Source organism: Kineococcus lubricus, from assembly GCF_050871965.1.
Taxonomy (GTDB): Bacteria; Actinomycetota; Actinomycetes; order Actinomycetales; family Kineococcaceae; genus Kineococcus.
Map to the genome: position 1 here is coordinate 170030 of NZ_JBJLSK010000002.1, position 104516 is coordinate 274545.

Genomic DNA, 104516 nt, shown 5'->3' on the forward strand with positions numbered 1-104516 from the left:
GCAGCCTGCTGACCCGGCCCGCCCAGCCCGACCAGCTGCAGATCGCGGTGCGGTACCTGCCCGCCGCGGCCCGCGCCCGCATCGGCGGGGACTGGTACGACTCCTTCCTCGCCCCCACCGGGGACCTCACCCTGGTCATCGGCGACGTCGCCGGCCACGACCGCGACGCGGCCGCGGCGATGGCCCAGGTCCGCAACCTGCTGCGCGGGGTGGCCCAGACCCTGCGCCGCCCCCCGGCGGCGCTCCTCACCGGGCTCGACCGGGCCATGCGGACCCTGGAGGTCCAGGCCCTCACCACGACCGTCCTGGCCCAGGTCCACCAGACCCCCGAGCAGGCCACCCGCGGGGTGCGCACGCTGCACTGGTCCAACGCCGGGCACCCCCCGCCGCTGCTGCTGGACCCCGACGGCGACGTCCGGCTGCTGGAGACCGAACCGGACCTCTTCCTCGGCCTGGACCCCGCCACGCCCCGCCACGACCACGCCGTGGACCTGCTCCCGCACGCCACCGTCGTCCTCTACACCGACGGCCTGGTGGAGCGTCGGGGGGCGGGGCTGCAGGAGGGCCTGACGTGGCTGTGCGAGCGGGTGCGGGGGCAGCAGCACCGGTCGGCGGAGGACCTGTGCGAGCACGTCCTCGCCGACCTGGGCCGGCCGGAGGACGACATCGCCCTGCTCGTCCTGAAGGCCCACCTCGACGACGGCTCCACGTCCGCCGTCGGCGGGTGAGGCGCTGCGCGGGCGCGGGGTCGGCGTCCTCGGCGTCCACGTCGTCCTCGGCGTCCTCGGCGTCCACGTCGTGGCGCACCCCGGGTCGGGCGGGGTGCTGCGGGGTCAGCCGACGGGGGCCGGCTGCTGCGGCCGGGGCTGCTGGCGCGGGTTGGGCCGGCGCACGGCTTCCTGCAGGGTGATCCCGCTGATGGCGTCGCACAGCTCCGGGAGGGACTCCAGGACCTCCTCGGCGATCTCCAGGGGCACGGCCGCCGGGGAGAGGATCGTCACGGTGACCTTGCCGCGGCTGCTCGGGCCCTGGGACACGAAGCAGCCGGGGACGCGCTCGGAGATCCCGGAGATGAACCCGTTGAGGTCCCGGACGCCGATGGGCCTCGTCGTCTCGATGGCCAGGACTGTCTTCATCTCGCTCCTCCGCACGTCGGTGGCCGGTCGACGGCCACGGAGACCCCTTGCGCGTGTCTCGTCCCCCGGACTGTCGGCAGCGATCACGCGCTGGAACACCCCGGGTGGGGGAGATGACCCTGAACGGCCTACCGGTCGCCCCCGGGCCGTGGTCGGGGCGGGTCCGCGGGGCGCGGCAGGATCACCGGGTGGACACCATCACCGCCGCCGACATCACCGCCGCCGCCGACCGCACCGCCGGGCGGGTGCGGCGCACCCCCGTGCTCCGGGTCGGCCCGGACCTGTGGCTGAAGCTGGAGTTCCTCCAGCACACCGGGACGTTCAAGGCGCGCGGGGCCTTCAACCGGCAGCTGGTGGCCCGCGAGCGCGGGGAGCTGGACGCGTCCCGGGGCGTGGTCGCGGCCTCGGGCGGCAACGCGGGGCTGGCGCACGCGTTCGCGGCGGCGGAGCTGGGGGTGCCGGCGACGGTGTTCGTCCCGGAGTCCGCGCCCGCGGTGAAGGTCCGCAGGCTGCGCGACCTGGGGGCCGACGTGCGGCAGGTGGGGTCGGAGTACGTCCGCGCCTACGAGGCGGCGGTGGCGTTCGCGCAGGAGCGGGGTGCGGTGTTCTGCCACGCCTACGACCAGCCGGAGGTGGCGGCGGGAGCGGGCACGCTGGCCGTGGAGCTGCTGGAGGACGTGCCGGACGTCGACACGGTGGTGGTCGCCGTCGGCGGGGGCGGGTTGTTCGCGGGGGTGGCGGCGGCGCTGGAGGGGTCGGCGCGGGTGGTGGCCGTGGAGCCGGTGGGGGCCCCGACGCTGCACGACGCCCTCGCGGCCGGGGAGCCGGTGGACGTCGCGGTGTCCGGGGTGGCGGCCGACTCCCTGGGGGCGCGGCGCATCGGGTCGATCGGGTTCGACGTGGCCCGCCGCACCCACCCGGTGAGCCTGCTGGTGGGCGACGAGCAGATCACGGCCGCGCGTCAGGACCTGTGGTCGCGGTTCCGCGTCGCCGCCGAGCACGGGGCGGCGGCGGCGTGGGCGGGCCTGGACGCCTACCGGCCCGCGGCGGGCGAACGGGTCGCGGTCGTGGTGTGCGGGGCGAACACGGACCCGGCGGGCCTGCGGTGAGCCGCGGGTCCGCCGGGTCCGCCGGGCGGGTGGGTCAGCGGGGGTCCTCCTCGCAGCCCACGCCGTCGCGGTCGCGGTCCAGGGCGTCTCGGAATCCCGGTTCGCCACGGTGGATCGGGCGGCCGAGGGCGTTCCACACGGCGGTGCAGTTCTGGTAGTGCACCCCGCTCGGCGGGGTCGCGGGAGGCGTCGCGATCGGCTGGTTCACCCGGGTCCCGGTCGCCGCGGACCACTCGACGTACCCGCGCTGGAAGTCGACGCGGCGGCCCCCGGGGATCGCGTACTCGTCGCTCGTGGGGTAGCCGAGGCTGCCGTTCTCCCAGCCGGTGGACCCGTAGGCGTCGAGGAACACCCCGCACAGCGCGTGCGCCCCGGTGGACGGGGACCAGTACGCGGTACCGCCCTGGAACCGCTGGTACGCACCGGACCCGGTGCTGGGCAGTTCCTGGGTGGCGGGGTAGCCGAGGCAGCCGTCCTCCCAGCCGAGGCGGCCGTAGAGGCCGAGGAAGGCACCGGAGACGGTGTGGGCGCCGGTGGAGGGGGACCAGTACGCGGTGCCGCCCTGGAACCGCTGGAGCACCCCGCCGCGGATCGGGACCTCCTGGGAGGCGGGGTAGCCGAGGAACCCGCGTTCGTAGCCCAGGGACCCGTACAGGCCGTGGAAGGCGCCGGAGACGGAGTGGGCGCCGGTCGGCGGCGACCAGTACAGGGTCCCGCCCTGGTAGTTCTGGTAGACCCCGCCGGCGGCGCTGGGGTCCTCCCCCGAGACCGGGTACCCGAGGAACCCGTTCTCCCAGCCGGTGCCCGCCCACAGGCCGTGGAAGGACCCGGAGACGTCCCAGGCGCCGGTGGTGGGGCTGGAGTACACGGCGCCGCGCTCGAAGGCGGCGAAGCTGCCGGTGCGGGTGGGCTGCTCGCAGGCGGTGACCGCGCCGAGCTTGCCGGTGGCGCCGCCGAGCTGGTCGTACCGGGCCTGCACCGGGCGTTGCAGGCAGTCGGCGGCCGACGCGGCTCCCGCCGTCGCCACCGCTCCCCCCGCCAGCAGGGCCAGGACCGTCACGACCGCACGTCCGCGCACGAACATCTCCCTCACCGAGAACGCTGCGCCGATGCACAGCTGACGGTCGGGAGCGTAGGGGGCCGCGGGTCGCCGGGGGCGGGAACGACCGATCCCGCGGGGGGCGGGGCGTTCAGCTCTGCCGGACGAGCCGGTCGACGGTGTCCAGGCCGCCGGCGGTCTCGATCTGCGCGCGCAACCGCCCGGCCGCGCGGGCGAAGCCGGGTTCGGTGAGGACCCGCCCCACCGCGTCGGACAGCCGCTGCGGCGGGGGCCGGTCGGTGCGCAGGTCGATCCCGGCGCCGGACCAGGCGACCCGGGCCCCGACCTCGGCCTTGTCCTCGGTGCGACCGGAGACCACCAGCGGGACCCCGTGCGCGAGGGCCAGGTTCACCGTCCCGTAGCCGCCGTTCGTGACGAGCGCGTCGATGCGCGGCAGGAACCGCGCGTAGTCGAGGAAGGTGCTGACCCGGGCGTTGGCGGGGACGGGCCCGACGTCCTCGACGGGGCGGCCGCCGGTGCTGACGACGACGAGGACGGGCCGGTCGGCCAGGGCCCGCAGGGCCGGCAGGACCAGCCGCCGCAGGTCGGTGTTCGCGACGGTGCCCTGGGTGACGTGGACGACGGGCCGGCCGGCGTCGAGGTCGGCCCACCACGGTGGCTCCGGCAGCCCCCGCGGCAGGACCGGCAGGGGCCCGGCGAAGTGGATCGGCACCCCCAGCCCGGGGCGGGGGTACTCCAGCCCCGGCGGGCACAGCTGCACCACGGCGTCGGTGCGCAGGGGCAGGTCGAACAGGGACACGTCCAGGCTGGTCCCGGTGAGCCGCTGGAACTCCTGCGCCAGGACCCGTTCGGGACGGGCGAACAGCACCCGGTCGACGACGGCCGACAGGAGCGCGTTGCGGGCGCGGGTCAGCGGCCCGCGCGCGGGGGTCAGGCCCAGCCCGTAGGGGGCGGTCCCGCCGCCGCGGACGGGCAGCGGGCTGATGCCGAGCAGGACGACGCGCGGGCGCTGGGTCGAGGCCAGCAGCGGGTAGGCGCCCATGAACAGCAGCTCGGTGACGACGACGTCGGTGGGTTCGGCCGCCAGCGCCCGCTGGACGGCCGCGAACTGCGGGCCGGTGCGGCGGACGAAGACGTGCTCCAGCGCGACCCCCACCCCGCGGGGCCCGCCGGGGATCGGGCGGTCGAGGTCCTCGGGGTGGACGAACGCCTCCGGGGGCAGCTCCACGAACCGGACCCCGGCCGCTTCGACCTGCCCGCGGAACCCGGCCCCGGTCAGCACCCGGACGCGGTGGCCCCGCTCGGCCAGGCCGGCGGCGACGGCGAGGACGGGCCCGAGGTGTCCCTGCGCGGGCAGGCTCGTGAGCAGCACGGAGGCCATGCCCCGACCCTCCCGGCGGCGCCGGGGCCGGTCAAGCCCCCTCCCCTCCCCCTCCTCCCTCGGCGATCAAGGACACCCGCCTCGCGATCAAGGACAGCCGGGGCCCGCGGGGGGCGGGTGTCCTTGATCGCCGGGCGGGTGTCCTTGATCGCCGGGCGGGTGTCCTTGATCGCGGGGGTCAGGGGGTGCGGTCGGTGAGGGCGCGCAGGGCCACGCCGACGGCGTCGAGGTGGGCGCGCATGGCGTCGGCCGCCGCGTCGTAGTCGCGGGTGGCGATGGCCTCGACGATCGCGGCGTGCTCCTCGTGGGAGCGGTCGCGCCGGTCCGGCAGCAGGTTGAGGGCCTGCGACTGCGCCGTGGAAGCCTCGCGGACCGCCGCGAGCACGGACTCCAGGACGCGGTTGCGGGAGGCCTGCGCGATGAGCCCGTGCAGCCGCCCGTCGAGCACGGCCCACTCCTGCGGGTCCGGCTCCCCCGCCATGGCCTCGATCAGCCCGCGCAGCTCGGCCAGCTCGGAGCCGGTGTGGCGGACGGCGGCCCAGCCGGCGGCGGGCACCTCCACGAGCGGTCGGGCCTCCAGCAGCTCGGACGCGGCGAAGCTGCCGAACACGGGGTCCGGCTCGACGCGGTCGCGGACCACGAAGGACCCCAGGCCGGTGCGGGGCTCGGTGAGGCCGAGGGCGTGGCAGGAGCGCAGGGCCTCGCGCACGACGGAGCGGGAGACGCCGTGGCGCTCGGCGAGCGCGGCCTCGGAGGGCAGCCGGGTGCCGACGGGCAGGTCGCCGGACAGGATCGCCTCGCGCAGGTCGGTGAACACGGCCTCGGCCGCGCCGACCCGCGCGACGGCGGGGGGACGGTCGGCCCAGGCGCTCACGGGACCGATCGTCTCACTTGACGGGGCCGCGGCGGCTCCCCCATCCTGCCCAGACCTGTCAGACAGCCGGACAGGTTCAGCGAAAGGGACCCGACGCCGTGACCCGCTCCGCCCCTCCCCCGACCAACCCCCCGACGACCCGCCCCGAGCACGACCTGCTCGGGACGCGGGACGTCCCCGCCGACGCGTACTGGGGCATCCACACCCTGCGCGCGGTCGAGAACTTCCCCATCACCGGCCGCGTCGTCGGCCAGGACCCGCACCTCGTGCGCGCCCTCGCCGACGTGAAGCGGGCCGCCACCGTGGCCAACGCCGAGCTCGGCGTCCTGGACGCCGAACGCGCCGCGGCGATCGTGCAGGCCTGCCGCGAGGTCGCCGACGGCGCCCTGCACGAGCAGTTCGTCGTCGACGTCGTGCAGGGCGGCGCCGGGACCTCGACGAACATGAACGCCAACGAGGTCCTCGCCAACCGCGCCCTGGAGATCCTGGGCCGGGACCGCGGGGACTACGCGTTCCTGCACCCGAACACCCACGTGAACGCCTCGCAGTCCACGAACGACGTCTACCCGACGGCCGTGAACATCGCCACGCGCCGCTGGATCGACGCGCTCGTCGTCGAGCTGGAACGGCTGCGCGACGCGTTCGCCGCGAAGGCCGCCGAGTTCCGCGACGTCGTGAAGATGGGCCGCACCCAGCTCCAGGACGCCGTCCCCATGACGCTGGGGCAGGAGTTCGCGACCTACGCCGTCATGCTCACCGAGGACATCGCCCGCCTGCGCGAGTCCGCGGACCTGCTGCTGGAGGTGAACCTCGGCGCGACCGCCGTGGGGACCGGGCTGAACGCCCCCCTGGGGTACGCGGCGCGCGCGGTGGCCGAACTGGCCGCGATCACCGGGTACGACCTGGTGAGCTCCCCCGACCTGGTGGAGGCCACCCAGGACGTCGGCCAGTTCGTGCACCTGTCCGGGGTGCTGAAGCGGGTCGCGGTGAAGCTGTCGAAGGTCTGCAACGACCTGCGGCTGCTGTCCTCCGGCCCCCGGGCCGGGCTCGGGGAGATCACGCTGCCCGCGGTGCAGGCCGGGTCGTCGATCATGCCGGGGAAGGTGAACCCCGTCATCCCCGAGGTCGTCAACCAGGTGGCGTTCCAGATCGTCGGCAACGACGTCACGATCTCGATGGCCGCCGAGGCCGGGCAGTTGCAGCTCAACGCCTTCGAGCCGGTCATCGCCCAGCGCCTGTCCGAGGGCGCGCGCAACCTCACCCACGCCGTCGCGGTCCTCACCGACCGGTGCGTCGTGGGGATCACCACCGACGCCGCGCTGCTGCGCGCGCGCGTCGAGGACTCCATCGGCCTGGCGACCGCGCTGAACCCGCGCCTGGGGTACGAGGCCGCCACCCGCATCGCCACCGAGGCCGCGCTCACCGGGGCGTCCGTGAAGGACCTCGTCCTGGCGTCCGGCCTGCTCGCCGCCGACGAGCTCGACGAACTGCTCCGTCCCGAGAACCTCACCTCGCGAACCTCCCAGGAGTCCTCCCGATGACGACCCAGGTCCCCCCGGGCACCACCACCAGTGCGCCGCCGGAATCGCTGTACCGCAAGGAGTTGCGGCCCCGCCAGGTCCAGATGATGGCCATCGGCGGCGCCATCGGCACGGGCCTGTTCATGGGCGCCGGCGGGCGGCTGGCCGGGGCCGGGCCCGCCCTCGTCGGCGTGTACGCCGTCTGCGGCTTCTTCGGTTTCCTCATCCTGCGCGCGCTCGGTGAACTCGTCGTGCACCGGCCGACGTCGGGGTCGTTCGTGTCCTACGCCCGGGAGTTCTTCGGGGAACGCACCGCGTTCGTCGCCGGCTGGCTGTACTGGCTGAACTGGGCCACCACGGCCGTCGTCGACGTCACCGCCGTCGCCCTCTACATGAACTTCTTCGGCCGGTACTGGGCGCCGATCGCCGCGGTCGACCAGTGGGTCTGGGCGCTGGCCGCGATCGTCGTCGTCCTCGCGCTGAACCTGCTGTCGGTGAAGGTGTTCGGCGAGCTGGAGTTCTGGTTCGCGCTGCTCAAGGTGCTGACCCTCGCCGCGTTCCTCGTCGTCGGCACCTGCTTCGTCGTCCTCGGGGAACCGGTCGACGGGCAGCGGCCCGGGTTCGGGCTCATCGAGGCCAACGGGGGCTGGCTGCCCAACGGCCTGCTGCCGGCCGTCGTCGTCGTCCAGGGCGTCGTGTTCGCCTACGCCTCCATCGAGCTCGTCGGCACCACCGCGGGCGAGGTCGACGAACCCCAGAAGGTCATCCCGCGCGCCATCAACACCGTCATCGTCCGGATCGTCGTGTTCTACGTCGGGTCGGTCCTGCTGCTGGCGCTGCTGCTGCCGTTCGACACCTACGAGAAGGGCGTCAGCCCGTTCGTGACGTTCTTCTCCCACGTCGGGGTCGACGGCGTCGACGCGTTCGTGAACCTCGTCGTGCTGACCGCCGCGCTGTCCTCGCTGAACGCGGGCCTGTACTCCACCGGCCGCATCCTGCACTCGATGGCCCACACCGGCTCGGCCCCGGCGTTCGCCGGCCGCGTCAACCGCAACGGCGTCCCCTACGGCGGGATCGCGCTGACCGTGGCGGTCGCGCTGCTCGGGGTCGTGCTGAACGCCGTCGTCCCGGCGAACGCGTTCGAGATCGTCCTGAACATCGCCGCTATCGGCATCGTCAGCGCGTGGGGCGTCATCGTCCTGTGCCAGCTCCGGTTGTGGTCGTGGGCGAAGGCCGGGCGCGTCCCGCGGCCGGCGTTCCGGATGCCGTTCGCGCCGTGGAGCGGGTACGCGACCCTGGTGTTCCTCGCCGCGGTGCTGGTGCTCATGGCGTTCGACGCGCCCGTGGGGACGTGGACGATCGCCTCCCTCGTCGTCATCGTGCCGCTGCTCGCCCTCGGGTGGCGCGCCGCGAAGCCGCGTGTGGAAGCGTTGGCCGCCCGGAACCACCCGCAGGACTGAGGAGAACCGTGACGACCCCGTTGATCGTGGTGGTGACCACCGGCGGCACGATCGCCAGCACTGTGGACGCCGACGGGGTCAGCAGCCCGACCCTCGGCGGCGGCGCCCTCGTGGGGGCCGCCGCCGAGGAGGCCGGGGTGCGGGTGCGGGTCGTGGAGGCGCTGCGGGTGGACTCCTCGACCCTCACGCTGGACGACGCGTGGACGGTCGTGACCCGCGTCCACGAGGCGCTGGCCGACCCTGGCGTCGCCGGGGTCGTCGTCCTGCACGGCACCGACTCGCTGGCCGAGACGGCGTACCTGCTGGACCTGCACCACGCCGACGCCCGCGCCGTCGTGCTCACCGGCTCGCAGCGGACCTCCGACCACGACGAGCCCGACGCCCCCGCGAACGTGCGGTCCGCGCTGCGGACGGCGGTGACCGGCTCGGGGGTCCTCGTCGCCTTCGGCGGGCGGGTGCTGCCCGCGGCGGGCGTCGTGAAGCGGCACACCACCGACCTCGACGCGTTCGCCGCCCCCGACGGCCCGCTGCCCCGCGCGGTGCTGCCCGCCGCCGACGGCCCGTGGCCGCGGGTCGACGTCGTGACCGCGCACCCCGGGATGGACGGCGTCCTCCTGGACGCCTGCGTCGCGGCCGGGGCGGGCGGGGTCGTCCTGGAGGGCCTAGGGTCGGGCAACGCGACCCCCGCCGTCGTCGCCGCCGTCGCGCGGGCGCGGGCCGCGGGCGTCGCCGTCGTCCTCACGACGCGGGTGCCCGCCGGGCCGGTCGCCACCACCTACGGCGACGGCGGCGGCGGCGCGGACCTCGCCGCCGCCGGGGCCGTGCCCGCGGGCCGGCTGAAGGCCGGGCAGGCCCGGGTGCTGCTGGCCGCGCTGCTGCGCGCCGGGGCCGACGTGGGTCCCGGGTTCGCCACCCGCGGCTGAACCCGACCGCTGTGGCGCTCCCCGCGGGCGTCGGACCTGCGGAGGGGCGGTGTGCGACGTTCCGGGACTCCCCGGACCGCGTGAGGTCCGAACAGCCGTGGCACCACGACTGCTCGATCCAGGCTCAGGGACTACTCACCACGGCACAGGACCACTCACGTCGAAGAAGGTGCCGGTGGGGCCGTCCGCCGGCAGCAGGGCGGCCCGGACGGCCACTTCGGCGCCCTCGGAGGGGTGCTGGCCGGACGGGTCGGAGTTCATGTCCGTCGCGTTGATCCCCGGGCAGACCGAGTTCACCTTGATCGGGGTGCCCTGGAGCTCGGCGGCCAGCCACACGGTGAGGGAGTTCAGGGCCGTCTTGCTGGCGGGGTAGGCGAGGAAGGGGGCCCGGACCAACGGGTTGCCGGGCACGGCGAGCGTGGTGAGCGAGCCCATGGTGCTGCTGACGTTCACCACGCGACCAGCCGGCGCTCTGCGCACCAGCGGCAGGAACGCCTGGACGACGCGCAGGGGCCCGTGGAAGTTGACGTCGAAGACGTTCCGGACGGCGTCCACCGGCACGGTGCTGGGCGGGCCGTCCGACCCGGACACCGTGCCGGCGTTGTTGACGAGCACGTCCAGGACGCCGCTCTCCTCCTCCACGCGCGCTGCGGCGGCCGTGAGGCTGTCCTCGTCCGTCACGTCCAGGCTGAGTGCGCGGACGTCGCCGAGGGCGGACAGCTCCCGCGCCGCGGCGTCACCGCGCTCCCGGTCGCGGCTGCCCAGCCACACGGTCAACCCGGCTCGGGCCAGCTGCCGTGCGATCTCCAGGCCGATCCCCTTGTTGGCGCCGGTCACCAGTGCGGTCTGCGTGCGTGTGTTCACGTACGAAGCGTCGATCGCCGGCGCGCTACTGTCCATGATGTGGAGTCGATAAAACGTTACGCATCGTCCACGGTGGAGCGGTCGGCGGTGACGGGGGACCCCCTCGCCGACGCGATCGGCCTGTTGCGGCCCTCCAGCAGGGTGGAGATGGGGCTGCGCGCACGGGGCTCGTGGGCCGTGCGGTTCGACCCCGTGCCCCACGTCAAGCTCGGCGTCGTCCCGGCCGGTCAGTGCTGGTTGCGCCTGGAGGGACGTGAACCCGTGCTGTTGCGGGAGGGCGACTTCTACCTGCTGGCCAACCCGCCGACCTACTCGCTGGCCAGCGACCTCCACACCGCCCCGACCCCGGCGGCGTCGCTGTGGCAGGACGCGCACGACGGCGTCATCCACCAGGGGCCGGCGGAAGGCGCGGAGACCCACGTCTGCGGCGTGCGCTTCGCGTTCGACCGGGACACCGCCTTCGTGGTCGACGCGCTGCCCCGCCTGGTGCACGTCCGGGCCGGCGAGCCGCGGGGGGAGCTGCTCGCCCACCTGGCCGAGCTGCTGATCAGCGAGAGGGCCAACCTGGGCGTCGGCAGCTCGCTGGTGATGGACCACCTCGCGCAACTGCTGTTCGTGCACATGCTGCGAGCCCACGCCGAGCAGGCCGAGCACCCGACCGGCTGGCTGGCCGCCCTGGGCGACGACGGCGTGGGAGCCGCGCTGCGGGCCATGCACGGCGACATCGCCCGCCGCTGGACGGTGCAGGAGCTCGCCGCCGTGAGCGCCATGTCGCGTTCGGCCTTCGCCGCGGCGTTCAAGCGCAGAGTCGGCCTCCCCCCGCTGTCGTACCTGATCGAGTGGCGGATGAGCCTGGCCCGCGACGCCCTGACGAGGAGCAGCCGGTCGATCTCGGAACTCGCCGTCGTGACCGGCTACGAATCGGAGAGCGCCTTCAGCACCGCCTTCCGCCGGGTCGTCGGCCTCTCCCCCCGCCACTTCCGCGACCAGGTGCGCGCCCCGCGGACGAGCCACGCCTGAGCAGTGCGCGGCGTACCGGCCACGTCGGGTCCGGGACGCCGGCGGACGTCGCGGTCACGGGGAACGCCGACGTCCCCTCCTTCGAACCTGCGGTCGCCCCCGGGTCGGGGGACCACCACGTCCACGGCGCTGCGGCATGCTGGGCGCGTGACCGACGCCGCCCGCTCCGCCGTCGTCCGGCAGGGGCTGTCCGTGGCGGTCGCCACCGGCCTGTACGGCGTCAGCTTCGGTGCCCTGAGCGTCACCAGCGGGCTCAGCCTGTGGCAGACGTGCGTGCTGTCGCTGCTGCTGTTCAGCGGCGGGTCGCAGTTCGCGCTCATCGGGGTGCTCGGCGGCGGCGGCACCGCCGGGGCCGCGATCGCCGCGTCGTCGCTGCTGGGGGTGCGCAACGCCCTCTACGGGTTGCAGCTGGGGCCGGTCGTGCGCCCGCGCGGGTGGCGGCGGGTCGTCGTGCCGCAGCTGACCATCGACGAGTCCACGGCCGTCGCGGTCGCGCAGCCGACGCCTGAGCTGCGCCGGCTCGGGTTCTGGGTGACGGGCCTGGGCGTGTACGTGTTCTGGAACCTCGCGACGCTCGTGGGCGCGTTCGCCGGGAACGCCCTGGGCGACCCGCAGCGGTACGGCCTGGACGCCGCCGCGGCCGCGTCCTTCATCGCGCTGCTGTGGCCGCGGCTGCGGGGCCGAGAACCCGTCGCGATCGCCGTGGTCGGGGCGCTGGTCACGACGGTCCTCGTGCCGGTCCTCCCGCAGGGCCTGCCCGTGGTCGCCGCCGCCGTCGCCGGCTCGGTCGTCGCGTGGTGCTGGAGGTGACGTTCTGGGTCGCGGTGCTCGCCGCCGGGGTGGTCTCGTTCGCGCTGAAGTTCGCCGGGTACGTCGTGCCGCCCGAGCGGCTGGAGGAACCGCGGGTCCGGCGGGTGACGGCGATGCTGCCCGCCGCGCTGCTCGCCTCCCTCGTGGTGCTCCAGACCTTCTCCACGGGACGGGGACTGGTGCTCGACGCGCGTGCGGCGGGGCTCGTCGTCGCCGTGGTCGCGCTGGTCTGCCGGGCGCCGTTCATCGTCGTCGTCGTGCTCGCGGCGGCCACGGCGGCGGGGTTGCGGGCCGCGGGCTGGGGCTGAGGCCGGTCACCCCTGGGCGGTCGGGCGCAGCACGACCTCGTTGACGTCGACCTCGGGCGGGCAGCCGATCGCGAAGGCGATGGTCTCGGCGACGGCGCGGGGCGACAGGGCGATGTCGTCGCGCACCCGGGCCAGCCGGTCGCGCAGTTCCCGGCCGGGGATCCCGTCGGCGAAGTTCGTCGCCACGATCCCCGGGGAGACGGTGGTGACCCGCACGGTGGCTCCGGCTTCCTGGCGCAGGCCCTCGCAGAGGGCGCGGACGGCGAACTTGGTCCCGGAGTAGACGGCCTGGTCGGGCACGGTCTTGTGCGCGGCGGTGGAGGCGACCGTCACGAAGTGCCCGGTGCCCTGCCGTCGGAAGACGGGCAGGGCGGCGGCGATGCCGTGCAGGACGCCCTTGAGGTTGACGTCGACCATGCGGTCCCAGTCCCGGGTCCGCAGGTCGTCCAGGGGGGAGATGGGCATGACGCCGGCGTTGGCGATCAGCACGTCGAGGCGGCCGAAGCGTTCCCCGGCCAGGTCCACGAGGGCGTGGACGTCGTCGGGACGGGTGACGTCGGTGGCGCGCCAGGCGCTGCGCCGGCCGGAGGGGTCGATGCGCCCGGCCAGGTCGGCCAGGGGGCCTTCCCGACGGGCGCCCAGCACGACGCGGGCCCCGCGGGCGGCCAGCAGTTCGGCGCTGGCCGCGCCGATGCCGCTGCTGGCGCCGGTGACGGCGATGACCTTGCCCTCGACGTGGTCGGTCACGGGTCCTCCTGGGGTAAGCTAGGAAACGGAGAGATCTCCGCATGCCGGGGACCGTAGCGGAGAAGTCTCCGTTTCGTCCAGCCCACGAGGAGGGGAACCGTGACGCCGACGTTGCGCACCGACGCGCAGGAGAACCGGCAGCGGATCCTGGCCGTCGCCGCCGAAGCCCTCACCCAGGACGGCACCGTCTCGCTCAACGCCATCGCCAAGCGCGCCGGAGTGGGACCGGGCACCCTCTACCGCCACTTCCCCGACCGCGAGTCGCTGGTCATGGCGGTCTACCGCCACGACGTCGCCGCCCTCGTCGCCTCGGCCGCCGACCTGCTGCAGCAGCAACCACCGGCCGCCGCGCTGCGCGACTGGTGCCTGCGCCTGGGACGCTTCGGCCTGCTCAAGCACGGCCTCAGCGACGTGCTGCGCACCAGCACCGGCCGACGGCTGCACGGGGAGAGCTACGAACCGGTCGTGCAGGCGCTGGGCCTGCTGATGAGCGCCGCCGAACGCGCCGGCGCCGTCCGGTCCGGCGTCGCCCCCGCGGACCTGCTGCTCCTCCTGGGTTTCCTGTGGCGGCTGGACCCCGACGACGACTGGGAACAGCGCGCCGGGGAACTGCTCACCGTCGTCCTCGACGGCCTGTCACCCGGCTGAACCGCACCGGCCCGACGCCGTCGTCGTCACGTCGCCACCCAGCGCCGGACCAGCTCCACGACCTGCGCCTCGTGCGCGGCGACGGCCCCCAGGTCCGGGAAGTCGACGACGGCGCGGTCCGGCGCCAGCCACGTCATCAGCCCCGTGGGGTCGTCGAAGACGAAGCCGTCGGTGTCGGCGCGCACCTTCGCCCCCCGGTGGAAGACCAGCTGCAACCGGTCGCGCGGGTGCAGCCGGAACGTGACCAGGTCCCGGCCGTCGCGGCAGAAGCTCGGAGCGTTCCACTTCACGTGCTCGCCGAGGCCGGCGTCGCACCCCAGGACGGCGGCCCGCAGACGCAGGACACCGTCCTTCAAGGGGTGCCGCAAGTCGTCGAGGTACTGCTCGACGTCGGCGGAGGGAGTGCCCACGTGGTCCTCCCGGGGTTCGGGTGCGCGGTGCCCGCGGGTGCGCGGGGCGTCACCGCTGCGGACCCGCCGGGACACCGGGAGTCATCGCTGCGCGGGGGCGGGCGTCCGGACGCGGTGGGGTCCTCGCCGTGGGCCACCGGACCCGGGCCCGGGCCCGGGAGCACCGCCTACGGTCACCGGGTGCCCCGGAAGCAGTGCGCGGTCTTCGACCTCGACGACACCCTCGTCACCTCCGACTCCTTCGCCCGCCTGCTCGGGCACCTGTTCCGCCGCTCCCCCGCCCGCCTGGCCCTGCTGGCGGCGACCGCCCCGGCGTGGGTCCTGCTCGGCGCCCGGCGCGGCAGCCGGGTGCACGCCGAGCGGGTCGTCGTGTGGGCGGCCACCGCGGGCTCGTCCCCGCACCGCTTCGAGGCGCTGGTGCGCGCGTTCGCCGCCGAGCACGCCGGGGCCGACGGCGGCCGCCGCACCACCGTCGCCCTGGACCGCCTGCGCCGGCACGCGGCCGCCGGGGACCGCGTCGTCGTCGCCACCGCCTGCGCCGAACCCCTGGCCCGCGAGGTGTGCCGGGCCCTGGACCTGCCGGACGTCGAGGTCGTCGCGAGCCGTCTCACCACCCACCGCTGGCGGCTGCCGCGCGCCGTGCCCGCCCGGGGCGCCGGGAAGGTGCGGGCGCTGGCCGAGGCCGGGATCGACCTGCCCGTGGACCACGCCTGCTCCGACAGCGCCGGGGACCTGCCGCTGCTGCGGGCCGCCCGCACCGCCCACCTCGTGCGGCCCTCCCCGCGGGACCTGCCGGTGCTGCTGCGGGAACTGGGGCCGGACGTGGAGGTCCTGCGCTGAGCGGGCCGCGGGGACGACGGCCGTCCCCGGGGGACGACGTCACCCCACCGCTCCCGGGGCGCAGGCACCGGCGGCGTTGCGGGCGGCGAGCGCGAAGGCGTCCCGCAGCCCGGCCGGGTGCACCTCGCTCACGGGGCTGCCGAAGGTGGTGAACAGACCGGCGAGCCCGATCCAGGACCACGCGCCCATGGTCAGCTCGCAGCGCCCCTCGCCCACGGGCCGGACCACGGCGCCGCCGGGGGCGAACCGCGCCACGAGCGGGGCCGGCAGGTCCAGGACCGCCGAGCCGGTGCACGGCCAGGGCGCGACGCGGTCGCCGCGGTCGGGGGTGCGCTGGACGAACGCGCCGGGGTCGCCGTCCGGCACGGGCCGGTCGCGGAAGGGCACGCCCGTGGCGGTGGGGGCGCCGACGCGGTCCAGGCGCAGGACGTCCCAGTCCTGCCGGGTGCGGTCGTAGGCGACGAGGTACCAGCGGGCCGCCCACACGACGAGGTGGTGCGGCTCGACCGTCCGGGTCGTCGGCCCGGCGGGGTCGTCCTCGTCGTGCTCGAGGCGCAGCACGACGCGCTGGCGGACGGCGGCCCCGACGGCGCGCACGACGGCGGCGTCGAGGGCGGGGGCGGGGAACTCCCACTGGTTCGGCACGACGGTGGCGGTGAAGGCGTCGGCGTCGCGGCGCAGGCGGGCGGGCACGACCTGCCGGATCGTGCGCAGCGCCCGGCGGCTGCTGTCCTCGATGCCGCCGAGCACGGCGGAGGCGGTCTGCAACGCCACGGCGACCGCGATGACCTGGTCCTCGTCGAGCACCAGCGGCGGCAGCGCACCGCCGGGGCCCAGCCGGTACCCGCCGCCGGTCCCGTGGACCGGTTCCACGGCGTAGCCGAGCTCGCGCAGGGTGTCCACGTCGCGGCGCGCGGTGCGCCGGGACACCCCGAGCCGGCGGGCGAGCTCCTCCCCGGTGAGGGTCGTCCCGCCGCTGAGGATCGACAGCAGCCGCAGCGCCCGCGCCGACGAGCACCACCTCGAACACCCCGTCGAGCACCACCTCCGACCTGCGGGTCGTCGTCGTCGGCGGCGGCATCGGCGGCCTCGCCCTGACCGCCGGGCTGCGCCGGGCCGGGTTCGACGTCGTCGTCCACGACCGCGACGCCGACCCCGCCGCCACCGGCGGCTACCACATCACCCTCGACCGGGCGGCGCAGGACGCCCTGCGGGACCTGTTGGGACCGGAGCTGCACACCAGGCTGCTGGCCTCGGCCTCCGCGGTGCGGCGGCGACCGCCGGACGTGTGGTTCGACTGGCGCGGGCGCCTGCTGGGCGACCTCGACGTCGCGGGCCTGGACCCCGACAGCGTCGACGTCGACCGCATCACCCTCCGCCTGGTCCTGGCCGAGGCGGCCGGTGACAGCCTCGTCCTGGCCAGCACCTGCACCGCCGTCGAGCGCGACCCCGGCCCGGACGGGGAGGTGCGGGCGCGGTTCGCCGACGGGAGCGTGGCCCGCGCCGACCTGCTGGTCGGCGCCGACGGCCCGCAGTCCCTGGTCGTCGCCCACCTGGCCGGGCGCCCGACCAGCCGCCCCGCCGGCGTCGTCGGCGTCTCCGGCCGCACCCGCGCGGACGACCTCGACCCCGGCCGGGCCGCGGTCCTGGGCCCGCGGTCGAGCCTGGCCGTCGGGCCCGGCGGCACGGCCCTCTACTGCGGCTACCTCGACCCCGCCGGTTTCGCCGTCCTGGACGCCGCCCACCTGCGGGCGTCGGTGACCACCGGACCGACCTACGTCTGGGGGGCGATGTTCCCCACCGCGACCGCGCCCCGGGACCTGCGCGGCCGGGACGGGGACCGGCTGCGCGCCACGACCCTGGACGCGCTGCGCGCCGCCGGGTGGGCCGAGGGGCCGTTGCAGGTGATCGCCCGCACCGACCCGGCGACGGTGGCGTCCTACCCCTTCACCGTCGGGCCGGAGCGGGCGCGCGACACCGCGCCGTGGCCGGCGGGGCGCGTCACCGCGCTCGGCGACGCCGTGCACTGCACCCCGCCCACCGCCGGGAAGGGGGCCGGGACGGCCGTCGTCGACGCCCACGCCCTCGTGCGGGAGCTCGTCGCCGTCCGCGCCGGCACCCAGACCCTGCACACCGCCGTCAGCGTCTTCGAGCGGGACATGCGCCACCGCGGCAGCGCGGTCGTCGAGCTGTCGATGCGGACCGTCCGGCGGGTCCTGGCCACGGCCACCCCGGCGGGGTCGGCCCTCACCCGCGCGTCCCTGCCGCTGCTGGCCCGGTCCACGGCGCTGCGGGGCGCGCGCGGGCGCCGGTCACGGACGTGACCGGCACACCCCCGGGGTGGGCGGGGCGAGGGGCTCGCCGCTCAGGGGCGGCAGGTCCCCGTCGGGCGGGCAGACGGCGTCGAGCAGCAGTTCGGCGTAGCGCCGCCAGGCGCCGGGGGACTCCTCGCGGGTGCGGTCCGCGATGGACCCGATCATGGACGTCACGGCGGGCACGTCGTCGGGCGAGAAACCTCGCCGCACAGCGCCTTCGGCCTGGGCGCGGGCGACCAGCGCGGTCATCGCCGCGGCGAGCCGGGCGCGCAGCTCGGTGGCCTCCTCGGTCTGCGGGGCGGCGCGCAGGACGGCGGTGGACAGGGACCGGTCGCCGGCCCGCAGCTCCATGGTGCTCATCAGGTACCGCCGCAGGCCGTCCCGGCCGGTGGCCTCGGTCGAGGCCTTCTCGGCCAGCTCGACGAGCGCCTCGTACTTGGCGGCGACGAGCCCGCCGAGGAGCGCGTCCTTGTCGGGGAAGCGGCGGTAGACGGTCCCGACGCCCACGCCGGCGGCGTCGGCCACGTCGTGCAGGGTCACGTCGAGACCGCGTTCGGCGAACAGCCGCCGGGCGGCGTCGACGATGAGCGCCCGGTTGCGCAGGGCGTCGGCGCGCAGCGGCCGGGCGGACGGGGTCACGCCCCGATCGTACCGTCGACCGGAAACAAGTGGACAGGATTCGTCCGCTTGGGTGTACCGTGGTCGAAGCGGACGCGGTGCGTCCGCTTCTCGCCGGCCCGAGACCACCCGCCGGCACCCCGAACACCTGGAGACGCACGTGAACTCCGACCCCACCCTGACCGGGACCCCACCGACGACCCCACCGACGACCCCGCCGAGCGCCACCCGGCACCCCGCCCACGCGGCGCCGAAGGACCGCCGCTGGCTGGTGCTCGCCGTCATCGGCATCGCCCAGCTCGCCGTCGTCCTGGACGCCACCATCGTCAACATCGCCCTGCCCGCCGCCCAGGCCGACCTCGGGTTCGCCGACGACCAGCGCCAGTGGGTCGTCACCGCCTACTCCCTGGCGTTCGGCTCCCTGCTGCTGCTCGGCGGCCGCCTCGGCGACCTGTTCGGCCGCAAGAACCTGTTCCTCGTCGGCCTCACCGGTTTCGCCGGCGCCTCGGTGGCCGGCGGCCTCGCCGGGACCTTCGGCCAGCTCGTCGCCGCCCGCGCCGGGCAGGGCGTCTTCGGCGCCCTGCTCGCGCCGTCGGCGCTGGCCCTGCTGACCACCACGTTCACCGAGCCGAAGGACCGGGCCCGCGCGTTCGGCGTCTTCGGCGCCATCGCCGGTTCCGGCGCCGCGACCGGCGTGCTGCTCGGCGGGGTCCTCACCGAGTACACGACGTGGCGCTGGTGCCTGTACGTCAACGTCGTGTTCGCCGTCGTCGGCGTCGTCGGCGCCCTGCTGGTCGTGCCGAACCCGGCGCGCGGTCGCCGCCCGCGCCTGGACCTGGTCGGCACCCTCACCATCACCCTCGGCCTGGTCGGGATCGTCTACGGGTTCTCCTCCGCCGAGACCGCGGGCTGGTCCGACACCGTCACGATCGCCTCCCTCGCCCTCGGCGTCGTCCTCGTCGCCCTGTTCGTCCTCGTCGAGTCCCGCGTCGCGAACCCGTTGCTGCCGTTGCGGATCGTGCGCGACCGCGACCGCGGCGGCGCCCTGGTGGCGATCGGGCTGGTGGGCGTCGCGATGTTCGGCATCTTCCTGTTCCTGACCTACTACCTGGCCCAGACGCTCGGGTTCTCCTCGTTGCGGACCGGGTTGTCGTTCCTGCCGATGCCGATCTCGATCATGGCCGCGGCCACCCAGATCACCCCGCGCCTGCTGCCCCGCGTCGGGCCGAAGCTCCTCATCAGCACCGGCGGGCTCGTCGCCGCGGCCGGCGTCCTGCTGTTCCTGCGCACGGACGTCGACAGCACCTGGGCCGGGACCGTCCTGCCCGCCCTCGTGGTCACCGGCCTCGGGATGGGCCTGATCGTGTCCTCGGCCATGAACACCGCCACGGCGGGGGTGGCGCGCGCCGACGCCGGGGCCGCCAGCGCCAGCGTCAACACGTTCCAGCAGGTCGGCGGCTCCATCGGGACGGCCCTGCTGTCGACGATCTACGCGAGCTCGGTCACCGGCCGGCTGGAGTCCGGGGCCGCCCCCGCGGACGCCGTGCTGCACGGCTACCACGTCGCGTTCGCCTGCGGCGCGCTCGCGCTGGTCCTGGTGACGGTCGTCGCCGGGGGCCTGGTGAACCGGAACTCCGTGCGCCGCGAACGCGCGGCGGCGGTGAACTCCCTGCCCGCTCCGAGCGCCGCGCACTGAGACCCGCACGCGGCGGTGGTCCCGGCCGGACCACCGCCGCGCACCCCGACGACGTCGTCCCCCTCCCCGCTGACGGAGCGGTCCCGCTCCCACGGCGGTGACCGGGTGCGCGGCTGCGCGGTGCGGCCGGACTCCTCGGCAGCCCTCGCGCGAGCCGGTGATCAGTCACACTGGGGAGTCACCCGGGCAGCTGGCAGGGCGCCAGGAGATCACTGGCGTCAGGAGAGACCGCATGTCGGACGAGCCCCACGAGCACGACGGGCAGCCGGTCCCGGCGGTGGGCGCGGCCGTCCACGCGCTGGGCGCGGACGCCGCCCGGGTCGCCGCCGCCCGCCGCCTGCGCCCCGACGCCCCGGTCCTGCCCGGGCTGGACCAGCTGGCCCACCTCGCCACCCGGCTGCTCGGGGCGCCGTCGGCGCAGATCTCCCTGCTCACCGACGTCGACGCCGTCCTCGGCGGGGTCGGGCCGCAGGCCGGCCGCGCCGGCGGCGAGGGGCCGCTGGACCAGGCGCTGTGCGCGCTGACCGCCGCGGCCGGGGCACCGGTGGCCATCGCCGACACCCGCGCCGACCCCCGCGTCGCCGGCCTGGGCCCCGTCGCCTCCGGGGTGCTGGGCTCCTACCTGGGGGTGCCGCTGACCGCCGGGACCGGTGAGGTGGTGGGGGCGGTGTGCGTGGGCGGGCCCGACCCCCGCGCGTGGAGCGAGCAGGACGTCTCCCTCCTGCAGCAGATCGGTGCCGCCGCCGCCGCGGAGCTGGAACTGGCCGCCCTCTCCGGCGAGCACGTCGCCGACCGGGCGCTGCTGCAGCTGACGATCGACGCCGCGCAGCTCGGCACGTTCGACCTGGACCTGACCACCGGGCGGCTGAGCCTGAACGAGCGCCTGCTGCAGCTGTCGGGGCTGACCCCGGCCACCTTCAGCGGGGTGCCTGAGGACGTCTACGCCAACATCCACCCCGAGGACCGCGACGCCACCGTCGCCGCCGTCGAGGCGGCCACCGGCGGCGGCGGGCTCTACGCGGCCGAGTACCGCATCCTCGACGTCGACGGCGGCACCCGCTGGCTGGCCGCGCGGGGCCGGACCCTGCCCGGACCGGACGGGACCCCCGCGCGGCTGCTGGGCGCGGTCTACGACGTCACCGCTACCCGCCAGGGCGCGCAGCGCGTGGCGGACATCCTCGACGCCATGGCGGTGGCCTACCTGGCGCTGGACCGGGACTGGACGATCGCCTACGTCAACGCCGAGGGCGAGCGCATCGCCGCCACCGCGCGCGAGGACCTGGTGGGGCGCTCCTTCTGGGACGCCTTCCCCGCCACCGTCGGCACCGCCTTCGAGGACAACTACCGCCGCGCCGTGGCGACGGGGCGGACGGTGACGTTCGACGCCTACTACCCCGCTCCCCTGGACGTGTGGGTGGAGGTCCGCGCGGTTCCCGAGGACGGCGGGCTGGGCCTGTACTTCCTCGACATCACCGCCCGCGTCACCGCCCAGCGGGCGGCCGAGAGCGAACGGGAGGCCGCGCAGGCCGCCAACGCCCGCCTGCAGCTGCTGGCGGAGGTCTCCCGGGAGCTGTCCGGCACGGTGGAGACCGAGTCGACCGTGGCGCGCCTGGCGCAGCTGATCGTCCCCGCCCTGGGCGACTGGTGCGTCATCACCCTCCTCGACGACGACGCCGCGGCCCCCACCGCCGTCGGTGCCCGGGCCACCAGCACCTCCCTGCTGCGCCGGGGCCTGCGCGACGTCGCCTCCTGGCACCACGACGAGGCCCAGCGCGCCCTGGTCGCCGAGTACGCCGGGTGCCGCCTGGCGGAGCTGACCGACGCGTCCTTCCTGTGGAGGTCGCTGCGCCAGGTCCAGCCGCTCGTCGTGCCCGACGCCACGACCGCGGTCAGCGCCGTGCTGGAACCGGGTGGCCGCGCCCGGGACCTGCTGCGGCGGCTGGCCCCGGCCAACGCGGCGGTCTTCCCCCTGCGCGCCCGCGGGCGCAGCGTCGGGGTCCTCACCCTCTTCGCCGGTGCCCAGCGCGCTCCGCTGACCGAGCAGGAGATCGCCACCGCCGTCGAGGTCGCCGACCGCGCCGGCCTCGCGCTGGACGCCGCCCGCCTCTACCGCCAGCAGCGCGACCTCGCCGCCGGTCTGCAGCGCTCGCTGCTGTCCGACCCCCCCGAGCCCGACCACGGGCAGCTCGTCGTGCGGTACAGCCCCGCCGCCGAGGCCGCCCAGGTCGGCGGTGACTGGTACGACGCGTTCATGCAGCCCGACGGGGCCACCGTGCTGGTCATCGGCGACGTCATCGGCCACGACACCCAGGCCGCCGCCGCGATGAGCCAGGTCCGCACGGTCCTGCGCTCCCTGGGCGCCCTGGGCGACGAGTCCCCGGCCAGCGTCCTGGCCCGGACCGACCAGGCCCTGGCGAACCTGATGATCTCCACCACGGCCACCGCCATCGCCGCCCGCCTGGAGCAGACCCCCGACGAGCGCGAGCGGGGCGTGACGCGGCTGCGCTGGTCGAACGCCGGGCACCCGCCGGCGATGGTCGTCAACCCCGACGGCACGGTGCTGCCGCTGGTGGGGCTGCACCCGGACCTGCTGCTGGGGGTCGTGCCCGGCATCGAGCGCCGCGACTCCGAGGTCGTCCTCGACCAGGGTTCGACCGTCCTGCTCTACACCGACGGCCTCGTGGAGCGCCGCGACCAGCCGCTGCAGGAGGGGCTGGAGGCGTTGCAGGCGGTGCTGGAGGAACTGGCCGCCGAGGGCCTCGACCTCGACACCCTGGTGGACCGGACGCTGGCCCGGATGCTGCCGCCCACCCCGGAGGACGACGTCGCCGTGATCGCGGTGCGCCTGCACCGCCAGGACCGGCCCCGTCCGGCCGAGGCCGGTCCGCGGCGGGTGCCGCCGCACGTGCCGCCCGAGCCGGCCCGGCTCCCCGACCCCTCCGACCGCCGGTGACGGACCCCGTGGACCTCTCGGAGAGCGCGGCGATCCGCGCCTACTACGACGACTTCGCCGACCACTACGTCCCGGGCTGGCGGTCGTTGCAGTTCTACGGCCCGCTCGTCGCGGACTTCCTGCTGCGCGCGGTCACGCCGGGGTGCCGGGTGCTGGACGTGGGGTGCGGGCCGGGGCAGCTGACCCGCGACCTCGCCCCCGGCGTGGAGGTCACCGGCACGGACCTGTCCCCGCGGATGCTGGCCGAGGCGCGGCGGGAACGGCCCGGGGGCCGGTACGAGCAGCACGACTTCCACGACCCGTTCCCGGCCGGCTGGGGACGGTTCGACGTCGTGGTCGCCGTCGGCTGCCTGGAGTTCTGCCGGGACCTGCCGGGGACGCTGGCGAACCTGGCCGCCGCGTGCGCGCCGGGGGCGCGGCTGCTCGTGGGGGTCGTCGAGGACCGCGAGACGGCCCGGCGCCCGTTCTCCGAGGACGGGCTGCCGGGGGTCGGCATGAACGCGTACTCGGCGACGGCGCAGCTGGCGGCGGTCACGGCGGCGGGGTTGTCACCGTGGTCGTACCGGTTCGTCCCGGCGTGGCGGCACGAGGAGTACTCCTACGTCGTGCGCTACGGGTTGTGGGAGCTGCGCCGGGACTGACTCAGGCGGGCCGGGGCCGCGGCGCCCGCGCGGTGCGGTGCGCGGCGGCGTACTCCAGGACGTCCTCGAGCCGCACGCGCCGGTGCGTGCCGGGTTTCGTGTAGGGCAGGGCGCCGGACTCCAGGAGCCGCACGAGGGTGGGGCGGCTGACCCCGAGGACGTCGGCGGCCTCCTGCGTCGTCAGCAGCGCGTCGTGCGGGGTGAGGGTCACGGCCTCGCCGTGCGCGAGGGCCGCGACGGTCTCGCGCAGGGCCGCGGCCAGTTCCGCCGGGACCGGCACGCAGCGGCGGCCGACCTTCAGGGACAGCTCACCCGGGTGCGCGAGGAGCTCGGCGAGTTCGGGGAGACCTGGCAGGCCGGGTCGCACGGTGACCTCGGCGCCGTGACGGGCGACGGTCGATGACACCCCCCGACGGTAACAGGAAGGTCTCGAATCGAACAGAACGAAACCTCGGGTTATCCTGTGAGGACCGACCTGCCCCCGATCGTGAGGACCGGCCGTGCTGACACTGCTGCTCGTCCACGCTGTCGCCGCCGTCCTCGCCGTGCCGTTGGTGCGGTGGCTGGACCGGCGAGCGTTCACCCTCCTGGCCCTCGCCCCCGCCGCCACGACCGTCTGGGCCGCCGCTCAGGGCCCCGCCGTCCTGCGCGGCGGGACCCCGCAGGTGGTGGTGCCCTGGGTGCCTTCCCTCGGCGCCGAACTCGCCTTCCGGCTCGACCCCCTCAGCTGGGTCCTCACCCTGCTCGTCGGCGGCGTCGGGGCCCTGGTGCTCTTCTACTGCGGCAGCTACTTCCACGCCCGCGACCCCGGCTCGGCGCGGTTCGCCGCGATCCTCACGGCCTTCACCGGGGCGATGACCGGGCTCGTCCTGGCCGACGACCTCGTCCAGCTCTACGTGTTCTGGGAACTGACGACGGTGTTCTCGTACCTGCTCATCGGGTACGACGCGCACAAGCGCTCGGCCCGGCGCGCGGCCACGCAGGCCCTGGTCGTCACCACGTTCGGCGGGCTCGCGATGCTCGTCGGGCTCATCCTCCTCGGGCAGAGCGCCGGCACCTACCGGCTCTCGGAGGTCCTGCAGGAGTTCCCCACCGGGACCACCGCGACCGTCGCCGTCGTGCTCGTCCTGGTCGGCGCGATCTCCAAGTCCGCGCTCGTCCCGTTCCACTTCTGGCTGCCCGCCGCGATGGCCGCCCCCACCCCCGTCAGCGCCTACCTGCACGCCGCGGCCATGGTGAAGGCGGGGATCTACCTCGTCGCCCGGTTCGCCCCGGCCGCCGCGGACCTGCCCGCCTGGCGCACCACCGTCCTCGTCCTGGGCCTGGCGACGATGGTGGTCGGCGGGTACCGCTCGCTGCGCCAGCACGACGTGAAACTGCTGCTGGCGTTCGGGACGGTCAGCCAGCTCGGGTTCCTCACCGTCCTCGTCGGGGCCGGGACCGCCGCCGCCACGACCGCCGGGATCGCGCTGCTCGTCGCGCACGCCACGTTCAAGGCGTCGCTGTTCCTCGTCGTCGGGATCGTCGACCACCAGACCGGCACCCGCGACCTGCGGGAACTGTCCGGGCTGGGCCGGCGGATGCCGCTGCTCGCGGTCGCCGCGACCGTCGCGGCCGCCTCGATGGCCGGGGTCCCGATCGCGTCGGGTTTCGTCGCCAAGGAAGCCGCCTACGCCGCGTTCGAGCACGACCCCGTGGTGCTCACCGTCCTGGTGCTCGGGTCGGTGCTCACGGCGGCGTACTCGGCGCGGTTCGTGTGGGGCACGTTCTGCCGCAAACCCGGCGTCCCGGACTCCACCGCCCCGAGACCGTCCGCGGCCCTGCTCGCCTCCCCCGTCGTCCTGGCCGCCGTCACCCTCGCCGCCGGGCCGCTCGCCCCCCTCCTGGACCGGCCCGCCGCGCTCATCGCCCACGACCTGCCCGGCGAGGCCGAGCACCTCGCGCTGTGGCACGGGATCGGGATGCCGCTGGTCCTCACCGTCGTCACGTTCGCGCTCGCGACGCTGCTGTTCCTCACCCGCGACCAGGTCGAGGCCGGGCAGGCGCGGATGCCCACCGTCCCCGGCGCCGACCGCGGGTACCGCCGGGCCGTGCGCGCCGTCGACCGCGTCGCCGTCGAGGTCACCGGCGCCACCCAGCGCGGTTCGCTGCCGATCTACCTCGCCTCGATCCTGCTCGTCGTCGTGCTCGTCCCCGGCGGGGCGCTGCTGTGGACGCGGCCGTGGCCCGACGACGTCGTCCTCCACGACAGCCCCGGTCAGGTCGTCGTCGGGCTCGTCGTCGTCGTCGCGGCCGTCCTCACCGTCCGCGCCCGGCGGCGGCTGCGGGCCGTCATGCTCGCCGGCGTCACCGGGTACGGCGTGACGCTGCTGTTCGTCCTGCACGCCGGGCCGGACCTCGCGCTCACCCAGGCCCTCGCCGAGACCCTCACCCTCGTCGTGTTCGTCCTCGCGCTGCGCCGGCTGCCGCCGTTCTTCTCCTCCCGGCCCCTCGCCGCGACGCGGTGGGTGCGGATCGCGATCGGCGTCGCCGTCGGGACCTGCACGTCGCTGTTCGCGCTCGTCGCCTCCGGCGCCCGCGTCGCCGTCCCCACCTCCATCGACCTGCCCCGCTGGGCGTACGAGTACGGCGGCGGGAAGAACGTCGTCAACGTCACCCTCGTCGACGCCCGCGCCTGGGACACGATGGGCGAGATCTCCGTGCTGCTCGTCGCCGCCACCGGCGTCGCGTCCCTGGTGTTCCGCCGGCGGATGGGGTCGATCGACCAGGCCTTCGCCGCGCACCCGGACGAACCCGCCCCCAAGGGGCCCACCCGCACGAACTGGCTGCCCGCGGGCAGCACCGTCGACCCCGAACGCCGGTCCGTGGTGTTCGAGGTCGTCACCCGGCTCACGTTCCACGCCGTCGTCGTGCTGTCCGTCTACCTCGTGTTCTCCGGGCACAACCAGCCCGGCGGGGGTTTCGCCGGCGGGCTCGTCGCCGGGCTCGCCCTCGTCGTGCGCTACCTCGCGGGGGGCCGGTACGAGTTCAACACCGCCGTCCCGATCAGCGCGGGCTGGCTGCTGGGCCTGGGGCTGTTCCTGTCCGCGGGCACCGGCCTGGTCGGCATCCTCATCGGCCAGGACGTCCTGCAGACCGCGATCCTCCAGTTCGACCTGCCCGTGCTCGGTCACGTGAAGCTCGTGACGTCCCTGTTCTTCGACGTCGGGGTCTACCTGCTGGTCGTCGGCCTCGTCGTCGACGTCATCCGCAGCCTCGGCGCCGAGATCGACCGCCAGATCGAGGAGGAGGTGTCCCGGTGAGCCCGAACCTCGCGCTCGTCGTCGTCTCGGGGGTGCTCGTCGCCTGCGGGGTGACGCTGCTGCTCGAACGCACCCTGACCCGCGTCATCATCGGGGTCGTCCTGCTCGGCAACGGGATCAACGTCCTGTTCCTCGTCGCCGGCGGCCGGCCCGGCCGCGCGCCCATCCTCGGCGGCGGCACCACCGCGCAGAACATGAGCGACCCGCTGCCGCAGGCCATGGTGCTCACGGCCATCGTCATCACCCTCGGGATGGTCGCGTTCGTCCTCGCGCTGGCCTACCGCAGCTGGCAGGTCAACGGCCACGACGAGGTCCAGGACGACGTCGAGGACCGCCGCATCGTGCGGCGCGCCGAACTCGACGAGACCTCCGCCAGCTACGACGACGACACCCGCGAGACCAGTGACGAAGAAGGGGAGGGAGTGTCCCGGTGACGTTCTGGACCGAGGACTGGCCGCGCGTCCTGCTGCCCCTGCCCGTCGTCCTGCCGCTGTTCGCGGCCGGCCTCACCCTGGCCCTGGCCCGGCGGCCCCGGGCGCAGCGCACCATCAGCGTCACCGCGCTGAGCATCGTCGTCGCCGCCACCACCACCACGCTCGTCCTCACCGACCGCGGGACCGGCACCTACTCCGTCGACGTCGGCGGGTGGCCGGCGAGGCTCGGGATCCCCCTGGTGGCCGACCGGCTCTCCACGCTCATGCTCGTCGTGAGTTCCGTCGTGACCCTCGCCGTCCTGCTGTACTCCCTCGCGCAGGGCGTCGCCGACGGCGAGGAGGGGGCACCGGTCTCGATCTACCACCCGACGTACCTGGTGCTGTCCGCCGGCGTCTCCAACGCGTTCCTGTCCGGGGACCTGTTCAACCTCTACGTGGGTTTCGAGATCCTGCTGGCCGCCAGCTACATCCTGCTGACCCTCGGCGGCACGGGGCCCCGCGTGCGGGCCGGGACGACGTACGTCGTGGTGAGCCTGCTGTCCTCGATGGTGTTCCTCACCGCGATCGCCCTGATCTACGCGGCGACCGGCACCGTGAACATGGCCGAGCTGTCCGTCCGGCTGCGCGACGTCGACCCCGACGTGCAACTGGTCCTGCACCTGCTGCTGCTCGTGGGTTTCGGCATCAAGGCCGCGGTGTTCCCGCTGTCGGCGTGGCTGCCGGACTCCTACCCGACCGCACCGGCCCCCGTCACCGCCGTGTTCGCCGGGTTGCTGACCAAGGTCGGGGTCTACGCCGTCATCCGCACCGAGACGCTGCTGTTCCCCGGCGGGCAGGCGTCGCAGCTGCTGCTGTGGGTGGCGCTGGCGACGATGGTCGTCGGGATCCTCGGCGCCGTCGCGCAGAACGACGTGAAGCGGCTGCTGTCGTTCACCCTCGTCAGCCACATCGGGTACATGGTGTTCGGCATCGCGCTCGGCACCGCCGCAGGGCTGTCCGGCGCGGTGTTCTACGTCGCGCACCACATCACCGTGCAGACGACGCTGTTCCTCGTGACCGGTCTCGTCGAGCGGTACGCCGGCAGCACGTCGCTGGACGCGCTGGGGTCGCTGGCGAAGCGCACGCCGCTGCTCGCGGTCCTGTTCTTCGTCCCCGCGATGAACCTCGCCGGCATCCCGCCGTTCTCCGGGTTCCTCGGCAAGCTCGGCCTGCTCCAGGCCGGCGTCGACGTCGGGACGTGGCCCGCGCACGTCCTCGTCGCCGGCGGCGTCGTCACGAGCCTGCTGACGCTGTACGCCATCGCGAAGGTGTGGAACCGGGCGTTCTGGCAGGAACCGCAGGCGCACCCCGACCGCGACGACACCACCCGGTTCGCCGGGCTCGCGACCGCCACGCGGGTCGGGACCCGCACCCCCGTGGGGATGGTGCTGCCGACGGCCGCGCTCGTCGCCGTCGGCGTGGGGCTGACCTTCGTCGCCGGCCCGCTGTTCGCGATCGGCGACCGGTCGGCGCAGGACCTGCTGGACCGCACGCCCTACACCTCGACCGTCCTGCACGACCGGGTCCCGGAGGTGGGCCGGTGACCGCGAAGGTGCTCTCCCTGCGCGAACGCGTGAGCCTGCCCGTGCTGGTCTGGCTCGTCGTCCTGTGGCTGCTGCTGTGGGGCGACCTGTCCTGGGCGAACGTCCTGTCCGGCACCGTCCTCGCGCTGCTCGTGACGGTCGTGCTGCCGCTGCCGAAGGTGTCGTTCGGCGTCCGCGTCCGGCCGCTGCGGGTCGTGGCGCTGCTCGCCCGGTTCCTCGTCGACCTCGTCGCCGCCAGCGCGCAGGTCGCCTGGCTCGCCGTGCGCCCGGGCCCGCAGCCGCGGAACTCCGTGGTCCGCGTCCCGCTGCACAGCGGGTCGGACCTGTTCGTGGCGATGACGGCCGAGATGGTGTCCCTGGTGCCGGGGTCGGTCATCGTCGAGATCGGGGCGCCGTCGGCGCGCGGCGGCCCGGGGTCGGTCTACATCCACGCCCTCGGCGTCCACACCGAGGAGGGCCGGGAACGGACCCGCCGGAACGTGCTGCTCACCGAGCGGCGCATCATGCGGACGTTCGCGACCCCGCGGGCCTACGCCGAGTACCTGGAACGCTGCCGGGCCGACGGCTCGGACGGACTGTGCGGGGAGGAACCGTGAACCCGGTCGTGATCGCGCTGTGCGTGGGGATGCTGACCGTCGCGGCGCTGTGCGCGCTGCTGCGCGTCGCGAAGGGCCCCACGATGCTGGACCGCGTCGTCGCGCTCGACGTCGTCGTCGCCACCGTCGTCATCGGCCTGTGCGTGGAGGCCGCCGCGAACCGGCACGCCACGACGCTGCCCGTCATCGTCGTCCTCGCCCTCCTCGGGTTCGTGGGGTCGGTGAGCGTCGCGCGGTACGCCGCGAAGGAGTCCGACGAGGAGAGGGGGCGACGGTGAACGGGTGGGTGGACTGGTCGCTGGTCGGTGAGGTCGTCGCCTCGGCCGCGCTGCTGCTGGGGTGCCTGCTGACGCTGCTGGCCGCGGTCGGGCTGCTGCGGCTGTCCGACGTCCTGGCCCGCATGCACACCACCGCCAAACCCCAGGTCCTCGGCGTCCTGCTGTCCCTGGTGGCGGTGGGGTTGCAGCTGAACCGCAGCACCGACGTCGCGATGCTCGTCGCGATCGGGGCGTTCCAGCTGCTCACGGTGCCCGTCGCCGCGCACCTGGTGGGCCGCGCGGCGTACCGCACGGGGCAGGTGGACCACGACGCCCTCGCCCACGACGACCTCGCCGACCGGCTCGCCGAGGAGGAGCGCTCGGCGGGCTGAGGCCGTCCGGGGCCCGGTCCGGGGCCTACTGCACGGTCTGGGGCAGGAGCTGGTCCTCGGCGCCGCTGCGCCACTGCACCAGCAGGGCGCTGGCGTCGTCCTGCAGCACGCCGTCCTGGTGCGCCAGCACGGCGCGGCGCATCCGGCGCAGGGTCTCCGGCGCGAGCTGGTCGGCGGCGGCCTCCTGCTCCAGGAAACCGGCCAGGCCCTCGACGCCCAGGAAGCTGCGGTCGGCGCGGCGGGCCTCGATGAGCCCGTCGGTGTAGAGCAGGACCGCGTCACCCGGCTGCAGGCTCTCCTGCGCCACCGCGATCTCGCCGCCGAAGTCCCAGCCCAGGGGGAAGCAGGCCGGGGCCGTCAGGTGCTTGACGACCCGCGCCCCGCGCAGCAGCAGCGGCGGGGGGTGCCCGGCGCTGACCCAGGACAGCCGGCCCGTCGCCAGCTCCAGCTCGGCCAGCACCGCGGTGACGTGCCGGTCCCCGCCGAACTGGCTGAAGACCGCCCCGCTCATCGCGGTGCACGTCCGCACGAGGTCCAGGCCCGCGATGCGGGCCTGGCGGTAGGCGGCCAGCGCGTAGGTGGTCACCCCGGCGGCGGCCAGGCCGTGGCCCATGCCGTCGAGGATCGCCAGGTGCACCACGTCGCCCTCACCACCGGCGCTGTCGGCGACGCGGTTGACGGCGTAGTCGAAGGCGTCACCGCCGTTGTCGTAGGCCGGTTCCAGCATCCCCGCCACCACCAGGCCGTCGGTGGCGTACAGCAGCGGCGGCAGCATCGAGTGCAGCAGCTGACTGGCCACCGTCATCGGGCGGGTGCGCCGCACCCGCTCGAAGACGTCGCCGTAGAGGCCCTTGCTGACCACCGACTGCGCGACGAGGTGGGTGTAGCGCTCGCACACCGCCAGCAGTTCCCCGCCGATGCGCCCGCCGGGGGCGGGCAGCGTCATCTCCAGCACCCCCAGGCGGTCGCTGCCGTCCAGCAGCGGCACCCACATGCGCTGCCGCGGCTCCCGGGCGTCCCCGCCGGCCCCGCCGCCGGCCCCGCCGCCCGCCGTCCCGTCCGCCGGGGCGTCCGCCGGGGCGTCGGCGAAGACGGTGGTGGAGCTGGTGAACGCCCGCCCGGCCATCGACCCCTCCAGCGGCTGCGGCGGGCGGTGCGGGGAGAGCCTGCTCGGCACCGGCACCAGCGCGGTGAACTCGTGGTTGACCAGCGACACGACCACCTCGGAGGCGCCGAGGCTGGTGCGGGCCTCCTCCACGACCACGTCGGGCAGGTCGGCGGGCGTGGACAGGTGCGCGCGGCGCAGCAGCCCACCGAGGAGGCGGGCCGCAGCGACGTCGACGTCTTCGGGGCCCGACACCCCCGCATCCTCGCAGCACCGGGCGGCGGGCGGGGACGCTCCGTGTCGAGGCGTCCTGGGCCTACCCGGCGGGGAGGCCCGGCGCGGTGGGGCTACTCCCCCTCGCGCGAGCGCCGGACCCGCCACGCGGCGAGGAAGTAGACGGCTCCCGCGGTGAAGGCCCCCGCCGCCAGCCAGGCCAGCGGGCTGGCGTCGGCGACGACCACGCCCCACGACAGCACGGCCACGGCCGCGTAGAGGAGCCCGGACCGCTTGGACTGCTCCAGGGTCTGCGTCGCCCGCCACCAGGGTTGTCTCGCCACGGCACCAGTGTGCCGGGACGGGGAGGGCCGCGGCGCCTACGCTCACCGGTGTGGCCGCAGGGCTGTCCCCCCGGTTGGCGGCGGTCGTGGAGGCCCTGCCGCTGACGCCGGCCTCGCGCGTGCTGGAGGTGGGCTGCGGGCCGGGCGCCGCCGCGCGGGCGGTGGCCCGCAGGCTCACGACCGGGTCGGTCCTGGCGATCGACCGTTCCGCGGCGGCGATCGCGCTGGCGCGGTCGGGCTCGGCGGCCGAGATCGCCTCGGGGCGCCTGCGCCTGCGGTGCGTCGCGGTGGAGGCGTTCGCGCTGGAACCGGGGGAACCGCCGTTCGACGTCGTGTTCGCCGTGCGGGTGGGGGCGCTGGACGGCCGGCACCCCGCTGCGGGGCGCCTGGCACTCGCACGGCTCCGCGCCGCCCTGGCCCCCGGTGGGCGGGTGTTCGTCGACGGCGGGGACCCGCTGCGGGAGCTGCGCCTGGACCCGTGAGCCGCCGGCGCGCCTCACACCAGCGGCGTCAGCAGGTTCCGCACCGGTTCGACGTACCGCACCAGCCCCAGCACGGTCAGCGTCGGGAACACGAAGTACTGCAGCAGCGGTTCGGGCCCGCGGCCGGCCCGGAACAGCCGCAGCCCCACGGTCGCGGGCTTCTTCCGCAGCCACGTCGTGAACGGCACGGGCACCCCGTCGGTGGTGAGGGCGTCGCCGAGGACGTGGACGACGACACCACCGGCGACGGCGACGGGCAGCCAGGGCAGCGCGACGCCCTGCCGGGTCAGCCACCAGGCGGCGGCGAAGGACACGACGAGGTTGCCCAGGGCGGTCTTCTCGGTGTCGCCGGGGATGAACTGCGCGACGGAGTGCAGGGCCAGGCCGATGGCCAGGGCCAGCACCACCAGCGCCGACCACGGGTTGGTGGCGGCGAGCGCGGCGAGGGCGCCGAAGGCGAGGGGCGCGACGATCACGTCGTGGGTGCCGCCGCGGTGGCGGCGGGCCAGGACGCCGATGAGGCGGGAGAGCCCGCGCGTCGGCGGACCCCACATCGACCCGGCCGTCGAGCCCTTCTGGTCCAGGTCGGGCAGGTAGGCGAACCCGCCCCACGCCACGACCCACGCCAGCTGCTCGAGGGGTCGGTCGATGCCGAGGTGCGTGGCGGCCAGGCCGAGGGTCAGGGCCCCGGCCGCCAACCCGCTGGCGGCGTGCGCCGGGCCCATCACGGTGAGTCGTCCTCCCAGGTCAGAGACCTGCGAGCTTAACCCCCACTCCCCACCCCACGGCGATCAAGGACACAGGAGTCCTTGATCGCCGGGGGCGGTGGGGGTGGGGAGGGGTGGGTCAGGTGGTGTAGCGCAGCACGGCGCCGAGGCCGTCGGCCATCGACACCAGCGGTTCCTCGTCGTCCTCCTGCGGCTGCGGGAGGACCTCGATCTCGGCGTCGGAGGCGGCCAGCGCCCGCAGCAGGGCCGCGTCGGCCCGGACCTCCACGACGTCGCGCACCCCCATGGCGTGCAGCTCCTGCGTGGTGGTGGCGAGCTCCAGGGGGCCGGGACCGGCCCACAGGTGGCTGGTGGAGGTGGGGTCGTCCTCCAGCAGCAGGGTCGCGACCTGCCCGGCCCGCAGGGCGGCGACGACGGGGCCGAAGCCCTCGACGGCCCGGCCCTGGCGGCCGCGCTCCTGGACGAACTCGTCGACGACGGCGCGCCGCCGGCGGGCGCGGACGTCGTCGAGGGCCGCGGCGACGTTGGCGGCGAAGGCCTTCTCGCGGGTCCCGGCGGCGCGGCCACCGCCCTGTACCTCGACGAGGAGGTCCAGCACGACGGGCGCGGCCTTGTCCTTGAGGGCGGCGGCGGCCTTGGTGTCGCCCGTGAGGAGCACGACCTCGGGTCGTTCGGCGCGCACGATGGCGGCGAGCTCGTCGGCCACGGCGGCGGCGTTGTGGTCCCAGGAGTCCTGGACGGCGTGCTGGTAGCGCAGGGCCGCCCACCCGCCGCCGGGGACCTTGTGCAGCAGGTCGTGGCCGCCCTCGACGGTCTGCTTGCGGGGCGTCTCGACGGTGTCGGAGCGGGCGGTGGTGATGTCGGCGCCGGCGCGGTCGAGCTCGACGAGGACGTAGCGGACGTCGTCGGCGCTGGACCGCACGAGCGGCATGAGGTGGGCGACGGGGCCGGTGGTGGCCTCCTCGCGCGTCGGGGGGGCCGGCAGGAGGAGGTCGAGCTCGAGGCCGGTGGCGGTGGCCACCATGGCCCGGCCGACGTGCCCGCCGACCCCGGTGGGTTCGGTGGCGACGGCGTCGAGCGCGGCGAGCGCCGGTTCGGGGGCACCCTGCCCGGCGAGGGCGGCGCGGGCGTCGCGCCAGCGGAGGTCGATGTCGTGCGCGCCGGTCTCCCGGTCCCGGGTCGCGTCGACGTAGACGGAGACGTGCGGCCCCGGGTCCAGGGCCACCTCCTTGAGCCAGTCCAGCTTCACAGCACTCCTTCCCTGGGGAACGTGCAGCAGTGCGCTCAGTTACTCAGAGTGGCGGTCCCGGGTCGATCACGCGACCCGGTTTCCCACTGGTCCTTCGTACACCCACCGGCCCCCCACGCGGACGAACGCGGACAGCTCGTGCTGGACGCCGCGCCGTCCCCCGTGCCGGTAGTGCGCCTCGAACTCGACCGTCCCGGCGTCGTCGAAGGGGCTGCCCCGGTCGGTGCCGAGCACGACGAGCCGCTTCCACCGCACGTCCGGGTCCAGGTCGAGGTCGTCGGGCCGGGTGCCGGGGTGCCAGCTGCGCAGCAGGTGGGCGACGTCGCCGAGCACGAAGGCGGTGTAGCGCGAGCGCATGAGGGCCTCGGCGGTGGGGGCGTCCGCACCGCCCGGGCCGCCGGACAGGTAGCGCCCGCAGCAGCTGCCGAGGGGTTCGCCCCACCCGCACGGGCAGGGCGCGTCGGGGAGGGTCACCGGTCCATCCTGGCGGGCGGCGCGGTCGTGGCGCGCACGACGAGGCGCGGGGCGACGAGCTGGAGGTCGGTGGGGGCGGTGGGGTCCTCCAGCCGGGCCAGCAGCCGCAGCGCGGCGAGCCGCCCGACCTCGGCGGCGGCGTTGTCGACGCTGGTCAGCGACACCGCGCGCAGCTGCGCGGTGGAGGTGTCGTCGTAGCCGACGACGGACAGCCGTCCGGGCACGTCGACGCCGAGGTCGGCGGCGGCGGCCATCACCCCGACGGCGACGGCGTCGTTGGCGGCGACGACGGCGGTGGGCGGGTCGTCGCGGCGCAGCAGCGCCAGCCCGGCGCGGTGGCCGGTGTCCTCGGTCATGGGGCCGGTCTCGACGGGCCCGGCCGCTCCCGCCTCGGCGACGGCCCGCGCAAAGGCGTCGCGGCGCAGCGCCCCGACGGGCCCGGTCCCGGCGACGTGCGCGAGGCGGCGGTGGCCGAGGTCGAGCAGGTGCCGCACGGCCAGCCGGACGCCGGCGTCGTCGTCCCCGGCGACGACGTCGACGGCGAAGGGGTCGTCGGGGTCGAGGCGGGTGCCGGCCAGGACGGTGGGGACGGTGTGGGCGACGTCGGCGACGCCGGACAGGTCGGGCAGGGTGCCGATGACGACGAGGCCGTCGACGCGCAGGTCGGCGAAGGTGCGGGGGGCCTCGGGTTCGCTGCGGGCCTCGGCCAGGACGGGGCGCAGGTCGGCGTCGTGCAGGACGGGCCGCAGGCCGTCGAGGACGTCGACGAACCAGGGGTTGCGCAGGTCGTCGAGGACGAGGCCGACGGCCCGGGTGCGGCGCAGGGCCAGGGACCGGGCGTGCGGGTCGGGCCGGTAGCCGAGCTCGTCCATGGCGGCCAGGACGGCGGCGCGCCGTTCGGGGGAGACCTTCGGGGAGTCCTGCAGGACGAGGGAGACGAGCGACTTGGAGACCCCGGCGTGGGCGGCGACGCTGCGGATGGTGGGTCGGGTCACTCGTCCTCCTTGACAGTCGGGCCGTGCGAGACTGATCGTAGTCCGCGTTGGACCGGTCCAATACTCATCGAGGAGCTCTCCCCCATGTCCGACCTCCACCTCGGCCTCGCCGGCGTCGGTCGCATCGGCGTCATGCACGCCCGCAACATCGTCACCACCCCCGGCGTCGGCCGCCTCACCGTCGCCGACGTCGACGCCGAGCGCGCCCGGCAGGTCGGCGCGGAGGTCGGCGCCGACGCCGTCGCCGACGTCGGGGCGCTCCTGGCCTCCGGCATCGACGGCCTTGTCGTGGCCACCGGGACCGCCCAGCACCCCGAGCTGATCCGCGCCGGCGTCGAAGCCGGCATCCCCGTCTTCTCCGAGAAGCCCGTCGCCCCCGACGTCGCCCTCTCCCTGCCCGTCCTCGAGTTCATCGCCGAGCGCGACGGCGTCGTCCGCATCGGCCACCAGCGCCGCTACGACCGGGGGTACCTGGAGGCCAAGCGCGCCTTCGCCGCCGGCGAGCTCGGCTGGCTGCACGCGATCCGCGCCGTGACCTGCGACGTGGCGCCGCCGCCGGTGTCGTTCATCGCCACCTCCGGCGGGCTGTTCCGCGACTGCAGCGTCCACGACTTCGACGTCATCCGCTGGATCACCGGCCGGGAGATCACCGAGGTGTACGCCCGCGGCAGCAACAACGGCGACCCCGCGATCGGCGAGGTCGGCGACGTCGACTCCGCCCTGGCCGTGTGCACCCTCGACGACGGCACCCTCGCCGTCGTCACCGCCTCCCGCTACAACGGCGGCGGCCACGACGTCCGCCTCGAGCTGCAGGGCTCGAAGGCCTCCCTGGAGGTCGGCCTGGACGCCCGCACCGCGCTGCGCTCGGCCGAACCGGGCGTGACGTTCCCCGACGGCTCCCCGCACACCACCTTCGCCGAGCGGTTCGCCGACGCCTACCGCGCCGAGGTGGCGGCCTTCGCCGACCTCGTCCGCGGCGTCGAGGGGGAGCTGTGCCGCCCCGAGGACGCCGTCGCGGCCTCCAAGGTCGCCGACGCCGCGCAGGAGTCCCTGCTCACCGGGGTCCCCGTCCGCGTCGGCTGACGCCCGCCGCGACCGCGTGGCCTCGGGTGCGGATCAGGCGCAGATGTCGTCCGAGGCCACGCGGGACGTGATGCTCGTGCTCGGCGCCGCCGTCGCCGGCGGCGTGCCCGTCACCCGGGACCGCACGTCCGTCACCGTCGTCCCGGCCGACCGCACCTCCACCACGACGCTCCTCCCCAGGCTCGCGTCGAGCTGCGTCCGGGCCCCGCCCAGCGCGGCCGCGACCGTGTTCGCCGAGTCCTGCCGGTCGGTGCCGTACCGGACGAGGACGTCCGCGGACGGGTCGGTGGCCTCCCCGTCCCCCGTCCCCGCCGGGACGAACCCGACGTCGGCGAGGTCCTGCGCGAGCTGCCCCGCCACCCCCGCGGTGCCGCCCACGTTGACGACCTCGACGGAGATCTTCGAGGGCGCCACGAGCAGCGCCGAGCTCGTCCCCGGGTCGGTCGTCGCCGTCGCCGACGGGGTGGCCGGCGCCGGGCCGGCGGTGTCGGTGCGGATCCGCTCCCACAGCGCGTCGGCGGCCGCCGTCCACTGCACGCGAGCCTCGTTCGCCGGGTACGGCTCGGTGGGCACGGTGACGAACTGGACGCCGTCCGCGGGCATCTTCTGCAGCGACTGCGCGAGCGAGGCGATCTGGCTGAGGCTGGCGAGCTCGGTGTCGGTGGTCACCGACTTCGTCGCCGCGTCCAGGAACGAGTACAGCCGGTCCGGGCGGGTCAGGATCGCCGAGCTCGTGACCTTCTGCACCATCGAGCTCATCAGCGCCTGCTGACGGTCGATCCGCGACAGGTCCGACCCGTCCCCCAGCCCGTAGCGGACGCGGGCGTAGGCCAGCGCCGTCTCCCCGTCGACGTCCTCGTGGGTCCCGGCCGCCAGGTGCAGGTTGGCCTTCTCGCTGTCGATGTCCTCCGGCGTGCAGATCGTCACCCCGCCCAGGGCGTCGACCATCGACCGGAAGCCGGAGAAGTCGACCACGACGTAGTGGTCGATCGGGACCTTCGTCAGCGACTGGACGGTCCTGATCGTGCAGGCCGCCCCGCCCTCGGAGAACGCCGCGTTGAACTGGCCCGTGTGCGCCTTCGTCGTCGTCCCGTCCTCCAGCGGGCAGGACGGGATCTGGACCATCGAGTCGCGCGGGATGCTCACCAGCGTCGCGCTCTGGCGGTTCGCGGCCAGGTGCACCAGCACCGTGGTGTCCGAGCGGGCACCGGGGTCGGCGTCGGCGCCGCCGTACTCGCCGCCCGTCCCGTCGGACAGCTCCCGGGTGTCGCTGCCCATCACCAGGATGTTGACGGCGTCCTGACCGGTCGTGGGGTCCACCGCCGACTCGTCGCTGGGCTTGTCGCCGATCAGGCCGTCGAGGCTCTGGGCGTTGATGTTGCCCTGGAGCCGGTAGTACGCGTAGACCCCGCCCCCCGCCGCCAGGACCGCCAGCACGACGGCCGTGACGAGGAACCCGCGCAGCAGCTTGAAGGCCGTGCCGTGCGCGTGGTCGGAGTGACGACCGCGCGCGCGGCGGCCGGCACCGGGCACCTGGCGCTGCGGTCCCGGATCGAGGGGAGTGGGCACGGGGTCACGGTACGGCCGCACCCGGCCCGGACCTGAGCGGAGTCGTCACAGTTGCGCAGCGCGTGCGCGAGCCCTTCACAGGGCGGGAGGGTCAGTTCGACAGGTCCCGCTGGAACTCCTGGGCGCACTGCTGGACCTGCGCCTGGTCGCCGCCGGCCGCGCTGACGCAGTCCGCGTAGTCCTGCCCGCCGTTGTCCAGGAACCAGGAACCAGCCACGAACCAGACGATCGAGATGGCGACGCCGACCACCAGCGCCACGGCGCTGACGATGACGGCGGCCAGGGCGACCCCCCGGTTGGTGGCCTGGCCGCGCGTGACCCGGCGCCGGGCGACGACGCCCATCACCAGCCCCGCGATCGCCAGCGGCACCCCGATGAAGATCCACGACAGCAGCAGGCCGAAGATCCCCAGCACGAGCGCCGCGACGCCCAGCCCGTTCTTCGGCGCCGGCCCGTAGTGGTCGCCGTACCCGCTCGGCGGGGCGTACTCGCTGGACATCGTGGCCCTCCCTCGTCGGTGAGTGGTGATCGTCCCAGAGGTGGGCCGCTACGGCCCGCCCACCGTTCCGTCGTTGATCGCGAGGCGGTCGGCCAGCGCCGGGAACACGACCGTGAAGCACAGCAGCACCACGCCCGCGGCCACCAGCAGGCTGATGAGCAGCCGCACCCACCAGGGCCCGGGCAGGACCCGCCACCACGCCGCGTACATCAGCCCTCCACCGGGGTCAGCGACGACGGTTCGCCGTCGGAGCGGTCCTGCACGGAGTCCAGCTGGGCGAACACGACGTACCGCTCCCGCGCGGAGTACATCGGGTGGCAGGCCGTCAGCGTCAGCCACGCCTCCGTCGGCGTCGCGCCCGGCTGGTCGGGCACCGGGGCGATGACCGAGACCTGCTTCGGGCTGACGACCTCCCACGAGCGGACGCGGTACGTCAGCCACTGCGTGGGGGTCGCCACGACGACGGCGTCGCCCTCGACGAGCTCGGCGATCCGGTTGAGCGGCTTGCCGTAGGTCACGCGGTGCCCGGCGACGGCGAAGTTGCCGACCTGGCCGGGCATGACGGTCGCCGGGTAGTGGCCCATGCCCTCCTTCAGCTCCTCGGTGCCGGTGCCCTCGACGACGGGCACCGCGTAGTCGCCGCCGAAGCGGGGCACGTAGACGATGGCGAAGGGGTCCCCCACCGGGGGGACCGCCACGGGGTCCACGGGCGGGTCGGCGGCCGGGGCCGTCGCGGGGGCCGTCGCGGGGGCCGTCGGCGCCGGGGTGGCCGGGGCCGCCCACCGGTCCTCCAGCGCGCTGACCCGGGCGGCCTGCGCCTGCCCGGAGGTGAGGTCGGTCCAGTACACCTGCCAGACGACGAACAGCAGGGTCAGCACCCCGGCGGTGATGAGCAGCTCACCGAGCACCGACACGGCCCGGCGGATCACGCGGCCCCCGCCCGGGCGTGGTCGAGGCGGGTGGTGCCGTCGAAGGCGGGCAGCGCGAGGTCGTCGGCGGCGGCGACCTCGTAGCCGAGGCCGTAGGCCGCGACGTACTGGCGGTAGACGGCGACCTCGGCCGAGGCCCCCAGCGCCGCCCGCAGGGCGTCGACGTCGCCGACGGCCGCGATCCGGTACGGCGGCGAGTAGGTGCGGCCCTGCAGCACCAGGACGTTGCCGACGCAGCGCACCGCCGACGTCGACACCACCCGCTGATCCATGATCATCATCGCCTCGGCCCCCCCGGCCCACAACGCGTTCACGACGGCCTCGACGTCCTGCTGGTGGACCACGAGGTCGTCGGGCGAGGCGCCCGCCGGCCGCCGCGCGTCGTCGGCACCCGTGGGGGCGTCGTCCAGGGTGACCGCCAGGCCCGGCCCGCGGACGGCCAGCGCGCCCGACGCCGTGCCCAGCGCGGCGTCCTGCAACGGGTCCGCGGTCCCGGCCGGGACGTCCCGGCTGAGGGCGTCGACCTCGGCGCGCAGCGCGGCGACCTGCGCGGCGCGCGCGGCGTTCTCCTGCGAGCGCTGGGCCACGACGGAGCCCAGGTCGGCGGACTCCGAGCGCAGGTCGGTGCCTCCGGCGGTCAGCGCGCTGGTCGCGAAGAGCAGACCGGCGGCGGCGAGCACGAGGACGACCCCGGCGCGCCGGGCGACCCGACGACCCTCCACCGCACCTCCCCCGTCGACCGACCGCACACAGATCGTCGCACTACGCTGATGAGCAGGTGACGGCCCCCGTCCCCGCCCACCCCCGACTGGAGGTCGACGTGCCCCGCCGCAAGAAGTCCGACGAGACGGGCGAGACGAGCGACGCGACCGCGGCCGCGGCCGGTGCCACCGGCCGCAGGCGCCGCAAGGACCAGGACGTGGTCGCCGACACCGACCGCGCGATGAAGCGGAAGAACCAGCTCACCCCGCGCTGGTGGATCTGGACGATGGTCGGCCTGATGGTCCTGGGCCTGGCCTGGATCGTCGTCTTCTACCTGTCGAGCTCGCTGCTGCCGGTGCCGGGCTGGGACAACTGGAACCTCGTGGCCGGCTTCGCGCTGGTGCTGGTGGGGTTCGCGATGACGACCCGCTGGCGCTGACCGTCGGGACGCGCGCACCGGGTGACCCCCGGCGCGACGGCGAAACCTGCCCCCGCGTCAGGGTTAGGGTTCTGTTCGACTCCGACACCGTCCAGGGGGCCGAGTGCTGCACGTCGTCTACCGATCCCACGGCGGGGAGAACGCCAAGGGTCGGCCGTCCTGGTACTCCAAGGACCTCGCGCTCGACTCGTTCCTGCGCGCCGTCGCCACGGCCCGGGACGCCGGTGAGGGCGTGGAGGTGCTGTTCCTCAACGACGGCCCGCTCCCGCAGCACCGGCTGGACCTCGTGCGCGCCCACGGGTCCGTGCGCGCCATCACCGGGGGCAGCAACCGGGCCAGCTACCTGGCGGCGCTGAAGCTGGCCGCCCGCTCGGACTGGTCCGCGCAGGACCTCGTCCTGTTCGCCGAGGACGACTACCTGTGGCGGCCGGACGCGCTGGTCTCGCTGCTGCGCTCGGCGGCCGGGCACCGCGCGGAGTACTTCGCCCCGTACGGCGTCGGCACGCACGACGACATCGAGGGCCGGGTGCCGCAGTGGCGCCGCCCGCGGTCGGCGCGCGGCGAGGACGCCATCCCCACCGACGCGGTGCGCTGGGTGCCGCACGAGAGCACGACGAGCACGTTCGCGGTGCGCGTGGGGGCGCTGCGCGAGGACCACGGGCTGCTGGTGCTGTGCTGCCTGTCCGGCGGCGACTTCGACCACACGAGCCTGCTGGCCGTGCAGGGCATCCCGCGCTTCACGGCCCGGGACCTGGTGCGCCACCACCCCGGGGCGTCGTCGAACCCGGTTCTGCGGCTGGCCCGCGCCGCCTACCTGACGGCGTTCCGCGGTGCGGTCGACGTGGCCTCGCTGCGCCGCCCGGCGCGCCGGCGCCGGCTGGCGGCGGCCGACCCGGCGGTGTGCACGCACATGGAGGACGGCTGGCTGGCTCCCACCCCCACCGGGCAGCCGGGCTACTGGGAGGACCTGGCGGCGCAGACGCGGTGCTGGGCCGAGCGCGGGCGCGGTGTGGACACCGGTCCCCGTCCGGCCGCGGGTGTGACGCAGCGCTGATCGTTCCGGCCCGCTGTGACGCTGCGTGAGCAGTAGGGGCGTCACGGTGGGCCCCGCGGGCCGCTCCGCCGGTCCGGTGTTGTCCACCGCCTGGGGACGGCGTGTGGACAGTCGCCACCGTCGTCCACAGCCTTTGTCCACCGACTTCTCCACAGCTTGTGGACGACTGTGGGAAACCGCGAGGCGACGTCCACAGCGATGTCCACGGTCTGGGGATCGCGCGCGGCGGTTCGCACAGGTGTGCGAAAGCCTGTGGACAGCGGCGGAGGGCGTTCCGGCGGTGCCCGGCCCCGGAGGACGACTCCGGTGCGTCACCACCCCGCCGTGGCCGGGCGTCCCACCCCGCGCCACGCGCCGTCCACCGCTCGTCCACCCGCCCGGCGCCCGGGGGACCTCAGAACGGTGAGCGGGTCGCCGCGTAGGTCAGCAGCGCCAGCACGACGACCGCGACGGCCCCCGTCCCGACCCACTGCACGGCCCGGCGGCCGCGGCGGCCCCGGGCCAGGACGGTCGCCACGAGCGCCCCGGTGACCAGCCCCCCGAGGTGGGCCTGCCAGGAGATGCCCGCGACGAAGACGCCGACGAGGAAGTTCACGACGATGAGGGCCGCGATCTGCCCGGTCTGCCGCCCCAGCTGGCGGTTCACGACGAGCAGGGCCGCGAACAGCCCGAAGATCGCGCCCGAGGCGCCCACCAGGGAGCTGCCCGCCGTCCCCGGCAGCAGCAGCCCGCCCACGGCCCCGCCGAGCGCGGAGAGCACGTACAGGGCGACGAAGCGGACCCGCCCCAGCAGCGGTTCGAGGTACTGCCCCGTGATCAACAGGGCGTACAGGTTGAGCAGCAGGTGCAGCGGGCTGCCGTGCAGGAACGCCGACGTCAGGGGCTGCCACCAGGTGCTGGGCCCGAAGGCGTTGAGGTAGTACCCGTTGACCAGCGGCAACCAGGCGTACACCGACGACGGCAGCACGTACCGCCCGGCGAACGCCACCAGGCACAACCCGATGAGGACCTTCGTGACGACCGTGTCACGGTTCCTCAGGACCCCGCCGAACGTGCTGCGCGGCTGCCGGACGCCCTTGGCGGCCTCGGCGACGCAGTCGACGCACTGGACCCCCACCGCGGCCGGCCGCTGGCACTGCGGGCACGCCGGGCGCTCGCACCGCTGGCAGCGCACCCACGACTCCCGGTCGGGGTGGCGGGGGCAGACGGGGACGTCACTCATCGTCGATCACCGGGTCGATCACGACCGGACCAACGCGCGGGACGCCCCCGTCGTTCACGCTCGCCGCAGGGGTCAGTCGCGCTCGACGTCGACCGAGCTGATGACGACCGGGTCGCGCGGGGCGTCGCCCGGTCCGACCGGCACGGTCGCGATGGCGTCCACGACGGCGCGGCTGGCGTCGTCGGCGACCTCACCGAAGATGGTGTGCTTGCCGTTGAGGTGCGGGGTGTTCGTGACGGTCACGAAGAACTGCGAGCCGTTGGTGCCGTGACCGGCGATCTTGCCGGCGTTGGCCATGGCCAGCAGGTACTTCTTGTCGAAGCGCAGGTCCGGGTGGATCTCGTCGTCGAACTGGTACCCGGGGCCGCCGCGGCCGTCACCGCGCGGGCAGCCGCCCTGGATCATGAAGCCGTCGATGACGCGGTGGAAGGTCAGCCCGTCGTAGAAGGGCTCGGACTTCTTCTCGCCGGTGGCCGGGTCCTGCCACTCCTTCGTGCCCTCGGCGAGGCCCACGAAGTTCGCCACCGTCTTGGGGGCGTGGTTCTCGAACAGTTCCAGGCGGATGTCGCCGTGGTTGGTGTGCAGGGTGGCGTACATGCCCCTCATCCTTCCACGGGTCCTGCACGCCCTCAGCTCCGCGTCTGGTGGCGCACCGGCCCCACCTGCGGTGGGATGACGCTTGGTGATCGTCGCCGGCACGTCGGGGCGGGGCACGTGTCGCGGGCCCCGGACGTTCGCGACGTCAGAGCAGGACGACGCAGAGGAGGACCCATGTCGCACACGAAGAGCCGTACCGAGGCGCTGCAGAGCCAGGGCACGGCGATCGCGGAGAAGGTCGGTACCGCTGTCGAGTGGGCGCAGCCGCGCCTGGAGAAGGGCTGGGCCACGTCGAAGGAGGTGGCCGCCCCGCACGTGGAGGCCGCCGTCCAGCGGGTCACCCCCGCCGTCGACGGCGCCCACCGCGCCGTCGAGGACCTCCTGCCGAAGATCGTCGAGGCCGTGCAGGAGGCCGCCACGACGGCCAAGGAGTCCGCGGGCCCGGCCCTGACCAGCGCGACGGCCGCCGTCACCACGGCCGCCGGCACCGTCAAGGCGGCGCAGAAGTCCGCGAGGACGGCGGGCAAGGGCACGCGGAAGACCGGGAAGAAGGCCGCCGGGACGGCGAAGAAGCACCCGGCCGCGACGCTGGCCGCCGTGACCGGCGCCGCCGCGAAGAAGAAGCAGAAGGACCGGCCGAAGGGCGGCGCGGGCAGGAAGCTGCTCGTGCTGACCATCCTCGCGGCCGGCGGCGCGGCGGTCTGGGCCGCCACCCGCGGCAAGAAGGAGGACCCCTGGGCCGCCCCCGGCGCCGCGTGGACCCCCGCCCCCGCGGCGACGACGCCCACCACCCCGGCGACGGCCGCGGCGACGGAGAACCTCGAGAAGGCCACCGGGACGTCGGGCGGGACGTCGAGCGAGTCGTCGTACGCGCCGGTCGACGACGACGCGCCGCACGCGGCGCCGGTCCCCCTGTCCGACCCGGCCGCGGCCGCCGCGGCCGACGCGGACCCGATCGTCCAGAACAGCACCCTCGGCGGCGCGACCGCGGACGACACGGTGGACGACACGACCGCGAAGCCGACCGACGACACCGAGGGCGGCCGGAAGGCCTGACCCGCACGACCGTCCCGGCGACGCCGGGACGGTCCCCGCGGGCCGGGGACGCGCCCCGACGCACGAGAGGCCGGTCACGTCGACGACGTGACCGGCCTCCGGCGTCCGGTGGAGGCAAGGGGACTCGAACCCCTAACCCCCTGCTTGCAAAGCAGGTGCGCTACCAATTGCGCCATGCCCCCGGGTGGTGCCGGGCGTCAGCGCACCGTGTCGGTGGCTTCGGCCCACAGGTCGCGCTCGGCCTTCTGCGACGCCTTGCGGCGCCAGGCGAAGACGCCTCCGGCGAGCAGCCCCACCAGCAGCAGCTTCTTCACGGTGGACCTCCTCGACGAGCCGGGTACGACGCAGAAACGCTAGCACGCGGCACCGTGCGTGATCGTCCTCAGGTCCACGGCCCGCGCGCCGACCGGGTAGGTGCCATGCCGACGCCCCCGCCCGCTCCCCGGACCGCCCTCGTGCACGAGTGGATCGCCGCCCGCGCCGGGGCCGAGCAGGTCTTCGAGGTCCTCGCCGGGATGTGGCCCGACGCCGACCTGCACGCCCTGACCGCCGACCCCGCCGTCGCGCTGGACCTCGGGGGGCGCCCCGTCCGCACCACCGCCCTCGACGCCCTGCGCGCCCCCCGGGCGCTGTCGCTGCCGCTCATGCCGGCCGCGTGGGCCGCGCACGCGCGCGACGTGCAGCGCAGCTACGACCTCGTCGTCACCTCCCACCACGCCTTCGCCACGTCCAACCGCCTCGTCGCCCCCGGCGGCCTCCACCTCGCCTACGTCCACACCCCCGCGCGGTACGTGTGGAGCCCGCAGCTCGACGGCCGCGGCGCCTCCCCGCTGCTCGCGCCCGCGCGGCGCGTCCTGGCCGCCGCCGACCACCGCGCCGCCCGGCGGGTCACCGCCTTCGCCGCCAACAGCGCCGAGGTCGCCCGCCGCGTCGAGCACTGCTGGGGACGTGAGGCCACCGTCGTCCACCCGCCCGTCGACGTCGCCGCCTTCGCCGCGGCGCCCGAGCCGACCCTGGACCTGCCCGACGGCTTCCTGCTGGCCCTGGGCCGGTTCGTGCCCTACAAGAACCACCTGCTCGCCGTCGACGTCGCCGAGCGCGCCGGCCGGCCCGTCGTCGTGGCCGGCACCGGGCCGCTGCTGGCGGCGCTGCGCGAACGCGCCGCCACGGCCACCGTGCCCGTCGTCGTCCTCGACCGCCCCTCGCGGCGGACCGTGCGCGAACTGCTGCACCGCGCCGCCGTGCTGCTCTTCCCCACCGTCGAGGACTTCGGCATCGTCCCCGTGGAGGCGATGGCCTCCGGCACCCCCGTCCTCGCGCCCGCCCGCGGCGGCTCCGGGGAGACCGTCCTCGACGGCGTCAGCGGCGCGCTCGTCGACGACCTGCACCCGGGCGAGCTGGCCGCGGCCCTGCCCCGCGCCGAGGCGTGCCGCCCCGGCGACTGCCGCCGCCGGGCCGCGGAGTTCGACGTGAGCCGGTTCCGCGAGCGCGTGCTGGCGTGGGTGGGCGAGCACGCCGGGGTCCTGCGGTGATCCTGCAGCTCGTCCTCGCCGCCGCCGCCGCCTTCACCGGCCTGCTGTTCTGCGTGACCGCCACCGACCGCACCCGGCTGACCGTCGCGGCGTTCCTGGCGGTCCCCCAGGTGTACGTCGGTCCGCTGGCGACGGCGAACCTGCCGCTGAGCCAGTGCTGGACCATCCTCATCGCCGTCTGCTGGCTGCTGGAGCGCAAGGAGCTGCCGCTGCGGGACCCCGTGTTCCGCGCCGTCCTGGTCCTGGCCGTGCTGCAGGGGCTGGCGATCAGCTGGTCGCCGGACCCGGTGGTCGGCGTCCTGGAGGTCGCGCGGCTGCTGTCGTTCGCGTTCCTCGCGCTGTACGCGACCCGCGTCGAACGGGGACGGCCCGGCGCGCTGACCGGGCCGTTCACCGTCGTCCTGGCGTGGGCCGTCCTCGACGCCGTGCTCGTGTGGGTGTTCCGGCTCGCCCCGGCGGTCGAGGCCGCGTTCCTCCGGTCCCCCCTGGCGGTCCTCGTCGTCGGGCCCGACGCCATGACGGCGTTCTTCGACGGCGGCGCGAACAACGTGACCGACCCGGCGAAGGCCGGCGGGTTCTTCATCAACGCCAACGTGTCGTCGATGTTCCTCGGCGTCGCCACGTTCTGCTTCCTGGCCCTGGGCGTGGGCCTGCGCGGGCGGCGGCGGCGGCTGTACGCCGCGGGCGCCCTGGCGTGCTGGTCGGCGACGTTCGCGACGGGGTCGAAGACGGCGGCGGCGCTCGCCCTCGTCCTGCCGGTGGCGGTCCGCGGCGTCCAGGTGCTCGGCCGCCCGCGGGCGCGGTGGTTCCTGCCCCAGGCGGCCGCCGCCGTCGGCCTGGGGGTCTGGCTGCTGCCCTCGGTCCTGGAGCGGTACGTGCCCGGGTACGCCGACGCGTCCTCGCAGAGCCTGGCGAGCCGGCAGCCGATGTGGGACTTCGCGCTGCAGATGTTCCGCGAGCACCTGGTCCTCGGGCTCGGGTTCGGCGGCTGGTCGCGCACCATCGAGCAGTTCGCCGCGCTGGGGATCGAGGCGCTGCCCCCGCACAACCTGTTCATCGCGGCGTGGGCCTCCAGCGGCCTGCCCGGGGTCGCCGGGCTGCTGAACCTGGCGGTGACGGTCCTGGTCGTGCTGACCGCGACGGTGGTCCGCGGCCTCGGCACCCACCTGGCGCGCACGGCGGCGTTCGCGCTCGGCGCGTGGTGGTGGGTCCTCGTGCACGGCATGGGCGACAACACCGCCGTCTACGGGGAGGCGAAGTCGATGATCCTGCTGGCGATGCTGCTGGGCCTGGTGACCGCGCGCCGTGCCGCGGCCCGGCCCGCGCCCGAGGCGGTGCCGTGCCCCGCGTAGCGGTCCTCCGGCACACCTTCGGGCTGCCCTCCGAACCGTTCGTGCTCACCCAGGCGGGCGCGTTCTCCCGCTGGGAACCGGTGCTGGTGTCCCGCGACGCGCTGCCCGCGGGGGTGCCGGGCCTGTCGATGAGCCGGCGGGCCGGGGCCCTGCACACCGCCGGGGTGTCCTCACGGGCGCTGCGCGACCTGCTGGTGGCCGCGCGGGCCGACGCGGTCCTGGCCCACTTCGGGGTGGAGGCGGCGTGCGCGCTGCCGGCCGCCCGGCGCGCCGGGGTCCCGCTGGCGACGGTGTTCCACGGCTTCGACGCCACGACCTCCCGCCTGGACCTGCTGCGGTCCCGGCGGCTGTCGTGGTGGACGTACCTGCGCCGGGCGGGCGCGCTGGCCCGCCACGGCGACCTGTTCCTGCCCGTGTCCGACCACCTGCGAGAGCGGCTGCTGGCGCGCGGTTTCCCCGCCGGGCGGACCGTGACGCACCACCTGGGCATCCGGCTGGACGGCCTGCCGGTCCTGCCCGCGCGGCCCCGCACGGTCGTCCACGTCGGGCGGCTGGTTCCCAAGAAGGGGCACGCGGACCTGTTCCACGCGGTGGCCGGCCTGCCCGGGGTGCGCCTGACGTGCGTGGGCGAGGGGCCGCTGCGGGCGTCGCTGACCGACCTCGCGCGGCGGCTGCGGCTGGACGTGGAGTTCACCGGCGCCCTGGACCACGCGGCGACGCTGCAGCGCATCGCGACCTCGGCGGTGCTGTGCCTGCCGAGCCGGACCGGTCCCACCGGCGACCAGGAGGGTCTGGGGCAGGTGCTGCTGGAGGCCGGGGCGGTGGGCCGGCCGGTCGTCGCGACCCGGCACGGCGGGATCCCGTCGGCGGTCGTGGACGGGCGCACCGGGCTGCTGGTCCCCGAGGGCGACCCGCGGGCGCTGGCCGCGGCGCTGCGCCGGGTCCTCGACGACGACGCCCTGGCGCGGTCGCTGGGGGCGGCGGCGCGCGCGCACGTCCGCGCCGGGTTCGACGTGGTCCGGCGCACGGCGGCGCTGGAGGACCTGCTCGACGGGCTCGTGGGGGGACGCCGGTGAGCGGCGCGGGCGGCCGGGTCGTCGTCCTGACCCGCGGGCTGCCGCTGCACCACGCGGGCGGGATGGAGTCGGTGGCGTGGGACCTGTGCCGCGCCCTGGCCGCGCGCTGCGACGTGACGGTCCTGACCACGGCGCTGACGACGGCGCTCCCCGGGGCCGGTGCCGACCGGGACGGGGTGCGGGTGCGGGCGCTGCCGGGGACCGTCCCGGGGCGCTACTCCCGCTCCTGGTGGGCCGCGTCCCGCGCCGCGCTGGAGACCGAGCTGCGCTCCGGTGGCGTCACCGGGGTGCTGTCGGTCAGCGCGGGCGCCTTCTCCGGGGTGGACCTGCCCGCCCGGTTCGGGGCGCGCGCGGTGCTCCAGGCGCACGGGACGTCCGTGATGGAGATCGCCTCCAAGCTCGGCAGCCGCCGGCTGCGGCCCGCGGTGTCGGCGGTGCGGAACGCGCACGGGCTGCTGCGCGACGTCCGCACGTACCGGTCCTTCGACGACGTCGTCGCCGTGGGGCCCAGCGTGCGGGACTCCCTGACGAGCGCGCCGCTGGGCCGCTGGGTGTCGATGCCGGCCGTCCACCTCGTCGAGAACGGCGTCGACACCACCGTCTTCCGGCCCGACCCGCACGGCCGGGCCCGCGCCGCGCTGCGGGCCGGGCTCGCCGTGGACGGGGAGCTGCTGCTCGTCGCGGGCCGGCTGCACCCGCAGAAGCGGGTGGACCGGTCGATCCGGCTGCTGCCGCACCTGCCGGCCGCCACTCTGGTGCTGGCCGGGGACGGGCCGGACCGCCCGGCGCTGGAGCGGCTCGCCCGCGAGCTGGGGGTGGCCGGCCGGGTCCGGTTCCTCGGGACCGTCGAGCGCGACCGGCTCCCGGCGCTGCAGGCGGCGGCCGACGTCTCGCTGCTCACGTCGCAGTGGCGGGAGGGGCTGCCGATGGCGGTCCTGGAGTCGCTGGCCTGCGGCACGCCCGTGGTGACGTCGCTGACGACCGCCCCCGTGGAGGGGGCCGCCGTGACGCGGGTCGACGCCGCGGACCCGCGGGAGCTGGCGGCCGCGGTCCGCCGGGCCCTGGACGCCCCGCGCCGGGGGTCCCTGCTCCCGGCCCGGTACGACCTGGCGCACGTCGCCGCCCGGTACGCCGGCCTGCTGGGGGCCGGCTGATGCGCGAGGCGGTGCGCCGGCTCGTCCTGGGCGGCCTGGCCGGCAAGCTCCTCGGGACGCTGCGCGAGGTGCTGCTCGCGGCGGCCTACGGCACCGGGGTCCCGGCGACGGCCGCGCGGGTGGCCCAGACCGGCACCCTCGTCCCCGTCGACCTGCTCTCCGCCGACGTCCTGTCCGCCGGGTTCCTGCCGCTGCACGCCGAGCTGCTGCGCACCGACCCGCCCCGCGCGGCGAGCCTGTTCCGCGCGGTGCGGGCGGGGGCGTGGGTGCTGTCGGCGCTGCTGGTGGCGGCCCTGCTCGTGCTGGCCCGCCCGGTGGTGGACCTGCTCGCCCCCGGCCTGGACGACGCGACGGCGACCACGGCGGCGCGGTTCCTGCAGGTCATGGCCTGCGGGATCCCGAGCTACCTGCAGTTCTCGCTGCTGGGCTACCTGGAGATGTCGCACGGCGGGTTCCGGTTGTCCAGCGTCCGCGCGACCGTGCAGAACCTCGGGATGATCGCCGCGCTCGGGGCGGCCTGGGTGCTGGGGGAACCGGTCCTGCTGGCCTCGGGGTTCACCCTGGCCTACCTCGGGCTGCACGCCTGGGGTTCGGTGCGCGTCCGCCACCTGCTGCCCACCGGCGCCGGGGTGGGGGGCCGGGACCTGGCGCTGCGCTGCTGGCGCCGGGTGCGGCCGCTGCTGCTGCTGCCCGTCGCCGTGCAGGGCTCGGTCGTCACCGAGCGCGTCGTCGCCTCGCTGCTCGGCGACCACGTCGTCGCCGCCGTCGACTACGCGCGGTTCGTCGCGGCGACGGGCGTGAACCTGCTCGCCGTGCCGCTGGGGCTGGCGGGCCTGGCGACCCTGTCCGGGCTCGGCGCCGCCGCGGCCCGCGAGCGCCTGGTCGGCGTCCTGCCGGGGCTGCTGCTGGTGGTGGTCCCCTCGTCGGTGGTGCTGACGGTGGGCGCGGCCCCCGTGGTGCAGGTCCTGTACGCCCGGGGCGCGTTCGACGCGGCGTCGGTGGCGACGTCGGCGGCGGTGCTGACCGGTCTCGGGGTGGGTTTCTGGGCGCAGTCGTGCGCGTACGTGCTGGTGAAGGCGCTGAACGCGGCGGGCCGCAACCGGGTGGCGGTGGCGGCGCTGGTGGCCGGGGTGGTCGTGACGGTCGCGGTGAACGTGCTGGTGCACCCGCTGCTGGGGCCGGCCACCGTGGGGCTGGCCGCCTCGGCCGGGTCGGTGGTGACGACGGTCGCGGCGGCGCGGGCCCTGGGGGTGGGCGCGGAGCTGGGCCGGTGGCTGCTGGGCTGCGCGCCGGTGGCGGCGCTCGCGGCGGTCGCGGCGGTGCTGGCCGGCCGGGCGGTGCCGGGCGGGGGGTGGGCGGGGCTGGCCGCGGTCGCGGGGTCCGTCGCGCTGGTGTGGGCGGTGGCGTGCGTGCTGCGCGGGTCGTGGCGCCGGGTCGTGGCGGGGGTGCTGGGCCGGGCCTGAGACCGGTGCCGGTCAGAGGCCGGTCAGGGACCGGTGAGCAGGGTCCGGGCGGTCTCGCGCAGCTCCCGGCCGCGGGTCTCCCAGTCCTGCCCCCGGGCGTGCCGGGCGACGCGCGCGGGACGGCCGGGGTCGTCGGCGCGCAGCAGGTCGAGCACCTGGGCGACGAACCCGCCGCGCTCGCGGACGAAGACCGCCCCGGGCACGGGGGCGATCGCCGGCAGCGGGGTGCTGACCACGGGCAGCCCGGCGGCGAGGTACTCGTACGTCTTCAGCGGCGAGACGCCCACGGTCAGCGGGGAGACCCGGTACGGCACGATCCCCACGGCCGCGGTGGCGAGCTCCGCCGCGAGGTCCGGGGCGGGCAGCGTGCCGACGACCTCGGCGCCGGCGCGGACCAGCCGCCGCCACACCTCGTGCGCGGGGTCGGTGACGGGACCGGCGAGGCGCAGCCGCCCCACGCCGCGCAGCGCGACGGCGAGGTCGAGCAGCAGCGGCAGGTCCACCTTGTGCGGGGCGAGGGTCCCGGCGAAGACGACCGTGGTCCCCCGGGGGGCGCCGCGCTCGCGGGCGGCGGTGAAGAGGTCGACGTCGCAGACGTTCGGCAGGCACCGGGTGACGGGGAACCCCTGCGCGCGCAGGTGGTCCTCGACGGCGGGGCTGGTGGCGAGCGCGAGGTCGGCGCGCAGGGCGCGCTCGGCGGCGAGCAGCCGCCGGCGGTGGACGCCGGGGTTCTCGTGCAGCAGGTCGACGAGGTGGTAGACGGTCCGGTCGGCGTGGGCCTCCAGGCCGTAGGTGAACGGGGTGTAGGTCCACAGGAGGCGGGGGCCGGGGTGGGTGGTCCACCGGCGGACCTGCCGGTGCAGCAGCCGCCCGTTCAGCGCCCGCGTGGACGGGGCGTGGTGCGGGACGAGCCGGGGGGTGACGACCTCCACGCCGGCGGGGACGCGGCGGCCGGTGAGCGAGGGGGCGACCCGGAGCCGACGCAGCACCCGCCGGGCGTCGGAGGGGCGCAGGGTGCGCGTGCCGGCGCCCTCGGTGAACACCACGGGCCACTGCCGGGCGAGGGCCGCGGTGACGTGGTGCTGGTTCGTGGCGATGGCCGCGTCCCAGTCGGCCGTCCCCAGGACCAGGACGAGCGGGGTCACCGGCCGGCCGCCGTGACGAGCTGGCCGACGGTGCGCAGCAGGATCTTCACGTCCAGCCACAGCGACCAGTTCTCGACGTAGTGGTTGTCGAACCGGGCGCGCTCGGAGATCGAGGTGTCGCCGCGCAGGCCGTTGACCTGGGCCCACCCGGTGACGCCGACGGGCACCCGGTGCCGCCAGAGGTAGTCGTCGTGGTCGAGGGTGAACTTCTCCACGAAGAACGGGCGCTCGGGGCGGGGGCCGACGAGGGACATGTCGCCGCGCAGCACGTTCCACAGCTGCGGCAGCTCGTCGAGGGACAGCCGGCGCAGCCAGCCGCCGACCGGGCCCACCCGGTCCTGGACGTCCCACCGGGTGTCGGAGTCGGGCAGCGGGCGCATCGTGCGCAGCTTCAGCAGCTGGAACGTCCGGCCGTCCATGCCGACGCGCTCCTGCCGGAACAGCACCCCGGGGCCGACCTCGGGGCGGGCCAGCAGGGCGCACAGCAGCAGCACCGGGCTGACCGCGACGAGGCCGAGGGCGGAGGCGGTGACGTCCAGGACGCGCTTGAGGGGCCAGGTCACCGCCCGCAGGGCCGGCCGGCGCAGCAGGACCAGCGGCACGCCGCGGACGGAGTCGACGGCGCGGTGGGTGGTGACGACCTGCCAGAACCGGGGGACGGTGAAGATCTCCACGTCGAGCCCCTGGCAGCTGCGCAGGACGTCGACGACGACCATCTCGGGGACGTTGGAGTAGGCGATGACGACGACGTCCACCCGGTGCCGGCGCACGGCGTCGGCGAGGTCGGCGATGCCGCCGAGGACGGGCAGGGGCCGGGCGTCGGCGGGCAGCCGGGGGTCGTCGTCGATGAAGCCGACCGGCCGCAGCCCGTACCGGCCGGGGGTGAGGATGTCGACGAGCTGGGCCCCCAGGCCGCCGCAGCCGACGACGAGGGTCCGGGCCGCGACCCGGCCCCGCAGGCGGTGCCGGGTGCGGACGGCGTACAGGGCCGCGCGGGCACCGACGACGAGCCCGGTCTGCAGGGCGGCGGCCCGCAGGGCGCCCGCGTCCACCGTCCCGGCCCCCAGGGCGCCCTGGGCGATGGCGGCGACCCCGAGGGCGCCGACGGCGGCGCCGACGAGCAGGGGCAGGTCGTCGAGGACGCTGAGGTCCAGCCGCGGGCGGTACAGGCCCGTCAGGGCGTGCAGGACCAGCACGGACGTGCAGAAGACGACGACGACCGGGGACCGCTGCCCCAGGAGCAGGACGACGGTCAGGACGCTGATCGCGTCGGTGGACAGGAGCAGCAGGGACAGCTCCGCCAGCCGGCGGGACGGGCGGGACGTGGCGGGGGCCAGCCGGCCACCGGCCGGGCGCACGTCCGTCCCGGGTCCGCTCGTCGTCGTCACGCGAGCCCCCCCGTCCGTCTCCCCGATAGCACACCGAACTGCTCCGACGGGTTGTTCGTCGTCGGGGCGGCGTGTCGACTTGAGGTCCCCGGTCCCCGGTCACGGCCGCTGCACCCGTTCGGCGGACGCGGGCCGGCGCGGCGGTCAACTGCCGGTGACGGGCGCCGATGGAGGCCCGTGGACCTCGTCGACTACCTGCGCGCGCTGCGCAAGCACTGGATCCTCGTGGTCCTGTCCGTGCTGCTCGGCGGGGGCGCCGGGTTCGGCGCGTACTCCACCAGCGCGCCGGTGTACCGCGCCGACTGCCTGCTGTTCGTGTCGATGTACGACACGGGCAACGCGGCGCTGCTCATGCAGGGCAGCATGTTCACCCAGCAGCGGGTGCAGTCGTACACCAGCGTCCTGACCAGCCCGAAGGTCCTGGGGCCCGTCATCCGCGACCTGGACCTGGACACCACGCCGCGCGCGCTGGCCGAGCACGTCAACTCCACGGCCCCGATCGGCACCGTCCTCATCGAGGTCACCGTCGACGAGTCCTCCCCCCGGCTGGCCGCCGACGTCGCGAACTCCATCGCCCGGCACTTCGGCAGCGTCGTCAGCGAGCTCGAGCAGGCCACCCCCGAGACGATGAGCCCGGTCCGCATCAACGTGCTGCGCCCGGCGGAGGTCCGCGCCGACCCGATCGCCCCCGACCTGGTGCGGGTGCTGGCCCTGGGGCTGCTCGCGGGCGCGGTCCTGGGCACCGGCCTGGCGATCCTGCGCGAGGTCCTCGACACCACCGTCAAGACGCTGAGCACCATCACCGACCTCGGGGCGCCCGCCCTCGGGTCGGTGCCGGCCGGGGCCGGTGGCCCGCGCCCCGAGCTGGTCGTGGAGGGCTCGCGCTCGCCGCAGTCGGAGGCGCTGCGCCAGATCCGCACGAACCTGCAGTTCGCCGACGTCGACCACCCGCCGCGGCTGGTGGTCGTGACGTCGGCGCTGCCCGGGGAGGGCAAGAGCACCACGGCGGTGAACCTGGCCCTGACCGCGGCGACGGCCGGGCTGCGCACCATCCTCGTCGAGGGCGACCTGCGGCTGCCGCGGGTCGCGGACTACCTCGGGGTGGAGGACAGCGCCGGGCTCACCACCGTCCTGGCGGGCCGCGCCGACCTCGACGACGTCCTGCAGCCGTACGGCGACACGGGGCTGTCGGTCCTGGCCGCCGGGCCGATCCCGCTCAACCCGGCCGCGCTGCTCGGTTCCCGGCACATGAGCGACCTGCTGGAGCGGCTGCGCGAGCGCGCCGACCTGGTGATCGTGGACACGCCGCCGCTGCTGCCGGTGGCCGACGCGGCCGTGCTGGCCCGCCAGGCCGACGGCGCGGTCGTCGTCGTCCGGTACGCCCGCACGACCCGCGACCACCTGGTCCGGGGGCTGGAGCGGCTGCGCGCGGTCGACGCGACGGTCCTGGGGGGTGTGCTGACGATGGTCCCGTCGCGGGCGTCGGACTTCTCCTACGCCTACGAGTACGGCTACGGGTACCGGCCCACGACGCCCTCGGACGCGGAGACCGTCGTCCTGGAGCGCTAGAGCACCTCGACGACGGCGGCGATCGCCTCGTCGAGCCGCCGCGCGGCCTTCACCTGGACCTCCAGCTTCGCGCCGTGGACGTCGTCGACGTCGTCGGAGGCGGGGTCGCGGGGTGCCGTCGGTCCCCGCCACGCGGGGGCGGTCGCCAGGAGCGCCCGCAGGCCCGCCGCGGGGGTCGCGGCGGCGGGCAACCGCCCCTCCCGGCCGAGGTGGCGGCAGATGCGGGCCAGCTCGACCACCGTGAAGACGCGGCGCTGGGCCGGCGGGACGAGGGTGATGACGTGCCCGCGCTGGTCGCGGGTCATCGTGAGCACGAGGTCGGCGGCGGCCAGCAGCTGCGCGTCCAGCGCGCGGGCGGCGCCGGGGGCGGGCGCGGGTCGCTGGAGGGTGGTCAGGACCGCGGCGACGTCGGGGTCGGTGGGCCGGCCGGGTTCGGCGGCCGTCCCGGCGGAGGTCACGCGGATCGTCGCGGCCTGCTCGCCGAACCGCCGCTGCAGGTGGTGCCGCAGGAGCGCCGCCGCCATGGGGGAGCGGCTGACGTTGGCCGTGCAGACGACGAGCACCTCGAAGCGGGCCCTCACGGCGCCATCTTGAGCATCTGCCGTCGTTCGCGCAGTGCGGCCAGCAGGGAGGCGGTCTCGACCTGGTCGGCCCCGTCGAGGATGCACTGCTTGGCCGCGAGGGCCGCCGCGGCGGAGACCTGCTCGTGGCTGAGCCCGCTGGCGGTGGAGACGACCCGCGGCCACTCGACGGTGGACAGGTCGAACCCGCGCAGCCGCCGCAGGACGACCTCCTGCACCACGCCGGCGCTGGGCAGGGGGTAGTCGAGGACGGTGTCGAAGCGGCGCAGCACCGGCCGTTCGAGCAGCTGCGGCCGGTTCGTCGTGACGACGAGGAGGCTCGTGGAGGTGTCGTCCTCCAGGTGGCCGGTGAAGGCGCGCAGGACGTCGCGCAGCCGGGTGCGGCTGCGCTCGCCGCCGTCGGGGTCGATGAGGGCGTCGACGTCGTCGAACACGCAGACGCCGCGGCTCTGGGCCAGCAGGTCGAAGACGAGGGCCAGCCGGGTGAGGGCGTCCTCGGCGCTGAGGTCGGCGAAGACGTCGAGGCGGACGCTGAAGACCGGCAGCGCGAGCTCGGCGGCCAGCACCTCGACGGTCGTGGACTTCCCGGTGCCGGACGGCCCGACGAGCAGGAGCTTGCGCAGCGGGTCGAACCCGCGGGCGCGCAGGGTGTCGGCGTGCCGCTGCTCGGTGAGCACGCGGTGCAGCCGGGTCATGACGTCACCGCTGAGCGCGAGGTCGGCCAGGGTCGTGCGGGGCAGGGAGACGGTCAGGACCCGGGCCAGCTCACCGCGCGGTTGCACGACCGACGTGGGGGCCGGGGGCGGGGCGGGGGCCTGCGGCCGGGTGCTGGCCCGCCGGACGTCGAGGAGCCGGCGCAGGTCCTCGACCTCCCGGGACCGGTCACCGAGGCGGCCGGCGGAGTCGATGAGGTCGGCCAGGGCAGCCCGGAACGTCGCGTCGTCGCCGGCGTGGTGGCTCTCGGCCAGGGCCCGGACGTGCGCGGCGGTCGCGAGCAGCCGTCCCTCCACCAGTGGATCTTACCCTGAGTGACTTCATCATCACTCGTTTTTGGTGGACCGCCGGACCCCTGGACCGGGGCGGACACGGGCCGGGAATGAACCGAGCCCCCGGAGAGGTCGTCTCCGGGGGCTCGCGGTGGGCCTAGGAGGACTTGAACCTCCGACCTCATCCTTATCAGGGATGCGCTCTAACCAACTGAGCTATAGGCCCGCTTCGCTGCACGCAGCGAGACAACCTTACCCGACCGCGGAGGGTGCTCCGTACCGGGTCAGTCGTCGGACAGCGTGACGTGCAGCCCACCGACCAGCGCGGAGGAGACGTTGTAGAGGAACGCCACCACCGTCGACAGGGCCGTGAGGAGCACGACGTCCACCACCGCGATGACGGTCGCCAGCGACAGGACCTTGCCGAAGCCGACGTAGTCGAGCAGGTCGAAGTCCACCTCGTTGCCCACGACGTCCTTGAGCAGGCCGTTGAGGTCGGTGAAGACGCCCATGCCGTCCAGGACGCTCCAGATGACCGCCGTCGCCACCACGAGGGCGATGCCGACGGCCACCGAGAGCAGGAACGACAGCTTCGTGACCGACCACGGGTCGACGCGGGCCAGCGTCAACCGCACCCGGCGGGGCACCGAGTCCACCCCGTTGCGGGGGCGGGCCGGCTGCCCGGCGGCGCTCGCCGCCCGAGCCGCGTCAGCCGCGGGTCGGGGGGTCTGACCGGCCGGCTGGGCCGCTGCTCGGGCCGCGGCCTCGGCCGACGACGTCGTCGCGCGTTCGGCGGGTGTCACTCGTCACCTCCGGGATCGGGCTCGCCCGTCGGAGCCTCGGACGACGGTACGCCATCGGCCCGGTCCCCCACAGGGTCATCACCCGGGTTCTGCACAGGGACTCCACCGATCGGCGCCTCGTCCGCACCCTCAGCAGCGGCCAGGTCCGCCCCGCCCCCGGCGACGTCGGCGACCGGGTCCTCGACCCCGCCGGTCGTGGCCTCGGAGACCTCCTCGGCCTCCACCTCCTCGTCGATGACCCGCTCGGCGTTGCGGGCGACGGCGAGGATCCGGTCGCCCTTCTCCGGCTTCGCGAAGGTGACGCCCATGGTGTCGCGGCCCTTGGCCGGCACCTCGTCGACCCGGGAGCGGACGACCCGGCCGGCCTGCATGACCACCAGGACCTCGTCGTCGTCGGCCACCGTCAGGGCGCCGACGAGGTCGCCGCGCTCGTCGCTCAGCTTCGCGACCTTGATCCCCAGACCACCGCGACCCTGCTTGCGGTACTCCTCGATCTTGGTGCGCTTGGCGTAGCCGAGCTCGGTGACGACGAAGACGTAGAGGTCGTCGCGGGCCACGGCCATCGCGAGCAGCTCGTCGTCCCCGCGGAACTTCATGCCGGTGACGCCGGAGGTGGCCCGGCCCATGGGGCGCAGGTTCTCGTCGGTCGCCTCGAACCGGACGCTCATGCCCTTGCGGGAGACGAGGAAGAGGTCCTCGTCCTCGCTGACCAGGGTGGCCCCGAACAGCTCGTCGTCGACCTCCTCGCCACCGTCCTCGGTCACGTGGCTGCGGAGGTTGATGGCGATGAGCCCGCCGGAGCGGTTGGAGTCGTACTCCGACAGCCGCGTCTTCTTCACGATCCCGCGCCGGGTCGCCAGCACCAGGTACGGGGCCTGCTCGTAGTCCTCGATGTCGAGGACGGCGACGATCCGCTCCCCCGGCTGGAAGGCCAGCAGGTTGGCGACGTGCTGACCGCGGCCGTCCCGGCCGCCCTCGGGCAGCTCGTACCCCTTCGCCCGGTACACCCGGCCGAGGTTGGTGAAGAACAGCAGCCAGTGGTGGGTCGTCGTGGTGAAGAAGTGCTCCACGACGTCGTCCTCGCGCAGCGACGCCCCCCGGACCCCGCGGCCCCCGCGGCGCTGGGCGCGGTAGAGGTCGGTGCGGGTGCGCTTGGCGTACCCGCCGCGGGTGACGGTGACGACGACGTCCTCGACGGGGATGAGGTCCTCGACGGTCATGTCGCCCTCGAAGGGCAGGATCTGCGTCTTGCGGTCGTCGCCGTAGCGCTCGACCAGCTCGGCCAGTTCCTCACCGACGATGTCGCGCTGCCGCTCGGGGCGGGCGAGGATGTCGTTGTAGTCGGTGATCAGGCGCATCAGCTCGTCGTACTCGTCGGTGATGCGCTGACGCTCCAGGGCCGCCAGGCGGCGCAGCTGCATCTCGAGGATGGCGCGGGCCTGGATCTCGTCGATGTCCAGCAGGCCCATGAGGCCGTCGCGGGCGGACTCGACCGTGGCGCTGGCCCGGATGAGCGCGATGACCTCGTCCATGGCGTCGAGGGCCTTGAGCAGCGCGCGCAGGATGTGTGCGCGCTCCTCGGCCTTGCGCAGCCGGAACCGGGTGCGGCGGACGATGACGTCCAGCTGGTGGCTGATCCAGTGCTTGAGGAACGCGTGGATCGGCAGCGTGCGCGGCACCCCGTCGACCAGCGCGAGCATGTTCGCGCCGAAGTTCGTCTGCAGCTGGGTGTGCTTGTAGAGGTTGTTCAGCACGACCTTCGCGACGGCGTCGCGGCGCAGGATGATGACCAGCCGCTGACCGGTCTTGCCCGAGGTGTGGTCCTGGACGTCGGCGATGCCGGTGAGCCGGCCGTCGCGGACGAGGGTCGCGATGTTCTCCGCGAGGTTGTCCGGGTTCACCTGGTACGGCAGCTCGCTGACGACGAGGCAGGTCCGGCCCTGGATCTCCTCGACCGTCACCACGGCGCGCATCGTGATGGAGCCGCGGCCGGTGCGGTACGCGTCGACGATCCCGCGCTGGCCCAGGATGAGCGCCCCGGTCGGGAAGTCCGGGCCCTTGACGCGCTGCATCACGGCCGCGAGCTGCTCGTCGTCGGAGGCGTCGGGGTTGTCGAGCAACCACTTCGCGCCCTCGGCGACCTCGCGCAGGTTGTGCGGCGGGATGTTCGTGGCCATGCCGACGGCGATGCCGGCCGAACCGTTGACGAGCAGGTTCGGGAACCGGCTCGGCAGGACGTCGGGTTCGGTGGTGTGCCCGTCGTAGTTCGGGGAGAAGTCGACGGTCTCCTCGTCGATGTCCCGGACCATCTCCATGGCCAGCGGAGCCATCCGGCACTCGGTGTACCGGGGGGCCGCGGCCGGGTCGTTCCCTGGCGAGCCGAAGTTCCCCTGCCCGTCGACGAGCGGGTACCGCAGCGACCAGTCCTGCGCGAGCCGGACCAGGGCGTCGTAGATCGAGGAGTCGCCGTGCGGGTGGTAGTGACCCATGACGTCCCCGACGACGCGGGCGCACTTGGAGTACCCGCGGTCGGGGCGGTACCCGCCGTCGTACATGGCGTACAGCACCCGGCGGTGGACGGGCTTGAGCCCGTCCCGCACGTCGGGCAGCGCGCGCGAGACGATGACGCTCATCGCGTAGTCGAGGTACGACCGCTGCATCTCTGCCTGCAGGTCGACCTGCTCGATGCGGTCGCCGGTGGGGGGTTCGGTGGTGCTCTCGCTCACGGGTGTTGCCTCTCAGGTCGCGACGTCCGGTGCTGTTTCACGTGGAACCAGGTCAGACGTCGAGGAACCTCACGTCACGGGCGTTGCGCTGGATGAAGCTGCGGCGCGACTCCACGTCCTCGCCCATCAGGATCGAGAACACCGCGTCGGCGGCGGCGGCGTCCTCGAGCGTGACCTGCAGCAGCGTGCGGTGGGTCCGGTCCATCGTCGTCTCGGACAGCTCGTCCCAGTTCATCTCGCCCAGACCCTTGTACCGCTGGGTCCGGCCCTCCTTGGGCAGCTTCTTGCCCGCGGCCAGGCCGGCCTCGATGAGCGCGTCGCGCTCACGGTCGGAGTAGGCGAACTCGTGGTGCTCGGCACCGCCGAGCCACTTGATGCGGTACAGCGGCGGCTGCGCCAGGTAGACGTGACCGCCCTCGACGAGCGGGCTCATGTAGCGGAACAGCAGCGTCAGCAGCAGCGTCCGGATGTGCTGACCGTCCACGTCGGCGTCGGCCATGATGATGATCTTGTGGTACCGGAGCTTGTCGAGGTTGAAGTCCTCGCCGATGCCGGTGCCGAAGGCCGTGATGAGGGCCTGGACCTCCTGGTTGCCCAGGGCGCGGTCCAGACGGGCCTTCTCGACGTTCAGGATCTTCCCGCGGATCGGCAGGATCGCCTGGGTCCGCGGGTCGCGGCCGCGGGTCGCCGAACCACCGGCGGAGTCCCCCTCGACGATGAAGACCTCGCACTCGGCCGGGTTGTTGGACTGGCAGTCCTTCAGCTTGCCCGGCAGCGAGTTCCGCTCCAGCAGCGACTTGCGGCTCGCCTCCCGCGCCTTGCGCGCGGCCTGCCGCGCGACCGAGGCCGAGTGCGCCTTGCGCGCGATCGTCGCCGCTTCCTTGGGGTTCGCGGCGAACCAGTGCCCGAGGTGCTCGCGGACCTGCGCGTTGACGAACGTGCGCGCGGAGGTGTTGCCCAGCTTCGTCTTCGTCTGGCCCTCGAACTGCGGTTCGGACAGCTTCACCGAGATGATCGCCGTCAGGCCCTCGCGGATGTCGGACCCCTCGAGGGTCTCGTTCTCCTTGAGCAGCTTCAGCGAGCGCGCGTAGTCCACGACCAGGCCGGTCAGCGCCGTGCGGAAACCCGTCTCGTGGGTCCCGCCCTCGGAGGTGTTGATGTTGTTGGCGTAGGTGAAGACGGCCTCGGAGTACGCGGTCGTCCACTGCATCGCGATCTCGACCGCGATGCCCTTCTCCTTGTCCTCGGCCTCCAGGGAGATGACCGTGTCGTGCAGCGGCTCGTTCTTCTTCTGCGCGTTGATGTGCTTGACGTAGTCGATGAGCCCCTCGTCGTAGCGGTAGCTCACCGCCCGCTGCGGCTTGTCGTCCGTCGAGGCCTCGGCGGTCTCGTCCTCGGGGTGCACGCGCTCGTCGGTCAGCGACAGCGTCAGGCCCTTGTTGAGGAAGGCCCGCTGCTGGAAGCTCGTGCGCAGCGTCTCGTACGAGTAGTCGGTCGTCTCGAAGATCTCGCCGTTGGCCCAGAACGTGATCGTCGTGCCGGTCTCGTCGGTCTCCTCGCCCTTCACCAGCGGCGCCAGCGGAACGCCGTTCTCGTAGGACTGCCGCCACGCGTGCCCCTGCCGCCGGACCTCCACGTCCAGACGGGTCGACAGCGCGTTCACGACGGAGCTGCCGACCCCGTGCAGACCACCGGAGACCGCGTACCCGCCGCCGCCGAACTTCCCGCCGGCGTGCAGCACCGTCAGGACGACCTCGACCGCCGGCCGCCCCTCACCGGGCATGACGTCCACGGGGATGCCGCGGCCGTTGTCGACGCAGCGGACCCCGCCGTCGGCGAGCAGCGTCACGTCGATGGTGTCGCAGTACCCCGCGAGCGCCTCGTCGACGGAGTTGTCGACGATCTCGGACACGAGGTGGTGCAGACCGCGCTCACCGGTGGAGCCGATGTACATGCCGGGACGCTTGCGGACGGCCTCCAGACCCTCGAGCACCGTGATCGCGTCGGCGCCGTAGTCGGGGTTGGGGCCACCGTCGGGGGCGACCGCTCCGGCCAACGAGGGTGCGTCCTCGGGGTTCACCTCGGACGAGGTGGTCTCCTGCGGACCTTGCGTCTCTTCGTCAGGCACGAGCGGGTGTGCTCCCTCCGCGTCGAGGCGGCCGCGCGGGCGGCGGCCGGGCGGGAGGGCCCGAACGCTCGTGTTCCTCGTGACAAGGCCCGTGTCGACCGCCAGATTCGGTCCCAGTCTACCCCGTCCCGGAGCGCAGTTCTCGCTGCGCGCGCCCAGCGCGGCCCCTAAGCCGTTCGACCCCCCTCGACGTGGGGGACCACGTACCAGGGGGTCGGGCGGGCGAGCCGGTCACCCGTAGGTGTCGCGCGGACCCCGGCCCCCCGGCGCCGACCGTCCGCCCTTGCGCCACGACGGCGGCCGCGGGCCGCGGACCACGACCTTGGTGACGACCCCGTGCCCGAGCTCCTCGTCCAGCCGGCGCACCAGGTGGCTCGTCAGCAGCCGGACCTGCGTCGCCCACGCCGTCGACTCCGCCCGGACGACGAGGGTGCCGTCCTTCAGCGACTCCGGCGTGCAGTGCCCGGCCAGCTCCGGGCCCACCACGACGTCCCAGCGGCCGAAGGCGCCGCCCACGGCGACGGGCTGCTCCCAGCCGCGCTCCCCGACCAGCCGGCCCAGCGTGGCGTCCAGGGTCTGCGGGTCGCGGGCGTCGGGCCAGGCCCCCGACCGCGCCGACGCGCCACGCCGGCGGGCGTCCTGGCGGCGCCACTCGTCCCCGGGCTTGCCGCCGCCCAGCGGCGCGCGCCCCGGGCGCAGCCCCTTGGCGGCCGCCGCGGCCCGCGCCCGGCCCAGGGCCGTGCGCGCGAGGTCGGCACCGGTCCCGTCCTCGGGCCCGTCCCCCGCCTCGTCCCCGGCGGGCTCCTCCGCCTCGGCGGGGTCGCCCGGGACCCCGGCGCCGGGCGGCTCAGTCACCGCCGTCCTCCCGGACCGCGACCCCGGTGCTGACGAAGACGCGGTCGGCCCGGTCACCGCGCAGGACCTCGGGCACGTCCTCGGGGACGGCCGCCGTCACCAGGACCTGCTCGGCGTCGGCGACCACCTCCGCCAGCCGCTCGCGCCGCCCCGCGTCCAGCTCGGCGAACACGTCGTCGAGGATCAGGACCGGGCCGCCCGGGTCGTCCATGACGTCGTCCTCCAGCAGCAGCCGGTAGCTCGCCAGCCGCAGCCCCAACGCCACCGACCAGCTCTCGCCGTGGCTCGCGTACCCCTTGGCGGGCATCCCGCCCAGGGTCAGCACCAGGTCGTCGCGGTGCGGGCCCACCAGGCAGACCCCGCGGTCGAGCTCGGCCTTGCGCTGGTCGGCCATCGCGGCCAGCAGCGCGACCCGCAGCTCCTCCCGGCTCGGGACGTCACCGCCGGGCGTCGTGGCGATCCCCTGCGCGAGCAGCGGCAGCGACGAGCGGTACCCCAGCTCCAGCTCCCCCTGCCCCCTGCTCACCGAGCGGTAGGCGTCACCGGCCGGCTGCCGCAGGTCCGACAGCAGCGCCAGGCGGGCCGAGAGGAGGTCCGAGCCGGTGGCCGCGAGGTGCTCGTCCCACACGTCCAGGGCGTGCGGGTCGGCCCGCCCCGAGCGCATCGCCGAGCCGGCCGACTTCAGCAGCGCCCCGCGCTGGCGCAGCACGCGGTCGTAGTCGGCGCGGACCCCGGCCACCCGCGGCCAGCGCGTGACGAGGAGCTCGTCGAGGTAGCGCCGCCGCTCGGTCGGGTCCCCCTTGACGAGGGCGAGGTCCTCCGGGGCGAACAGGACGGTCCGCAGGACCCCCAGCACGTCGCGGGTGCGGCGCACCGGGTTGTGGTTCAGCCGGGCCCGGTTCGCCTTCCCCGGGGTGATCTCCAGCTCGACGAGGGCACGGCGGCCGCCGCGCACCAGCCCGGCGCGCACGACGGCGCGCGTCGCGCCCTGCCGCACCAGCGGGGCGTCACCGGAGACCCGGTGACTGCCCAGCGTGGCGACGTACCCGATGGCCTCGACGAGGTTCGTCTTCCCCTGCCCGTTGAGGCCGACGAACGTCGTCGTGCCCGGGGACAGGTCGAGCTCCAGGCTCGGGTACGAGCGGTAGTCGACCAGCGACAGGTGCGCGACGTGCACGCGAGGGGTCAGCCGTTCGTGGAGCCCGTACCCGACGTGGGCCCGGCCTGCGTGACGGCGTGGCCGCCGAACTGGTTGCGCAGCGCGGCGACGGCCTTGATCGAGGGGGAGTCCTCCTGGCGGGAGGAGAAGCGGGCGAACAGGGCCGCGGCGAGGACCGGCATCGGGACGGCGTTCTCGATGGCCTGCTCCAGCGTCCAGCGGCCCTCGCCGGAGTCCTGCGCGTAGCCGCGGATGTTGTCCAGCTTGGGGTCCTCCTCCAGCGCGCGGACCATGAGGTCCAGCAGCCAGGAGCGCACGACCGTGCCCCGGGTCCAGGCCTTGAAGACGGCGGGGACGTCGTGGATGATCCCCTTCGCCTCCAGCAGCTCGTAGCCCTCGGCGTAGGCGTGCATCAGGCCGTACTCGATGCCGTTGTGGACCATCTTCGAGTAGTGGCCCGCCCCGACGCCGCCGGCGTGGACGAAGCCCTCCTCGCGGGGGCCCTCCGGGCGCAGCGCGTCGAAGATCGGCATCGCGAGCTCGACGTGGCCCTTGGCCCCGCCGACCATCAGGCCGTAGCCGTTGTCCTTGCCCCACACGCCGCCGGAGACGCCGCAGTCCATGTAGCCGGTGCCGCGCTCGCCGAGGAGCTTGGCGTTGACCTCGTCGTCGGTCCACTTGGAGTTGCCGCCGTCGATGACCAGGTCACCGTCCTTCAGCAGCGGCGCCAGGTTCGCCACGGTGTCCCGGGTGATCTTGCCCGAGGGGACCATGACCCAGACGACCCGCGGCGACGGCAGGGCGTCCACCAGGGCCGCGAGGGTCGGGACGTCGGTGACGTCCGGGTTGGGGTCGTACCCCGTGACCTCGATGCCCTTGTCGCGGAGGCGGGAACGCATGTTCCCGCCCATCTTGCCGAGACCGACGAGACCGATGTGCATGGTCAGACGCTTCCCTTCTCGCGCCCGACCACCCAGGCCGGGCTGGTGTTCTCGCCGGCTCAGCCGGCGAGGCGGACCGGCATCAGGAGGTACCGGTAGCTGGCGTCGTCGTCCCCGTCGAGGTCCTGCTGGCCGGTGAGGACAGCCGGACGCGTCGCCTGGGTGAACGAGAGCCGGGCGAACGGCGCCCCGAGGGCACCGAGACCGTCCAGCAGGAACTGCGGGTTGAAGGCGATGGCGATCGACTCGCCGACGAGGGTGGCCTCCAGGGCCTCCGTCGCCTGCGCGTCCTCGCCCTGGCCCGCTTCCAAGGAGAGCACGCCGTCCTCGAACCGCAACCGCACGGGCGTGTTGCGCTCGGCGACGAGGGCGACGCGCTTGACGGCCTCGGTGAGCGCCGCGGTCGAGACCACGGCGTGCGTGGGCGACTCGGCCGGGAACAGCGCCCGGACCTTGGGGTACTCCCCGTCCACGAGCAGCGAGGTCGAGTAGCGGCCCTCGGCCTGGAAGCCGATGAGGTCGCTCTTGCCGTCGGCCAGCGCCAGCGTCAGCGCGCTGGAGGAGCCGAGCGAGCGCGCGACGTCGGACAGGGTGCGCGCGCGCACCAGGGCGACGGCGGACAGGTCGGGGGTGCTGGGGCGCCAGCGCAGCTCGCGGACCGCGAGCCGGTACCGGTCGGTGGCCAGCAGGGTGAGCCGGTCGCCCTCGATCTCCATCCGGACGCCGGTGAGGATCGGCAGCGTCTCGTCGCGGCTGGCCGCGATCGTGACCTGGGCGACGGCCTCGGTGAACTCGCCGCCGGCGACCTCGCCGGAGGCGTCCGGCAGCTGCGGCAGGGCGGGGTACTCCTCGACCGTCATGGTCAGCAGGGTGAACCGGCTCGCGCCGCACGTGACGACGACCTTGGAGCCCTCGGTGGTGAGGGTGACGGGGCGGTTCGGCAGGCTGCGCGAGATGTCCGCGAGCAGCCGCCCGGACACCAGGACCTTGCCGGCCGTGCGCACGTCCGCCGTCAGCTCGACCCGGGCCGAGACCTCGTAGTCGAACGTGGACAGCTTCAGCGTGCCCTCCTCGGTGGCCTCCAGGAGGACACCGGCCAGCACCGGGACCGGGGGCCTCGAGGGCAGAGCCCGGGCCGCCCACGCGACGGCGTCGGCCAGCACGTCGCGCTCGACCTGCAACTCCACCAGGCACCGCCTTCCAGTCGTCCTGCGTCGGTCCGCCCCTGAGCCACGGGTGTGGTCACGGGGGGCGGCTTCCGACAGTAGTGGAGAGCGGCCCGGGGCGTGCAGCCGCCTCCACAGCCCGCTCGTCCTCCACCGGTCGACGTCCGGAGCCGACGATCACTCTCCGTGGTGGACGGGGAGGACGCCCTGCACGGCTTGTTCGAACACCACCGTCAGCCCGCCCCGATCGCCCTCCGGGGCGTCCTTCCCCACAACCGGTCCACACTGGACGTGGGCTGACGAGCTTCACCATGGAGGGATCAGTCGTCGTAGTAACCCTTGTGGACGCTGTGGACGACGGGGTGTCGTCGCAGGTCAGCGCCCGTTCCAGGGCTGTGGGGGCGTGTGGACGGCCTGAGGACCCGCCGACCGCGTCGTCCACAGGTGCACGCGCGACCGCGCCGGTGTCCACCGCCGTCCCCAGGCCGTCCCCCGCTCGTCCACCGTCGATCCACCGGGTTGTCCACCGTCGGCGGCACCGTCGTCCACATCTCTGTCCCCAGCGTGTGGACAACTGTGGACAGCCGGTTCGAGGGCTCGTCGAGGGGTCGGACCACCGCCCGGCGGACTGTGGACAGGCGCCGCGCGAGGCGGGCGTCGGTGCCCGCGCCGCGGCGCCGGAGCGGATCGGGCACCGACGGGATCGGCAGGACGGCGGCGCCCTGTCTCGGGGCACGCCGCAGAGCCGCGCGGGGGCGGCGGGGAGGGCAGTCGTCCGGTGCGCGACCGCGGGCCCCGTCCACGCCTTCGTGGACGGACCGGGGCCGGCCGGAGCCGACGGGTGGCTACCCCCTGCGCGTCGTCAGGGGGACGGGAGGGTCAGGCCCCGGCCTGCTTCTTGATGCGGTTCGTGAGCTCGGTCACCTGGTTGTAGGTGCTGCGCCGCTCCGCCATCTGCTGCTTGATCTTGCGCTCGGCGTGCATGACCGTCGTGTGGTCGCGGCCGCCGAAGTGCTGGCCGATCTTCGGCAGCGACAGCTCGGTCAGCTCCCGGCACAGGTACATCGCGATCTGCCGCGCCGTGACGAGGGTCCGGGACCGCGACGTGCCGCAGAGGTCCTCCAGCGTGACGCTGAAGTACGACGCGGTCTGGCCCATGATGGCCGCCGCGGTGATCTCGGGCGTCTCGTCGTTCGGGATGAGGTCGCGCAGGACGATCTCGGCCAGGCTCATGTCCACGGGCTGGCGGTTCAGGCTCGCGAACGCCGTGACGCGGATCAGCGCCCCCTCCAGCTCGCGGATGTTGGACGAGATCTTCGAGGCGATGTACTCGTTGACGTCGTCGGGCACCTCGAGGCGCTCCCCGATGGCCTTCTTCCGCAGGATGGCGATGCGGGTCTCGAGGTCCGGGGGCTGGACGTCGGTGATCAGGCCCCACTCGAAGCGGCTGCGCATGCGCTCCTCGAAGCCCGACAGCTGCTTGGGCGGCAGGTCGGAGGTGATGACCACCTGCTTGCTGGCGTTGTGCAGAGTGTTGAAGGTGTGGAAGAACTCCTCCTGCGTCTGGACCTTGTTCGACAGGAACTGGATGTCGTCGATCAGGAGGACGTCGACGTCGCGGTGCCGGCGCTGGAACGCCTGGGCCTTGTCGTCGCGGATGGAGTTGATGAAGTCGTTGGTGAACTCCTCGGAGTTCACGTACCGCACCTGCACCCCGGGGTAGAGGTTCTGGGCGTAGTGGCCGATGGCGTGCAGCAGGTGGGTCTTGCCCAGCCCCGACTCGCCGTAGATGAACAAGGGGTTGTACGCCTTGGCCGGGGCCTCGGCGACGGCCACCGCCGCGGCGTGGGCGAAGCGGTTGCTGGCGCCGATGACGAAGGACTCGAAGATGTACTTCGGGTTCAGCCGCGAGTTCTCGATCTTCGTGGAGCGGTTGCGCGGGGCCTGGCGGCCCGTGCCCGCCCCGCGGTCGACCTTGTAGCCGGTGAAGAGCAGGTCGGGGTCGGAGTCGTCGAGCGGGGACCCCTCCTCGACGTCGCCGCGGAACCCGGCGCGCCGGTCGTCCGCGACCGTCGACTCCGAGTCCGGGACGGTGCCCGCGGCCACCCGCTCGCGCTCGACGCTGGGCACCCCGTCGTCGCCGGACCGCTCGCCGGTGCGCTCGGGGGTGAGCATCTGCCCGATCGAGGGGTCGACGGTGACGGCCAGCCGGATGGCCGAACCGTAGGCGTCGGACAGGGCCCGGGTCAGCGGCTCGCGGACCTTCTGCTCGATGACGTCCTTGGTGTGCTCGTTCGGCACCGCCAGCAGGGCCGTGCCGTCGAGCAGCCCCAGGGGGCGCGTCAGGCGGACGAACGCGCGCTGGTGCGGAGTGATCCCGCCGTCGTCCAGCTGCGCGACCGCGCGCTCCCAGACGCTGGGGAAGTCCCCTCCGTCGGTCTCCACTCGAGCCCTCTCCCGTCGTGCCGGATCCGTTCGACGGGGCTCATCCACACCCCTGTCCACAGCTGTGCATGACGGCGGGGGTGCGACGAACGGCCCGCCGCAGGCACCTCGATGCGGATGCGGGCGTCGGCACGTCGAGCGGGACCGTAACAACGTCGACGCCCACCGTTCAAGTGCCGTCCGCCGTGCCGGTGCCCCGAAGACGCCCCGGCGACCCCGCGGCGGTCGAACGCACCACGTCGGGACGCTCCGCCCCGCCGTCGAGGACCTCGGTCCCGGCGGGACGACCCGCCGGACCTCTGCAGGAACGGTACCTTCCCCGGACCGCCCGGACGGTCCCCGCCGGCGCCCTGTGGACGGCGGGCTCCGCGATCGACGGCGGCGCCTCGCGCGCGCTTTGACCAGGGTGCGTCACGGACCGTACTCTGCTGGGGATTGTGCTCCGCATCGCCTGCCGGGTCGCCCTGCGACCCGCGTCGGCAGTCCGGCGGGGCCCGCCCGCCCGAGATCACAGGAGTACCGACGTGAGCAAGCGCACCTTCCAGCCGAACAACCGTCGTCGCGCCAAGGTGCACGGCTTCCGTCTGCGCATGCGCACCCGCGCCGGCCGCGCCATCCTCTCGGCGCGCCGCAGCAAGGGTCGCGCGCAGATCGCCGCCTGATCCCCGTCACCGCGCCCGCGTGCTGACCGCGGAGCACCGCCTTCGCCAACGGGACGACTTCACCGTCGCCCTGCGGAACGGTCGGCGCGTGGGCACTCGTCGCCTGGTCCTGCACTGGGCGGCCACCGACCGAGCCCACCCCACGAGGGTGGGCTTCGTCGTGTCCAAGGCCGTCGGCAACTCCGTCGTGCGGCACCGCGCGCAGCGGCGCCTGCGGCACGTCGCCGCGCAGCGCCTGCCCCTGCTGCCCGCTGCGGGTGGGCTGCTCGTGGTCCGGGCCCTGCCCGCCGCGGCGGGCGCCACCTCGGCCGAACTCGCCGTCGACGTCGACCGCGGTCTGCGCCGGCTGGGACTGGTCCGCGATGACTGACCGCGGCGCGCGGACCCGTCGGGAGCCGACGTCCGCGCGGCCGTGGTGGCACCCCGTGCGGTGGCCGGCGCTGGTGCTGGTGCTGCTCGTGCGGGCCTACCAACTGCTGGTGTCGCCCGTCCTGGGCCCCACCTGCCGCTTCTACCCCTCGTGCTCCGCGTACGCCGTCGAGGCGTTGCGGACGCGGGGCGCCGTCGTCGGGACCTGGCTGACCGTCCGGCGACTCCTCCGCTGCCACCCGTGGAACCCTGGTGGCGTGGACCCCGTTCCGCCGAAGGGCCACTCACGGGCGAAGGCCCCGTGAGCCAGACCCCTGTGAGAGGACACACCGCCCCATGATCGACTTCTTCTTCGACCTCCTCCATCCCATCCAGTGGGTGGTCGCGTGGATCATGGTGCGATTCCACGACCTGTTCACGTGGATCGGCCTGGACCCCGCCGGCGGCGCCGCGTGGTCGCTGTCGATCGTCGGCCTCGTGGTCGTCATCCGCATCCTGCTGATCCCGCTGTTCGTCAAGCAGATCAAGGCGATGCGGGGGATGCAGGTCATCCAGCCCGAGATGCGGAAGATCCAGCAGAAGTACAAGGGCAAGAACGACCCGGCGTCCCGCCAGGCCATGCAGCAGGAGATGATGGCGCTCTACCGCACGTCGGGGACGAACCCGATGGCGAGCTGCCTGCCGATCCTGCTGCAGTCCCCGATCTTCCTGGCGCTGTTCCACACGCTCAACGGCATCGCCCGGCAGAAGCCCATCGGGCCGCTCAACGCGGATCTCGTGCAGCAGGCCGACTCCGCCACGATCTTCGGCGCCCAGCTGTCGGACGTCTTCATGCGCTCGTGGGGCACGGGCAACTGGAACGCGATCGTCCTGACCGCGGTGATGATCGTCCTGATGTCCGCGTCGCAGTTCGTGACGCAGAAGCAGCTGATGGCGAAGAACACCTCGTCGGCGTCGATGGAGGGCAACCCCTTCGCGCAGCAGCAGAAGATGATGCTGTACATCCTGCCGGTCATCTTCGCCGTCTCCGGGGTCAACTTCCCGATCGGTGTCCTCCTGTACTGGCTCACCACGAACGTGTGGTCCATGGGCCAGCAGTTCTTCGTCATCCGCCGCATGCCGAACCCCGGCTCCCTCGCCGAGAAGGAGCTGCAGGAGCGCCGCGCGCGTCGCGCCGCTCGGCGCGGGCAGGTGCTGACGACCGACCCCGGGACCACTGCGACCGCTGCTGAGCACACCACGGCGGCTCCGGTCCGTCGTCAGCGCCAGCAGCCCAAGCGCGGGGGGAACCGCGGACAGCGTCGACCCGGCAGCTCGAAGTCGAGCCAGGGACCGAACCGCTGACTCATGGACCAGCTCCACAGCCACACCAGCCAGGAGGACGTGTGAACGACACGACGGACGCTGTCGAGACCACCTCGGTCGACACCGAGGGCCCCGACGCGACGCCGACCGAGGAGCCCCGCCGCAAGGGGGGCACGAAGTCGCGACTGGAGGAGGAAGGCGACATCGCCGCCGACTACCTCGAGGAGCTGCTGGACATCACCGACCTCGACGGTGACATCGACATCGACATCGAGAACGGTCGCGCTTCGGTCGCGATCGTGGCCGACGAAGCCGGTACGCCGGCCCTGACGCGCCTCGTGGGCTCGGACGGGGAGGTCCTGGACGCGCTCCAGGAGCTGACCCGGCTGGCCGTGCAGGCGCAGACCGGGGACCGGACGCGGCTGATGCTGGACATCGCCGGCCACCGCTCGACCAAGCGCGGCGCCCTGGTGCGCCTGGCCCACGAGGTGGTCGCCCGCGTCAAGGCCAGCGGCACCGCCGAGCGCCTGGACCCGATGCCTGCTTTCGAGCGCAAGGTGGTCCACGACGCCGTCGCCGCGGCGGGTCTGGACAGCGAGTCGGAGGGTGAGGAACCGCGCCGCCGCGTGGTCGTCCTCCCCACGGTCGCGGCTGCTGACGAGGCCGGTCCCCAGGCTGCGAACGAGTGAGCTGACCGTCCGCCCCCGGCCGATAGGGTGACGGGGTGTCGGATGATGTGCCTGAGGGCGACGGTGTTCCACGTGAAACACCGTCGCCCTTCGTCGTTCCCGGGGATGCCCCTGAGGTGCCCCATGAAGAGATCGCCCGAGTCTTCGGGTCCCGAGCTGAGCGGGCCGGGGTCTACCGCGACCTGCTGGCCGGGCCGGGCGTCGAACGCGGACTGATCGGGCCACGGGAAGTTCCCCGCCTGTGGGACCGGCACCTGCTGAACTGCGCCTACCTCGGCGAGGTCATCGACCAGGGCGCCTCCGTCATCGACATCGGCTCCGGGGCCGGGCTGCCCGGCATCCCGCTGGCGCTGGCCCGGCCGGACGTCCAGGTGCGGCTCGTGGAGCCTCTGGAGCGTCGCTACACCTTCCTCCGGGAAGCCATCGCCGAGCTCGGTCTGCGTGATCAGGTGGCCGTCGCCCGGGGACGCGCCGAGGACGTACGGGGCGAGTTCTCCGCGTCCGTGGTCACCGCCCGTGCGGTGGCACCGCTGGCGACGCTGTACGGGTGGGCGCTGCCCCTCGTGGTCACCGGTGGACACCTGATCGCCATCAAGGGGCGGAGTGCCTCCGACGAGATCGCTGCCGCAGCGGCGACACTGGAGCAGATGGGCATCACGGAGACTCCGGAAGTACTGCAGGTCGGACCGGATGCGGAGTCCGGCACGACGGTGGTCCGCGTCGCCCGTGGGCACGGACCACTGCGGTCTGCCGCTGCCCCCGCCACTCAGAAGCGTCGGGCGCCGCGAAGCCGGCGTCGATGACCAGGGAAGGAAGCACAGCGTGACTCAGCTCGGCTGGTTCGGACGACCTGCCTCTGGGGGCCACGGGCACCTGGGGTGGTTCGCCGCCCACTCGCTCGCCGAGGTTCCACGTGAAACGGAGGAGCGCGCCGAAGCCGCCACTCTCCCCGTTTCACGTGAAACATCCGCCGCGCCGGTGCTCACCGTCGTTCCACGTGAAACCACGCTTGATGCACTGGTCGACGAACCGCCGACGGCATCCCTGACCGTTTCACGTGAAACGCTCGCTCCCGTGGTGGAGCTGCACGACGGGTCCCGCGGTGAGCCGTCGATCACCTCGGAAGACGCCACCCTGATCGACGCGGTCGATGAGGAACTCCTCGTTCCACGTGAAACGTCGACCCCTCAGGTGGTCGAGCGCTTTCCGCTTCCCACCGAGACGCGCATCATGACGATCGCGAACCAGAAGGGTGGCGTCGGCAAGACCACCACCGCGGTGAACCTCGCGTCTGCGCTGGCCGCGGCCGGCTTGAAGGTCGTGGTGCTCGACCTGGACCCGCAGGGCAACGCATCCACCGCCCTGGGGATCGACCACCACTCGGGCGTGCCGGGGATGTACGAGGTGCTGGTGGAAGGTCGTCCACTGGCCGAGGTCATCCAGAAGTGCGCCGAGGCGCCGGACCTGTGGTGCGCGCCGGCCACGGTGGACCTCGCCGGCGCCGAGATCGAACTCGTCTCGATGGTGGCTCGCGAATCCCGCCTCCAGCGCGCAGTGGCGAAGTACTTCAAGACGCTCCAACAGGCCGGCGAGCGTCGCGTCGACTACGTCCTCATCGACTGCCCGCCGAGCCTGGGGCTGCTGACGATCAACGCGTTCGTCGCGGCACCTGAGGTGCTCATCCCGATCCAGTGCGAGTACTACGCGCTCGAAGGGTTGAGCCAGTTGCTGTCCAACATCGAGCTGATCCAGGAGCACCTGAACCCGGACCTCGCCGTGACGACCATCCTCCTGACCATGTACGACGGGCGGACCCGCCTGGCCGCGCAGGTCGTGGAGGAGGTTCGTCACCACTTCGGCGAGCAGGTCCTGCGTTCGCTCGTGCCGCGGTCAGTGCGCATCTCGGAAGCCCCGAGCCACGGCCAGACGGTCATGACCTACGACCCGTCGTCCTCAGGGGCTCGCGCCTACCTCGAAGCCGCGCGGGAAATGGCCCAGCGTGGCGTTCACGAGGAGCTCGTCCCGGCGGGGGATGCTGGCGTCGGTGCGCCGCCCGCCGTGGCGGACCCGTGGGCGCGATGGACGGATGGCCGGGTGACACGACGCGGGATCGCGTCGAAGGAGGGTGAAGCGTGAGCGACAAGCGACGTGGTCTGGGTCGAGGGCTCGGTGCCCTGATCCCCAGCGGGGGCTCGACGACCACCACGACGAACCGGGCCGGTACGGGGACGGCCACCATCCCTCCGGCCATGCGCCCGGCCGCGCGGCCCGTCGACCTCTTCTTCGACCAGCGCCCCACCCCGACGCCGACCGACGACGACGTCGCGGCAGGTGAGCAGGAAGTCGTCGAGAGCCCGGACCGCGAGGAGCGGATCGGGGACCTCGCGGTCGTCCTCCCGGATGTCCAGGACGACGCGGCTGAGGGACCGGACCGTCCCGCGATCGACGTCCTGGTGGACGCCGACCCCGGCTCGGACGGCCTCGTGGACGTCCCGGGCGCGCGGTTCGCGGAGATCCCCGTCGCGTCCATCACGCCGAACCCCCGCCAGCCGCGCACCGTCTTCGACGAGGACGACCTGGCGGAGCTCGTCCACTCGGTCCGCGAGATCGGGGTGCTCCAGCCCATCGTGGTGCGTCCGATCGCTCCGGCGGAGGACGGTACGGCGCGCTTCGAACTGGTCATGGGGGAGCGTCGCTGGCGCGCGACGACCGAGGCCGGGCTCGACACGATCCCGGCCATCGTGCGGGAGACGGCCGACGACGACCTGCTGCGGGACGCGCTGCTGGAGAACCTGCACCGCAGTCAGCTGAACCCGTTGGAGGAGGCTGCCGCCTACCAGCAGCTGCTGGAGGACTTCGGGTGCACGCACGAGGAACTGGCGTCGCGGATCGGGCGGTCCCGGCCGCAGATCAGCAACACGCTGCGCCTCATGAAGCTCCCGCCGCTGGTGCAGCGCCGGGTGGCCGCCGGTGTCCTCAGCGCAGGCCACGCTCGCGCGCTGCTGTCCCTGGAGGACGGCGCCGCCATGGAACGGGTGGCGCAGCGGGTCGTCGCGGAAGGGCTGTCGGTCCGCGCGGTCGAGGAGATGATCGCGCTGGGGGATGCCGACCACACCCCCCGCCGACGGAACCCGGCCGAACCTCAGCCCGAGCTGGAGCAGCGGGCCACCACGCTCGCCGACCGGCTCGACACGCGGGTGCGGATCAGCATGGGACGCACCCGGGGCCGTCTGACGGTCGACTTCGCCGGGGTCGACGACCTCGATCGCATCCTGCGTCTCCTGGGGACCGGGAACTGACCCCTGGGAGTGCCTGGCGCGGCGCAGTCGCCGCGTCGGGCGCTCCCGTGGCGGGTCCCTCGAGCTTCGTGAGATGGTCGCTCCGGGTGTGGAGCGCGTCATCACCTGCCACCTAGACTGCGGCGACGCACGGCGCGGGCACCGTCCCCGTCGCGCTCCGCGGAGTCGTCGAACACTGTGCTGGACGGGAGGCCGCCCTGGTGGGTCGTCGGATGGCGCCGTTGACGCTGGACACCGTGGCGGACCTGCCGAAGCAGTCACGTCAGTGCGTGTTCTGGGAGCTCGACGCCACGGCTGCGCAGCGCGCCGCCGAGGCGGGTTACCCGGACTTCGAGAAGGAAGCCTGGATCTCCACGGTCCTGCTCCAGTGGGGGCCGTGCGGCCGGCTCGTCTACGTCGACGAGCAGCCCGCGGGCTTCGTCATGTACGCACCGCCGGTCTACGTCCCGCAGCAGAGCCAGTTCCCGACCGCCCCCATCAGCGGCGATGCGGCCATGCTGACCACGGGGTGGATCGAGCCGGCGTTCCGGGGGGAGGGGCTGGCCCGGATGCTCCTGCAGGGGGCGGCGAAGGACCTCACCCAGCGCGGCCTGAAGGCCGTGGAGGCGTACGGCGGTGGCCCCGCCGCCGTCGGCGGGGACGGCAACACCGACTCCGCGCACGACAGCAACGACCCGTGCGTCCTGCCCGCGCACCTGCTGGAGTCGGTGGGGTTCACCGTCGTCCGCCCGCACCACCGCTACCCGCGGCTGCGGCTGGAGCTGAAGAGTGCGCTGAGCTGGCGCGAGGACGTCGAAGCCGCCCTGGAACGGCTCCTCGGCAGCGTGCGTGTCCCCACGCTCACCGGCGTCGCTCCCACCTGAGCGCGAGACGTTCCACGTGGAACGGCCGGTACCCCCGAAGGGGTACCGGCCGTCCTGGAGCGGTCGGTGTCAGCCGACGAACTCGGCGAGCTCCTTCAGCAGCGCGGGCTTGGGACGCGCACCGATGATGGACTTCACGACCTCGCCACCGGAGTAGACGTTGAGCGTCGGGATCGACGTCACGCCGTACTTCGCGGCGATGCGCGGGTTCTCGTCCGTGTTCACCTTCACCACGGTGATCTTCTCGCCGTGCTCGGCGGCGATCTCCTCGAGGATGGGGGCGACCTGACGGCACGGGCCGCACCAGGGGGCCCAGAAGTCGACGAGGACGGGCTTGTCGGACTGCAGGACGTCGACGTCGAAGCTGTCGTCGGTGACGGCGGTGGTGTTCTGGCTCACGGGATCTCCTCCGGTTCTCAGCGGATCTGGGGACGGTCGACGGTGTCGGCCGTCGCCACGGCGGGGTCGGTCTCCTCGCGCGACGGCTGCTCGTCGAACGCGGTGTCGGCGCGGGCCGCGAGGAACCTCTCGGCGTCCAGCGCGGCGGAGCAGCCCATGCCGGCAGCGGTGATGGCCTGCATGTACGTGTGGTCGACGACGTCACCGGCGGCGAACACGCCGGGGACGTTCGTGCGGGTGGTGCGGCCCTCGACGAGGACGAAACCGTTCTCGTCCAGGTCGACCTGCCCCTTCACGAGGTCGGTGCGCGGTTCGTGGCCCACGGCGATGAACAGCGCCGTCGCCGCGATGTCGCGGGTCTCCCCGGTCACGGTGTCGCGCAGGGTCAGGCCCTCCACCTTGTCCTCGCCCTTGATGGCGACGACCTCGGAGTTCCAGGCGAACGAGATCTTCTCGTTGTCCTGGGCCCGCTTGGCCATGATGCGCGAGGCGCGCAGCTCGTCGCGGCGGTGGACGATCGTCACCGACCGGGCGAAGCGCGTCAGGAACGTCGCCTCCTCGACCGCGGAGTCGCCGCCGCCGACCACGACGATGTCCTGCTCGCGGAAGAAGAAGCCGTCGCAGGTGGCGCACCAGCTGACGCCACGACCGGACAGCCGCTTCTCGTCGGGCAGGCCCAGCTCCCGGTAGGCCGACCCCAGGGCCAGGATCACCGCGTGGGCGCGGTAGGTCTGCCCACCGCCGGTGGTGACCTCCTTGACGTCCCCCTCGAGCCGGACGTCCACGACGTCGTCGGTGATGAGCTCAGCGCCGAACCGCTCCGCCTGCGAGCGCATGTTGTCCATGAGGTCCGGCCCCATGATGCCCTCGGGGAAGCCGGGGAAGTTCTCGACCTCGGTGGTGTTCATCAACGCACCGCCGGCCGTCACCGACCCCTCGAACACCAGCGGCCGCAGCTCCGCGCGGGCGGCGTAGAGCGCGGCGGTGTACCCGGCCGGGCCCGAACCCACCACGATGACGTCGCGGACCTCGCTCGTCGACTGGCTCACCTGTGCGGACCTGCTTCCCTGGATCGGTGCCGGGCCCCGCCGTTCGGGGCTCGTCGCGTTGCTGACTGCTCAACCGATCGTAGGGGTCCGCTGTTCCCGGGCCGGGGGTCAGGAGCCCTACGGGACGGGCACCGTGCTGAGGGCCTCGTCGCCGGGGCTGCAGCCGAGGGCGACCACCACGACCTGCGCGCCGTCGGGGGTCGTGTGCACGACGAACGCCGCCGGCTGCGACCGCCAGTTCGCGATCTCCACGACCTTCACCGTGGTCGGGTCGACGCCCAGGGCGCGGGTGCAGGCCAGCGCACGCTCGGCGTTGGGCAGCTGCGAGGGGTCGCTCGTCGCGGACTGCTCCGACTCCGGCCCCGACTGCGGGGCGTTGAGCAGCGTCGGCTTGCCGTCGTCCGTGCCCGTCCCGGGGGTCGCGTCGTCCGCGGCGCCCCCGTCGGTGCTCGCGTCGCCGCTCGCGTCCGACGCCAGGGAGTCCTCGCCCAGGTCCTGGACCGCGGCGACGTCGGTGTAGTCGGTGCCGCTGAGCAGGACCCGCGTCGCCGGGGGCACCGCCTCGGTCACCTCGAGCGCCCCCGCCGCGGAGTCGGCGGCCCCGCCACCGGCCGAGCTCGACGACGAGGACGACAGCCCGTCGTCCAGGGCGAGGTGCAGGGCACCCCCGCCCACCACGACGGCCGCCGCCGCGGCGGCCACCAGCCGGGGCAGGCGCTGCGACCAGCGCCGCCGGGCCGACAGCGACGCCACCGGCGAGGCGGCGGGGCGGTCCCCGTCCCGGGCGGCGGCGAGCGCGGCGTCCAGCCGCGCGACCACGTCGGCGGGCATCGGCCCGACGTCGGCGGCCCCGCGCAGCAGGTCACGCACGTGACGCTCCCGCGCGTCGAGCTCCTCGTCGTCGAACTCACTCACCGAGAACCCGCCTCCTTCCAGTACGACCGGGACTACGACGCGGCCCGCCGCTCACGGGTTCCCCGCCGGCCCCAGGAGCGCGGCCAGGGCCACCCGACCGCGTGAGCACCGCGACTTCACGGTGCCGACCGCGACCCCCAGGACCGCGGCGGCCTCGCTGACCGGGACGTCGTACATGTCGACGAGCACCAGGGCGGCGCGCTGGGCCTCGGGCAACCGCGCGAGCGCGGCCGTCACGTCCAGCTGCGCCTCGACGTGCGGGGTCGCGTCGTCGACCACGGCGAGCGCGGCCCCGGTCCGCAGGCCGTCCTCACCGGGCCCGACCTCCTCCTCCAGCGGCCGCGTCGGGCGCACGGCCCGGCGCCGGGCCCGGTCCAGGCAGGCGTTGACGACGATCCGGTGCAGCCACGTCGTCACCGCGGAGTCGCCGCGGAACCGGTCCGCGGCGCGCAACGCCGAGACGAGGGCGTCCTGCACGGCGTCGGCGGCCTCCTCGCGGTCGCCCGCGGTGCGCAGCGCCACCGCCCACAGCCGGTCCCGGTGCCGGCGCACGACCTCGCCGAACGCCTCCGGGTCGCCCGCGACGTGCGCGGCGACGAGCTCGGCGTCCGAACGGGGGTCGGTGCCGGGCGCGCCCGACCCGGTCACGTGACCGGCGTCCCGGTGACGGCGATCGCGGCGACCGACGCCCGGAAGACCCCCTCGGTCGTGGGCAGCTGGTCGAACCACACCGCGAGGTACCGCGCCCGCACCGGCTGGGCCGGGGTGAGCGTCTGCTGACCCCCGGCCGGGGCCGACGCGACCGACTGCCACCCGTCCGGGGTGGCCCCGGGAGCGGCCAGCAACCGCATCGCCCCGCCGTCGCCGCCGCTGGTCAGCGCCACCGCGGTGACGTCGGCCGGGGCCCCGAGGTCCAGGAGCAGCCCGATGCCCTCCTTCAGCCCGCCGAACGTCGCGGAGTTGTACCGCTGGCTGTCCCAGGCCGTGCCCGGGTCCCCGTCGACCGCCCGCGGGGCCGTCTCGGACGACTCCCCGCCGTCGCCCTGCGGGTCCAGCACCGAGATCGCGGTGACCGGCAGCGCGACGGGCGTCGCGGGCGGGGCCGGGACCGAGGTGGGGGCCGGTGCGGCCGCCGTCGCGGGAGCGGACGCGGTCGCCGACGGCGTCGGCCCCGCCGTGCCCGGGACGCTCGGCACGTCGATCCGGCTCAACTGCCACAGCGCCAGCACCAGACCCACCACGACGACCCCGCCCACGAGGGCCAGGACGAAGCGCGAGTCGTCCCGCGGGGGCCGGGCCGTGGAGTGCGGGCGCGTGAAGGGGACCGGTGGCTCGGACTCCGGCACGACCTCGTCGCGGTTCTTCAGCCGGCCGCGCACGGCGGCCGTGGCGGCCTCCCCGCGCATCCGCCGCACCGTCTCGTCCCACGCGTCCATCGACCAGGGCGCCAGCTGCAGGGCCAGCTCGGCGGGGTCGCGCGGGCCGTCCTCGTGCGGGCCGAACGTCACGACGCACAGCGTGTCGAGGTCGTTGGGCACGTCGGGGCGGACGTCCTTGGGCGGCAGCGGACGCCCCTCGGCGGCCGGGGCCGGTGGCAGCCCCGGGTGGGGCGCCAGGCCCTCCAGCTCCGGCCAGCGCGCCACCAGACCGGCGTACACCAGCGCCACCAGGGCGACGGCGTCGGCGCGGTTGGCCAGCGTCGCCGCGCGGGCCGGGGAGACCGCCGGCGGGTCGGGGTCCAGGGCCGCCTCCACGCCGACGCCGCGGACCCGGACGAGACCGTCGGGCCCGAGCAGGACGTCGTCGGGCGTCAGGCGGGTGTGGTGCAGCCCGCGGCGGGCGGCGACGTCCAGCGCGGTCGCGACCTCCCCGACGAGGGCCCGGATCGCGGGGGGCCGCAGCGGCCCGGACCGCAGCAGCTCCGTCAGCGACGCCCCGACCACGGCCTCCTCCACGACGTACACCGTCGCGGGAACCCCGTCCGGCGCGTCGGTCCCGGCGTCCAGGATGCGCGGGATGCGGGGGTCGCTGAGCATCGCCGCGCGCCGCGCGGCGTCCAGGAACTCCTCGGCGCGCGGGTCGGACGCCTCCAGCACCCGCACCCGCACCGGCCGGTCCAGCGTGAGGTCGCGGCCGGCGTAGTCCCTCGGCCCCGTCGGGCCCGCGTCGTCACCGCGGGCCACGGACACCTCACGGTCGAGGACGTACCGGTCGGCGACGAGCTGCTCACCCGTGCTGCGGCCTGCCCCGTCCAGACCAACCCCCCGAAGTCGTGTTCGCGCGCCTGCGTGTCGCCCCCATGCTAGGGCGCTCACCGCGCGTGACCGTCCGACGCGCGCGGGACGATCACCGCGCGCAGGATGGCCACGTGACGACCTCCGCGCGACGAGGACTCCTGGGTGGCCTGGCGGCCGGTGCCGTCGGGACGGCCGTGCTGAACGCCGTGACCCACGCGGACGTGGCCTGGCGCGGGCGGGACGCCGGCTCGATGCCCGCCGACACCGCGCAGGCCCTCGCCGACCGGGTCGGGGTCCGCGTCGACGGGCAGGACCGGCGCACCGCCCTGGGGGCCCTGACCGGCACCGTCGCCGGGCTGGGCGTCGGCGCGCTCGTCGGCCTCGCCCGCGCCGCGGGGCTGCGGTTCCCGCCCGTCGTCGGCGGTGTCGTCACCGGCGCCGCCGCGATGGCCGCCACCGACCTGCCCGCCCACGCCCTCGGCGTCACCGACCTGCGGGACTGGACCGCCGAGGACTGGACCGCCGACGCCGTGCCCCACCTGGCGTTCGGCCTCGCCGCGCACGCCACGCTGCGCCTGACCGACCCCGACGACACGCCCCGCGCCCCGGTGGCCGCCGGTCTGGTGGCGCGGTCGGCGCTGCTCGGCGTCGCCGCCGGCGGACGCAGCAGCGTCGGGTTCGCCGGGCCCGCCCTCACCGGCACGTCCACCCCGGCGAAGGTGCTGGCCCTGGCCGGGCTCGGCGTCGAGCTGTACGCGGACAAGCGGCCGACCACCCCGAGCCGGCTCGACGGGCCCGCACTGCCGGCGCGCGCCGCGAGCGGTTTCGGCGGCGGGGTGGCGCTGGCCCGCCGCGCCGGGACGTCGGTGCTCGTCCCGGCGCTCGCGGGCGCCGTGGGGGCGGTGGCCGGCAGCTTCGCCGGGGCGACGTGGCGGGCGGTGGCCGCCGAGCACGTCCCCGACTGGCAGGCCGCGGTCGTCGAGGACGTCGCGAGCCTCGCGCTGGGGGTCCTGGCCTGCCAGGACTAGGCGGCGAGGACTAGGTGGGCCGGACCGCGCCGTAGAGCCCGTCCATCGCGACACCCGCCTCGCGCACCACGTCACCGGTGTGCGGGGCGTGCAGGACCCGGCCGCCACCGAGGTACAGCGCGACGTGGTGGATGGTCGAGGGGTCGTCGCCGGAGGCGTAGAAGACCAGGTCACCGGGCTGCAACCGGTCCAGCGGCACCTTCGGCAGCGCCGCGTACTGCTGCCGGGAGGTCCGGGGGACGGACGTGCCGGCCTGCCGGTACGCCCACTGGGTCAGCCCCGAGCAGTCGAACGTCGACGGGCCCGTGGCGCCCCACGCGTAGGGCAGGCCCGTGCGGGTGCGGGCCGCGGCGATGGCGGCCTGCGCGGTGCCGGACGCGGCGTCGGCGACCGTGGCGTCCGCGGTGGCGGCGTCGGCCACCCCCGCGGCCGCGGCCCGCGCCGCGGCGGCCGCCAGCGCCGCTCGCCGGGCGTCCTCCTCCTCGCGGGCGACGGCCTGCCGCACGGCGGAGTCGGCGCCCTCCAGCAGGTGCTCCTGCTCGGCCAGGGCCGCCGTGACCTCCGTCCGGGCCTGCTCGGCGGCGTCCTGGGCGGCCGACTTCCGCGCGCGGACCTCCCGCAGCCGCGCGGCGGCGGCGTCCGCGGCGGCCCGGGCGTCCGCGGCCCGCGTGACGGTGGCCGCGTCCCGGGTGACGACGGCGGTGGCGAGGGAGGCGTCGCGGGCCGCCGCCGCGGCCTGGTCGAGGCGGCCCGCGGCCAGGACGCCCAGCCCCGCCGGGAGCGAGGGGCCCGCCATGTACAGCGCCCGGACGCGACGGGTCGCGGCCGAGGTGGCCCGGCCGCTGGTGCCCGTGGCGGCGTCCAGCGCGGTCTGCGCGCGGACCTCGTCGGTGACGGCCGCGGCGGCCTCCTCGACGGCGGTGTCGTAGGCCTCCGTCGCCACCGACTGCTGCACCCGCAGGTCCGCCACGCGGGTGCGCAGCGCGTCGGCCTGCGCGGCGAGCGCCCGGCTCGTGGGCGCGGTCGGCTCGGCGTGGGCGGCCGTGACGGGCGCGGCGAGGAGGAGGGTCAGCACTCCCGTGGACAGGACCCGCCCGACGTTCCGCACAGGAGGTGGGTCGTCACCGCGTGTGAAGACCTTGACCGGACCGGGGACGCGATGACCCGTCCGGCGCAGGCATCGGCCACCATCGTCGTCGTGAGCGCGACACCCGACCAGACCGTCCCGGACGAGTCCAAGGCATCCCTGGCCCGGTCCAGCGCGCTGATGGCCAGCGGCACGCTGGTCTCGCGCGTGCTCGGGTTCGCGCGCAGCGTCGTGCAGGGCGCCGCGATCGGCGCGGTGACCCAGGTCGGCGCCCAGACGTTCGACATCGCCAACAAGGCCCCGAACGTCTTCTACATGCTGCTGGCCGGCGGGGTGCTCAACGCCGTCCTGGTCCCGCAGATCGTCCGGGCGCTGAAGATGCCGGACGGCGGCAAGGAGTACGTCGACCGGCTCATCACCCTCGCCCTGGTGATCATGGCCGGCGCCACCGTCCTGGTGACGCTGGCGGCACCGCTCATCGTCCGCGCCTACGCCTCGACGTGGTCCGACGACTGGCGCGCGCTGGCCACGGCCATGGCCTTCTGGTGCCTGCCGCAGGTGTTCTTCTACGGGCTGTACACGGTGCTGGGGCAGGTGCTCAACGCCAAGGGCAGCTTCGGGCCGTTCATGTGGGCGCCCGTGCTCAACAACGTCGTCGCGATCGCCGGGCTGGCCGTCTTCATGCTGCTCGTCCCGGACGCCAAGGACCTCGACACGAACGGCTGGCAGCCGTGGATGATCGCGCTGCTGGCCGGGACCGCCACGCTGGGCATCGTCGCCCAGGCGCTCGTGCTGTTCTGGCCCCTGCGCCGGGCCGGGTTCCGCTACCGGCCGCGCTGGGGGTTCCGCGGCATCGGGCTGCGCAGCGCCGGTCGCGTCGCCGGGTGGACGTTCGCGGCGGTCGTGGTGGGGCAGGCGGTGTTCTTCTTCACGACCAACACCGCCAGCCGGGCCGGTCAGGAACTCGCCGACCGAGGGGTCCCCGGGGCGACCGGTGCCTCCTACACGTACGCCTACCTGCTGTTCATGCTCCCGCACTCGCTGGTGGCGGTCTCGCTGGTGACGGCGCTGTTCACCCGGCTCAGCTCCGCGGCCGCCGCCGGGAACACGGCCGCCGTCCGGCGCGACTTCTCCACCGGGGCGCGGACGGTCACCGCCGCGGGTGCGCTGGCGACGGCGGGTTTCCTCGCCCTCGGCCCGTGGATCGGGGCCGCGATGTTCGAGGACGGCCGGCCCGTGGGCCAGGTCCTCGTCGCGATGTCGCTCGGGCTCGTCCCGTTCAGCGTGAACTACCTGGTCAGCCGCGTGTTCTACGCCTACGAGGACGCGCGGACGCCGTTCTGGGTCGCGCTGGTGAACGCGGTGATCACCGCCGCGGGCAACCTGGTCTGCTGGCTCGCGGTGCCCGCGGAGTGGACCGTCGTGGGCATCGGCGTGACCATGACCGTCGCCAACGTCGTCGCCTGCACGGTCGGGCTGGTGCTGCTGCGCCGCCACCTGCGGGCCCAGGACGGACGGGGGCTCGGCGGCTACCTGGTGCTGCGCACCGCGGTGCGGGTCGGGATCATCGCGGTGGTCACCGGCGCGCTGGCGTTCGCGGGGACGCGACTGGTGGGCCCGGTGGACTCCCAGGTCGTGAACCTGGCCGTCGTCCTCGTCGGCGGGGTGCTCGTCCTCGTCGTCTTCCTCGGCCTGTGCCGGCTCATGCGGGTGCGCGAGCTCGACGACCTCGTCGGCCCGCTACTGCGCCGGCTGCCCGGGGTCCGCCGCTGACCCGGCGCGTTCGGGCCGGGGGTCGAGCCGGGCGTGCGCGGCGTCGTCGACGCGCCGGCGCCCCTTGCGGACGGCGCGGACCAGGCCGAGGACCAGCAGGCCCGCGGCGCCGCCGCCGACGACCCCGCCGATCCAGTTCTCCACGTCCGCCCGCACGTTGAGCCGGATCTCCACCGGTGAGCCGATGCTGCTGCCGGCGGGGGTCCGCAGCTGCGCCTCGACGACGACGGACCCGTTGGCCAGGGCCCGCACCGGGACGGCGACGCGCTGCTGGCTGCGGGCCGCGACGGTCTGCCGGGGCACGGCCTCCAGCTGCACCCGGGGGGTGCGGGGTTTGAGCACGAGGTCGACCTGCACGGGCACGTCGAGCTCGTTGACGACGGTGACGGGCAGTTCGCTGCGCTCGGCGGCGAGGTTGCGCACGCTGCCGGCGACGACGCCGACGCCGGCGGTGAGGGTGGTGACGGCGGCGGCGAGCTCCTCGCGCGCGGTGGGCAGCTGCCCGGTGTGCCCGCGCCAGGACACCCCGAGCAGCAGCAGCGCGGCCCGCTGCTGGAGCAGCGGCCCGGCGCCGGCGGCGGCCGGGGGCAGGGCGCTGGTGAAGTCGTCGACGGCGACGAGCTCGCGGTCCACGGCGCTGACGTGGCTGGTGGGCAGGGTCGCCCGGGAGCTCGCGGCGGGGACGGCCGGGGCGGCGCGGGGAACGTCGGGGACAGGGGTGGCGAGCAGGTCCGACAGGGAGCTCCACGTCGCCCAGCCGGACGCCTCGACGGCGGCGACGAGCCCGGACAGCGCCTCGGCGGTGGGGGCGAAGCTGCGGGGGGCCACGACGAGCTGCCCGCGGGCGGTGCCCGGCCGTTGCAGGGTGGTGGTGGCGGCCTCGGCGACGAGCCGCTGCCGGACGAGGGCGACCTGGTCGGGGTCGGCGGCGTCGGCCAGGACGGAGGACAGGGTGCGGTCGGCGACGACGGCCTCGACGGAGGTGTCGAGCAGGTCGACGCGGGCGCGGGCGGCCGGGGTGTAGGTCAGGTCCCCGTCCGGCGGCAGGCAGGTGTCGTCGAGGACGACAGCGGACGCCCCGCCGGACACGCAGAAGGCGAGCAGGTCCTCGTCGGCGGCCTGGTCGGCGGGCCAGGCGACGTCGGTGCGGACGGTGGCGCCGGGCAGCGCGTCGAGGGCGCCGCGGGCGGCGTCGGTGGCGCGGGTGAGCAGGTCGGTGCCGGCGGGGGCGCGGTCGAGCGCGGCGAGGTCGGGGTCCCCGTAGGGCAGGGCGAGGACGTCGCGGCCCGCGGCGGCGGTGGACAGCTCCTGGAGCCAGTCGGTGAGGGTCCGGGCCTCCTCGTCGCTGGGCTGCGGGGTGCTCGAGGCGGTGGGGTCGGGGGTGGCGGGCGCGGCGTCCCCGGCGTCCCCGGCCGCGACGGGGGGCAGGGTCAGGGCCGGGTCCAGCGCCCACGCCACCCGGGGGTCGGAGCTGCCGGCCACCAGGGGCCCGAGCCGTTCGGTCACGGCGCGGGCCAGGCCGGTGGCCGAGCCGTCGCGGCCGGTGACCAGCGGCAGCAGCAGGGTCAGCGGGGTCGGGGTGACGGCGACCCCGGTGGGGGCCGAGACGAGGAAGGTGCGGGCGATCCCGGTGCGGCCGGAGTCGTCGGAGACCTCGACGGCGGCCAGGTGCGCCCCGACGCCGGACCCGAGGGAGGCGGCGGGCAGGGTCAGCTCGACCTCGGCGGAGGCGCCGGGGGACAGGTCGCCGGTCCCGACGACGACGTCGTCCGAGCTCGCCGAGGACCGGGTGATGGAGGCGCGCTCGGAGGCGCGGGCCCACTGGTCCAGCGCCGAGCGGGCCACCGACGGCGAGCGCTGCGCCACCAGCCGGGCGGTCACGGACGTCAGCGCGCCGGTGCCGCGGTGCTCCACCCGGGCGCGCACGACGATCGTGGACCGCGCCGGGTCGTCGGCGGAGTAGGCCGAGGGGGTGACGTCGAGCAGCACGACCCGCAGCGGCAGCGCGTCGGTGGTTCCACGTGGAACCGCGGTGGACGCCGTGGTGGACGCCGGGGTGGCGGCGGCGGCGGTCCCGGGGGTGAGGACGACCGTCCCGGCGGCCAGGCCCGCCAGCAGGCCCCGACGGCTCAGGTCCGGCCCGTCGGTGCGGGCCCTCACGCCAGTTCGCCCAGGCGCAGGGTCGCCGCCGTCGCCGCCCGCCGCTCGTTGGGGAAGGCCAGTCGCTCGTCGAGCTCGCTGAAGGCGATCCACTCGACGTCGACGGCCTCGGCGTCGGGGTCGTTCTCGATGGTCAGCGTCCCGCCGACGGCCTTGAGCAAAAACAGGTGCACGACCTTGTGGATGCGCCGGCCGTCGGCGGAGAACCAGTAGTCGATGCTGCCGAGGTTCTCGACGATCTCGCCGCGGATCCCGGTCTCCTCCTCGATCTCGCGCACGGCGGCCTCCTCGAGGGTCTCCTCGCCCTCCAGGTGCCCCTTGGGCAGGCACCACTCGGCGCGACCGGCGCGGTTGAGGCGGCAGATGACCGCGGCGCGGGGGACCCCGGTGGACAGGTCGACGACGAGCCCACCCGAGGACGTCTCCTGCACGGTGGGCAGCCGGCGGCGCGGCTCCCGGGCAGGCTTGACCATCGGCTCACTGTAGCCAGCGCACCCCCCGACTCATGGCAGGCTTGGACCCCGTGCTGCCCGAGGAGTCCCGCGAGCCCGTCCCCGCCGAACCGGCCGCCGTCCTGGAACGGGCGCTGGAGGAGGCCCGGGGCAGGGCGGTCAGCGCCCTGGAGCCCGTGATGGCGCTGCTGGTGGACCTCGGCCGCGTCTTCGAGGCCGCCGGGTTCGAGCTGTCGCTGGTGGGCGGGCCGGTGCGCGACGCCTTCCTCGGCCGCCGCTCCTCCGACCTGGACTTCACGACGAACGCCCGCCCGGACGACACCGTCGCGCTGCTGAAGGCGTGGGGGGACACCCACTGGGAGGTGGGCCGCGACTTCGGGACGATCGGCGCGCGCAAGCGGGACGTGGTCGTCGAGGTCACGACGTACCGCTCCGAGAGCTACGACCCGGACTCGCGCAAGCCGGAGGTGTCCTACGGCGACGACCTCGTGGGGGACCTGTCCCGGCGCGACTTCACCGTCAACGCGATGGCCCTGCGGCTGCCGTCGCTGGACTTCGCCGACCCGCACGACGGGCTGACCGACCTGGCCGCGGGGGTCCTGCGCACCCCGGGGACGCCGGAGCAGTCGTTCTCCGACGACCCGCTGCGGATGATGCGGGCGGCCCGGTTCGCGGCGCAGCTGCGGCTGCGGGTCGCCCCGGAGGTCACGCGGGCGATGACGGCGATGGCCGACCGCATCGCGATCGTGTCGGCCGAGCGGGTCCGGGTGGAGCTGGAGAAGACGCTGGTGGCCGCCGACCCGGTCGCGGGGCTGCGGATCCTCGTGGAGACGGGACTGGCGGCGCACGTCCTGCCGGAGCTGCCGGCCCTGCAGCTGGAGATCGACGAGCACCACCGGCACAAGGACGTCTACGAGCACTCCCTGACGGTGCTGCAGCAGGCGATGGACCTGGAGACCGACGGCCCGGACCTGCTGCTGCGGCTGGCCGCGCTGCTGCACGACATCGGCAAGCCCCGCACGCGCCGGTTCGAGGACGGCGGAGGGGTGAGCTTCCACCACCACGAGGTCGTCGGCGCGAAGATGGTGGCGAAGCGGCTGAAGGCGCTGCGCTTCGACAACGACACGATCAAGGCCGTGGCGCGGCTGACGGAGCTGCACCTGCGCTTCCACGGCTACGGCGACGGGGAGTGGACCGACTCGGCGGTGCGCCGGTACGTCACGGACGCCGGGCCGCTGCTGTCGCGGTTGCACCAGCTCACCCGCAGCGACTGCACGACCCGCAACGCCCGCAAGGCGAAGCGGCTGTCGGACGCCTACGACCACCTCGAGGCGCGCATCGCGGCGCTGCGCGAGCAGGAGGAGCTGGACGCGATCCGTCCCGACCTGGACGGCAACGCGATCATGCAGCTGCTGGGGATCGGGCCGTCGCGGGTGGTGGGCCGCGCCTACCAGCACCTGCTGGCGCTGCGGATGGACCGCGGCCCGCTGGGGCCGGAGGAGGCCGAGCGGGAGCTGCGGGCGTGGTGGGCGCAGCAGCCGGAGTCGCAGGGGTAGCAGGTCCCACGGGTGGGGATCGTTGGCCCCTCGCTCCCGGTCATCGGCAGCGAGGGGCCAACGATCCCGACCCCCGGCCGCGCGGTCGGGAGGTCAGCCGTGGTTCTGCCGGGCCAGCTCGGTGAGCACGCTGCGTTCGAGGGCCGCGGCGGCGTCCTCGTCGAGCTCGACGAACCGGACCACGGCCTCGCCGGAGGTCTCGTCGACGCGCAGGACCTCCCCGCGGGCGTGGACCTCGAGGCCGTCGCCGAGTTCGAGGGCGACCTCGACGTCGGCGTGGGCGGGCATGTCCTGGGCGCCTTCGACGCGCATCCCGGTGCGGGAGTAGTCGACGGTGCGCACGTCGGCGACGCCTTCGGCCATGGTCAGGTGGGCGGGCAGCGAGGCGGGGGCGCGGACGGCGCCGCGGCGGGTCTCGGCGGCCAGGAGCATGACGCCGGTGAGGGCGAGCTCGTCGTCGCGGTGGGCCTGGGCGACGGCCTGGAAGACGGCGTGCGGGGTGACGGCGGAGCCGTCGCCGGCGTCGGTGCTGACCCAGACGCGCTGGCCGTCGAGGGCCTGGACGGTGGTGGGGTCGGCGGCGACGTGGCTGGTGACGACGAGCCCGGCGGCGCCGGCGGTCCAGGAGCGGACGGTCGCGGTGTGCCAGGTGCCGGTGCCGGGGGAGGCCGTGGGCATGAGGGTGACGGTGGTGTCGACCCCGGGTCCCTCGGTCATGAGCATGCCGCCGTGCGCGCCGTCCATGTGTTCCCCCACCGTGCTGCGATTGTGTGACCGAGTGAACACGCTACGTGACCTAGCGGGGGCGTTCCACCGGAACGACGAGACCGGTGGGCCCTGGCCGGTCACCCATCGTCACACCTGTCACTCCGTGCGCAGGAGCCCCACGTCGTCCGCCGGCGGCGGGCTGTTCTCCTCCCACGCCGACCGCAGCAGCTCCTCCAGGTGGTCGCGCCCCACCGTCTCCAGGTCCACCGCGGTGACCCCGTCGGTGCGGACCTCGGCGCGGGTCCCGGTGAACCGGGCGATCCACTCCCCGCCGATGCGCCGGAACGTCGTGCGGCCCTCCTCGACGAGCTCGACCACCTCGGGCAGCGACAGCGCGACGGCCCGCAGGTCCAGCACCGTCGACCCCGAGGACTGCCCCTCCACGACCAGCTCGTACCCGGCCGGTGTCGCCAGCCGCAGCGTCCAGTCGCCCGACGGCTGCTGCCGCGGGGCCTCCCGGACGACGACCCCGGCGGCCAGCGCGGCCGCCAGGACCCCGGCGACGTCGTCCACCTCCAGCTGCCAGGACAGGCCCGGCGGCGGCACCGTCACGTCCACCGCGCGCAGGCCGAACAGGACGCGGTCGCGCTCGAGGGCCGCGAACCCGTCCTCCCGGTGCTGCACGTGGAACGACAGGGCCTCGTAGAACCCGACCTCGGCGTCGAGGTCGTGCACCGGCAGCACCGGCAGCGCGCGCAGGAACTCCATGGGGTTAGCGTCCTCCTGTGGTGTCGGTCCCCGCTCTGATCTCCGGTCGGCTGCCCGGCCGCGGGCCCCGGGTGCCCGCGGCCGACCCCGTGCTGCGCGCCTACCTCAACGAGCAGCTCGCGGCCGCCACGGGCCTGGGCGAGCAGCTGCGGCGCGCCGCCGCGATGGAGGTGCTCGTGGCCGAGCGCACGACCCTGCTGCGCGTGCGCCGCGAGGTCGGCGCCGACCGCGCCGCGCTCAAGAGCGCCATGCGCCGCCTCGGCGCGAGCACCGACTGGGCCGTCGTGGGGGTGAGCTGGCTGACCGCGCACGCCGGCCGCGTCACGCCGCTGCTGCACCGGCTGCCGGTCGTGGACCGGGTGGCCGGGGCGCTGCCCGCCGCGCACCCCGCGCGGGAGGCCGTCGTCGAGGCCCTGCTGGTGCTGGAGGACGTGCTGGGCGGGCTGCACCGGCGCGCCGTCGCGGCCCGGCTGCTGGGGGACCTGGTCGCCGCCGAGCCGGCCGACTGGAGCACCGGGGTGCGGGCCCTGGCCGACCGCGCCGAGCGCCAGCGCGATGAGGTCGAGGCCGCCCACCGCCGGTGCGCCCGGCCGCTGCTGCCGCACTGACCGGTCCGCTCAGCCGCGCGAGCGGCGGGTGGCGCGGTCGTTGGCCTTCCGGATCGCCTCGACGAGCTCGGCCTTGGTCATCCGCGACCGGCCGCGCACGTCCAGCTCGCGGGCGACCTGGAGCAGGTGGTCCTTGGTGGCGTGCTCGTCCACCCCGCCCGAGGAGCGGCGGTGGGTGTCCACCGACCCCTCCGACTGCGGGTCCGAGGGGCCCTTGCGGCCACCCTCCTTGGGCTGCCAGTGGTCGCCCACCTTCTCGTGGGTGTGCTTGACGGCCCCCCAGGCGACCCGGTTGGCGCGCTCGGCGTCGTCGTACTGGTCCTGCGCGGAGTCGTGCGCCTTCGCGAACGTCGCCTGGGCCTTGCGGTCCGAGCGGCGCAGGGTGCTGGGCAGCTCGTCCTGGACCGGCTTCCCGGCCTTCGAGGTCTTGGGCACGGTCGTTCTCCTCTCGACCTCCTCGACGCTAGGCCCCGCGGGTCAGGTCCACCTCCCGGGACGCGCCCCGGGACCCTCCCCGGGACGCCGGGCGCAGCGAGCGCCACACCAGCAGCGCGGCGGCCGCGGTGAGGGCGGCCCCCGCGACGGCGGTCGTGTCGAGGCCGTGGGTGAACGCCTCACGGGCCGAGGCCAGCAGCGCGGCGCCGTCGGGCCGCGCCGCGGACAGCTCCACGGCGGCGCCGAGGGTCTCCCGGGCGGCCTCCGCCCCGGCGGGGACGTCGACCTCGCGGCGGTAGACGGCGTTGAGCACGCTGCCCAGGACGGTCGTGCCGAGCACCGCGCCCACCTCGTAGGCCGTCTCGGAGATCGCCGAGGCGGCCCCGGCGCGGCCCGCGGGCGCCGCGGACAGGATGGCGTCGTTGGTCAGGGTCTCGGCCAGGCCCGCGCCGGTGCACAGCACGACGAACGCGACGGCCAGCTGCACGGCGGCGCCGTCCCCGGCGCCGGGCCGCAGCAGCGCCATGACCACGTACCCGGCGGTGCCCAGCAGCAGCCCGGTCGCGATCAGCGCGTCCAGCCGCAGCCGGCGCGCCAGCCGGGCCGCGACGAGCCCGGCGACGAACGTCGCGACCGCCCCGGGCAGCAGCAGCAGCCCGGCGTGCAGCGGGCGCAGGCCCAGGACGAGCTGGAGGTACTGGGAGACGGCGAACAGCATCCCCGTCATGCCGCAGACGCTCATGAGGTTGGCGATGACGGAGGACCGGAAGACCGGCAGCCGGAACAGGTCCACGTCCAGCAGCGGGTCGTCCAGGCGCAACTGCCGGCGGACGAAGACCACCGCGAGCGCCAGGCCGAGCAGGGACGTGGTGACGGGCGCGAGGGCGGGGCCGTGCTCGGCGAGGGTCTTGACGCCGTAGACCAGCGAGGTCAGCGCGAGGATCGACACGACGACGCTGGGGACGTCGAGGCGTCCGTGCGTGCCGTCGGAGCGGTGCTCGCGCACCACGATCGGGGCCAGGACCAGCAGCGCGACCATGAAGGGGACGTTGAGCAGGAAGACCGAGCCCCACCAGAAGTGCTCCAGCAGCCAGCCGCCGACGATGGGCCCGAGCGCGCCACCGGCGGCGAACCCGCCGGCCCACACGGCGAAGGCGGTGCGGCGCTGCTCGCGATCGCTGAAGGTGCTGCGCAGCAGCGACAGCGTGGACGGCATGAGGGTGGCCCCGGCGACGCCGAGGGCGATGCGGGCGGCGATGAGGGCTTCGGCGGTGTCGGCGAACGCGGCGAGCAGCGACACGACGCCGAAGGCGGCGGAGCCGATGAGCAGCATCCGGCGCGGGCCGTGGCGGTCGCCGAGGGTGCCCATCGTGACGAGCAGGCCGGCGATGGCCAGCGAGTAGCCGTCGACGATCCACAGCAGCTCGGTGCCGGTGGGGGAGACGGCTTCGCTGATGGCGGGCAGCGCGAAGCTCAGGACGGTCATGTCCACGGAGATGAGCAGCACTGGCAGCACGAGCACGGCCAGGGCGGCCCACTGGCGGGACGTGGGGCGGGTGGGGACCGGCTGGGCGGTCTGGAGGGTCATGGGTCTCGTTCCTCGGTTGAACGTCCCCACGACTGTACCGTCCAGACGGTACAGTTGGCGAGTGGTTAGCCTTCCCCGCGTGACCAGGGCCCCCAGCGCCACCCGCGACCGCCTCGTCGACGCCTTCGCCGCGCTCGTCGTCAGCACCGGGGCGCGGTCGGCGACGCTGGAGGCCGTCGCGGCGCGCGCCGGCGTCTCCAAGGGCGGGCTGCTCTACCACTTCGCGTCCAAGGACGCCCTCGTCGACGGGCTCCTGGGCCGCTTCGCCCAGCTCGCCGCGCAGGACGCCGACCTCATGCGGGCCGCGCCCGAGGGCCCGGCGGAGTACTACGTCCGCACCTCCGCCACCGAACCGCTCGCCGTCACCGGCTCGGTCCCCGACCAGCTCTACACGGTCCTCATCGCGACGCTGCGGCTGGCGCAGGAGGACGACCCCCGCGCCACCGCCGCCTACGTGGCGGCCAACGACGGCTGGCGCCGGCTCATCGAGGAGCAGGTGGGGGACCCCGGGCTGGCCCGCATCGTCCAGCTCGTCGGCGACGGCCTGTGGAACTCGGCCTCGATGGGCATCCCCGTCGACGACCTCGACGACATCCTCGCCCAGGTCCGCGCGATGGTGGCCTCCGCGCGCCCCGCCTGAGGGGGTCCCGGGCTACCCCGGCAGCTCCGCGCGGGCCTCGTCCGCGGCCACCAGCGCGGCGTACCGCCCGCCCGCGGCGAGCAGCTCGTCGTGGCTGCCGCGCTCGACGACCCGCCCGTGCTCCAGGACCGCGATCTGGTCGGCGTGGCGCACCGTCGAGAGCCGGTGGGCGATGGTGATGGTCGTGCGGCCGCTGGACAGCTGCGCCAGCGCGTCGGCCATCGCCCGCTCGGTCCGGGTGTCCAGCGCCGAGGTCGCCTCGTCCAGCAGCAGCACCGCCGGGTCGCGCAGCACCGTGCGGGCCAGCGCGATCCGCTGCTTCTCCCCGCCGGAGAACCGGTACCCGCGCTCGCCGACGACGGTGTCGTAGCCCTGCGGCAGCGCGCTGAGGGCGTCGTCGATCTGGGCGATCCGCGCCGCGCGGCGCAGGTCCTCGTCGCTCGCGCCGGGCCGGGCGAAGCGCAGGTTGTCCGCCACGGAGGCGTGCAGCAGGAACGTCTCCTGGGTGACGACCCCGACCGCGTCCGACAGCGAGCGCGCCGTGAGGTCGCGGACGTCGACCCCGTCGATCGTCACCGCCCCGGAGTCCACGTCGTACAGCCGCGACAGCAGGTACCCCAAGGTCGTCTTGCCCGAGCCGGTCGCCCCGACGACCGCCAGCGAGGTCCCCGCGGGCACGTCCAGGGACACGCCCGTCACGGTCGGCCCGTCCGCCCCGGGGTAGCCGAAGGACACGTCGCGGAACTCGACGTGGCCGCGCGGGTCCGGCAGCTCCCGCGCGCCGGGGCGCTCGACGACCTCGGGCGGGGTGTCGAGGTACTCGAAGACGCGGGTGAACAGGGCCATCGAGGCGTGCAGGCGCACCACGATCCGCAGCAGCGCGCCCAGCGGCCGGAACAGCTGCCCCTGGAGGGTGACGAGCGCGACGAGGGTGCCGATGCTCAGGGCCGTCCCGGTCCCGCGGATCCAGCCGCCGAGCAGGTACGTCAGCGCCGGGACCGCCGCCATGGTCAGGGTGATGAGCGACCACTGCCAGCGCCCGGCCATCTCCGAGCCGACCTCCAGGCGGGCCACGTCGTCGGACTGCCCGGTGAACCGCTCGACGACCTCGGGGGTCCGGCCGGTGGTGCGGGTCAGCAGGATCCCCGAGATCGACAGGGTCTCCTCGACCGTCGCCGACATCTCCGCCAGCTGCCGCTGCCGCTGGGCGGTGATGCGCCGCCGCAGCCGGCCCACGCGCCGGTTCAGCCACACCGACAGCGGCAGGACGCAGAAGGAGAACAGCGCCAGCCGCCAGTCCAGCGCCAGCATCGCCACCGCGGTGACCACGACGGTCGCGAGGTTCTGCACCAGGTCGGCGCCGGTGCTGGTGACGACCGTCTGCATGGCGCCGATGTCGTTGGCGATGCGCGACTGGACCTCACCGGTGCGGGTGCGGGCGAAGAAGCCCAGCGACATGCGCTGCAGGTGCGCGTACAGCGCCGTCCGCAGCCCGTGCATGACGGCCTGCCCGACGCGGGTGGTCAGCAGCCCCTGCACGACGTCGAGGACGGTGCCCACGGCGGCGATCCCGATGAGCCCGGCCGCCAGCCACGCCAGCAGGGTCAGGTCGCGCTCGGGGAGGGCGACGTCGACGATCTCGCGCAGCAGGAACGGGGAGGCGACGCCGGCGACGGCCGACAGGGCGATGAGCGCCGCGACGACGGCCAGCGTCGGCACGTGCGGGCGGAACAGGTGCAGGACGCGCTGCACCTCGCCGCGCCGGGGGCGGTCGGGCTCGGCCGGGTCGACCCGGCCCAGCCGGAACGGGTCGCGTCCGGGGTCTCCCCGCACCGGCACCTCCTGGTCGTTGTGGCTACCTCACGGTGAGGTTACCTCAACGACGGTAGGGTGTCGTCGTGGACGACCTGGACGGCGAACTCCTCGAGACCCTGCGCTCGGTGCAGTGGCGACTGCGCCGGCGCAGCCACGGCGACCTCCACGACCTCGGCGTCACCCCCGCCCAGGGCCGCGTCCTGCGCGTCGTCGGCCGCTGCGACGACCCGCCGCGCATGGGCGCCGTCGCCGAGCACCTGCACATCGCCCCCCGCTCCCTGACCGACCTCGCCGACCCCCTCGAGCAGGCCGGTCTGCTGCGCCGCACCCCCGACCCCGACAACCGCCGCTCCACCCTCCTGGACCTGACCCCCGCCGGCCGCGCCGTCCTCGACGAGCTGCACCGGCGCTCGCGGGAGTCGGCGGCCGCCGCGTTCGCCGTCCTGGACCCCGACGACCGCCGGCGGCTGCTGGACCTTCTGCGGCGGCTGGAGGGGGCGCTGGCCGCACCGGCCGGCTGAGCGGGTGACCGCCGGTGGGCCCGCGGATACCCTCGGGTGATCTGAGGGGGTGCGAGGCAGTGACCGACGGACGAGGAGGAGGTGCGGGCCGCGTGCTCGAGCCCGTCCCGACGCCGGAGACCGACCGCGTCCGGCTCGACCTCGCCCTCCAGGCCGCCGACGTGGCCCTGTTCGACTACGACCTGCGCACCGGCCGGCTGACCGCCGACGAACGGCTCGCCGCCCTCCTGGGCCACCCGCCGGACACCACCGCGACGGGGTTCGCCGACCGCCTGGCCGACCTCCTGACCCCCGAGGACCTGCGCCGGTTCCGCGACGCGGTGACCCGGGCCGTCGAGGACGGCGGGTCGTTCCACGTGGAACTGCGGGTGCGGCGCCGCGACGGCGTGCCCGCCTGGCTCGGGGTGCGCGGCCGCGTCCTGCTCGACGGCGGCCGGCCGGTCCGCCTGACCGGCGTCGCCCACGACGCCGGTCGCGACCACCGCGTCGACGTGGCCAGCGCGCTGGAGTCCCTGCCCGCCGCCTACTACGCGCTCGACCACGACGGCCTGCTGCGCACCCTCAACGCCGAGGCCGAACGGCTCGCCGGCCGCCCGCGCGCCGAGCTCCTGGGCCGTCCCTGGGGGGACGTCTTCTCCCTGGCCGCCGGGTCCGACACCGACCGGGTCCTGCAGGCCGTCGAGCGCACCGGCCGCGCCGAGACGGTGGAGCTGCTGCACCCCGAACCGCTCGCCCTGTGGTGCGAGCTGCGCGCCTGGCCCGACGGCGAGGGCACCAGCGTCCTGCTGCTGCCCAGCGGCGCGCGCCGCGCCGCCGAGGAGGCCGCCCAGCGCGCCACCACCCAGGTCCAGGTGCTGGCCGCCGTCGGTGCCCACCTGTCCGGGACGCTGGACGCCGAGACGGCCGTCGCCCGGCTGGCCGGGATCCTCGTCCCCGTCCTGGGCGACTGGTGCATCGTCTCGGTGATCGACGACCACGGCACGCTGCGCGACGTCGGCTGCCAGCACGCCGACCCCGCGCGGCAGGACCTCCTGGAGAGCTACCGCTCGCACCGGATGCGGGCCGTCGTCGAGCGCAACCCCGACGGCCCGCCGTTCATCCTCCAGGCGGTGCGGACCGGCCGGCCCGTGATCCTGCCGGTCCCGGCGGTCGACGCCATCCGCGACCTCCTCGTCGACGGCCCCGCCGCCCGCGAGATCGGCGAGCTCGACCCCGAGTTCGTCACGGTGCTGCCGCTGCGGGCGCGCGGCCGCACGGTGGGCCTGGTCACCCTCGCCCGCGACCACGGCCGCCGGCCCTTCGACCCCGAGGACCTCGCCACCGCCTCCGGCGTCGCCGAGCGCGCCGCGCTGGCCCTGGACAACGCCCGCCTCTACGGCCAGCAGCAGAGGATCGCCGAGGGGCTGCAGCGCGACCTGCTCACCGCCCCCGCCCAGTCCCCGCACTGGCAGACCGCCGTCCGGTACCGCCCCGCCGCGCAGGCCGCGCAAGTCGGCGGCGACTGGTACGACGCGTTCCACCAGCCCGACGGGTCCACGATGCTCGTCATCGGCGATGTCGTCGGCCACGACATCGGGGCCGCGGCGGCCATGGGGCAGCTGCGCAACCTGCTGCGCGGCATCTCCTTCGCCGCGCCCGACGGCCCGGCCGGCCTGCTGGGCCGGCTCGACGCGGCGATGGCCGGCCTGGGGCTGCCGACGATGGCGACCGCGCTGGTGGGCCGCCTCGAACCGCAGCCCGACGGGGTGCGCCTGGAGTTCTCCAGCGCCGGGCACCCCGCCCCGGTGATGCTGCGCCGCGGCGGCGTGGCCGTCCCGCTCGTCGTCGCCGACGGCCGGGACGGGCCCGACCTGCTGCTGGGCATCGACCCGGGCACGGACCGGCACGACGGGGAACTGCTGCTGCGCAGCGGCGACACCGTCCTCTTCCACACCGACGGCCTCGTCGAACGGCGCGACCAGAGCCTGGACGTGGGGACGGCGCGGCTGCTGGACGCCGTCACCCGGCGCGCCGACCTGGGCCTGGAGGACCTGTGCGACGCGCTGCTGGACGAGCTGCTGCCGCCGCGCCCCGAGGACGACGTCGCCGTCGTGGCGGTGCGCCTCACCTGACCCCGCCCCTGCGCGGTTCTCCCCCGGTGAGAACCCCCCGTGCAGCACAATCACTGCCTGTGAGCACCACCGGGGCCGGGGAACTGTCGAGGGGGTCCGTCGCCTGGCGCGTCGGCGCGGTGGGCGCCGGTCTGGCGGTGCTGCTCGGCGGTCAGCTGGTCGACACCAACGACTGGTTCCCGCTCGGCTCCCTGTCGCAGTACGCGACACCGCGGCCCGCGGACGGCAGCGTCGTCACCACCTCCCTGGAGGGCACCACCGTCGACGGCGAGGTGGTCCAGGTCCCCCTCACCCCCGCCGGGGTCGGGCTGTCCCGCGCGGAGGTCGAGGGGCAGGGGCAGCGGATCATCGCCCATCCCGGCCTGCTCGGGGACCTGGCCCGCTCCCGCGCGGCGCTGCACCCCGACGCCGCGCCGCTGCGCGAGCTGCGGCTGGTGCGCAGCGAGCGCCGGCTGCGCGACGCGCGCCTCGTCGGCCCCACCGACGTCCGCGTCCTCGCGACCTGGACCGCCACCGGGAGCGCCTCGTGAACCGGCTCGCGGGGTTCCTGGTGCCCGCGCTGCCCCGCGCCCGCGTCGCGTGGCTGCGGCTGCTGCTGGCCTGCTTCGCCCTCCTCGACGCGCTGTTCCTCACGAAGCACGTCTTCTCCCACGTCCACGTGGGGGCGTTCTGGCGCCCGACCCTGCTGGGCCGCGTCCTGCACCTGCCGCCGCCGACGACCCTCACCGCGTCGCTGGCGGTGGCCGCGATGGTCCTCGGGATCGTCCTGGCGCTGCCCCGCCGCACCCGGTACCTCGCCGGCTGGCTCAGCTCCCTGGGCTACCTGTCCTGGACGCTGTGGTCGATGGGGTTCGGCTACGTCGCCCACGACCACATGGCGATCGTCGTCGCGATGGTCGTGCTGCTGACCGCCGGGCGCGCCGACTTCGACGACCCGACGCCCTCGCGCCGGGCCGGGTGGGCGCTGCGCTGCGTCCAGATCGCCACCGTCGCCACGTACGCCGGGTCCGCGGTCAGCAAGTGGGTCCGCTCGGGGACGCCGTGGGACTGGGCGAACGGCGCCGTCACCGTGTGGGCCGTCACGCGCCGCGGCTCGGGCCTCGGCGACTGGGTCGGGCGGTTCCCCGCGTTCCTCGTCGCCGTGCAGTGGGTCGTGCTCGTGTGCGAGTTCCTGGCCCCCGTCGCGCTGTGGCTGCGGGGCCGGTGGCTGGCGTGCGCGGTCGGCGCCGCGCTGCTGTTCCACCTCTCGACGTACCTCACCCTCGGCATCCACTTCCTGCCGACGGTGGTGTGCTGGGCGGCGTTCCTGCCGCTGGAACGGCTGCGGGCGCCGCGGCCGGCGCCCGCGCCGGAGCCGGTGAACGTGTAGGGGTCAGCGCCCGGAGCGCCGTCGGGCGCACCGGCGGGCCCGCACCGCGAACAGGACCGCGGCGACGGTGAAGCCGGCGGCGGGCAGGTACCCGAGGGGTTTCTCCCCGCTGAGGGCCTGGATCCACTGCGGCATCGAGATGGCCAGCATCGCCACCGCCAGGGCGAGCCACGTCGTGAGCTCCTGCGACGAGGTGGCCTTCTGCTGCGGGGTGCGTCGCTGCGTCATGGCGTCGACCCTGCCCGACGGGGGCGGCGGTCCCATCACCCGTCGGTCGCGGCCCCGATCACCGTTCGGACGACTCCCCGCCCCCCAGCAGCAGCGCCAGGTGCAGCGCGAGCCGGTCGCGCCCGTCGTCCAGGTCGTACCCGGTGACCTCGCGGACGCGGCGCAGCCGGTGGTACAGCGTCTGCCGGTGGATCGACAGCGCCTGCGCGGTCCGCTGCGCCGACCCGGCCAGGTCCAGGTAGGTGCGGACGGTCTCGACGAGGTCGGCCAGGGCGGGGTCGTCCAGCAGCGCCCGCGCGCGCTCGTCCACCACCACCGCGGTCAGCGCGGACGGCTCCCCGAGGGCGTGCAGCCGCCACACGCCCAGCCGCTCCCACTCCCGCACCCCCGCCCCGCCGGAGCGCAGGGCGGCGTCGGCCTGCTGCCAGCCGGTGTGCGCCGACGTCGCCGGCACCGCCCCCGAGACCCCCGCCGCCACCCCCGCCGGGTGCTGCGGCAGCAGCGCCGCCGCCGCCCTCGCGGCGATGTCGGCCCCCACCAGCGGGGCCGGGACGACGAGCGCGGCCCGGTGCCCGACCCCGGCGGTCAGGACGGCCCGGGGCAGCAGCCACCCGTTGACGGCGCCGGTGGGGCCGCCGTCGGCCGCGGCCAGCGCGACCACCGTCACCGTCGCGGTCAGCAGCCCGTCGCGCCGCAGCTCCTCCACGGCTCGCGCGCGCGACCCCGCGTCGGGGGACAGCAGCTCCCCGACGGCCCACGTCGTGCGGTCCGCGGTGCGGGCCCGCGTCGCCAGGTGCGCGGCGAGCAGGTCGAGGGCGTCGTGGACGCGGTCGAGGTGCTCGGCCCGCACGCGGCCGTGCGGGTCCAGCAGCCACAGGTACCCGTACGTCACCGCGCGCCAGCGCACCGGCAGGCACCACCGCGCCAGCCGACCGGTCGCCGGGTCCCCCGGGACGCGCAGCGGCCCGGTGGCGCGGGCGATGCCGAACCCGGCGAACAGCTCCTGCACGAGCGGGTCCGAGCGCCGCCGCAGGATGGACCGCCGCCGCACCTCGTCGATCACGTCGTCGTCGTGGCCGGAGGAGGCCACGAGCAGCAGGTCGCGGTCCTCCAGCGTCGCGGGCGCGCCCGTCAGCTCGGCGACGGTGTCGACGAGGTCCTGCACCTGGTCGGTGGCGTTCACCCGCCGATCATCCACCTGGATGACCCGGTGCCCCCGATCCGTGACGGGTGTCGGTGGCCCCGCGACGCCGACGCGCCTAGCGTCGAGGTGTGTTCGGACAACTCCTCCTCGGTGTCGCCGGCAACAGCGGGGTCCGCCGGCTCGTCACCGGCAGCACCCTCAGCCGTCCCGTCGTCGCCCGCTTCATCGCCGGTGACGACGTCGAGGCCGCCACCCGCGCCGTGCGCGACCTCACCCGCGGCGGCATCGCCGTCTCCCTCGACCGCCTCGGCGAGGACGTCACCACCCCCGAGCAGGCCGACGACACCGTCGCCGGGTACTCCGAACTGCTCGACCGCCTCAGCGGCGAGGGCCTCACCGCGGGCAACGAGATCTCGATCAAGCTGTCCGCGCTCGGTCAGGGCCTGGGCCCGGACGGCCCGCGCCGCGCCACCGAGCGCGCCCGCACCCTCGTCGAGCGGGCGCACGCCGCCGGCGTCGACGTCACCGTCGACATGGAGGACCACACCCGCGTCGAGGACACCCTGGAGACCGTGCGCGCGCTGCGCGCGGACTTCCCCCGCACCGGCTGCGTCCTGCAGGCCATGCTGCGCCGCACCGAGGGCGACGCTCGCGACCTCGCGCACCCCGGCTCGCGCGTCCGGCTCGTCAAGGGCGCCTACAACGAGCCCCCCGAGGTCGCGTACCCCGCCAAGGCCGACGTCGACAAGGCGTACGTCCGCTGCCTGCGGACCCTCCTGGACGGCGGCGCCTACCCGATGATCGCCACCCACGACCTGCGCCTGGTGAACCTCGCCGAGGAACTGCTCAAGGGCAGGCCCGCCGGGTCGGCCGAGTTCCAGATGCTCTACGGCATCCGCGCCCCCGAGCAGCAGCGCCTGGCCCGGCAGCACGCGGTGCGCGTCTACGTCCCCTACGGCACCGACTGGTACGGGTACTTCTCCCGCCGCCTCGCCGAACGCCCCGCCAACCTCGCGTTCTTCGCCCGCTCGCTCGTCGCCGGCTGACCGCCCGCCCAGGAGGAACCCCAGTGCAATCCGTCACGGACGTCCCCGCGCCCCGCAACGAACCCGTCCACACCTACGCCCCCGGGACCCCCGAGCGCGAACGGCTCACCGCCGCCCTCGCCGAGCACGCCGCGAACCCCGTCGAACTGACCCAGACCATCGCCGGGGAACCCGTCTTCGGCGCCGGCGAGCGCGTCGACGTCGTCCAGCCGCACCGGCACGCCGCCGTCCTCGGCACGTTCGGGACGGCGACGGGGGACCAGGCCCGCGCCGCCGTCGACGCCGCGCTCGCGGCCCGCCACGACTGGGCCGCGATGGACTACGACGACCGTGCCGCGGTGTTCCTGCGCGCCGCGGACCTGCTGGCCGGGCCGTGGCGGGAGAGGATCGCCGCCGCGACGATGCTGGGCCAGTCGAAGACGGCGCAGCAGGCCGAGATCGACGCCCCGTGCGAGCTCGTCGACTTCTGGCGCTGGAACGTCGCGTTCGGCCGCCGGCTCCTGGAGGAGCAGCCGGTGTCGAGCCCGGGGGTGTGGAACCGCCTGGACCACCGCCCGCTGGAGGGTTTCGTCTACGCGATCACGCCGTTCAACTTCACCGCCATCGCGGGGAACCTCCCGACGGCCCCGGCGCTCATGGGGAACACCGTCGTGTGGAAACCCTCACCCACGCAGACCCTCGCGGCCTGGCACACCCTGAAGCTGCTGGAGGCCGCCGGGCTGCCGCCGGGCGTGGTGAACCTGCTGACCGGGGACGGCCGGGACGTCTCCGACGTCCTGCTCGCCGACCCGCACCTGGCGGGGATCCACTTCACCGGGTCCACCGCGACGTTCCAGCACCTGTGGCGGACCGTCGGGGAGAACATCGGGACCTACCGGACGTACCCGCGGCTGGTGGGGGAGACCGGCGGCAAGGACTTCGTCGTCGCGCACCCCTCGGCCGACCCGCAGGTCCTGAAGAACGCCCTGGTCCTGGGGGCGTTCGAGTACCAGGGGCAGAAGTGCTCCGCGGCCTCGCGCGCGTTCGTGCCGAAGTCGGTGTGGGACGTGGTGGGGGAGGAGTTCCTCGCCACCGTCGACTCCCTGACGTACGGCGACGTGAGCGACCTGTCGAACTTCGGCGGCGCCGTCATCGACGCCCGCAGCTACGCGAAGAACGTCGCCGCGATCGAGCGGGCCAAGGCCACCGACGGGCTGACGATCGCGGCCGGCGGCACCTACGACGACTCCGAGGGCTACTTCGTGCGCCCGACCGTCGTCCTGGGCGACGACCCCACCGACGCCGCGTTCGGCGAGGAGTACTTCGGGCCGCTGCTGGCCGTCCACGTCTACGACGACACCCGTCCCGGGGCGTGGGCGGACGTGCTGCGCACCGTCGACTCCGGTTCCGCGTACGGCCTCACCGGTGCGGTCGTCGCGACCGACCGGGCCGCGGTCGTGCAGGCGTCGGAGGCGCTGCGGTTCGCGGCGGGGAACTTCTACGTCAACGACAAGCCCACCGGCGCCGTCGTCGGCCAGCAGCCTTTCGGGGGGTCGCGGGCCTCGGGCACCAACGACAAGGCCGGCTCGATCCTGAACCTCCAGCGCTGGACGAGCCCGCGCGCGGTCAAGGAGACGTTCGTGGGGCCGACGACGCACCTGTACCCGCACATGGGCTGATTGGTCGGCGCGCGCAGTGGGTACCACCCGGGCATGAGTCAACCCACCACGGGGTCCGGCACCCGGACCGACGACCTGAGCGTCACCCACGGGCCCGGTCCCGTGGCCGGCTCCACGGCCGGTCCCGCCCGGTCGGACGAGACCGTCGGCCAGCTGCTGGGGCAGCTCACCGAGCAGGTCTCGCACCTGGTGCGCGACGAGGTGCAGCTCGCGAAGATGGACCTCGCCGCCAAGGGCAAGAAGGCCGGCGTGGGGATCGGGATGTTCTCCGGGGCGGGCCTGCTGGCGTTCTTCGGGGTCGGTGCCCTGGTGGCGGCCGCGATCGTCGCCCTGTCGGCGGCCGTGCCGGCGTGGCTGGCCGCGGTCATCGTGGCGGTCGTGCTGTTCGCGGTCGCGGGGGTCCTGGCGCTGATGGGCAAGAAGGAGGTCCAGCAGGCCACGCCGCCGGTGCCGCAGGCCGCCGTCGACGGCCTCAAGCAGGACGTCCAGACCGTCAAGGAAGGTTTCCACCGATGAGCCAGAGCACCCCCACGGACCGCGAGGAGCTCCAGCGCGACATCGAGGAGACGCGCGCCCGGCTGGCGAACACCGCCGACGCCCTCGCGGCGAAGGCCGACGTCAAGGCGCAGGCCCAGGCCAAGGCCGACGACCTCAAGGCCGGCGCCCAGCAGAAGGTGCACGACGTCTCCGCCAGCGCGCCGGGGACGCCGACGCAGCAGACCGCCGTCCTCGTCGGCGCGATCGTTACGGTGACGGCCCTCGCCGTCTGGCTGGTGGTGCGCCGCCGCTGATCCACAGCCCGCCTGTGGACAGTGTGGAAAACCCTGTGGGCGAGCGGTCGGGGGACGGATCGTTGGGGGGCGGCGGGGCGGGGGCGGGGGCGGGGGGGGGGGGGGGGCGGGCGCCGGGGGGGGGGGGGCGGGGGGGG

The 104516-nt window shown here is 74.9% G+C and carries 104 protein-coding genes and 2 tRNA genes (1 of these 106 cut by a window edge); 53 read left to right on the forward strand and 53 right to left on the reverse strand.

Annotated elements, in window-relative coordinates:
- Positions 1-728, forward strand: partial view of a PP2C family protein-serine/threonine phosphatase gene (locus ACRYRX_RS02115; RefSeq protein WP_432510142.1) — the final stretch only. The gene continues 1192 nt to the left of window position 1, outside the view; the window shows 728 of its 1920 coding nt (coding positions 1193-1920); its start codon lies beyond the left edge, outside the window; the stop codon is at positions 726-728.
- Between the two features lie 105 nt (positions 729-833).
- On the opposite strand, the gene ACRYRX_RS02120 is transcribed toward ACRYRX_RS02115, so the two are convergent.
- Positions 834-1136, reverse strand: coding sequence for a hypothetical protein (locus tag ACRYRX_RS02120; RefSeq protein WP_432510143.1), 303 nt, complete (start codon positions 1134-1136; stop codon positions 834-836).
- A 188-nt stretch (positions 1137-1324) separates the two neighbouring features.
- Between ACRYRX_RS02120 and ACRYRX_RS02125 the strand changes: the two genes are divergently transcribed.
- On the forward strand, positions 1325-2245 hold the full coding sequence (locus tag ACRYRX_RS02125; RefSeq protein ID WP_432510144.1) for a threonine/serine dehydratase: 921 nt from the start codon (positions 1325-1327) through the stop codon (positions 2243-2245).
- 34 nt (positions 2246-2279) lie between these two features.
- Here the strand turns inward: ACRYRX_RS02125 and ACRYRX_RS02130 are convergent, their stop codons facing one another.
- The 3 genes from ACRYRX_RS02130 to ACRYRX_RS02140 all read right to left on the reverse strand — a co-directional run bounded on the left by ACRYRX_RS02130 (position 2280) and on the right by ACRYRX_RS02140 (position 5560).
- Positions 2280-3323 carry an excalibur calcium-binding domain-containing protein gene (locus ACRYRX_RS02130; RefSeq protein ID WP_432510145.1) on the reverse strand — a complete coding sequence of 348 codons (1044 nt, stop codon included), beginning with the start codon at positions 3321-3323 and terminating at the stop codon, positions 2280-2282.
- 112 nt (positions 3324-3435) lie between these two features.
- Positions 3436-4686: a glycosyltransferase gene (locus ACRYRX_RS02135; protein ID WP_432510146.1), complete on the reverse strand. Its 1251-nt coding sequence runs from the start codon at positions 4684-4686 to the stop codon at positions 3436-3438.
- Positions 4687-4864: 178 nt separating this feature from the next.
- Positions 4865-5560 (reverse strand): FadR/GntR family transcriptional regulator, encoded by a 696-nt coding sequence (locus ACRYRX_RS02140; protein WP_432510147.1) that lies wholly within the window; start codon positions 5558-5560, stop codon positions 4865-4867.
- Positions 5561-5658: 98 nt separating this feature from the next.
- Between ACRYRX_RS02140 and ACRYRX_RS02145 the strand changes: the two genes are divergently transcribed.
- The 3 genes from ACRYRX_RS02145 to ACRYRX_RS02155 are packed head-to-tail and all read left to right on the forward strand — an operon-like array spanning position 5659 to position 9463.
- Complete coding sequence (locus tag ACRYRX_RS02145; RefSeq protein ID WP_432510148.1) at positions 5659-7101, forward strand: aspartate ammonia-lyase; 1443 nt, start codon at positions 5659-5661, stop codon at positions 7099-7101.
- A complete protein-coding gene (locus tag ACRYRX_RS02150) occupies positions 7098-8540 on the forward strand; it encodes an amino acid permease (RefSeq protein ID WP_432510149.1) in 1443 nt (480 codons plus the stop codon). Before ACRYRX_RS02145 ends, ACRYRX_RS02150 begins: the two co-directional genes overlap by 4 nt.
- 8 nt (positions 8541-8548) lie before the next feature.
- Entirely contained in the window at positions 8549-9463 is a 915-nt protein-coding gene (locus tag ACRYRX_RS02155; RefSeq protein ID WP_432510150.1) for an asparaginase domain-containing protein, read from the forward strand.
- A gap of 135 nt (positions 9464-9598) precedes the next feature.
- On the opposite strand, the gene ACRYRX_RS02160 is transcribed toward ACRYRX_RS02155, so the two are convergent.
- Positions 9599-10327, reverse strand: a complete 729-nt coding sequence (locus tag ACRYRX_RS02160; RefSeq protein WP_432510151.1) for an SDR family oxidoreductase — start codon at positions 10325-10327, stop codon at positions 9599-9601.
- An 87-nt stretch (positions 10328-10414) separates the two neighbouring features.
- On the opposite strand from ACRYRX_RS02160, the gene ACRYRX_RS02165 reads away from it, so the two are divergent.
- The 3 genes from ACRYRX_RS02165 (at position 10415) to ACRYRX_RS02175 (ending at position 12465) form a co-directional block, all read left to right on the forward strand.
- Positions 10415-11347, forward strand: a complete 933-nt coding sequence (locus ACRYRX_RS02165) for an AraC family transcriptional regulator (protein WP_432510152.1) — start codon at positions 10415-10417, stop codon at positions 11345-11347.
- Between the two features lie 147 nt (positions 11348-11494).
- Positions 11495-12157: an AzlC family ABC transporter permease gene (locus tag ACRYRX_RS02170; protein ID WP_432510153.1), complete on the forward strand. Its 663-nt coding sequence runs from the start codon at positions 11495-11497 to the stop codon at positions 12155-12157.
- Positions 12154-12465, forward strand: a complete 312-nt coding sequence (locus ACRYRX_RS02175) for an AzlD domain-containing protein (protein WP_432510154.1) — start codon at positions 12154-12156, stop codon at positions 12463-12465. Before ACRYRX_RS02170 ends, ACRYRX_RS02175 begins: the two co-directional genes overlap by 4 nt.
- Positions 12466-12471: 6 nt before the next feature.
- On the opposite strand, the gene ACRYRX_RS02180 is transcribed toward ACRYRX_RS02175, so the two are convergent.
- Complete coding sequence (locus ACRYRX_RS02180) at positions 12472-13212, reverse strand: SDR family oxidoreductase (protein WP_432510155.1); 741 nt, start codon at positions 13210-13212, stop codon at positions 12472-12474.
- A gap of 99 nt (positions 13213-13311) precedes the next feature.
- Here ACRYRX_RS02180 and ACRYRX_RS02185 point away from each other — a divergent pair, with 99 nt between their 5' ends.
- A complete protein-coding gene (locus ACRYRX_RS02185) occupies positions 13312-13860 on the forward strand; it encodes a TetR/AcrR family transcriptional regulator (protein WP_432510156.1) in 549 nt (182 codons plus the stop codon).
- Positions 13861-13886: 26 nt separating this feature from the next.
- Here ACRYRX_RS02185 and ACRYRX_RS02190 read toward each other — a convergent pair whose 3' ends face one another.
- A complete protein-coding gene (locus tag ACRYRX_RS02190; RefSeq protein WP_432510157.1) occupies positions 13887-14270 on the reverse strand; it encodes a DUF1801 domain-containing protein in 384 nt (127 codons plus the stop codon).
- A gap of 180 nt (positions 14271-14450) precedes the next feature.
- On the opposite strand from ACRYRX_RS02190, the gene ACRYRX_RS02195 reads away from it, so the two are divergent.
- The gene (locus tag ACRYRX_RS02195; RefSeq protein ID WP_432510158.1) at positions 14451-15110 is read left to right on the forward strand and encodes an HAD-IB family phosphatase; all 660 of its coding nucleotides are present in this window, start codon (positions 14451-14453) and stop codon (positions 15108-15110) included.
- A gap of 39 nt (positions 15111-15149) precedes the next feature.
- Here the strand turns inward: ACRYRX_RS02195 and ACRYRX_RS02200 are convergent, their stop codons facing one another.
- Complete coding sequence (locus tag ACRYRX_RS02200; protein ID WP_432510252.1) at positions 15150-16109, reverse strand: helix-turn-helix transcriptional regulator; 960 nt, start codon at positions 16107-16109, stop codon at positions 15150-15152.
- A 107-nt stretch (positions 16110-16216) separates the two neighbouring features.
- On the opposite strand from ACRYRX_RS02200, the gene ACRYRX_RS02205 reads away from it, so the two are divergent.
- On the forward strand, positions 16217-17434 hold the full coding sequence (locus ACRYRX_RS02205) for an FAD-dependent oxidoreductase (RefSeq protein WP_432510253.1): 1218 nt from the start codon (positions 16217-16219) through the stop codon (positions 17432-17434).
- Here ACRYRX_RS02205 and ACRYRX_RS02210 read toward each other — a convergent pair.
- Positions 17423-18064, reverse strand: coding sequence for a TetR/AcrR family transcriptional regulator (locus ACRYRX_RS02210; RefSeq protein WP_432510159.1), 642 nt, complete (start codon positions 18062-18064; stop codon positions 17423-17425). The genes ACRYRX_RS02205 and ACRYRX_RS02210 overlap by 12 nt on opposite strands.
- Positions 18065-18203: 139 nt before the next feature.
- On the opposite strand from ACRYRX_RS02210, the gene ACRYRX_RS02215 reads away from it, so the two are divergent.
- The 3 genes from ACRYRX_RS02215 to ACRYRX_RS02225 all read left to right on the forward strand — a co-directional run bounded on the left by ACRYRX_RS02215 (position 18204) and on the right by ACRYRX_RS02225 (position 23333).
- A complete protein-coding gene (locus ACRYRX_RS02215; RefSeq protein WP_432510160.1) occupies positions 18204-19739 on the forward strand; it encodes an MFS transporter in 1536 nt (511 codons plus the stop codon).
- 232 nt (positions 19740-19971) lie between these two features.
- Positions 19972-22692, forward strand: a complete 2721-nt coding sequence (locus ACRYRX_RS02220) for a SpoIIE family protein phosphatase (protein WP_432510161.1) — start codon at positions 19972-19974, stop codon at positions 22690-22692.
- Positions 22693-22700: 8 nt separating this feature from the next.
- On the forward strand, positions 22701-23333 hold the full coding sequence (locus tag ACRYRX_RS02225) for a class I SAM-dependent methyltransferase (protein WP_432510162.1): 633 nt from the start codon (positions 22701-22703) through the stop codon (positions 23331-23333).
- Position 23334: 1 nt separating this feature from the next.
- Here the strand turns inward: ACRYRX_RS02225 and ACRYRX_RS02230 are convergent, their stop codons facing one another.
- Positions 23335-23739 (reverse strand): helix-turn-helix domain-containing protein, encoded by a 405-nt coding sequence (locus ACRYRX_RS02230; RefSeq protein WP_432510163.1) that lies wholly within the window; start codon positions 23737-23739, stop codon positions 23335-23337.
- Positions 23740-23833: 94 nt separating this feature from the next.
- Between ACRYRX_RS02230 and ACRYRX_RS02235 the strand changes: the two genes are divergently transcribed.
- Genes ACRYRX_RS02235 through mnhG form a run of 6 tightly spaced genes read left to right on the forward strand, consistent with a single transcriptional unit; the run spans position 23834 to position 29897 of the window.
- Positions 23834-26635 (forward strand): Na+/H+ antiporter subunit A, encoded by a 2802-nt coding sequence (locus ACRYRX_RS02235; protein WP_432510164.1) that lies wholly within the window; start codon positions 23834-23836, stop codon positions 26633-26635.
- Positions 26632-27069 (forward strand): Na(+)/H(+) antiporter subunit C, encoded by a 438-nt coding sequence (locus tag ACRYRX_RS02240; protein WP_432510165.1) that lies wholly within the window; start codon positions 26632-26634, stop codon positions 27067-27069. The genes ACRYRX_RS02235 and ACRYRX_RS02240 overlap by 4 nt, the downstream gene beginning before the upstream one ends.
- The gene (locus ACRYRX_RS02245; protein WP_432510166.1) at positions 27066-28652 is read left to right on the forward strand and encodes a Na+/H+ antiporter subunit D; all 1587 of its coding nucleotides are present in this window, start codon (positions 27066-27068) and stop codon (positions 28650-28652) included. Before ACRYRX_RS02240 ends, ACRYRX_RS02245 begins: the two co-directional genes overlap by 4 nt.
- Positions 28649-29248, forward strand: a complete 600-nt coding sequence (locus ACRYRX_RS02250; RefSeq protein ID WP_432510167.1) for a Na+/H+ antiporter subunit E — start codon at positions 28649-28651, stop codon at positions 29246-29248. Before ACRYRX_RS02245 ends, ACRYRX_RS02250 begins: the two co-directional genes overlap by 4 nt.
- Positions 29245-29526 (forward strand): monovalent cation/H+ antiporter complex subunit F, encoded by a 282-nt coding sequence (locus tag ACRYRX_RS02255; protein WP_432510168.1) that lies wholly within the window; start codon positions 29245-29247, stop codon positions 29524-29526. Before ACRYRX_RS02250 ends, ACRYRX_RS02255 begins: the two co-directional genes overlap by 4 nt.
- A complete protein-coding gene (gene mnhG / locus ACRYRX_RS02260) occupies positions 29523-29897 on the forward strand; it encodes a monovalent cation/H(+) antiporter subunit G (protein ID WP_432510169.1) in 375 nt (124 codons plus the stop codon). Before ACRYRX_RS02255 ends, mnhG begins: the two co-directional genes overlap by 4 nt.
- A gap of 25 nt (positions 29898-29922) precedes the next feature.
- Here mnhG and ACRYRX_RS02265 read toward each other — a convergent pair whose 3' ends face one another.
- Together ACRYRX_RS02265 and ACRYRX_RS02270 are read right to left on the reverse strand one after the other, a co-directional pair.
- Positions 29923-31257: a PP2C family protein-serine/threonine phosphatase gene (locus tag ACRYRX_RS02265; protein WP_432510170.1), complete on the reverse strand. Its 1335-nt coding sequence runs from the start codon at positions 31255-31257 to the stop codon at positions 29923-29925.
- A 92-nt stretch (positions 31258-31349) separates the two neighbouring features.
- Positions 31350-31559, reverse strand: a complete 210-nt coding sequence (locus ACRYRX_RS02270) for a hypothetical protein (RefSeq protein ID WP_432510171.1) — start codon at positions 31557-31559, stop codon at positions 31350-31352.
- 50 nt (positions 31560-31609) lie between these two features.
- Here ACRYRX_RS02270 and ACRYRX_RS02275 point away from each other — a divergent pair, with 50 nt between their 5' ends.
- Positions 31610-32041: an SAM-dependent methyltransferase gene (locus tag ACRYRX_RS02275; RefSeq protein WP_432510172.1), complete on the forward strand. Its 432-nt coding sequence runs from the start codon at positions 31610-31612 to the stop codon at positions 32039-32041.
- Positions 32042-32055: 14 nt separating this feature from the next.
- Here ACRYRX_RS02275 and ACRYRX_RS02280 read toward each other — a convergent pair whose 3' ends face one another.
- From ACRYRX_RS02280 to ACRYRX_RS02295, 4 genes are all read right to left on the reverse strand, one after another.
- Complete coding sequence (locus tag ACRYRX_RS02280) at positions 32056-32766, reverse strand: metal-dependent hydrolase (protein WP_432510254.1); 711 nt, start codon at positions 32764-32766, stop codon at positions 32056-32058.
- Between the two features lie 121 nt (positions 32767-32887).
- Positions 32888-34018: a baeRF2 domain-containing protein gene (locus tag ACRYRX_RS02285; protein ID WP_432510173.1), complete on the reverse strand. Its 1131-nt coding sequence runs from the start codon at positions 34016-34018 to the stop codon at positions 32888-32890.
- Positions 34019-34084: 66 nt separating this feature from the next.
- On the reverse strand, positions 34085-34492 hold the full coding sequence (locus tag ACRYRX_RS02290; protein WP_432510174.1) for a YchJ family protein: 408 nt from the start codon (positions 34490-34492) through the stop codon (positions 34085-34087).
- A complete protein-coding gene (locus tag ACRYRX_RS02295) occupies positions 34489-35487 on the reverse strand; it encodes a LacI family DNA-binding transcriptional regulator (protein ID WP_432510175.1) in 999 nt (332 codons plus the stop codon). The genes ACRYRX_RS02290 and ACRYRX_RS02295 overlap by 4 nt, the downstream gene beginning before the upstream one ends.
- Positions 35488-35571: 84 nt before the next feature.
- Here ACRYRX_RS02295 and ACRYRX_RS02300 point away from each other — a divergent pair, with 84 nt between their 5' ends.
- The gene (locus ACRYRX_RS02300; protein ID WP_432510176.1) at positions 35572-36570 is read left to right on the forward strand and encodes a Gfo/Idh/MocA family protein; all 999 of its coding nucleotides are present in this window, start codon (positions 35572-35574) and stop codon (positions 36568-36570) included.
- 33 nt (positions 36571-36603) lie between these two features.
- On the opposite strand, the gene ACRYRX_RS02305 is transcribed toward ACRYRX_RS02300, so the two are convergent.
- The 5 genes from ACRYRX_RS02305 to ACRYRX_RS02325 all read right to left on the reverse strand — a co-directional run bounded on the left by ACRYRX_RS02305 (position 36604) and on the right by ACRYRX_RS02325 (position 40289).
- Positions 36604-38139, reverse strand: coding sequence for an LCP family protein (locus tag ACRYRX_RS02305; protein ID WP_432510177.1), 1536 nt, complete (start codon positions 38137-38139; stop codon positions 36604-36606).
- Positions 38140-38230: 91 nt separating this feature from the next.
- Complete coding sequence (locus ACRYRX_RS02310; protein WP_432510178.1) at positions 38231-38638, reverse strand: DUF4190 domain-containing protein; 408 nt, start codon at positions 38636-38638, stop codon at positions 38231-38233.
- A gap of 48 nt (positions 38639-38686) precedes the next feature.
- Positions 38687-38848: a hypothetical protein gene (locus ACRYRX_RS02315; RefSeq protein WP_432510179.1), complete on the reverse strand. Its 162-nt coding sequence runs from the start codon at positions 38846-38848 to the stop codon at positions 38687-38689.
- On the reverse strand, positions 38848-39567 hold the full coding sequence (locus ACRYRX_RS02320) for a class E sortase (RefSeq protein WP_432510180.1): 720 nt from the start codon (positions 39565-39567) through the stop codon (positions 38848-38850). Before ACRYRX_RS02320 ends, ACRYRX_RS02315 begins: the two co-directional genes overlap by 1 nt.
- The gene (locus ACRYRX_RS02325; RefSeq protein WP_432510181.1) at positions 39564-40289 is read right to left on the reverse strand and encodes a DUF881 domain-containing protein; all 726 of its coding nucleotides are present in this window, start codon (positions 40287-40289) and stop codon (positions 39564-39566) included. The genes ACRYRX_RS02320 and ACRYRX_RS02325 overlap by 4 nt, the downstream gene beginning before the upstream one ends.
- Positions 40290-40345: 56 nt before the next feature.
- Between ACRYRX_RS02325 and ACRYRX_RS02330 the strand changes: the two genes are divergently transcribed.
- Together ACRYRX_RS02330 and ACRYRX_RS02335 are read left to right on the forward strand one after the other, a co-directional pair.
- Positions 40346-40708, forward strand: coding sequence for a cell division protein CrgA (locus ACRYRX_RS02330; RefSeq protein ID WP_432510182.1), 363 nt, complete (start codon positions 40346-40348; stop codon positions 40706-40708).
- Between the two features lie 103 nt (positions 40709-40811).
- Positions 40812-41762, forward strand: a complete 951-nt coding sequence (locus ACRYRX_RS02335) for a hypothetical protein (RefSeq protein WP_432510183.1) — start codon at positions 40812-40814, stop codon at positions 41760-41762.
- Between the two features lie 394 nt (positions 41763-42156).
- Here the strand turns inward: ACRYRX_RS02335 and ACRYRX_RS02340 are convergent, their stop codons facing one another.
- On the reverse strand, positions 42157-42984 hold the full coding sequence (locus ACRYRX_RS02340; protein ID WP_432510184.1) for a rhomboid family intramembrane serine protease: 828 nt from the start codon (positions 42982-42984) through the stop codon (positions 42157-42159).
- Positions 42985-43056: 72 nt separating this feature from the next.
- Positions 43057-43581, reverse strand: a complete 525-nt coding sequence (locus tag ACRYRX_RS02345) for a peptidylprolyl isomerase (RefSeq protein ID WP_432510185.1) — start codon at positions 43579-43581, stop codon at positions 43057-43059.
- A 174-nt stretch (positions 43582-43755) separates the two neighbouring features.
- On the opposite strand from ACRYRX_RS02345, the gene ACRYRX_RS02350 reads away from it, so the two are divergent.
- Complete coding sequence (locus ACRYRX_RS02350) at positions 43756-44637, forward strand: hypothetical protein (protein ID WP_432510186.1); 882 nt, start codon at positions 43756-43758, stop codon at positions 44635-44637.
- 109 nt (positions 44638-44746) lie between these two features.
- On the opposite strand, the gene ACRYRX_RS02355 is transcribed toward ACRYRX_RS02350, so the two are convergent.
- Both ACRYRX_RS02355 and ACRYRX_RS02360 read right to left on the reverse strand, forming a co-directional pair.
- A tRNA-Ala gene (locus ACRYRX_RS02355) sits at positions 44747-44819 on the reverse strand.
- Positions 44820-44834: 15 nt separating this feature from the next.
- Positions 44835-44951: a DLW-39 family protein gene (locus ACRYRX_RS02360; RefSeq protein ID WP_432510187.1), complete on the reverse strand. Its 117-nt coding sequence runs from the start codon at positions 44949-44951 to the stop codon at positions 44835-44837.
- A 105-nt stretch (positions 44952-45056) separates the two neighbouring features.
- Here ACRYRX_RS02360 and ACRYRX_RS02365 point away from each other — a divergent pair, with 105 nt between their 5' ends.
- Genes ACRYRX_RS02365 through ACRYRX_RS02385 form a run of 5 tightly spaced genes read left to right on the forward strand, consistent with a single transcriptional unit; the run spans position 45057 to position 51214 of the window.
- On the forward strand, positions 45057-46169 hold the full coding sequence (locus ACRYRX_RS02365; protein WP_432510188.1) for a glycosyltransferase: 1113 nt from the start codon (positions 45057-45059) through the stop codon (positions 46167-46169).
- Positions 46166-47521, forward strand: coding sequence for an O-antigen ligase family protein (locus ACRYRX_RS02370; RefSeq protein WP_432510189.1), 1356 nt, complete (start codon positions 46166-46168; stop codon positions 47519-47521). The genes ACRYRX_RS02365 and ACRYRX_RS02370 overlap by 4 nt, the downstream gene beginning before the upstream one ends.
- On the forward strand, positions 47509-48597 hold the full coding sequence (locus tag ACRYRX_RS02375) for a glycosyltransferase (protein ID WP_432510190.1): 1089 nt from the start codon (positions 47509-47511) through the stop codon (positions 48595-48597). The genes ACRYRX_RS02370 and ACRYRX_RS02375 overlap by 13 nt, the downstream gene beginning before the upstream one ends.
- Complete coding sequence (locus ACRYRX_RS02380) at positions 48594-49751, forward strand: glycosyltransferase family 4 protein (protein WP_432510192.1); 1158 nt, start codon at positions 48594-48596, stop codon at positions 49749-49751. Before ACRYRX_RS02375 ends, ACRYRX_RS02380 begins: the two co-directional genes overlap by 4 nt.
- Positions 49751-51214 (forward strand): lipid II flippase MurJ, encoded by a 1464-nt coding sequence (locus ACRYRX_RS02385; protein ID WP_432510193.1) that lies wholly within the window; start codon positions 49751-49753, stop codon positions 51212-51214. The genes ACRYRX_RS02380 and ACRYRX_RS02385 overlap by 1 nt, the downstream gene beginning before the upstream one ends.
- Before the next feature lie 23 nt (positions 51215-51237).
- Here ACRYRX_RS02385 and ACRYRX_RS02390 read toward each other — a convergent pair whose 3' ends face one another.
- Both ACRYRX_RS02390 and ACRYRX_RS02395 read right to left on the reverse strand, forming a co-directional pair.
- Positions 51238-52359 (reverse strand): glycosyltransferase, encoded by a 1122-nt coding sequence (locus tag ACRYRX_RS02390; RefSeq protein ID WP_432510194.1) that lies wholly within the window; start codon positions 52357-52359, stop codon positions 51238-51240.
- Positions 52356-53747, reverse strand: coding sequence for a sugar transferase (locus ACRYRX_RS02395; RefSeq protein ID WP_432510195.1), 1392 nt, complete (start codon positions 53745-53747; stop codon positions 52356-52358). The genes ACRYRX_RS02390 and ACRYRX_RS02395 overlap by 4 nt, the downstream gene beginning before the upstream one ends.
- 177 nt (positions 53748-53924) lie before the next feature.
- On the opposite strand from ACRYRX_RS02395, the gene ACRYRX_RS02400 reads away from it, so the two are divergent.
- The gene (locus tag ACRYRX_RS02400; protein WP_432510196.1) at positions 53925-55316 is read left to right on the forward strand and encodes a tyrosine-protein kinase domain-containing protein; all 1392 of its coding nucleotides are present in this window, start codon (positions 53925-53927) and stop codon (positions 55314-55316) included.
- Here the strand turns inward: ACRYRX_RS02400 and ACRYRX_RS02405 are convergent.
- The 11 genes from ACRYRX_RS02405 to dnaA all read right to left on the reverse strand — a co-directional run bounded on the left by ACRYRX_RS02405 (position 55313) and on the right by dnaA (position 69106).
- Positions 55313-55897: an arsenate reductase/protein-tyrosine-phosphatase family protein gene (locus ACRYRX_RS02405; protein ID WP_432510197.1), complete on the reverse strand. Its 585-nt coding sequence runs from the start codon at positions 55895-55897 to the stop codon at positions 55313-55315. The genes ACRYRX_RS02400 and ACRYRX_RS02405 overlap by 4 nt on opposite strands.
- On the reverse strand, positions 55894-56907 hold the full coding sequence (locus ACRYRX_RS02410) for an AAA family ATPase (RefSeq protein ID WP_432510198.1): 1014 nt from the start codon (positions 56905-56907) through the stop codon (positions 55894-55896). Before ACRYRX_RS02410 ends, ACRYRX_RS02405 begins: the two co-directional genes overlap by 4 nt.
- Positions 56908-57035: 128 nt before the next feature.
- Positions 57036-57109: transfer RNA gene (locus ACRYRX_RS02415), tRNA-Ile, on the reverse strand.
- Positions 57110-57167: 58 nt separating this feature from the next.
- Positions 57168-57530: a DUF3566 domain-containing protein gene (locus ACRYRX_RS02420; RefSeq protein WP_432510199.1), complete on the reverse strand. Its 363-nt coding sequence runs from the start codon at positions 57528-57530 to the stop codon at positions 57168-57170.
- Positions 57531-57682: 152 nt separating this feature from the next.
- Positions 57683-60412: a DNA gyrase subunit A gene (gene gyrA, locus ACRYRX_RS02425; protein WP_432510200.1), complete on the reverse strand. Its 2730-nt coding sequence runs from the start codon at positions 60410-60412 to the stop codon at positions 57683-57685.
- Positions 60413-60464: 52 nt separating this feature from the next.
- Entirely contained in the window at positions 60465-62540 is a 2076-nt protein-coding gene (gene gyrB, locus ACRYRX_RS02430) for a DNA topoisomerase (ATP-hydrolyzing) subunit B (protein WP_432510201.1), read from the reverse strand.
- Between the two features lie 231 nt (positions 62541-62771).
- Positions 62772-63395, reverse strand: a complete 624-nt coding sequence (locus tag ACRYRX_RS02435; protein WP_432510202.1) for a DciA family protein — start codon at positions 63393-63395, stop codon at positions 62772-62774.
- The gene (gene recF, locus ACRYRX_RS02440; RefSeq protein ID WP_432510203.1) at positions 63388-64572 is read right to left on the reverse strand and encodes a DNA replication/repair protein RecF; all 1185 of its coding nucleotides are present in this window, start codon (positions 64570-64572) and stop codon (positions 63388-63390) included. Before recF ends, ACRYRX_RS02435 begins: the two co-directional genes overlap by 8 nt.
- A gap of 8 nt (positions 64573-64580) precedes the next feature.
- Positions 64581-65495 (reverse strand): phosphogluconate dehydrogenase (NAD(+)-dependent, decarboxylating), encoded by a 915-nt coding sequence (gnd, locus tag ACRYRX_RS02445; RefSeq protein WP_432510204.1) that lies wholly within the window; start codon positions 65493-65495, stop codon positions 64581-64583.
- A gap of 59 nt (positions 65496-65554) precedes the next feature.
- Positions 65555-66682 carry a DNA polymerase III subunit beta gene (gene dnaN / locus ACRYRX_RS02450; protein ID WP_432510205.1) on the reverse strand — a complete coding sequence of 376 codons (1128 nt, stop codon included), beginning with the start codon at positions 66680-66682 and terminating at the stop codon, positions 65555-65557.
- Between the two features lie 858 nt (positions 66683-67540).
- On the reverse strand, positions 67541-69106 hold the full coding sequence (gene dnaA / locus ACRYRX_RS02455; protein WP_432510206.1) for a chromosomal replication initiator protein DnaA: 1566 nt from the start codon (positions 69104-69106) through the stop codon (positions 67541-67543).
- Between the two features lie 524 nt (positions 69107-69630).
- Here dnaA and rpmH point away from each other — a divergent pair.
- The 9 genes from rpmH to ACRYRX_RS02500 all read left to right on the forward strand — a co-directional run bounded on the left by rpmH (position 69631) and on the right by ACRYRX_RS02500 (position 76293).
- A complete protein-coding gene (gene rpmH, locus ACRYRX_RS02460) occupies positions 69631-69768 on the forward strand; it encodes a 50S ribosomal protein L34 (protein WP_367639670.1) in 138 nt (45 codons plus the stop codon).
- Positions 69769-69787: 19 nt separating this feature from the next.
- Positions 69788-70138, forward strand: a complete 351-nt coding sequence (gene rnpA / locus ACRYRX_RS02465; protein WP_432510207.1) for a ribonuclease P protein component — start codon at positions 69788-69790, stop codon at positions 70136-70138.
- Between the two features lie 55 nt (positions 70139-70193).
- Entirely contained in the window at positions 70194-70442 is a 249-nt protein-coding gene (gene yidD / locus ACRYRX_RS02470; RefSeq protein ID WP_432510208.1) for a membrane protein insertion efficiency factor YidD, read from the forward strand.
- 31 nt (positions 70443-70473) lie between these two features.
- Complete coding sequence (yidC, locus tag ACRYRX_RS02475) at positions 70474-71481, forward strand: membrane protein insertase YidC (RefSeq protein WP_432510209.1); 1008 nt, start codon at positions 70474-70476, stop codon at positions 71479-71481.
- Positions 71482-71522: 41 nt separating this feature from the next.
- Positions 71523-72131 carry a Jag family protein gene (locus ACRYRX_RS02480; RefSeq protein WP_432510210.1) on the forward strand — a complete coding sequence of 203 codons (609 nt, stop codon included), beginning with the start codon at positions 71523-71525 and terminating at the stop codon, positions 72129-72131.
- 47 nt (positions 72132-72178) lie between these two features.
- Positions 72179-72934 (forward strand): 16S rRNA (guanine(527)-N(7))-methyltransferase RsmG, encoded by a 756-nt coding sequence (rsmG, locus tag ACRYRX_RS02485; RefSeq protein WP_432510255.1) that lies wholly within the window; start codon positions 72179-72181, stop codon positions 72932-72934.
- A gap of 19 nt (positions 72935-72953) precedes the next feature.
- Positions 72954-74267, forward strand: coding sequence for a ParA family protein (locus tag ACRYRX_RS02490; protein ID WP_432510211.1), 1314 nt, complete (start codon positions 72954-72956; stop codon positions 74265-74267).
- Positions 74264-75430 carry a ParB/RepB/Spo0J family partition protein gene (locus ACRYRX_RS02495; RefSeq protein WP_432510212.1) on the forward strand — a complete coding sequence of 389 codons (1167 nt, stop codon included), beginning with the start codon at positions 74264-74266 and terminating at the stop codon, positions 75428-75430. Before ACRYRX_RS02490 ends, ACRYRX_RS02495 begins: the two co-directional genes overlap by 4 nt.
- Before the next feature lie 200 nt (positions 75431-75630).
- Positions 75631-76293 (forward strand): GNAT family N-acetyltransferase, encoded by a 663-nt coding sequence (locus ACRYRX_RS02500; protein WP_432510213.1) that lies wholly within the window; start codon positions 75631-75633, stop codon positions 76291-76293.
- 69 nt (positions 76294-76362) lie between these two features.
- On the opposite strand, the gene trxA is transcribed toward ACRYRX_RS02500, so the two are convergent.
- The 5 genes from trxA to ACRYRX_RS02525 all read right to left on the reverse strand — a co-directional run bounded on the left by trxA (position 76363) and on the right by ACRYRX_RS02525 (position 80839).
- Positions 76363-76692 (reverse strand): thioredoxin, encoded by a 330-nt coding sequence (gene trxA / locus ACRYRX_RS02505; protein ID WP_432510214.1) that lies wholly within the window; start codon positions 76690-76692, stop codon positions 76363-76365.
- Positions 76693-76709: 17 nt separating this feature from the next.
- Positions 76710-77741: a thioredoxin-disulfide reductase gene (gene trxB, locus ACRYRX_RS02510; protein ID WP_432510215.1), complete on the reverse strand. Its 1032-nt coding sequence runs from the start codon at positions 77739-77741 to the stop codon at positions 76710-76712.
- A 117-nt stretch (positions 77742-77858) separates the two neighbouring features.
- Positions 77859-78656, reverse strand: a complete 798-nt coding sequence (locus ACRYRX_RS02515; RefSeq protein ID WP_432510216.1) for a hypothetical protein — start codon at positions 78654-78656, stop codon at positions 77859-77861.
- A 51-nt stretch (positions 78657-78707) separates the two neighbouring features.
- Positions 78708-79304 carry an RNA polymerase sigma factor SigM gene (gene sigM / locus ACRYRX_RS02520; RefSeq protein WP_432510217.1) on the reverse strand — a complete coding sequence of 199 codons (597 nt, stop codon included), beginning with the start codon at positions 79302-79304 and terminating at the stop codon, positions 78708-78710.
- Positions 79301-80839, reverse strand: a complete 1539-nt coding sequence (locus ACRYRX_RS02525) for a protein kinase family protein (RefSeq protein WP_432510218.1) — start codon at positions 80837-80839, stop codon at positions 79301-79303. Before ACRYRX_RS02525 ends, sigM begins: the two co-directional genes overlap by 4 nt.
- A gap of 185 nt (positions 80840-81024) precedes the next feature.
- Here ACRYRX_RS02525 and ACRYRX_RS02530 point away from each other — a divergent pair, with 185 nt between their 5' ends.
- The gene (locus tag ACRYRX_RS02530; protein ID WP_432510219.1) at positions 81025-81921 is read left to right on the forward strand and encodes a hypothetical protein; all 897 of its coding nucleotides are present in this window, start codon (positions 81025-81027) and stop codon (positions 81919-81921) included.
- 10 nt (positions 81922-81931) lie between these two features.
- Here ACRYRX_RS02530 and ACRYRX_RS02535 read toward each other — a convergent pair whose 3' ends face one another.
- Positions 81932-83029, reverse strand: coding sequence for a C40 family peptidase (locus tag ACRYRX_RS02535; RefSeq protein WP_432510220.1), 1098 nt, complete (start codon positions 83027-83029; stop codon positions 81932-81934).
- Positions 83030-83119: 90 nt separating this feature from the next.
- Between ACRYRX_RS02535 and murJ the strand changes: the two genes are divergently transcribed.
- Positions 83120-84781 carry a murein biosynthesis integral membrane protein MurJ gene (murJ, locus tag ACRYRX_RS02540; RefSeq protein WP_432510221.1) on the forward strand — a complete coding sequence of 554 codons (1662 nt, stop codon included), beginning with the start codon at positions 83120-83122 and terminating at the stop codon, positions 84779-84781.
- On the opposite strand, the gene ACRYRX_RS02545 is transcribed toward murJ, so the two are convergent.
- On the reverse strand, positions 84749-86941 hold the full coding sequence (locus ACRYRX_RS02545) for a DUF6049 family protein (protein ID WP_432510222.1): 2193 nt from the start codon (positions 86939-86941) through the stop codon (positions 84749-84751). The two genes, murJ and ACRYRX_RS02545, sit on opposite strands and share 33 nt — an antisense overlap.
- Positions 86938-87414, reverse strand: a complete 477-nt coding sequence (locus ACRYRX_RS02550; RefSeq protein ID WP_432510223.1) for an NUDIX hydrolase — start codon at positions 87412-87414, stop codon at positions 86938-86940. The genes ACRYRX_RS02545 and ACRYRX_RS02550 overlap by 4 nt, the downstream gene beginning before the upstream one ends.
- 32 nt (positions 87415-87446) lie before the next feature.
- Between ACRYRX_RS02550 and ACRYRX_RS02555 the strand changes: the two genes are divergently transcribed.
- Positions 87447-88949, forward strand: coding sequence for a CCA tRNA nucleotidyltransferase (locus ACRYRX_RS02555; RefSeq protein WP_432510224.1), 1503 nt, complete (start codon positions 87447-87449; stop codon positions 88947-88949).
- 93 nt (positions 88950-89042) lie between these two features.
- Here the strand turns inward: ACRYRX_RS02555 and ACRYRX_RS02560 are convergent, their stop codons facing one another.
- Entirely contained in the window at positions 89043-89705 is a 663-nt protein-coding gene (locus ACRYRX_RS02560) for a PilZ domain-containing protein (RefSeq protein WP_432510225.1), read from the reverse strand.
- A gap of 108 nt (positions 89706-89813) precedes the next feature.
- Positions 89814-90425 (reverse strand): VOC family protein, encoded by a 612-nt coding sequence (locus ACRYRX_RS02565; protein ID WP_432510226.1) that lies wholly within the window; start codon positions 90423-90425, stop codon positions 89814-89816.
- 20 nt (positions 90426-90445) lie between these two features.
- Here ACRYRX_RS02565 and ACRYRX_RS02570 point away from each other — a divergent pair, with 20 nt between their 5' ends.
- Entirely contained in the window at positions 90446-91033 is a 588-nt protein-coding gene (locus tag ACRYRX_RS02570) for a hypothetical protein (protein WP_432510227.1), read from the forward strand.
- A gap of 9 nt (positions 91034-91042) precedes the next feature.
- Here the strand turns inward: ACRYRX_RS02570 and ACRYRX_RS02575 are convergent, their stop codons facing one another.
- Together ACRYRX_RS02575 and ACRYRX_RS02580 are read right to left on the reverse strand one after the other, a co-directional pair.
- The gene (locus tag ACRYRX_RS02575) at positions 91043-91468 is read right to left on the reverse strand and encodes a ChaB family protein (protein WP_432510228.1); all 426 of its coding nucleotides are present in this window, start codon (positions 91466-91468) and stop codon (positions 91043-91045) included.
- 28 nt (positions 91469-91496) lie between these two features.
- Positions 91497-93056 carry an MFS transporter gene (locus tag ACRYRX_RS02580; protein WP_432510229.1) on the reverse strand — a complete coding sequence of 520 codons (1560 nt, stop codon included), beginning with the start codon at positions 93054-93056 and terminating at the stop codon, positions 91497-91499.
- 79 nt (positions 93057-93135) lie between these two features.
- On the opposite strand from ACRYRX_RS02580, the gene ACRYRX_RS02585 reads away from it, so the two are divergent.
- Positions 93136-93696: a TetR/AcrR family transcriptional regulator gene (locus tag ACRYRX_RS02585; protein ID WP_432510230.1), complete on the forward strand. Its 561-nt coding sequence runs from the start codon at positions 93136-93138 to the stop codon at positions 93694-93696.
- Positions 93697-93708: 12 nt separating this feature from the next.
- Here ACRYRX_RS02585 and ACRYRX_RS02590 read toward each other — a convergent pair whose 3' ends face one another.
- Positions 93709-95529 (reverse strand): ABC transporter ATP-binding protein, encoded by a 1821-nt coding sequence (locus tag ACRYRX_RS02590; protein ID WP_432510231.1) that lies wholly within the window; start codon positions 95527-95529, stop codon positions 93709-93711.
- A 65-nt stretch (positions 95530-95594) separates the two neighbouring features.
- Between ACRYRX_RS02590 and ACRYRX_RS02595 the strand changes: the two genes are divergently transcribed.
- The 4 genes from ACRYRX_RS02595 (at position 95595) to ACRYRX_RS02610 (ending at position 99512) form a co-directional block, all read left to right on the forward strand.
- On the forward strand, positions 95595-96032 hold the full coding sequence (locus ACRYRX_RS02595) for a MarR family winged helix-turn-helix transcriptional regulator (RefSeq protein ID WP_432510232.1): 438 nt from the start codon (positions 95595-95597) through the stop codon (positions 96030-96032).
- A 92-nt stretch (positions 96033-96124) separates the two neighbouring features.
- Positions 96125-98143, forward strand: a complete 2019-nt coding sequence (locus ACRYRX_RS02600) for a SpoIIE family protein phosphatase (RefSeq protein WP_432510233.1) — start codon at positions 96125-96127, stop codon at positions 98141-98143.
- Positions 98144-98202: 59 nt separating this feature from the next.
- Positions 98203-98673, forward strand: a complete 471-nt coding sequence (locus tag ACRYRX_RS02605) for a hypothetical protein (protein ID WP_432510234.1) — start codon at positions 98203-98205, stop codon at positions 98671-98673.
- Positions 98670-99512 carry a hypothetical protein gene (locus ACRYRX_RS02610; RefSeq protein ID WP_432510235.1) on the forward strand — a complete coding sequence of 281 codons (843 nt, stop codon included), beginning with the start codon at positions 98670-98672 and terminating at the stop codon, positions 99510-99512. Before ACRYRX_RS02605 ends, ACRYRX_RS02610 begins: the two co-directional genes overlap by 4 nt.
- Positions 99513-99515: 3 nt before the next feature.
- On the opposite strand, the gene ACRYRX_RS02615 is transcribed toward ACRYRX_RS02610, so the two are convergent.
- Complete coding sequence (locus ACRYRX_RS02615; RefSeq protein WP_432510236.1) at positions 99516-99740, reverse strand: hypothetical protein; 225 nt, start codon at positions 99738-99740, stop codon at positions 99516-99518.
- Between the two features lie 58 nt (positions 99741-99798).
- Entirely contained in the window at positions 99799-100923 is a 1125-nt protein-coding gene (locus tag ACRYRX_RS02620) for a PucR family transcriptional regulator (protein WP_432510237.1), read from the reverse strand.
- A gap of 89 nt (positions 100924-101012) precedes the next feature.
- Between ACRYRX_RS02620 and ACRYRX_RS02625 the strand changes: the two genes are divergently transcribed.
- From ACRYRX_RS02625 to ACRYRX_RS02640, 4 genes are read left to right on the forward strand one after another with little or no spacing between them, the layout of a single operon-like run.
- Entirely contained in the window at positions 101013-101930 is a 918-nt protein-coding gene (locus tag ACRYRX_RS02625) for a proline dehydrogenase family protein (RefSeq protein WP_432510238.1), read from the forward strand.
- 23 nt (positions 101931-101953) lie between these two features.
- Complete coding sequence (pruA, locus tag ACRYRX_RS02630) at positions 101954-103588, forward strand: L-glutamate gamma-semialdehyde dehydrogenase (protein ID WP_432510239.1); 1635 nt, start codon at positions 101954-101956, stop codon at positions 103586-103588.
- Positions 103589-103621: 33 nt separating this feature from the next.
- A complete protein-coding gene (locus tag ACRYRX_RS02635) occupies positions 103622-104104 on the forward strand; it encodes a phage holin family protein (RefSeq protein ID WP_432510240.1) in 483 nt (160 codons plus the stop codon).
- Positions 104101-104379 (forward strand): DUF3618 domain-containing protein, encoded by a 279-nt coding sequence (locus tag ACRYRX_RS02640; protein WP_432510241.1) that lies wholly within the window; start codon positions 104101-104103, stop codon positions 104377-104379. The genes ACRYRX_RS02635 and ACRYRX_RS02640 overlap by 4 nt, the downstream gene beginning before the upstream one ends.
- Positions 104380-104516 lie beyond the last annotated feature (137 nt).

What these genes read in the sequence shown, in the direction of transcription:
- ACRYRX_RS02350 (WP_432510186.1), top strand. Translation starts at nt 43,756, where the DNA reads ATGTCGCACACGAAGAGCCGTACCGAGGCGCTGCAGAGCCAGGGCACG.
- gnd (WP_432510204.1), bottom strand. Translation starts at nt 65,495, where the DNA reads ATGCACATCGGTCTCGTCGGTCTCGGCAAGATGGGCGGGAACATGCGT.
- ACRYRX_RS02135 (WP_432510146.1), bottom strand. Translation starts at nt 4,686, where the DNA reads ATGGCCTCCGTGCTGCTCACGAGCCTGCCCGCGCAGGGACACCTCGGG.
- ACRYRX_RS02550 (WP_432510223.1), bottom strand. Translation starts at nt 87,414, where the DNA reads ATGGTCAAGCCTGCCCGGGAGCCGCGCCGCCGGCTGCCCACCGTGCAG.
- ACRYRX_RS02310 (WP_432510178.1), bottom strand. Translation starts at nt 38,638, where the DNA reads ATGTCCAGCGAGTACGCCCCGCCGAGCGGGTACGGCGACCACTACGGG.
- ACRYRX_RS02565 (WP_432510226.1), bottom strand. Translation starts at nt 90,425, where the DNA reads ATGGAGTTCCTGCGCGCGCTGCCGGTGCTGCCGGTGCACGACCTCGAC.
- ACRYRX_RS02280 (WP_432510254.1), bottom strand. Translation starts at nt 32,766, where the DNA reads ATGGGCCCGGCGCACGCCGCCAGCGGGTTGGCGGCCGGGGCCCTGACC.
- ACRYRX_RS02385 (WP_432510193.1), top strand. Translation starts at nt 49,751, where the DNA reads ATGCGCGAGGCGGTGCGCCGGCTCGTCCTGGGCGGCCTGGCCGGCAAG.
- ACRYRX_RS02555 (WP_432510224.1), top strand. Translation starts at nt 87,447, where the DNA reads ATGGCAGGCTTGGACCCCGTGCTGCCCGAGGAGTCCCGCGAGCCCGTC.
- ACRYRX_RS02345 (WP_432510185.1), bottom strand. Translation starts at nt 43,581, where the DNA reads ATGTACGCCACCCTGCACACCAACCACGGCGACATCCGCCTGGAACTG.
- yidC (WP_432510209.1), top strand. Translation starts at nt 70,474, where the DNA reads ATGATCGACTTCTTCTTCGACCTCCTCCATCCCATCCAGTGGGTGGTC.
- ACRYRX_RS02315 (WP_432510179.1), bottom strand. Translation starts at nt 38,848, where the DNA reads ATGTACGCGGCGTGGTGGCGGGTCCTGCCCGGGCCCTGGTGGGTGCGG.
- ACRYRX_RS02340 (WP_432510184.1), bottom strand. Translation starts at nt 42,984, where the DNA reads ATGAGTGACGTCCCCGTCTGCCCCCGCCACCCCGACCGGGAGTCGTGG.
- ACRYRX_RS02580 (WP_432510229.1), bottom strand. Translation starts at nt 93,056, where the DNA reads ATGACCCTCCAGACCGCCCAGCCGGTCCCCACCCGCCCCACGTCCCGC.
- ACRYRX_RS02365 (WP_432510188.1), top strand. Translation starts at nt 45,057, where the DNA reads ATGCCGACGCCCCCGCCCGCTCCCCGGACCGCCCTCGTGCACGAGTGG.
- ACRYRX_RS02120 (WP_432510143.1), bottom strand. Translation starts at nt 1,136, where the DNA reads ATGAAGACAGTCCTGGCCATCGAGACGACGAGGCCCATCGGCGTCCGG.
- ACRYRX_RS02640 (WP_432510241.1), top strand. Translation starts at nt 104,101, where the DNA reads ATGAGCCAGAGCACCCCCACGGACCGCGAGGAGCTCCAGCGCGACATC.
- ACRYRX_RS02615 (WP_432510236.1), bottom strand. Translation starts at nt 99,740, where the DNA reads ATGACGCAGCGACGCACCCCGCAGCAGAAGGCCACCTCGTCGCAGGAG.
- ACRYRX_RS02300 (WP_432510176.1), top strand. Translation starts at nt 35,572, where the DNA reads ATGTCCGACCTCCACCTCGGCCTCGCCGGCGTCGGTCGCATCGGCGTC.
- ACRYRX_RS02150 (WP_432510149.1), top strand. Translation starts at nt 7,098, where the DNA reads ATGACGACCCAGGTCCCCCCGGGCACCACCACCAGTGCGCCGCCGGAA.
- ACRYRX_RS02635 (WP_432510240.1), top strand. Translation starts at nt 103,622, where the DNA reads ATGAGTCAACCCACCACGGGGTCCGGCACCCGGACCGACGACCTGAGC.
- ACRYRX_RS02220 (WP_432510161.1), top strand. Translation starts at nt 19,972, where the DNA reads ATGTCGGACGAGCCCCACGAGCACGACGGGCAGCCGGTCCCGGCGGTG.